Raw genomic sequence first — 115,343 nt, 5'->3', positions numbered from 1 at the left:
CGCATCGGTGAAGGCGGAGCTGTACGGCTCGCTCGGCGCGACCGGCAAGGGCCACGGCACCGATCGCGGCGTCATGCTGGGCCTGATGGGCGACGCGCCCGACACCGTCGATCCCGAGACGATCGCGCAACGGCTCGAAGCAGTGCGCACGTCGCGCCAACTCGCGCTGCTCGGCACGCACGAGGTGCCCTTCGTGCAGAAAGAGCACATCGCGTTTTATCGTCAGGCGCTGCCCGAGCATCCGAACGGCCTGAAGCTGTTCGCCTTCGATGCGCAAGGGGCAACGCTGCGCGAGTCGACCTATCTGTCGGTCGGCGGCGGCTTCGTCGTGACGGCCGGCGCGCCGAACACGAAGGTGTTGAGCGCCGTCGATCAGCTTCCGCATTCGTTCCGTACCGGCAACGAATTGCTCGCGCTGTGTGCGGCGAGCGGCAAGAGCATCGCGCAGCTGATGTGGGAAAACGAGCGCGTCTGGCACAGCGAGGAAGAAACGCGCGCGGGTCTGCTGAAGATCTGGGACGTGATGCAATCATGCGTCGCGCGCGGATGCGGCATCAACAATCCCGATGCCGATGGTCACTTGCCCGGACCTTTCCAGGTGAAGCGGCGCGCGCCGCAGCTGTATCGCGCGTTGACGGGCAACCCTGAGCGCGCGTTGCAGGATCCGCTGTCCATGGTCGACTGGATCAACCTGTACGCAATCGCCGTCAACGAAGAGAACGCGGCGGGCGGGCGCGTCGTCACCGCGCCGACCAATGGCGCGGCCGGCATCATTCCGGCGGTGCTGCATTACTACACGCGCTTCATGCCGGGCGCGAACGAGCAGGGCGTGATCGACTTCCTGATGACGGCCGCCGCGATCGGCATCCTGTACAAGCTGAATGCGTCGATCTCCGGTGCGGAGGTGGGCTGTCAGGGTGAAGTCGGCGTCGCATGCTCGATGGCCGCGGGCGCGCTGGCCGCCGTGATGGGCGGCACGCCGAAGCAGGTCGAGAACGCCGCGGAAATCGGCATGGAGCACAACCTCGGGCTCACCTGCGATCCGGTCGGCGGCATGGTGCAGATTCCGTGCATCGAGCGCAATGCGATGGCATCGGTGAAGGCGGTCAATGCCGCACGCATGGCGTTGCGCGGTGACGGCAGCCACTACGTGTCGCTCGATTCGGTGATCAAGACGATGCGCGAAACCGGCGCGGACATGAAGACCAAGTACAAGGAAACGTCGCGCGGCGGCCTCGCGGTAAATATCGTCGAGTGTTGAGTCGCTGAGCGCGGCATTCAATTGCGTGCGATCGCATCGGAAAAGCGCGGGCCCTGCGGCTCGCGTTTTCATTTGCGCGATCGTGTTGCACGCACGCCGATCGAACAGTTGCGCTGCGCCATGACAGCGCCCACATCCTCGGCGTAAGCTGTCGAAGCGCCCATCGGCCGCTGTTGCACGTTCCGCCGATGCGGCTCCATCCCAACGCACCCACGCACTGCCAGGAGGCTTCTTCGCAATGTCGCTGCCGAATGCTCCCGCTTCCAATTCCGTTATCGCTTCCCATACCGCACGCACGACCGGCGCGCGCCTCGTCGTCGAGGCATTGCTCACACACGGCGTCGAGCGCGTGTTCTGCGTCCCCGGCGAAAGCTTTCTCGCCGTGCTCGATTCGCTGCACGACGAAACCGGGCGCATCCAGACGATCGTCTGCCGTCACGAAGCCGCGGCCGCGAACATGGCCGAAGCGCTCGGCAAGCTGACCGGCCGCCCGGGTGTCGCACTCGTCACGCGCGGGCCGGGCGCGACGCATGCGTCGATCGGCGTTCATACTGCGTTTCAGGACTCCACGCCGATGATTCTGCTGATCGGTCAGTGCGCGCGCGAACATCTCGATCGCGAGGCCTTTCAGGAGATCGACTACCGGCGCATGTTCGGTCAGATGGCGAAGTGGGTCGCGCAGATCGACGACCCGAAGCGCATCCCCGAATATCTGAGCCATGCGTTTCATACGGCCACCTCGGGGAGGCCCGGGCCGGTCGTGCTGGCGCTGCCCGAAGACGTGCTGAGCAACGCCTGCGACGCGGTACCTGGCGCACCCGCTTATCACCGCGTGGCGGCGTCGCCATCGGCCGCGCAGATCGCGAAGCTGCGCGAGTTGCTCGAAGGCGCGCAACGGCCGATGGTGATCGCCGGCGGCAGCGGCTGGACAGCGGCCGCATGCGCGGACCTGCGGCGTTTCATCGAAAACTGGCAGTTGCCGATTGGCCTCGCGTTCCGCTTCCAGGACACCTTCGACAACGAGCATCCGAACTACGCGGGCGACGTCGGTCTCGGCATCAATCCGGCGCTCGCTCAGCGCATTCGCGACGCGGACTTGCTGCTCGCGCTCGGTCCGCGCCTCGGCGAAGCGACGACCAACGGCTACACACTGCTCGACATCCCGAAGACGAAGCAGACGCTCGTGCACGTGCATCAGGGCGCGGAAGAACTGGGCCGCGTATATGCGGCCGATCTGCCGATCGTCTCGGGCATGCCTGAGCTTGCGGCGATGCTTGCGGAACTGCAACCGTCGTCGTCCGGCAGGCTCGCCTGGGCGGGTGCCGCTGAGGAAGCGCATCGCGCGTATCTGGATTGGCGCAAGCCGCGCCCAATTCCCGGCGATGTGCAGATGGGCGAAGTGATCCAGCAGTTACGCGCCCACTTGCCCGACGACGCGATCCTCACGAACGGCGCGGGCAATTACGCGACGTGGCTGCATCGGCATTTCTCGTATCGGCACTTCCGTTCTCAGCTCGCGCCGACGAGCGGCGCGATGGGCTACGGCGTGCCGGCGGCGCTCGCGGCAAAGTCGCTGTATCCACAGCGCGCGGTGGTCGCGCTCGCCGGCGACGGCTGCTTCATGATGGCCGCGCAGGAGCTCGCGACAGCGATGCAGTACGACCTGCGCGTACTGTTCATCGTCGTCAACAACAGCCAATTCGGGACGATCCGCATGCATCAGGAGCGACACTATCCGCATCGCGTGCATGGCACCGGCCTCACGAATCCGGACTTCGCGGCATTCGCGCGATCGTTCGGCGCGCATGGCGAAACCGTTGAACGTACCGGGGATTTTCTGCCGGCGTTGCAACGCGCGATCGAATCGCAGCTGCCGGCCGTGATCGAAATTCGCATGCCGCAGGAAGCGAGCACGCCCGCGGCGACGCTCGAGATGATTCGTGAGCAGGGGAGGAAGATGCGCGGGCAGTGAAAATCGCCGCGTGGCCTGACAGCGTGTCGAATGCGCCGCCCATAAAAAACCCCGCCAGAGCGGGGTTTTCTATCAACCGTAGTCAGCAAAAAACTTACTTGCCGCCCACGCTTTGCAGCGTCGTCCACTTGCCATCGACGACCTTGTACAGCGTGATACCACCGTTCTTCAGATCGCCGCGCGCGTCGTACGCGAGGTTGGCCGACGTCACGGCCGGCTTCGACGTCTTGGCGAGCACCGGCAGGTACCTGGCAGGATCGGTCGAGTTCGCGTTCTTCATCGCGGTGAACATCGCCATCGCGCCATCGAACGCGTACGGCGAGTACGTTTGCACGTCTTCGTTGAAGCGCGCCTTGTACTTCTCGACGTATGCCTTGCCGCCCGGCATTTCTTCGAGCGGCAGACCGGCGAGCGAAGCCACCGTGCCGTTCGCCGCATCGCCGGCGAGCTTGATGAAGGTCGGCGTGTGGACCATTTCGCCGCCCATCAGCGGCGCCTTCACGCCGAGCTGCTTCATCTGCTTGACCATCGGTGCTGCTTGCGAATCCGCGCCGCCGTAATAGATCAGATCCGGGTTCGACGACTTCAGCTTGGTCAGGATCGACTTGAAGTCGACGGCCTTGTCGTTCGTGTATTCGCGATCGACGATCGTCGCGCCTGCCGCCTTCGCAGCCTTCTCGAACTGATCCGCAAGACCCTGGCCGTAAGCGGTGCGATCGTCGACGATCGCGATCTTCTTCATGCCGAGGTTCTTCACCGCGAACGTGCCAGCGACCGAGCCTTGCTGCGTGTCGGACGTCATCATGCGGAAGGTGGTCTTGAAGCCCTGCTGCGTGTATTCCGGCGCCGTCGCCATCGCGATCTGCGGAATGCCCGCGTTCGCGTAGATGCGCGAGGCCGGAATCGTCGTGCCCGAGTTGAAGTGGCCCAGCATGCCCTTGATGCCGTCATCCACGAGCTTTTGCGCGACCGTCGTGCCGGTGCGCGGGTCGGCCTGGTCGTCGGCCGAGTCGAGCACGATGCGAACCTGCTTGCCGCCGATCACCGGCTTCGTCGCGTTGAACTCTTCGACCGCGAGCGTGATGCCGTTCTGGAAGTCCTTGCCATAGTGCGCCTGTGCGCCCGTCATCGGACCGGCGAAACCGATCTTCACGTCTTCCGTCGATTGAGCGTTGGCCGTCCCCGCCAGCGACATGGCGGCAACCAGAGCTGCGCCTGCCAGCTGTTTCATTTTGTGTTGCATAGCTTCTCCTTGGTACCAGGTGTGGATGAAGCGGTGTCGGGGTCGCCGTCCCGCTTCCTTTCTATCGAATAAATCGCCGAGGTTCGCTCAACCGATCGTCATCAAATTCGCATTGCCGCCTGCCGCCGCGGTATTCACGCTGACCGAGCGCTCGGTGAGCAGACGCTCGAGCGCATAGTCCTCGTCGCCGCTCGCGAGCGCACGGGCCGCGACGCCCTGCACCGACACGATCGGCCCCGCGCGCTTCGCGACCTCCTTCACGAGCGCGAGCAGCTCATCGCTGTCGCCTTCGAACAGCACGGCGTCGAACGGCGCGTCGGCGCTCTTCTTCACGCTCGCGTGGGCCTTCAGCGACGCCGGCAATTGCGAAACCAATTGTTCACCGGCCGCGCCCTCGAACAACGCACGATTTCCCGTAGCCAGCGCCGCCGCGAACTGCACGCGCGCGCCGCTCGCCGTCGACGCGATACACAGCACCGTGCCGCGCGGGCCCAGCGTGTACGTATTGCGCTCGCCGGTCGGCCCCGACAGTACCGCGGTCGCGCCCGCCGGCACATGCGACAGATAGCCGTCGCAACGCGCGGCAAGCTGCGGCTCGCGCTCGGCGATCAGCCAGTCGCGCAACGCGCTCAGCGCGGCCGCCGGATTGTCGCCCTGTTCTGCCGCCTGCGCCGCCTGCGGTACTTCGACCACCAGCGCCTGCGCGAGCGACTTCGGCAAACCAGCCGGACGCGTTGCGAGCAGACGCTGCAGATATAACGCACCGCCGGCCTTCGGCCCCGTACCCGACAGTCCTTCGCCACCGAACGGTTGCACGCCGACCACCGCGCCGATCACGTTGCGGTTCACGTAGATGTTGCCTACGTGTGCGCGGCTGATCACGTGCGCGATCGTTTCGTCGATGCGCGTGTGGATGCCGAGCGTCAAACCGTAACCCGTCGCGCGAATCTGTTCGAGCAGCTTGTCGAGCTGGCTGCGGCGATAGCGCACCACGTGCAGCACCGGACCGAACACTTCGCGCTTCAGCTCGTCGATGCTGTCGAGCTCGATCAGCGTCGGCGGCACGAAAGTACCCTGCGTCGCGCCCTCCGGCAGCGGCAGTTGCTCGACCTTGCGGCCCTTGTCGCGCATCGCCGCGATGTGGGCGTCGATGCCGCGCTTCGCGTCCAGGTCGATCACCGGGCCGACGTCGGTCGACAGCCGATCCGGGTTGCCGAGCGCGAGCTCGCGCATCGCGCCCGTCAGCATTTCGAGCGTGCGGTCCGCGACATCGTCCTGCAGACAAAGAACGCGCAACGCCGAACACCGTTGACCGGCGGAGTCGAAAGACGACTGCAGCACGTCGGCGACGACCTGCTCGGCGAGCGCCGACGAGTCGACGATCATCGCGTTCTGGCCGCCGGTTTCGGCGATCAGCGGAATCGGCTTGCCATCCGGATCGAGTCGGCCGGACAGCGTCTTGTTGATCAGACGCGCGACTTCGGTCGAGCCGGTAAACATCACCGCACGCGTGCGCGGATCGGCGACCAGCGCGGCTCCGACCGTCTCGCCATTGCCCGGCAGCAGTTGCACCGCGCCCGCCGGCACGCCCGCTTCGCGCAGAATTCGCACCGCCTGAGCTGCGATCAGCGGCGTCTGCTCGGCCGGTTTCGCGAGCACCGTGTTGCCGGCCGCGAGCGCGGCGGCCACCTGGCCCATGAAAATCGCCAGCGGGAAATTCCACGGGCTGATACAGACCACCGGACCGAGCGGCCGATGCGTGTCGTTCGAAAACTCGTCGCGGATCTGCGTCGAGTAGTAGCGCAGGAAGTCGATCGCTTCGCGGATTTCCGCGACCGCGTTGGCGAGCGATTTGCCCGCTTCGCGCACCACGAGGCCCATCAGCGTATGCATCTGCGCTTCGAGCAGATCCGCGGCACGCGCGAGGCAATCCGCGCGCGCCTCGACCGGCGTCGCCTGCCAGATCGGCGCGGCGGCCACCGCATGGCCGAGCGCGGCGCTCACGTGCTCCGCCGTCGCTTCGACGACCGTGCCGACGAGATCACGATGGTCGGCCGGGTTGCGCACGTCGTGCCCGGCGCCGACGGCAATCTGGTTGTCTTCGAGCATCGGCGCGGCGCGCCACGGATGATGCGCGCTCGCGAGCAGCGCCGACGACAGCGACGCGAGCCGATGCTCGTTCGACAGATCGAAGCCCATCGAATTGAGCCGCTCCGCGCCATACAGATTGCGCGGCAGCGGAATGCGCGCGTGCGGCGCGCCGAGCGGCACGATTCTCGACGCTTCCTCGACCGGATCGGCGACCAGCTCCTTGATCGCGACGGATTCGTCGGCGATGCGGTTCACGAACGACGTGTTCGCACCGTTCTCGAGCAGCCGGCGCACGAGGTACGCGAGCAGCGTCTCATGCGTACCGACCGGTGCGTACACGCGGCACGGGCGGTTCAGCTTGTCGCGGCCGGTGACTTCTTCGTAGAGCTGCTCGCCCATGCCGTGCAGGCACTGGAACTCGTACTGGCCGGGGTAGTAGTTGTTGCCTGCGAGCTGATAGATCACCGACAGCGTGTGCGCGTTGTGCGTCGCGAACTGCGGATAGACGGCATCGGGCGCGCCGAGCAGTTTCTTCGCGCAGGCGAGGTACGACACGTCGGTGTAGACCTTGCGCGTGTAGACCGGATAGCCTTCGAGGCCGTCGACCTGCGCGCGCTTGATTTCCGTATCCCAGTACGCGCCCTTCACGAGCCGCACCATGACACGGTGACGGCTGCGGCGCGCCAGATCGATCAGGTAGTCGATCACGAACGGGCAGCGCTTCTGATACGCCTGCACGACGAAGCCGATGCCGTTCCAGCCTTGCAGCTCAGGATCGAAGCACAGCGCTTCGAGCAGGTCGAGCGAGAGTTCGAGGCGGTCGGCTTCTTCGGCGTCGATATTGAGGCCGATGTCGTAGCGGCGCGCGAGGATCGCGAGCGAACGCACGCGCGGCAGCAGCTCGCTCATCGTGCGTTCCTGCTGCGCGCGCGAGTAGCGCGGATGCAGCGCCGACAGCTTGATGGAGATGCCGGGGCCCTCGTAGATGCCGCGGCCGCCCGCGGCCTTGCCGATCGCGTGGATCGCCTGCTCGTACGACGCGTAGTAGCGCTGCGCGTCGGCCTCGGTGGTGGCCGCTTCGCCGAGCATGTCGTATGAATAGCGGAAACCGCGCGCCTCGTACTTGCGGCTGTTCGCGAGCGCTTCGGAAATGTTCTCGCCCGTCACGAACTGCTCGCCCATCAGGCGCATCGCCATGTCGACGCCCTTGCGGATCAGCGGCTCGCCGCCCTTGCCGATCAGGCGCGTGAGCGCCGACGACAGGCTCGTCTCGCTATTGGTCGTCACCAGCTTGCCGGTGATCATCAGGCCCCAGGTCGCCGCGTTGACGAACAGCGACGGCGCCTGGCCGACGTGCGATTTCCAGTCGCCCTTGCTGATCTTGTCGCGGATCAGCGCGTCGCGGGTCGCGCGGTCGGGGATGCGCAGCAGCGCCTCGGCGAGGCACATCAGTGCGACGCCTTCCTGGCTCGACAGCGAAAATTCGTGGATCAGCCCTTCCACGCCGCCGCCCTTGCTCTTCGAGCGCAGCGTTTCGACGAGCTTGCCGGCCATCGCCTGCACGTCGCCGGCGAGGTTGGCCGGCAGACGCGCCTGGCCGAGCAGGAACGGCACGCACTCGGGTTCAGGGCGGCGATACGCGGCGGTGATCGCCGCGCGCAGCACCGACTGCGGTTGCACGTTCTGCGCAAAATCGAGAAACGGATGGGATGCGCCGTCTTCCTCGTTCTCGACCGCCGCGCCGTCGGCGAGATCGGCCGTGCCGGTCGCGCCTGACAGTTCGGGCGGCAACTGGCCGTGCTCGATCTTTTCGAGGTAGGCGAAAATCGCCTGCTTGATCAACCAGTGCGGGGTGCGCTCGAGGCGGGTGGCGGCATCTTTGAGCCGGGAACGCAGGAGGTCGTCGACCTTGACGCCAAGGGTGGTGCTAGCCATGTTTCCTTCTCTGATATCGGGCGCGAGCCTGGCGAAAGACTAAAAGTTGGGCGAATCGTACGCCTCCAAATAAAAAGGTGCAACCAAATCGGCAGGTTGGTTGCACCCCGTCGGAAGCCTTATGGAACATGGGTTTCCGGACGGTGACCGACAGTCGAACCGGGGTGTTTTCGATCGGTACTTTCCCTGGCGTGATTCTTTTTGAAATAAGCCTTATCAAACGACTTCGCGCGCCGATATACAGAAGCACGAAGACGGACGGCCCGAAACGTTGGTTTCAGGGCACGCAGAAAAGATAAACGGGGTTCTCGAGGGTTGGTGTAATGGAAAAGTGGCTGGTAATACTGGGCATCTGGGCGCTGTGCGCGGCCTGTGCGGTGTTTTTCATTCGAGGCGCGACACGGGGCTCGAATCGGCGCGAAGAGGAGCGCAAGCGTGCGAGCGCGGCCTCGCGTGGATCGGCGGGCGATACGCGAAACGCGCTGAACGACTGAGATCAGGAGAGAGCGCGCAACGGCTCATGAAGCCGGATGCGCGCGAATGTGGGGATTCGCGACTGGATTGACGCGGGGATTTGCGCCTGAAGATCGCTGTTGGATCAGCGCGGCCGGAGCGACGGCGCAACCGGCTCGAACCGCGCACAGACATCGCCGGGCGATACCAACTGGTCATGCAGACCACACAGCCGGCTATCGGCGACGCTCGCGCCGAACCCTGAACTGAACACGGCCAGCCCTGGGATACGCTGCTCGAGCGCATCCCGTTCGCTCACGCGATGCCGGCATGCGGCGCAGCAGGGCGCGTCCGCCGCGCAGCTGCGCTCTACGGCGCCTACGTATGGCGCAGCGCCGGCGCCACGATCCATCGGAATCTTCACGGCGTTATCCGAGGCTGTTCCAGTACGACGCGAACACGTGTGCGGACAGCGCGTAACCGATCGCGATATTGACCACCACGCCCGCCGTGAACGCGAGGAACGGCTTCAGACCGGTCGCGGCAAGCGAGCGCAAGCGCGTCGTCAGACCGATGCTCAGGAAGCAGAAGGTGAACGCCCACGTGCGCAGCACCGTGATCGGCGCGACGAACTCCGGCGTGACGACCTTACGGTAATCGGCGAGTGAATAATGGCTCGCGATCCACGTGACCAACGCCGACGCGATCACGAAGCCGATCACGAACTTGGGGAAACGCGCCCAGATCTCACCGGCATTCGCGCGCGCGGCGACGCCGCTGTCCTGCGCTTCCCAGCGCGTCGTCGCGACGATTGCGAGCACGAACGCCCAGATGCCGATCCAGATGTCGCGGCCGACCACCTTCATCAGCGTGAAGGCCTGCAACGACGCTTCCGGCGCGCCGGCGATCGCGCCGCCTGCGTGGCGCGCGAAATCGCCGTAGGCCTGGGCGGCGGCGATGCCCGCGGCGTCGGCGAATTCGGAGGTGCCGATCCAGGCGCCGGCGACGGCCGTCGGCAGTCCGAGCGAGCGCGCCGCGAACGGCAGCACGAAGATCATCACGATCGCCCACAGCACGACCAGCGTGATCGCGACCGACGCCTGCTCGCGTTTCGCCCGTACCGCGCCGGCAATCGCGATCGCCGCCGACACGCCGCACACCGCGCCGCCGACACCGAGCACGGCGGCAAAGCGTCGATCGAGTCCGAATGCTCGCGCAACGAGAAAGATCACGAAGAACGTCATCAATGACACGATGCTCGCCTGGACGACCGCGACCGGACCGGCCCACACGAGCAGCGTGAACGGCAGCGTCGCGCCGAGCAGCACGATACCGACCTTGATGTAAAACTCGACGCGCAGCCCGGCCGCGAGCCACTCCGGCAGCGTGAACAGGTTCGACACGAGCAGCCCGAGCGCGAGCGCGACGAGCGGCGGCTCGAGGTTGTACCTAGACGCGTCGACCCATGCGCCGAGCGTCAGAATCAGCGCGGAAGCGACGAACACCACGACGAACGCGGCGAGAAACGCGCCGACGCGCTGCCGGAGCAGGGCGACGCTCGCGCCGAACAGCACCGCGAATGTCGCGAATAGCGCGAAGTAGTTGGGTAGATGCTTGCCGATGTCCTGCGCGGCCTGCGCGACGCTCGACCATTTGGCCGGCGCGACCGCGAGCCACTTGATGCTGCTGCCCGACGCGAACAGCGCCCACGCGATCACGATCACGAGCAGGCCGACACCCGCGGCGAGCCAGTCTTCGGTCAGCGAAAAGCCGCTGCCTCGTGCGGTTTGCGCGTCTTGTGTACCTTGCCGCTGCCCCGGCGAGGCGCCCTCCGGCACGGTGTGATGGGTGTCGCTCATTGCAGATGCCCCGCGAAAGTTGACTGGCATCGGCGCGAAGTTATTGTCGTTTAGCCCCAAAATGCGCCGATTTGGCGACTATAGGCGAGCGGGATCGCAAAGCGAAACGATCATTCGCTCTATGGATATGACTCAAAGAAGTATGGCGGGCGTCATCTGGCCCGTGGCGTCAGATGTCGAGCGGATCGACTTCGAGGTTCCAGCGCAGCACGCCCTTGAGCGCGCGCAACATTGGCTGCCACGCGCGCAGCGTAGCCTGCAGCGCCGCGCGCGATGCGCTTTCGATCAGCAGTTGCGCGCGATGCACGTGCATCACCTTGACGATCGTGAGCGGCACTGCGTCGTAGACGGTGACGCGCCCGGCGGCAGGAATCCGCGCAAGTTCGGCGGCGGCCTGCTGCAGAAACGCGAGCGCCGCTTCGAGCGTGCGGCCTTCGGCGCGCAACAGCGCCTGGTAGACGAACGGCGGCAGGTGCGCGTCGCGTCGCTCGGCGAGCGTCGCATTGGCGAAGCCGACGTAGTCATGACGGCACAGCGCGTGATACAGCGCGTGACGCGGATAGCGCGTCTGCACCAGCACTTCGCCCGGCAGACCGGCGCGGCCCGCGCGGCCGCTCACCTGCATCAGCTGCGCGAACAGGCGCTCGCTCGCGCGGAAATCATGCGAAAACAGCGCGGTATCGGCGTTCAGCACGCCAACCAGTGACACGCGCTGGAAATCGTGTCCCTTCGCGATCATCTGCGTGCCGACCAGAATATCGACCTCACCCGCGTGCACGTCCGAGAACAACGCCTGCGCGCTGCCCTTGCGGCGCGTGCTGTCGGCGTCGATACGCAGCACACGGGCGCCCGGCACCGCGCTCGCAAGCGTTTCCTCGACGCGCTGCGTGCCGCGCCCGAGCGGTGCGATATCGACGTTGCCGCACTCCGGGCACGAACGCGGGATACGAGACTCCCAGCCGCAGTGATGGCAGCGCAGCGCGCGCTCGGGCTTGTGCAGCACGACGTAGGCGCTGCAGCGCGGACAACCGGCCACCCAGCCGCACGCGTCGCAGGCGAGTTGCGGCGCGTAGCCACGGCGGTTGAGGAACACGAGGCTCTGCTCGCCGCGTTCGAGCCGCGCCTTTATCGCGGCGATCAACGGGCCCGACAAACCTTCGATCGATGCCCGCCCGCGCCGGCGCTCGTCTTCGAGATCGATGAGACGCACGCTCGGCAGTGCGGCCTCGGCGACGGCGCGGCGCGACAGCGTGAGCCGCTCGTAGCGGCCCTGATCTGCCTGCCACCAGCTCTCGAGCGACGGCGTCGCCGAGCCAAGCACGACCGGCACGCCGAGTTGCTTCGCCCGATAGATCGCGAGATCGCGCGCCGAATAGCGCAAGCCTTCCTGCTGCTTGTAGGCCGGATCGTGCTCCTCGTCGACGACGATGATCGCCAGCCGCGGCAGCGACGCGAGCACCGCGAGCCGCGTGCCGAGCACGATGCGCGCGCGGCCGGTGTGCGCGGCGAACCAGTTGCGGGCGCGCTCGCCTTCGGCGAGGCCGCTATGCAGCGTGACGATCGCGCTGGCGTCGAGCGCGGCGAAGCGGGCGCGGAACGCCGCCTCGAACTGCGGCGTCAGGTTGATTTCCGGTACCAGCACGAGCGCTTGCGCATCGGGCTTGCCGGCCAGAATCGCGGCGAGCGCGCGCAGATACACCTCGGTCTTGCCGCTGCCCGTCACCCCGTGCAGCAGGAACGGCGCGAAGCCGTGGGCGTCGCGGATCGCTTCGACGGCACTCGCCTGTTCGTCGGTGAGGGTTGGCAGGGCAGGCGCGGGCATGTTCGGCAGCGACGCGGCGGCGGGCACCGTGGCGGCGTCGATCACATCGAGCGTGACCCAGCCTGCCGTCTGCCATGTGTCGAGTGTCGCCAGCGCCTTCGGATGCAGCGCGCGGGCGTGGGCAGCGAGGAGGAAGTCGGCTCGAGCGAGCGCTTGCGCGAGCGCTCGGAGCGCGGTCGCGCGGGCCGGCAAGGCGTCAGGCAATACCGTGCGGCCCTCGGCCGTCAACCGATAGCGCTCTTCCGGCGCGAACAGCCGCGACCAGCGCGACGCGTCGCGCAGCGCCTGCGGCAGCCCCGGCAGCGCCACTTCGCCGAGACCGCGCTGATAGTAGTCCGCGGCGAATGCGGCGAGCGCGAGCCAATGTGTCGACACCGGCGGACACGCCGTGCAGACCTGATCCACATCACGCAGGCGCTCGGCCGGCACGTCGCTGTGAGCGGTCACTTCGCAAACGAGCCCCACCACGTGCCGCTTGCCAAACGGAACGTTGACGAGCGTGCCTACGACAGCCGCCCCGGAGATGTCGCAGCGGTAGTCGAACAGGGTCGGCAGCGGATGGTCGAGCGCGACGCGGACGAACATTTCGTTCACTCGGCGTGGCGCTGAGGATGAGCCGGCAAGAGGCCAACTCGCGGCGCGGGGTGGGTCGCACGGAACGCGAAGCCGTAGAAGTTAAAGTAAAACCTTAATTTCACCGCTAAGTTTTGGATTCGACTGAACAATTGCGCTCGGCTCGCGGCCCTGTGGATAACTTTGTTGAGAACTTCGCTTCGACGGGCCGCAAACGGCGCCGCGACGGCCTTGTGTGGGATTCCGCACATTTCATCACGCGCCCCGCAAACCCTTGCCCGGCAAGGCTCAGATCAAATGCGCCGAGTATGTGCAAGGGTCGGGGCACGATTAAAGTCTCTACCGCGCCGCAGCGTGCGAAGTGTGCATAAGTCAGCTCTTGACTTTCGTAAGACCACCATCTGGCGGCGTATTCGCGGAGCTGCGGTCCTTAGGGCGAGAGCCCAATTCGCTGCGGTGCAACAAGAAACGGTAATGATTACACACTCACGCGGGCGTATGTGCGCCACTACGAATAGCGCGACTGTGACGATGCACTTCGTCGACCAGTTCAGCAACATGCTCTGGCGGCGTGAACTGTGAAATGCCGTGACCCAGATTGAAAACGTGGCCGGGATGGTTACCGAAACTGTCGAGCACCGCGCGCGCTTCCATGCGGATCGCGGCAGGCGGCGCAAACAACACCGACGGATCGATGTTGCCCTGAAGCGCCACCTTGCCACCGACACGTTCGCGCGCCTTGCCGAGGTTCACGGTCCAGTCGAGGCCCACCGCGTCGACGCCGCTCGCGGCGATGTCGTCGAGCCACAAGCCGCCCCCCTTCGTGAACGCGATTACGGGCACTTTTTCGCCGTCGTGTTCGCGCTTCAGCTGGCTGACCACCTGCTCGATGTAGCGCAGCGAAAAGCGCTGATAGATGCCATCGGCGAGCGCTCCGCCCCATGTGTCGAAAATCATCACCGCTTGCGCGCCGGCTTCGATCTGCGCGTTCAGATATGCCGCGACCGAGCGCGCGTTGACCTCGAGAATCCGCTGCAGCAGATCGGGACGCGCGTACAGCATCGATTTGACGGTGCGAAAGTCCGCCGAGCCGCTGCCTTCCACCATGTAGCACGCGAGCGTCCACGGGCTGCCTGAGAAGCCGATCAGAGGCACGCGCTGGCGGCCTTGCGCGTCCTTCAGCGCCGAGCGGATTTCACGCACGGCGTCGGTCACGTAGCGCAGTGTCGCGTCGATGTCGGGCACCGCCAGGCGCGCGACGTCGTCTTCGGTGCGCACCGGACGGGCAAATCTCGGCCCTTCGCCGTTGACGAACTCGAGACCGAGGCCCATCGCGTCGGGCACGGTCAGGATGTCGGAGAACAGGATCGCGGCGTCGAGCGGATAGCGATCGAGGGGCTGCAAGGTGACTTCCGTCGCGAAAGCCGGGTTCTTCGCGAGACCGAGGAAACTGCCCGCGCGGCCGCGCGTGGCGTTGTATTCCGGCAGATAGCGGCCTGCCTGCCGCATCAGCCAGATCGGCGTGTAGTCGGTGGGCTGGCGCAGCAGCGCGCGCAGAAAAGTGTCGTTCAGGAGTTGATGGGCCACGTTGCGTGCGACTGAAGAGCTGAGGGCAAAGGAGCATTTTACCGGAGGCGGCTCCGGACATCGTGCGTCGCGGGGTAATGAATGTGGCGACGGCGCGTCGTGGGAAGCGGGCGGGAAGCAGCTCGGACGCACCTCGATCAGCTACCGCCCGCCACTGCCCGCACGGGTCAGGGTCGATGTCCTTCGCTGCCCGGGTCGCCCTGGCTGAACGGCCGATGTTCAAGCCCGCGCTGCCAAGCTACTATCCAACAGCTTTACCGATGAACTGCACACTACACACCGCCAGGAGACTCGATGAAGAAGGCAGCACTCGCAATGCTCGGCGCGCTCGCCGGCGTCCTGATGCACGTCGGCGTAGCCAGCGCGCAAAACGCCGCGCCCGCGCCGTCCAGGCTCGACGACATCATCAGCCGCGGCACGCTGCGCGCTTGCACGACCGGCGACTACAAGCCGTATTCGTTCTACAGGGGCGATGGCCAGTTCGAGGGCATCGATATCGACATGGCTGAATCGCTCGCGAAGTCGCTCGGCGTGAAGGTCGAGTTCGTCAAGACGTCGTGGTCGAACCTGATGAACGACTTCGTCGCAAAGTGCGACATCGGCATTGGCGGTGTGTCGCCGACGCTCGAGCGCCAGAAGCATGCGTTCTTCACTCAGGCTTACATGATCGACGGCAAAACGCCGATCGTCCGTTGCGACGACGTCAACAAATATCAGACGGTCGCGCAGATCGATCAACCGTCCACACGAGTGATCGTCAATCCGGGGGGCACCAACGAGAAGTTCGCGAAGCAATACTTCACGCACGCAAACGTGACCGTTTATCCGGACAACGTGACGATCTTCAACCAGATCCTCGCGGGCAAGGCGGACGTGATGGTGACGGATGCGTCGGAAACGCTGCTGCAGCAGAAACTCAATCCCGGCCTCTGCTCGGTGCATCCGGACAAGCCGTTCCAGTACGGCGAGAAGGCATGGTTGCTACCGCGCGGGGATGTCGCGTTCCAGCAATACGTCGATCAGTGGCTGCATCTCGCTCGAGCGACCGGCGAGTATCAGGCTATCTCGGACAAGTGGTTGAAGTAAGCCGACCGTGTCCGTTGGAGGCCGTCAGTTGCTGACTGATTGCGAGGGCGGCCTGCGCAGGCCTGGAAATTTGGTGCCGGCGATGATGTAACGAAGGGCGACGTCGTCGGGTCGTATAACTGTCCGGGTCAGGTCCAAGGTGCAGCGATGCGCCCCTTTCCAATACGCTGCACAAGCGGATTTGCTTTGCTGCATTGCATCACAGGTTTTTCATCGAATTGCGATGTATTTCGGGGCAGGGTACCAGCGCTGGTACCGCAGGAAATTCGTCGCTCGAACGCTGCAGACGCAACCATTTCACGCTGATTAGTGACCCAATTTCTGCTGCACCAGGCGTCATGAATGGCATCAATCATGCGTATCAAATTGCGGCGTAGTCATCGGTAATAACTACGTTTTAAAGGTTTCATTTTGGCAATAAATCCCGCAGCGCCTTATCTGGCGGGCGTTACAACCTGAAACACTTTGTTACCGCGTTCATAGGGTAATTCGCCCACAATGCCCTCAACGGTTTCAACACGGATGTGGCTGTGTGCGTGGTGTGAGCGGATACGATGCACTTGCCGGTCGGCGCTTGCCGAAGCCCTGTAAAGGGGCATCCCTGCTGGGGCCGTCATCGACGCAGGGGCGTCGTGATAACCGTCCCATCTTTGGTCTCCTCGCGCTAACCCCGTAGCGTGTGGTTTTTAGCGGGCTCCAGGCCCGCTTTTTTTTCGCCTGCTCAAACGTTTGCGCGCGACGAATCCTCGCCGCGCAACTCCTGTTCTACCGTACCTATTTGGCATATTTGGCTGCGCAGCGTGCTGCGGCGGCGTCATGCCGTCTTATCCTCTCTGAGTTTCAACTCGCCGATCATCCGTTCGCGCATCACGAATTTTTGCACCTTGCCGGTCACGGTCATCGGCAGTTCATCGACGAAGCGGATATATCGCGGCACCTTGTAGTGCGCAATCTGTCCCTGGCAGAACTGCTGGATTTCTTCTGCCGTCGCCTGTTCGCCGGTCCGCAGCACGATCCACGCGCATACTTCTTCGCCATACCTGGTATCGGGCACGCCGAACACCTGCACGCTCTGGATCTTCGGGTGACGGAACAGAAACTCCTCGATCTCGCGCGGATAGATGTTTTCGCCGCCGCGAATCAGCATGTCCTTCAGCCGGCCAACGATGTTGCAATAGCCTTCGGCGTCGAGCGTCGCGAGGTCGCCCGTGTGCATCCAGCCGTCGACGATACTCTCGTGCGTCTTCGCGTCGTCCCCCCAGTAACCGAGCATCACCGAGTAGCCGCGCGTGCATAGCTCGCCCGTTTCGCCGACCGGCACGATATTGCCGAGCGGATCAACGATTTTCACTTCGAGATGCGGCTGGATGCGACCGACTGTCGTCGTACGCTTGTCGAGCGGATCGGTCGTCGAGCTCTGGAACGAGACTGGGCTGGTTTCCGTCATGCCGTAGGCGATCGTGATCTCGCTCAGGTGCATCTTCGAGACGACCTTCTTCATCGTCTCGATCGGGCACGGCGAGCCCGCCATGATGCCGGTGCGCAGCCGCGAGAAGTCGTACGAGGCGAAGCTCGGATGGTCGAGTTCTGCGATGAACATCGTCGGGACGCCGTGCAGCGCGGTGCATTTTTCCTCCGCCGTCGCGGTGAGTGTCGCGGCCGGATCGAAGCCCTCGCCCGGAAACACCATGTTCGCCCCGACCGACACGCACGCGAGCACCGCCAGCACCATCCCGAAGCAGTGGTACAGCGGCACTGGAATGCACAGGCCGTCCTGCTCGCTGAGCCGCATCGCCATCGCGATATAGCGCGCGTTGTTCACGACGTTGCGATGCGTCAGCGTCGCGCCCTTCGGATTGCCCGTCGTGCCGCTCGTGAACTGGATGTTGATCGGCTCCCGGCACGACAGCGTCGCGCCGATCGCATCGAGCCGAGTGGCGTCGAACGACGCACGGCCACGCTCGATCGCGTCGGAAAAGCTCAGCATGCCTGGGGTCTCCGTGTCGCACATGCGGATCACGTAGCGCAGTTCCGGCAGCCGCGCGGCATGCAGTTCGCCCGGCGGCTGCGTCGCCAATTCGGGCGCGAGTTCCTGCAGCATCTCGAGGTACATCGACGTCTTGAAGCGCTCGGCGGTGACGATCGCCTTGCAACCGGCCTTGTTCAGCGCGTATTCGAGCTCCGCGAGCCGGTAGGCAGGATTGATGTTGACGAGGATCGCGCCGATACGCGCGGTCGCGAACTGCGTCAGCAGCCACTCGACGCGGTTCGGCGACCAGATGCCGACGCGATCGCCCTTCGCGATGCCGAGTGCAAGCAGCCCGGACGCAAGCACATCCACTTCCTGCGCGAATTCGCTCCACGTCCAGCGGATGCGCTGCTCCCGAAACACCACGGCCGGCCGGTCGGGAAAGCGCGCCGCGGTGTCGCGCAGAAGCTCGCCGACGGTCGCTTCGCTCAACGGATTTTCGGTCGACCCGCGCACATACGACAGTCCATCCGCAGGTTCGATGAGCGCACCTTCTCCCGAGCTATGCGTTGCCATGGTGTTGTCTCCGTGAGCGCAAGCGCGCTCGATTGAAATGAATTTGAAATCGATTGTGCACCGGCGCGTATCCGGCCGGCATCAAGTCTTACCCGCACCGCGTCGCATCGACCGCGGCGAGCGGCGACCGTCCGTTTCTCCAACCTCGTGGATTTTGCCGACCTTTACGTAAACGTCAACTAGCTATCAAAAAAAAGCAGCCGCGCAGGCTGCTTTCTTCCACTACGTGCTGCTTTAGTGCTGGCCGCGCAGCTTGCGCAGACGCTGGATTGCCGCGAGCTGCGCCGTCGCGTACGCGAGTTCCGCCTGTGCGGTCGCGTACTCGAGGTTCGAGCCCGTGTTCTGCAGCGCCTCTTCCGCACGCTTGCGTGCGTCTTCGGCCTTGGCTTCGTCGAGATCCTTGCCGCGGATCGCGGTGTCGGCGAGAACCGTCACTGCACCCGGTTGGACCTCGAGGATGCCGCCGGCGACGAACACAAACTCTTCTTCGCCGTTTTCAACTTCGATGCGCACCGCACCCGGACGGATCCGCGTGATGAGCGGCGTGTGGCCCGGCAGAATGCCGAGTTCACCCGCTTCGCCTGGCAGCGCGACGAACTTCGCCTGGCCCGAAAAGATTTGCTCTTCCGCGCTGACGACGTCTACTTTAATGGTTGCCATATGTGTCGACTCCTGTCGACGAGAGTTAGCGCTTGAGTGCTGACTCCCGTCCCATGCAAGGCGGGTTGAGCGTAATCAGAGACGCTGGCTTTGCGCAACACTACCGTTTTGGCAGCCGTGATGCGCGAGGTCGGCGCCCGCTTCGTTACACCCGACCTTTACTGGATCTTCTTGGCTTTTTCGAAGGCTTCGTCGATCGTGCCGACCATGTAGAACGCTTGCTCCGGCAGGTGGTCGCACTCGCCTTCGACGATCATCTTGAAGCCACGGATCGTTTCCTTCAGCGGCACGTACTTGCCCGGCGAACCCGTGAACACTTCAGCGACGTGGAACGGCTGCGACAGGAAACGCTGAATCTTACGAGCGCGCGCGACGGCGAGCTTGTCTTCCGGCGCGAGTTCGTCCATGCCCAGAATCGCGATAATGTCGCGCAGCTCCTTATAGCGCTGCAGCGTTTGCTGCACGCCGCGCGTGATCGAATAGTGCTCTTCGCCGATCACGTGCGGGTCGATCTGACGCGAGGTCGAATCGAGCGGGTCCACCGCGGGGTAGATACCGAGCGAAGCGATGTCACGCGACAGCACGACGGTTGCGTCGAGGTGGCCGAAGGTCGTAGCCGGCGACGGGTCGGTCAAGTCGTCTGCAGGGACGTACACGGCCTGCACCGACGTGATCGAGCCAGTCTTGGTCGACGTAATACGCTCTTGCAACTTACCCATTTCTTCAGCCAGCGTCGGCTGATAGCCCACTGCCGACGGCATACGGCCGAGCAGTGCCGACACTTCGGTACCGGCCAGCGTGAAACGGTAGATGTTGTCGACGAAGAACAGCACGTCGAGGCCTTCGTCACGGAAGTGCTCGGCCATCGTCAGGCCGGTCAGCGCGACGCGCAGACGGTTGCCCGGCGGCTCGTTCATCTGGCCGTACACCAGCGCGACCTTGTCGAGAACGTTCGAGTCCTTCATTTCATGATAGAAGTCGTTCCCTTCGCGGGTACGCTCGCCCACACCGGCGAACACGGAGTAACCACCGTGTTCCTTCGCGATGTTGTTGATCAGTTCCATCATGTTCACGGTCTTGCCCACGCCGGCGCCACCGAACAGACCCACCTTACCGCCCTTCGCGAACGGGCAGATCAGGTCGATAACCTTGATGCCGGTTTCGAGCAGCTCGGTCGACGGCGACAGTTGGTCGAACGCCGGAGCCTTCTGGTGGATCGCACGCGTGGTTTCGCTCGAGATCGGGCCGGCTTCGTCGATCGGACGGCCAAGCACGTCCATGATACGGCCGAGGGTCGGCTTGCCGACCGGCACGCTGATCGGGTTGCCCGTGTTCTTCACGATCGTGCCGCGGCGCAGACCATCCGAAGCACCCAGACAGATGGTACGGACCACGCCGTCGCCCAGCTGCTGCTGGACTTCGAGCGTCAGTTCCGAACCTTCCAGAATGAGCGCGTCGTAGATCTTCGGCATGGTTTCACGCGGAAATTCCACGTCGATCACCGCGCCGATGCACTGTACGATCTTGCCTTCTACCAAAGCAGTAGTACTCATCGCTTTTCCTTTAGATACTCAATTCTTCACTCGCGCAAAGGCGCAGTTTCTCCGATGGGCGCGCCGCTCGGGCGCACACGCAACGACCTGCCTGACCGGGGTCAGACGGCCGCCGCTCCACCGACGATTTCCGACAGTTCTTTCGTGATCGCGGCCTGACGGCTCTTGTTGTAGACGAGCTGCAGATCGTTGATGACCGTCTTCGCGTTGTCCGAAGCGGCTTTCATCGCGACCATGCGGGCCGACTGCTCCGATGCCATGTTTTCCGCGACGGCCTGATAGACCAGCGCTTCGACATAACGCACCAGCAGTTCGTCCACCACTGCCTGCGCATCCGGCTCGTAGATGTAGTCCCACTGCGTGCTCGGCGTCGTACCGTCTTCTTCCGTGCGCTCGAACTGGTCCGCCGACAATGGCAGCAGTTGCTCGATCACCGGCTCCTGCTTCATCGTGTTGACGAAGCGTGTGTACGCGAGGTACACCGCCGAAATCTTCCCTTCCGAGTACAGGTCGAGCTGCACCTTCACAGCGCCGATCAGTTTTTCCAGATGCGGCGTATCGCCCAGTTGCACGACGTTCGACACGACTTTCGCCTGCAGTCGGTTCAGGAAGCCCAGACCCCTGCTGCCGATCGCGGTTGCCTCGAACGTCTTGCCCTGGCTTTCCAGTTCCTTGAACTTCTGCAGCGACGCACGCAGCACGTTGGTGTTCATCCCGCCGCACAGACCTTTATCAGTCGTGACGAGGATGATGCCGGCCGCCTTCGCGCCTTCGTTCGACACCATGAACGGGTGACGATACTCCGGGTTCGCACGGCTCATGTGCGCGGCGATATCGCGGACCTTGTCGGCATACGGGCGAGCAGCGCGCATGCGCTCCTGAGCGCGGCGCATCTTCGATGCGGCCACCATCTCCATCGCTTTCGTGATCTTGCGCGTGTTTTGCACGCTCTTGATCTTGCCGCGAATTTCCTTCATTCCAGCCATTGCTTGCTCCTTTGTCGGCCCGAGTTAGCGCTTTAGCGCTTACTCGGGTCCCATGCAATGCGGCCGAAGTAGCGCGGGAGCATTCGCATGCGGCCCGCGCCGCTTCAAGGTCCGTTTATGCCTTGCGGATCACTCGCGGATCAATAAGCGCCGGACTTCTTGAAGTCTTTGACGGCCGTGTGCAGCAGGCCTTCGTCGTCCTTCGAGAGTTCCTTGGTGTCTTCGATACGCTTGACCAGGTCAGCATGGCTCGACTTCAGGTGGTCGCGCAAGCCCTTTTCGAACGGCAGGACTTGAGCAACTTCGAGGTCGTCGAGATAGCCGTTGTTCGCCGCGAACAGCGACACAGCCAGTTCCCACACCTGCAGCGGCTGATACTGCGGCTGCTTCAGCAGTTCCGTCACGCGGCGGCCGCGCTCGAGCTGCTTGCGGGTCGCTTCGTCGAGGTCCGATGCGAACTGCGCGAACGCGGCGAGTTCGCGGTACTGCGCGAGGTCGGTACGGATACCGCCCGACAGCTTCTTCACGACCTTCGTCTGAGCCGCGCCACCCACACGCGACACCGACACGCCAGCGTTAATCGCCGGGCGGATACCTGCGTTGAAAAGGTCGGTTTCAAGAAAGATCTGGCCGTCGGTAATCGAGATCACGTTCGTCGGAACGAATGCGGTCACGTCGCCTGCCTGCGTTTCGATGACCGGCAGTGCCGTCAGCGAACCGCTCTTGCCCTTCACTTCGCCGTTGGTGAACTTCTCGACGTACTCTTCCGACACGCGAGCAGCACGCTCAAGCAGACGCGAGTGCAGATAGAACACGTCACCCGGATAAGCTTCACGGCCCGGCGGGCGGCGCAGCAGCAGCGAGATCTGACGGTATGCCCAAGCCTGCTTGGTCAAGTCGTCATAAACGATCAGCGCGTCCTGGCCGCGATCGCGGAAGTATTCGCCCATCGTGCAGCCGGCGTACGGTGCGAGGTACTGCATCGCAGCCGATTCCGAAGCCGAAGCGGACACGACGATCGTGTATTCCAGCGCGCCGGTTTCTTCCAGCTTGCGCACCACGTTCATGATCGACGAAGCCTTCTGGCCGATCGCGACGTAGATACAGAAGAGGTTCTTGCCCTTCTGGTTGATGATCGCGTCGACTGCGACTGCGGTCTTGCCGCACTGGCGGTCGCCGATGATCAGCTCACGCTGGCCACGGCCGATCGGCACCATCGCGTCGATCGACTTCAGACCGGTCTGGACCGGTTCCGAAACCGACTTACGCCAGATCACGCCCGGAGCAATCTTTTCGATTGCATCGGTCTTCTTCGCGTTGATCGGGCCTTTGCCGTCGATCGGGTTGCCGAGTGTGTCGACCACGCGGCCGAGCAGTTCCGGACCCACCGGCACTTCCAGAATGCGGCCCGTCGTCTTGACGATGTCGCCTTCCGAAATGTGTTCGTATTCACCCAGAATCACGGCGCCGACCGAGTCGCGCTCGAGGTTCAGCGCGAGACCGAAGGTGTTGCCCGGAAATTCGAGCATTTCGCCCTGCATCACTTCCGACAGGCCGTGGATACGCACGATACCGTCGGTCACGGAGATCACGGTGCCCTGGTTGCGAACGTCTGCGCTCGCGTCAAGGCCCTGGATCCGGCTCTTGATCAGCTCGCTGATCTCAGAGGGATTGAGTTGCATTATTCGCTCCTGATAGTCAATTCTGTTGCGTGCCAGCCGCTAAAACGCGAAGCGCTTCAGGCCGTCAGGGCCGTTTGCATGCTGGCGAGCCGCGCGCGGACCGAGGTATCGAGCACTTCGTCGCCGACCGTCACGCGTACGCCGCCGATCAGCGAGTGATCGACTTCGACTGTCGGCTTCAGCTTGCGCTTGAACTTGCGTTCGAGGCTTGCGACGAGTTCGTTCAACTGCGCACCTTCGAGCGGGAATGCGCTGACGATCAGCACATCTGCTGCCCCTTCGCGGGCGTTCTTCAACTCTTCGAACTGCGAGGCGATTTCCGGCAGCAGCTGCAGGCGATGGTTGTCCACCAGCATCTGCACCAGATTCTTCGCTTGCGCGTCGTCCTTGAGCGGCGACTTGACCGCGGCCAGCAGGAGATCGCTTACCTGGGCACGGCTCACTTTCGGGCTCGAGGCGATCGACAGCACTTCGGGCAGACGCGCAACCTGTGCCAGCTCCTGCACGAGCGTGGACCAGGCGGCGATGTCACCAGCTTCGGCCACGCCAAACAGCGCTTCCGCGTACGGACGGGCGATGGTTGCAAGTTCGGCCATGATCAGAGCTCGGCTTTCAGTTGATTCAGCAGGTCAGCATGAGCCGCCTGGTCGACTTCGCGCTGCAGGATCTGTTCAGCGCCCTTCACAGCGAGTGCAGCAACTTCGCCACGCAGCGCTTCGCGCGCCTTCACGACTTGCTGATCCGCGTCGGCCTTCGCCTGCGCGATGATGCGGGCGGCTTCCGCCTGCGCCTGAGCCTTGATTTCGTCGGCGACTGCGACAGCGCGCTTTTCAGCGTCGGCAATGCGTTGCTGGCCGTCGTTGCGAGCCTGAGCCAGTTCCTGGTCGACGCGCTTGTGAGCGGCTTCGAGTTCCTGCTTGCCCTTTTCCGCGGCGGACAGACCGTCGGCGATCTTCCTCGCGCGCTCGTCGATGGCGTTGATCAGCGGCGGCCACACGAATTTCATCGTGAACCACGCGAGGATCAGGAACACGACCATTTGCGCAAACAGGGTTGCGTTGAGATTCACGGTGTTTCCTTAAACGTTGCTAGTTCGGAAAGTGAAACGGCAAGGCGCTCATCGATTCTGCTCGATCAGCGCCCCAGTACCCGTTCCGCCCTGCGCCTTTACCTGTTATAGCTCAGGCGCAAACCTCCGAGGAACCTCAGCCTGCCAGCTTCGAGAGCAGCGGGTTCGCGAACGCAAACAGCATTGCCACACCAACGCCAATCAGGAACGCCGCATCGATCAGACCAGCCAGCAGGAACATCTTGGTTTGCAGCGGGTTCATCAGTTCCGGTTGACGGGCGCATGCTTCGATGTACTTGCCGCCCATCAGACCGATACCGATACAGGCGCCGATAGCACCCAGGCCGATGATGATGCCGATACCGATGGCGGTCAGACCCTGGATGTTGGCGATGAAAGCTTGCATGATCACTCCTTTGTGAAAAGTCTTTTAGAACTGGTTGGAACTGGGATTTAAAAAACTACGATTCTTTTACCGACGGCGCAGGTTAGTGCGTGTCGTGTGCCTGGCCGATGTACACCAGCGTCAGCATCATGAAAATGAACGCCTGCAGCAGAACGATCAGGATGTGGAAGATTGACCACACTGTGCCGGCGACCACGTGGCCGATGAAGCCAAGCACCGTCGTGTCCGCGCCGAAGCTCCAGAGGCTGCCGAGCAGGGCAATCAGCAGGAACAACAGTTCGCCCGCGTACATGTTGCCGAACAACCGCATGCCGAGCGAGACCGTCTTCGCGACGAACTCGATGATGTTCAGTGCGAGGTTCGGGATCCACAGCAGCGGATGCGCGCCGAACGGAGCGGACAGCAGTTCATGCACGAAGCCGCCAGCGCCCTTGATCTTGAAGTTGTAGTAAATCATCAGCACGAACACGCCGAGCGCGATACCGATCGTGCCGTTCAGGTCGGCGGTCGGCACGATGCGGTGGTGCGGGATGGCTTCGGACAGACCCAGCCAGCCGATCACACGGCCCGGCAGGTCGACGGGTATGAAGTCGAGTGAGTTCATTAGCGCGACCCAGACGAACACGGTCAGCGCGAGCGGCGCGATGAAGGTGCGCGAGCCGTGGATCATGGCCTTCGATTGATCCTCGACCATTTCGACAAGCATTTCGATCGCGCATTGGAAGCGACCCGGCACGCCGGCCGTTGCCTTGCGGGCTGCCAGATGCAGCACGAAGATCGTGACGAGGCCGCACACGATCGACCAGAAAAGGGTGTCGAGATTCCACACATGGATGTCGAAAATCGACGTCTGGTGTGCGGTGGAAAAGTTCTGCAAGTGGTGCGCGATGTACTCGGACGGATCCATTGCGCGCGTGCCTTCGCTAGCTGCCATATCGTTAAAGCCACCCAAATTGTCGAAAATCGTTCGAGGCCGCTCCCGCCGGAACACTGTGTTGCGGGAACGCGCCGGGTGCGGGCCCTGTCTCACCCGCACACCCGTGCCGGCGCTGCGCGCCGGCCTTAAATTCTTTTTGCTGCTGTTTTTTGTGCTGCTACCTTAGCGCCACGCCAAGGCGATCCAGTAAGTCTTCAGCGCGATGAGGTAGGTCACGAGCAGCGGAATCCAGCGTACGTCGTGATACCAGAAGGCGATTGCGACAAACATCGCAATCGTTGTCCCCATCTTGAGTGCTTCGCCGATCATCCAGCTCATCACGGTCTCGGCGCCGCCCTGCTTTTTCAGTCGTGCCGCGAACAACGCGCCCGGCACCCAGCAGATCGCCCCCCCGAGGAACGCGGACAGCGCAGCAGCGCCCGGCGGCTTGTAGAACAGCCACCACAACAGCGTTGCGACCAGGGACAAAACCATTTGCGCTGCGACGACCCTGAACGGCGTTACGCGCGATGGACGACCCACGCCGGGACCAAACAGCTTTTCCGCCTCGGCCCGCGTGAGCGGAACGATATTGTTATCTTCCTGCGCGTCATCCCACGCTTCGACCGGATCGAACTGCCGACTGGAGGACATCTCGGGTGCGGAGCGTTCAGCGCGGTGTCTGTCGTCACCATTCTCCGGCGACAGATTCGACGTTTTGACCGCCATCGCAATGTTCCGAAAGTCTCGTTCAGCCCGCGAGTTTACGCAGCGCTTACGGGGTTGCCGTGCAATTAAATCCGGGCGATTGTAAGCGATAGTTGCAGGCAATTCAAGACTTTAGGCCAGCCTATAACCGCGTGAAACTTCCCTTCACGATGCGGTAAAACGTACGCTAACGACGCGAAACACGTCAAATGTAAGGCGGGCGGGGGCGGCAAAACCCGTGCGGGTGGTCGCGTGGATCGAAGCTCGTTGGCAGTGCGTTCCGACGCAGCGGCAGACGTCTCGAAAATGCAACAAATGCGTCTTTTTTAAGGGCTGAACGGGATAGCTCTTCTAATGAGCTGAATCAGCCTCACCGCAAATTTCGATGATGATCGGGTCGCTTTTGATAGCGGCTCGTCAGGATGATTATCGCGTGAATGTGGAGCGTCTGAAGCTAGGATTCCTGATTATTCGTGCATCGGTTGTTTTGGAATCCGCATAGTCGCTCGCACCGAGGTAGACCAACTCGCGGCAGTGCTCATGCACAGGCCGCCAGCCGTTCACCACTCTTGCCTGCTGAGCGCCAATCTGTGCTCAGACGTTCGCGTTCCCTCGCAAACGAACCAGAATGCCTTCCAGCGCGTCGAGATCGCCGAAGTCCACCAGCACCTGGCCGCGACCGCGTCGGCCGAGCTTGATTTTCACCGTAGCGGACAGCAGGTCCGACAGTTCCTCTTCCAGGCGTCGCGTGTCACGGCCGCCGTCCGGATTCGCGCGGGCCTTGGCCGCCGGCGTCACCTTCGTGGTCATCGCAACCAGCTTTTCCGTCTCGCGCACAGACAGGCGCTTGTTGACGACCTGGTTGGCCAGCGTGATCTGCGTCGCGGCATCGACGGCGAGCAGCGCGCGAGCGTGGCCCATGTCGAGATCGCCGGCGAGCAACATCGTCTGTACCGGTGTCGCAAGGTTCAGCAGACGCAGCAGGTTCGACACCGCGCTGCGCGAGCGGCCCACCGACTCTGCCGCCTGCTCATGTGTGAAATTGAATTCGTCGAGCAGGCGCTGGATACCCTGGGCCTCTTCGAGGGGATTCAGATCCTCGCGCTGGATGTTTTCGATCAGCGCCATCGCCGCGGCGGCCTGGTCGGGCACGTCCTTCACAAGCACCGGCACCTCGTCGAGGCCCGCAAGCCGCGCCGCGCGAAAACGCCGCTCCCCCGCGATGATCTCATAGCGGTCCGCCGCGATCGGACGCACGAGAATCGGCTGCATCAGCCCTTGCGCGCGGATGCTCGCCGCAAGCTCCTGCAGCGCGCCTTCGTCCATGCGCGTGCGCGGCTGGTATTTGCCCGCCTGCATCTTGCCGAGCGGCAATACGTTCGGCGCGCCGTCGATCACCGCTGCCTCGGTGATATCGGCGGTGCCGCCGAGCAATGCCTCCAGACCGCGGCCCAGTCCTTTCTTTCTTGCTACTGCGTTCATCGTGCTTCCTCGATCCGCTTAGGATGCCTGGGGCGCGTCATTCAGCGCGCGCACCCGCTCAATCATTTCGACGCCGAACTGCACGTACGCCTGCGCGCCTCGCGACGCCCTGTCGAACACCACACCGGGCAGCCCATAGCTGGGCGCCTCGGCCAATCGCACGTTGCGTGGAATCACCGCGTCGAAGACCTTGTCGCCGAAGTGCTCTTTCAATTGATCCGAGACTTGCTGTTGCAACGTAATGCGCGGATCGAACATGACGCGCAGCAGACCGATCACCTTGAGGTCGCGATTCAGATTCGCATGGACCTGCTTGATCGTGTTGACGAGGTCGGACAGCCCTTCGAGCGCGAAGTATTCGCACTGCATCGGAATGACGACGCCGTGCGCGGCGCATAGTCCGTTGAGCGTCAGCAGTGACAGAGCCGGCGGGCAATCGATCAGCACGAAATCGTACTCGCCCTCGACCCCGGCGAGCGCCGCCTTCAGTTGACGCTCGCGATTCTGCATGCTGACGAGTTCGACCTCGGCGCCCGCGAGCTCACGGTTCGCGGGAAGCACGTCGTATCCGACCGCCTCGGGCCGTACGCGCGCATCGGCCACCGACACGTTGTCCACGAGCACCTCGTAGACCGTGTTCGTACATTCGGCCTTGTCGATACCGCTGCCCATCGTGGCGTTGCCTTGCGGGTCCAGATCGATGAGAAGGACTCGCTGTCCCTGCGCTGCCAGGCTCGCGGCCAGATTGACTGTGGTGGTCGTCTTGCCGACGCCGCCCTTCTGGTTCGCAACGCAGAAGATTTTTGCCATCGTTGGTGTGTCCCTTTTGCTGCTTGGATGAAGTGAAAATCGTTGAGGGTGTTGCCAGGCCGAGGCGGCCGTCAGCTTTCGGGGTCCACTCGCACCTCGATCAGATGCCGCTCGGCGTCGAGCGACGGCACGTTCAGCCGGATGATCTGTTCCACGTGAGCGCCCGCCGGCAGACGCGCGATTTCGGCATCCGGCCGCATACCCTTCATCGCCCAAATTGCGCCCTGCTCCGCAACCAGATGACGGGCCAGTGTAACGAAATCCGAGAGTTCTGCGAACGCGCGCGAGACAATTACGTCGAACTTTGCCGGTACTTCGGCGCCAGGCCGCAGCGTCTCCACCCGACCGGTCACAACCGACAGGTTCGCGAGGCCCAGTTCCGCCTTCGCCTGCGACTGAAAGGCAGTCTTCTTATGGACGATGTCGTTTGTCGTGATGGTCCAATCGGGCAGCACGATCGCGAGCACGATGCCCGGCAGCCCCCCGCCCGAACCGACGTCGAGCACCGACGACGGCCCGCGCGGCGCCAGGTGCGGCACGATCGATAGCGAATCGAGAATGTGCTGGATTAGCATCTGCCTCGGATCGCGGATCGCTGTCAGGTTGTAGATGTTGTTCCACTTCGCGAGCAACGCGACGTAATCGAGCAGCTTGCGCTGCTGCGCGTCGCTGAGTTCGAGACCAAGTTCACGGACACCGTCCGCCAGCAATGACGCCAAGGCCTGCTGGTCGATTCCCCTCTGCGCTGCCGTCATTGAACCACCGGCGTGCTGTCGGCGCCGGGCTCGGCGGACTTCGACGGACGACGCCCGAGGCCACGCTTCAGATGGACCATCAGCAGCGAGATGGCGGCAGGCGTGATACCGGAAATACGCGACGCCTGTCCGATCGTTTCCGGCCGGAACTGCATCAACTTCTGGCGAGCTTCGAACGACAGCCCACGGACCTCGGTGTAGTCCAGCCCTTCAGGCAGACGCGTGTTCTCTTGCGCCTCGTTGCGTTCGATCTCACCGGCCTGTCGGTCGATGTAGCCCTGATATTTGACGCCAATTTCGATCTGTTCCTTGATTTGCGCGAGCAGCACGGGGTCTTCCGCAAGTGCTTCGGGCGCGCCACAAGTGCCGTCACGCAGCCCACAGACGCCGTCGTAGCTGACGCCCGGACGACGCAGCAGGTCCGCGAGACTGTATTCGTGGTCGATTGGCTTGCCAAGCAAGGCGGTCGCCTCTTCTGCCGATAAGGTCTTAGGATTGACCCAGGTTGAACGCAAGCGCTGTGTTTCACGTGAAACAGCGTCACGCTTGCGACTGAAGGCGTCCCAGCGAGCGTCATCGACCACGCCGAGTTCGCGCCCGATCTCCGTCAGCCGCGTATCGGCGTTGTCTTCGCGCAAGCTCAGACGGTACTCCGCGCGGCTCGTGAACATCCGGTACGGCTCAGACACCCCGCGCGTGACTAGATCGTCCACGAGCACGCCGAGATAAGCCTGGTCGCGACGCGGACACCATGCTTCCTTGCCTTGCACGAACAGACCGGCGTTGATGCCGGCCAGAGTGCCCTGTGCAGCTGCCTCTTCGTAGCCGGTCGTACCGTTGATCTGTCCGGCGAAGAACAGGCCACTGATCACCTTCGTTTCTAGCGATGCCTTCAGGCCACGCGGATCGAAATAGTCGTACTCGATCGCGTAGCCCGGGCGCAGGATATGCGCATGCTCGAGCCCGCGCATGGAACGCACCAGCTCGAGCTGCACGTCGAAGGGCAGGCTCGTCGAGATCCCGTTCGGATAGAACTCGTTGGTCGTCAGACCTTCCGGCTCGAGGTAGATCTGATGCGATTCCTTCGACGCAAACCGGTGAATCTTGTCCTCGATCGACGGGCAATAGCGTGGCCCCACCCCCTCGATCACGCCCGTGTACATTGGCGAACGATCGAGACCGCCGCGAATGATGTCGTGTGTCCGTTGATTCGTATGCGTGACCCAGCACGGCACCTGTCGCGGGTGCTGCTCGACACGCCCGAGGAACGAGAACACCGGCACCGGGTCCAGATCCCCGGGCTGCTCTTCGAGCTGCGAATAGTCGATCGTGCGACCGTCGATTCGCGGTGGCGTACCGGTTTTAAGCCGGCCCTGCGGTAGCTTCAGCTCTTTCAACCGCGCCGACAGCGAAACCGCAGCCGGGTCGCCCGCGCGTCCGCCGGTGTAGTTGTTCAACCCCACGTGAATCTTGCCGTCGAGGAACGTGCCCGCGGTTAGCACCACCGCGCGCGACCGGAAACGAATACCCACTTGCGTGATGGCGCCGACCACGCGGTCGCCCTCGACCATCAGATCGTCGACGGCCTGCTGAAATAGCCAGAGGTTCGGCTGATTCTCTAGACGATGGCGGATCGCCGCTTTGTACAGCACGCGGTCAGCCTGAGCGCGCGTCGCGCGGACCGCCGGTCCTTTCGACGAATTCAGGATCCGAAACTGGATGCCGCTTTCGTCGGTAGCGGCCGCCATGGCGCCACCCAGCGCGTCGACCTCCTTGACCAGATGGCCTTTGCCTATGCCGCCAATCGACGGATTGCAGCTCATCTGACCAAGGGTTTCGATGTTATGGGTCAAAAGCAGCGTTTTGTTGCCCATGCGCGCCGACGCCAAAGCAGCTTCGGTGCCGGCATGACCGCCACCGACGACGATTACGTCAAATTCTGAGGGAAAAAGCATCGCGGGATCTCACGCCAGATCGTCGCGTGAGCCTTCAAAAGAAATGTATGGGCGAATTATAACGGGTTCGGTTTCGGCCCGAATTTCGTCCGAATGGTGAAGCAATAAAAAAGCGGTGTGTTTCACGTGAAACACACCGCTTCCAGAGACAGCGATCAGCGAAAAAGTGCGGGCTTATGCGACCTTTTTGGCAAGACCGAGATAGGTTTCGATCACCCGGGGATTTTGCGCGAGGTCGGTTGCCGGTCCTTCCAGTGCCAACTCGCCGGTTTCCAGCACGTAACCGTAGTCCGAGATCTGCAATGCAGCGCGCGCGTTCTGCTCGATCAGCAGCGTCGCGACGCCCGTCTGCCGCAAGGCGCTGATGATGTGAAAGATTTCCTTCACGATCAGCGGCGCGAGACCGAGGCTCGGCTCGTCCAGCATCAGCAGATCGGGCTTGCCCATCAGGGCGCGGCCGACCGCGAGCATCTGCCGCTCGCCGCCGGAAAGCGTGCCGGCCGCCTGCTTGCGCCGCTCCTTCAGCCGCGGAAACAGTTCGAACACCGGTTCCAGCTGATCGAGAAAGTTGCGCTCCCCTGCTCGCTTGCGCCGGTAGGCGCCAAGCAGCAGATTGTCCTCGACGGTCATCGAAGCGAAAAGCTCACGCTTTTCCGGCACCAGGCACATTCCAAGCGCAACGCGTTTTTCGACCGGCATCGCGCTGACGTCGTCGCCCTGATAGGAAATCGCGCCTTTCGCATGACCGGACGTCGGCAACGCGCCCATGATCGCATTCAGCAGCGTCGACTTTCCCGCGCCGTTCGGGCCGATTACGGAGACGATCTGCCCCGCCCGCACCTTGATCGCCGCATTGTGCAGCGCTTCAACCTTGCCGTAGCGGACGGACAATTGGCTCACTTCGAGAATCGGTCCCGCCGCCGCCACGCCGGTCGTTGTCATGTCGTCCATCATTCCACCCCACCCAGATACGCTTCGAGCACCGCCGGATCCTGCTGGACTTCCTGCGGCAGGCCCTCAGCGATCCGCGTGCCGAACTCCATCACCACGAGCCGGTCCGTCAAATTCATCACGAAATCCATGTCGTGCTCGACGAGCAGCACGCTCATCCCTTCTGTCTTCAGTCTGCGCAGCAGTTCGGCGAGCTGAAGCTTTTCCTGATACCGGAGACCAGCGGCCGGTTCATCGAGCAATAGCAGAGTCGGGTCGCAGCACAGGGCGCGCGCAATTTCGAGAATCCGCTGTTGACCAAGCGCCAGGCTGCCCGCTTCGTCATACATGTGCTGTTCGAGGCCGACGCGGCGAATCTGTCGAGCGGCTTCGGCCATCAACCGCTGCTCTTCGGAGCTGTTCAGCCGCACGACACTGCGCCACACGCCCGCATGGCCACGTAGATGCGCACCGATCGCGACGTTCTCGAGCACGGTCATACCCGGCAGCAGCTTCACGTGCTGGAACGTCCGGCCGATGCCCCGCTTGACGATTTCACGCGAACTCAGCGCATCGATGCGCTCGCCGCGGAACGTGATCTCGCCGCTTGTCGCCTGCAGCACACCGGTCACGAGATTGAAGGTCGTCGACTTGCCTGCGCCGTTCGGTCCGATCAGCCCGATGATCTGCCCTGCTTTGACCTCGAAGCTGACGTCGTTCACCGCGACGAGACCGCCGAACTGCTTGCGCGCCTTGTTCACCGTCAGCAGGTCTTCGCCGGTCTGTGGCTTGTTGCGCTGCGGCAGAGGATCCGCGTGATCGGCGAGATGCGCCCGCGGGCCACGCGGGAAAAAGCGCGCGACGAACGGCCAGACGCCCTGCCGCGCGTACTGCAGAAGCAGCACCATGATGATGCCGAACACGATCACTTCGAAGTTGCCGTTCTCGCCGAGCAGTTTTGGCAGCAGCGTCTGCAAATAATCCTGCAGCACGGTCAGGATCGCCGCGCCGAGCACCGCGCCCCAGACGTGCGAGACGCCGCCCACCACCGCCATGAACAGGAACTCGATGCCGTGATTCAGTCCAAACGGCGTCGGATTCACGGCGCGCTGCAAGTGCGCGTACAGAAAACCCGAGACCGACGCAAGCACCGCCGCATAGACGAAAATCACGACGCGCATCCAGCCGGTGTTGACGCCCATTGCCTCGGCCATCAGACCACCGCCGCGCAACGCGCGGATTGCGCGACCCGGCCGGCTATTAAGCAGATTCTGAACAGAGACGACCGCACCGAGCACGACCACCCAGATCAGGTAATAGATATGGCGGCCGGACTCAAGATTGATCCCGAAAACATTCAACACCGGGATGCCGTTGATGCCGTCGTACTTGCCGAGCACGTCGAGATTGCCGAACAGGTAGAACAGCGCGAGCCCCCACGCAATCGTGCCGAGCGGCAGAAAGTGGCCGGATAGGCGCATCGTCACGAGACCGAGCATCAGCGCAACCAGGGCAGTGACGATCACGCCCGCGATCAGTGCGAGCCACGGCGACACGCCGAAGTTCGTCGTCAGATACGCGGTTGCATACGCGCCGATGCCAACGAACGCGGCCTGCCCGAAGCTCGTCATCCCGCCGATGCCGGTCAACAGCACGAGGCCGATCGCGACGATCGAATAGAGACCGATGTAGTTCAGCAGCGTGACCCAGTACTCGGGTACATGGATCGGATGCGGCAGAACCGGCAAAGCGAACAGCACCACGAGGAACAACCAGAAGAACTTCTTTTGCATGATTCGTTTCATCGTGTCACTCCGCTTCCTCTTCGGCGTGCGGGCTCGCAAGACTGCGCCACAGCAGCACCGGGATGATTAACGTGAACACGATCACTTCCTTATAAGCACTAGCCCAGAACGACGAATACGACTCCAGCAGACCAACGAGAATCGAGCCGGCCGCCGCCAGCGGATAGCTGACCAGACCGCCGATGATCGCGCCCACGAAGCCCTTCAAACCGATCAGGAAGCCCGAGTCGTAGTAGATCGTCGTGAGCGGCGCGACGAGGATGCCGCACAGTGCGCCGAGCCCCGCCGCAAGCGTGAATGCGAGGCGTCCCGCCTGCGTGGTGCCGATGCCGACGAGCCGCGCGCCGAGCCGGTTCACCGACGTCGCGCGCAACGCCTTGCCCGAAATCGAGCGATCGAAGTACAAATACAGCGCGCCGATCAGCACGGCCGCGGTGCCGATCACCCACAGGCTCTGGCCGGAGATCGACAACGTGCCGATGTTGAACGTCGCATCGGAAAACGCGTTGGTGCGCGAGCCTTCGGCGCCGAACATCACGAGGCCGAGACCGACCATCACGAAATGCACGGCCACCGCGACGATCAACAGCAGCAGCGTGGTCGCCTCCGCGATCGGCTCGTAGGCAAGGCGATACACGAACGGACCCATCGGAATCACGATCAGCAGCGTCAGCGCGATCTGCACGATCATCGGCAGCGGCTGCAGGAAGATGCCGCGCGTGAGCGCGTAGACCGCGATCGGAAACAGCAGGTACTTCCCCGCCAGCACGGGCAGCGTGCGCGCCGCATGACGACGCCGCTCAGCATGCCGCAACACGGCCGCCGTCTCGACGACGAAGCATGCCGCGCCCATCGCCATCAACAGCCAGCAGGTGGCCGGAAACTTCTGCGTTTGCAGTGCGGCGAGCGTCAACGCACCGTACGAAACGAACTCCCCTTGCGGGATGAAGATCACCCGCGTGACGGAGAACACCAGCACCAGCGCAAGCGCGAGCAGCGCGTAGATCGCGCCGGTCGTGATGCCGTCCTGCGCGAGGATCGCCGCAATTGATAGATCCATACTTCCTCGTCCTGAAGCGTCGAAATCGAAAAACCGCGAAACAGTCGCGACGGCGCGGTGCGAAGCCGGCCATCGATCTGCATGTCAGAAAAGACAACCGCCGCGCCGGGACGCGGCGCGGCGGTCGATGCCATTGTCGTCGAACACAATGGCAATGCGGCGTCATGCACCGCATGATTGCGCGAGAGGCGCGTACCGCTACTGGTTTTTGTAAATAGTCTTAGTTGTTCTGCAACTTCCACTTGCCGTCGACGATCTGCACGATCACGCGTGCGCGCTGGTCGAGGCCGTTGTGGTCGTTCGCGGTGGTGTTCATGATGCCGTGCGACACTGGCAGCTCCTTGATGTTTTCGAGCGCGTTGCGCAGCGCCATGCGGAACTCCGGCGTGCCCGGCTGGGCGGTCTTCAGCGCGACCGGAATCGCAGCCTGCAACATCTGGCCGGCATCCCATGCGTGGCCGCCGAAGGTCGCGACCGAACCCGCGCCATAAGCCTTCTCATAGGCGTTCTTATAGGCTTCCGCCGACTTCTTCACCGGGTTCGAATCCGGCAATTGATCGACGACAAGAATCGGACCGGCCGGCAGCAGTTCGCCTTCGCAATCCTTGCCGCACACACGCAGGAAGTCGTTGTTCGCGACCCCGTGAGTCTGATAGATCTTGCCCTTGTAGCCACGCTCCTTCAGCGTCCTGGCCGGCAGCGCCGACGGCGTGCCCGAGCCCGCGATCAGCACCGCGTCGGGATTCGCGCCCATCGTCTTCAGCACTTGGCCCGTCACCGATGCATCGGTGCGGTTGAAGCGCTCGTTCGACACGATCTTCAGGTTGTGCGCTTTGGCGGCGGCGTCGAACGTCGTGTTCCAGCTGTCGCCGTATGCGTCCGAGAATCCGATGAAGCCGACCGTCTTCACGCCGTGATGCTGCATGTAATCGGCGATCGCTTCGGCCATCAGGCTGTCGTTCTGAGGCGGTTTGAATGCCCATGCGCGCTTCGCATCCATCGGCTGAATGATCGCGGCCGATGCCGCGAGCGAGATCACCGGCGTCTTGCCCTCAGCGGCCGGATCGAGCATCGCGAGCGAATTCGGCGTGACGGTCGAGCCGATGATCGCGTCGACGTGGTCTTCGTCGATCAGCTTGCGCGTGTTCTGCACGGCCTTGCTGGTGTCCGACCCGTCGTCGAGGATGATGTACTGCACGCTCTTGCCGCCGATCTCCTTCGGCAGCAACGCGATCGTGTTCTTTTCAGGAATCCCGAGCGACGCGGCCGGCCCCGTCGTCGACAACGTGACGCCGATCTTCACCTGCGCGAATGCAGCCCCCGCGCCGCACATCAGCGCCATCGCGATGCCGGTGCGTACCCAATGCCTTGTCTTTTTCATTGCGAGTCTCCAAACGCTTTGAAAAGCGCCTATCTGTAAGCCGGCTTGCTGGGCCGGGTGTTTGAATCTAGTGAGCGGGTTCAGGTGTGCCAAGCATGGTTTTCCCTGCTCGGCGCGCATACCTTCCCCAGCTGCGTTGGGTACCGCTCCTCTCGCGTCGCGCGAGTGCGCATTCGCGTCATACGCCGCGTTTCTGTGCCGCGGCTTTATTCCAACCAGGCATCTCATAAACCACTAATATGTTAGTAGTTTGCGTTCTGCATTATCGACGGTCAAGAGAGCGTGCGCCAAATGCGGGTTTGTCCTGAAGCAGTGAAACCACACTTTTGCGCGATGCGGACACCTGGCCCGGGTAATAAAAAAGACGCGTCAACTGCACGCGTCTTTTTCGATGAGGTCCCGTGGCGCAGAGCCTTCGCTCAGTCGCCGGCGAGCTTCCACTTGCCGTCGACGATCTGCACCATCACGCGCGCCCGCTGATCGAGGCCGGCATGGTCGTTCCTGCTCATGTTGAAGATGCCGTGCGACGCGGGCAGATCTTTCGTGCCTTCGAGCGCGGCACTCAGCGCCTCGCGGAATGCCGGCGTGCCTGGCTGCCCCTTCTTCAACGCGAGCGGAATCGCATGCTGCAGCAGCAGACCCGCGTCCCATGCGTGACCGCCGAACGTCGACACCGACCCCGCGCCATATGCCGTTTCATACGCATGCTTGTACGCAAGTGCGCTCTTCTTCACCGGATTCGCCTCGGGCAGTTGCTCGGCGACCAGCAGTGGGCCAGCGGGCAGCCACGTGCCTTCGCAATCCTTGCCGCACACGCGCAGGAAGTCGTTGTTCGCGACGCCGTGCGTCTGATAGTACTTGCCCTTGTAGCCGCGCTCCTTCAGCGTTTTCTGCGGCAGCGCGGCCGGCGTGCCCGCACCGGCGATCAGCACCGCGTCCGGGTTCTGCGACATCATCTTCAGCACCTGGCCCGTGACCGATGCATCGTTGCGCGCGAAGCGCTCGTTCGCGACGATCTTGATCTTCGCGAGGTCAGCGGCTTTGCTGAATTCCTTGAACCAGCTCTCGCCGTACGCGTCGGAAAAGCCGATGAACGCGACCGTCTTCACACCGTGATTGGCCATGTGCTGCGCAATCGCCGTGGCCATCAGAATGTCGTTTTGCGGCGTTTTGAAGACCCATCCACGCTTCGCGTCCATCGGCTCGACGATGCCCGCGGCCGCGGCCAGAGAGATCATCGGCGTCGAGGTTTCGGCAGCGACGTCGATCATGGCGAGCGAGTTCGGCACGACGGTCGAGCCGATCAGTGCATCGACGTGGTCTTCGCTAGTGAGCTTGCGGGCGTTCTTGACCGCCTGGGTGGAATCGGTTGCGTCGTCGAGGACGATGTAGTCGATCTTCTGGCCCGCCACTTCTTTCGGCAGTAGCGCGATCGTGTTCTTTTCCGGAATGCCGAGCGATGCGGCCGGTCCTGTTGCCGACACGGTGACGCCGATTTTCACGTCCGCGAATGCATGGCCGCTCCAGGCAGCCGAGACCCCTGTGGCGACCAATGCCGCGCTGATCCAACGCAATGCCGACTTCATCCTGCTCCTCTATTAACCCCGTTATTCAATTGCAATTAAATCCGCGGATTTAATTGCCAACCCAGTGGTCGGTGAATAAGCGAGTGTAGCGGACGCAAGCGCCGTGCTGCAAGCGTTTCGCAGGCTTGTGATGTTTACCTGCAGCGGTTGGCGGAGAGTAAAAAATGGCGCGTGAAATAGCCGGGCGATCGCGTCAAAGATTCGATAAACACAAATAAAAAAGCGCTGTTGGATATCAATCCAACAGCGCTTTCTTCTGGGCACTGAGTGCCTCACTTGTCTCCTCGTTCTCCACCTGCAAATTCGTGGTGCATCAGAACTGCATGAAGATTAAACGACCACCCCAACAGTCACAACTAGCAATTACCCTAGTGGTGCACTGCGGCACCGGATTGGGGCGCGTAGGGCGCTTTTCGTCGCACGGTTTGCCACAGGTTCGCCCGAGTCCCTGATCCAGCGGACCTTCAGCACGAGCCGCAATTAGATCGGACGTCGAAGCAATTTCGTACCGCACTGCATCAAGCGAGCGACCACGCGGGCGGGATCAACCAGCCAATCTCAAGCCCGCAACGGTCGCACTCGCGCGACGATCTCACCGACGATGCCGCGCCGGAACGCCAGCACACACGCGATGAAAATCAGCCCGGTGACGATCGTCACCGATTCGCCGAGCGAGCGGAACCAGTCGATGCCGGTCATCGACGCGAGTGCCGAGCCGATATCGCCGACGCCTGTCTTCGAGCGACACGATCAACGCGGCGCCGAGCAACGGCCCGAACAGCGTGCCCATGCCGCCCACCAGCGTCATCAGGATCACGAGGCCGGACATCGTCCAATAGGCATCGCTCAGCGTTTCGAAGCCTTGCACCAGCACCTTCAGCGAACCCGCGAGACCCGCAATGCCAGCCGACAGGATGAATGCGAGCAGCTTGAAACGGTCGGTGTCGTAGCCGAGCGACACCGCGCGCGGCTCGTTTTCCTTGATCGCGACGAGCACCTGCCCGAACGGCGAATGCACGATCCGCACGATCAGCAGGAAAGCCGCGACGATCACCGCGAGCACGACGAAATATAGCGCGAGGTCCGAAGAGAGATCGAGCACGCCGAACAGCTTGCCGCGCGGCACGCCTTGCAGACCGTCTTCCCCGTGCGTGAACGGCGCCTGCAGGAACACGAAGTAGACCATCTGCGCGAGCGCGAGCGTCACCATCGCGAAGTAGATACCCTGACGGCGAATCGCGAAGAAGCCGACGACGAGCCCAAGCAGCGTCGCCGCCGCGGTGCCGCTCAGCACGCCGAGCTCCGGCGAAAAGCCGAGCGTCTGCATCGCATAGCCGGTGACGTAACCGGCCGACGCGAGAAACATCGCATGACCAAAGGACAGCAAGCCCGTATAGCCGATCAGCAGATTGAAGGCGGCCGCGAACAGCGCGAAGCACAGCACCTTCATCACGAAGAGCGGATAGATGCCGAGCACCGGCACCGCGAGCAGCACGATCAGCAGCAGACCGTAGAGCACCTTTCTCTGCATCATTTTTCCCTGCCGAAAAGACCCGCCGGACGCACGAGCAACACGAGCGCCATGATCACGAAGACGACGGTCGCCGACGCCTCGGGGTAGAACACACGCGTGAGTCCTTCGACTACGCCGAGCATCAGGCCGGTCAGGATCGAGCCCATGATCGAGCCCATGCCGCCGATCACGACCACCGCGAACACGGTGATGATCATCGACTGGCCCATCAGGGGCGAGACCTGAATCACCGGCGCGGCGAGCACGCCGGCAAACGCCGCGAGCGCGACGCCGAAGCCGTAGGTCAGCGTGATCATCAGCGGCACGTTGACGCCGAACGCCTCGACGAGCTTCGGGTTTTCGGTGCCCGCGCGCAGATACGCGCCAAGCCGCGTCTTCTCGATCACGAACCATGTCGCAAAGCACACGACCAGCGACGCGACCACCACCCATGCGCGATAGTTCGGCAGATACATGAAGCCGAGATTGGTCGCGCCCGACAGCGCCGACGGCACATCGTACGGCTGGCCCGACGAGCCGTAGATCGAATGGAATACGCCCTCGATCACGAGTGTGAGGCCAAACGTCAGCAACAGGCCATACAGATGATCGAGCTTGTAAAGCCAGCGCAGCATCGAGCGCTCGATCGCGATGCCGACCAGTCCGACGATCAGCGGCGCGAGCACGAGCATCACCCAGTACGGCAGATTGAAATACGACAGCCCCATCCACGCGAGCATCGCCCCGAGCATGAACAGCGCGCCATGCGCGAAGTTGATCACGTTGAGCAGGCCGAAAATAATCGCCAGCCCGAGGCTCAGAATCGCGTAGAACGAGCCGTTCACGAGCCCGAGCAGAAGCTGGCTCAGCATCGCCGGTAGCGGAACGCCAAAGATGTCCATTGAAGCCCTTAGCCCTTCAAGCCATCGTCAAGGTGAGATCGGTGACGCACGATCCGGCCGGCACGCGACGAGCGGCGACGCCGCCCATCGGCGTACGGCATCTGAAACGGTCATCCGCCAGCGCGTGCCCCTGCAGCGCCGGCGGTTCTCTCAGGTCTGCGCGGTCCTCGACCGCTTACTGCGCCCGCGCTTACTTCCACAGCGCGCAGCGGGTCTGCGCCTTGGTCGTGAAGACCTGATCGCCCGGAATCGTCGCAGTGATCTTGTAGTAATCCCACGGCTCCTTCGATTCGGCCGGCGTCTTCACCTGCATCAGGTACATGTCGTGGATCATGCTGCCGTCCTGACGGATGTAGCCCTTCGCGTAGAAGTCGTCGATCTTCGTCTTGTGCAACTGCGCCATCACCTTGTCCGGATCGGTCGAGCCCACCGCCTGCACCGCCTTCAGATAGTTCATCGCCGCCGAGTAGTCGGCAGCCTGCAGGCTCGACGGCATCTTCTTCATCTTGTCGAAGTACCGCTGCGACCACTTGCGCGTGTCGGCGTCCTTGTTCCAGTACCAGCTGTCGGTCAGCACCAGACCTTGCGTCGTTTCGAGACCGAGGCTGTGCACGTCGTTGATGAACATCAGCAGCGCGGCGAGCTTCATCGTCTTGGTGATGCCGAATTCCTTCGCGGCCTTGATCGCGTTGATCGTGTCGCCGCCCGCGTTCGCGAGGCCGAGGACCTGTGCCTTCGACGCCTGCGCCTGCAACAGGAACGATGAGAAGTCCGACGCCGACAGCGGATGACGCACCTCGCCGAGCACCTGGCCGCCGTTCGCCTTCACGACCTCCGCGGTCGCTTTTTCGAGCGCCTTGCCGAATGCGTAGTCTGCCGTCAGGAAGTACCAGGTCTTGCCGCCCTGCTTCGTCACGGCCGAGCCCGTGCCGTTCGCGAGCGCGGTCGTGTCGTATGCGTAGTGGATCGTGTACGGCGTGCATTGCTCGTTGGTCAACGTATCGGCGCCGGCGCCGACGCTGATATAGACCTTGTGCTTCTCGCCCGCGACGGTGTTAGTCGACAGCGCGGTCGCCGAGTTCGTGCCGCCGATCACCATGTCCACGCCGTCGCGGTCGAACCACTCACGAGCGCGGGATGCCGCGATGTCCGCCTTGTTCTGGTGATCCGCGTACAGCACCGTGATCGGCTTGCCGTTGACCTTGCCGCCGAAGTCGGCGACCGCCATCCGGATCGCTTCAAGACCGCCCTGCCCGTCGATATCCGCGTACAGCCCCGACATGTCCGTGATGAAGCCGATCTTTACAGCATCGTCGGCCGCTTGCGCGCTGCCCAGCGTCAGTGCGGTGCCGGCGGCGACTGCGAAACAGAGTGAGGCAATTCGCGCGAGTGGGTTCCTTTTCATGCATGTCTCCTGGTTCTTCGCTTGTGGTTATCAGAGGCAGTCGGGCGCGCGTGTGTCCGTGTCTATACGCCCAGTAAATCGTGCAGCACCGGCATCTTGCCTTCGAGCTCGCTAGCCCCGAAATGCTCGACGATCATGCCGTGCTCCATCACATAGAAACGATCCGCGAGCGGCGCGGCGAAGCGGAAGTTCTGCTCGACCATCACGATCGTGTAGCCGCGCGCCTTCAGCGTAACGATCATGCGCGCGAGCGCCTGCACGATCACGGGGGCGAGCCCTTCCGAGATTTCGTCGAGCAGCAGCAGATTCGCGCCAGTGCGCAGAATCCGCGCGACCGCGAGCATCTGTTGTTCGCCGCCCGAGAGCCGCGTGCCCTGACTCATGCGCCGCTCGTGCAGATTCGGGAACATCGCGTAGATTTCCTCGAGCGACATCATGCGCGCCTTGTCGCCGACGGGCGGCGGCAGCAGCAGATTTTCCTCGCACGACAGGCTCGAAAAAATGCCGCGCTCTTCCGGGCAATAGCCGATGCCGCAATGCGCGATGCGATGCGTGGGCAAGCCGACCGTTTCGCGTCCGTCGATACGGATCGAGCCGGTACGGCGACCCGTGAGGCCCATGATCGCGCGTAGCGTCGTGGTGCGGCCCGCGCCATTGCGCCCGAGCAGCGTCACGACCTCGCCGCGGCCGACCGACAGATCGACGCCGTGCAGAATGTGGGATTCCCCGTACCAGGCTTGCAGTCCCGCGATTTCCAGCGCGGGTGCGCCGCTTTTCGTTTCGTTCGCTTCGAGGCCTTCGCGCTCGACCGTCGTATTCATGCGTGGGCTCCGGCGAGCGCCGCGTCGGCGCTGCCCATGTAGGCTTGCATCACGAGCGGATTCTTCGACACTTCCGCGTAGCTGCCCTCGGCGAGCACTTCACCCCGTTGCAGCACGGTGATCGTGTCGGAGATACCGGCGATCACATTCATATTGTGTTCGACCATCAGGATCGTGCGTCCGGCCGACACTTTCTTGATCAGCGCGGTCACGCGATCGACGTCCTCATGACCCATGCCTTGCGTGGGCTCGTCGAGAAGCATCAGTTCCGGCTCCATCGCGAGCGTGGTCGCGATTTCGAGCGCGCGCTTGCGGCCGTAGGCGAGCTCGACCGTCAACACATCGGCGAAATCGGTCAGGCCGACCTGGGTCAGCAGATCCATCGCGCGATCGTTCAGACGGCGCAACGTGCGCTCGCTCTTCCAGAAGTGAAACGCGGTGCCGAGCGAGCGCTGCAACCCGATGCGCACGTTCTGCAATGCCGTCAGATGCGGAAATACCGCGGAAATCTGGAACGAACGGATGATGCCGCGCCGCGCGATCTGAGCTGGCCGTTCGCCGGTGATATCGACACCGTTGAAAACGATCTGGCCCGCGGTGGGTTCGAGAAATTTGGTGAGCAGATTGAAGCAGGTGGTCTTGCCCGCTCCATTGGGGCCGATCAGCGCATGGATCGAGCCGCGGCGCACGCGCAGGTTCACGCCGTTCACGGCGACAAAGCCTTTGAACTCGCGGGTGAGACCGCGCGTTTCGAGAATCGTATCGCCGAGAATCATGTTCCCTTCCATACGGAGTAAGGCGAAGCACTACGATCTTTCCGCGCGAAGCTCCGCGCGACTTGTTATTTTTGCGGCACCCCTTGCCGCTCGTTGGCGTGCTGCACCAATCCGGACGGTGAGCCATGGCGCGGCACGCAGCATGGCTGCCATTGTCGCGCCAATGATGCAGCGCAATCATTGGGATTTGCACTTAGGGAACGAGGCCCGCGCCGTGCGTATGTGACGCGCGGTTCACACGCTTCACGTACGCGGCGGAAAACCTGACTGGTGCGCTCACCGAGTCATGTCACACAGCTGACATCGACGCGGCAACACCGGTATGCGCGGCCATGCTGCCGCTCACGCGCGCGCGACGATCCTCGCGGATCATGTCGCTGGCGCGCTCGGCGATCATCAGCGTCGGCGAATTGGTGTTACCTGACGTGATGTTGGGCATCACCGACGCATCGACGACACGCAAGCCCTCGACTCCGATAACTCGTAGCCGGTTGTCGACGACCGCGGCGGGATCGTCGGTCGTGCCCATGCGGCAGGTGCCGACCGGATGGAAGATCGTCGTGCCGACCGCGGCAGCGGCCTGCTGCAATTCTTCTTCACTTTGATACTGGAGGCCCGGCAGGATCTCCCGCGGCTGATAGCGCGCGAGCGCGGGCGCCGCGACGATGCGACGCGTCAGACGTAGCGCGTTCGCGGCGACGTGGCGGTCGTAGTCGGTCGACAGATAGTTCGGCGCGATCAACGGTGGCGCGCAAGCATCGGCCGACGCAATATGAATGCTGCCGCGCGACGTGGGGCGCAGCTGACACACCGAAGCCGTGAATGCATTGAAGCGATGCAGCGGTTCCCCGAAGCGATCAAGCGACAAAGGCTGCACGTGATACTCGAGATCGGGTCGCGACAGCGAGCGATCGTCGGCGTCGGACTTCGCGAACGCGCCGAGTTGCGACGGCGACATCGACATCGGTCCACTCTGAAACAACGCGTACTGCATGCCGATCATCAGCTTGCCCCACCAGTGCGCGGACATCGTATTCAGCGTGCGCACGCCCTGCACCTGATACGCCATGCGCAGTTGCAGATGGTCCTGCAGATTTTCACCGACACCGCGTAGATCCTGAACGACCTCGATGCCGAGATTCTGCAGACGCGCGCCATTGCCGACACCGGACAATTCGAGCAGTTGCGGCGAGTTGACCGCGCCGGCGGAAAGGATCACTTCGCAACGCGCTTTGGCGAGATAGTCGACCTCGCCGCCACGATATTCGACTCCGGTGCAGCGGCGGCCATCGAACACGACACGCTGCGTGTGGGCGCCGGTGATGACAGTGAGGTTCTCCCGCTTCAACGCGGGCCGCAAAAATGCCTTCGACGCATTCCACCGAATGCCACGCTTCTGGTTGACGTCGAAGTAGCCGACACCGGTGTTATCGCCGCGATTGAAATCGTCGGTGGCGGGGATGCCGGTTTGCTGCGCGGCTTGCGCGAACTCTTCGAGAATCTTCCATTTGAGGCGCTGCTTCTCGACGCGCCACGGTCCGCCCGCGCCGTGCGCTTCGTTGGCGCCGCCGTGGTGATCCTCGCTGCGCCTGAAGACCGGCAGCACCGCGTTCCAGGACCACGTCCTGTCGTTCGTCACACGCGCCCACTCGTCGTAGTCTTCCCGCTGACCGCGCATGTAGATCATGCCGTTGATCGACGAACTGCCGCCGAGCACACGCCCGCGCGGATACGACAGCGTGCGGCCGTTCAGACCCGGCTCGGCCTGGGTCTTGTACAGCCAGTCCGTGCGCGGATTGCCGATGCAATACAGGTAGCCGACCGGCACGTGAATCCAGTGATAGTCGTCCTTCCCCCCGGCTTCGAGCAGCAGCACGTGGATGTCGGGATCTTCGGTGAGCCGGTTCGCCAGCACGCAGCCGGCGGTACCCGCGCCGACGATGACGTAGTCGAACTCGCCTTCGAGTCGCCGCGCGGCGCGAGGCGTACTGTCGCTATGACTCATCGTTCAGCCTCCTAAGCATTTTTGCGGCGCACGCGTGGCTGCTCGATCGCTTCCACGCGTGCGCCGCGAAGCGCTTTTATTGCGCTTTTATTGCTCATTTATTGTTTTCCTGGCGCGCTTGCCGACTTGATGTCGCGCAAAGCCGCCAGCTTATTTGGCGACCGGCATCGTGAATTCGGCGCCCTTCGCGATGCTGTCAGGCCAGCGCTGCATGATGCTCTTGTAGCGCGTGTAAAACCGCACGCCTTCCTCGCCGTACGCATGATGATCGCCGAACAGCGACTTCTTCCAGCCGCCGAACGAATGCCAGGCCATCGGCACCGGAATCGGCACGTTGATGCCGACCATGCCGATCTCGATCTGTCGGGAAAACGCGCGTGCAATGCCGCCGTCGGACGTGAACAGCGACACGCCGTTCGCAAACTGATTCGCGTTGATCAGTTCGACTGCGGAGGCGAAGTCGGGCACGCGCACGACGCATAGCACCGGTCCGAAAATCTCCTCGCGGTAGATCTTCATGTCGGGTAACACGTCGTCGAACAGCGTGCCGCCGAGGAAGAAACCCTTCTCGTGCCCCGCGACCTGATGAGCGCGCCCATCGACGACGAGCTTCGCGCCCGCGGCGACGCCAGCGTCGATATAGCCGAGCACCTTGTCGCGATGCGCGCCGGTGACGAGCGGCCCCATCTCGGCCGCCGCTTCCATGCCGTTGAGGATCTTCAGGCTATTCACGCGCGGCGTCAGACGCTCGATCAGCTCATCGGCGATATGCCCCACCGCGACCGCCACCGAAATCGCCATGCAGCGCTCGCCGGCCGAGCCGTAGGCGGCGCCGATCAGGGCGTCGACGGCCTGGTCGAGATCGGCGTCGGGCATTACGACGAGGTGATTCTTGGCACCGCCCAACGCCTGCACGCGCTTGCCGCGCTTCGTGCCTTCGGTGTAGATGTATTCGGCGATCGGCGTGGAGCCGACGAACGACAGCGCGCTGACTTCCGGATGCACGAGCAGCGCGTCGACCGCGACCTTGTCGCCGTGCACGACGTTGAACACGCCGTCCGGCAGGCCCGCTTCCTTCAGCAGTTCGGCGAGCCGGTTCGACGCGGACGGATCGCGTTCGGACGGTTTCAGCACGAAAGTGTTGCCGCACGCGAGCGCGACGGGGAACATCCAGCACGGCACCATCATCGGGAAATTGAAGGGCGTGATGCCCGCGACCACGCCGAGCGGCTGCCGCAGATTCCAGTTGTCGATGCCGCCGCCAATCTGATCGGTGAAATCGGTCTTCAGCAGATTCGGGATGCCGCACGCGAATTCGACGATCTCGATGCCGCGCATCACCTCGCCCCTGGCGTCGGAAAACACCTTGCCGTGCTCGCGCGTGATCAGCTCCGCGAGCTCATCGTGATGACGGTCGAGCAGTTCCTTGAACTTGAACAGCACCCGCGCGCGTTTGATCGGCGCGGTTTCGCTCCAGGCGGGAAACGCGGCTTTGGCGGCAGCGACCGCGGCGTCCACCTCGGCGACGCTCGCGAGCGGCACGCGCGCGCTGACGCTGCCGAGGGCCGGATTGAAGACGTCGCCGAAGCGCCCGCTCGTGCCTTCGACCGTCTTGCCGTTGATGAAATGGCTCAGCGCGCGTGCACTCGCCGCGCTGCGTGTGGCTTCGTCCTGCGCGGTTGCGTCGGAATATGTCTCGCTCATCTCGTTCCTCTTTCCTGTGAAATCTTCCGCTTCGCGCTCGATGCCGCGCGCACAAGCGTGCTGAACACCAAGCGTACGGCCCCTACGAGCGACAAATCCAATAAGTAATGCTCAACTGCGCTATAAGCCGCGCTAATATCAGCATATGGATCTGACTCTCCTTAGGGCCTTCGTCACCGTCGCACGCGAGGGCAACCTTACGCGTGCCGCGGTGCAACTGCATCTGACCCAACCTGCCGTCAGCCTGCAAATCAAGCACTTGCAGGAGACGCTCGGCGTGACGCTGTTCACGCGGACTTCGCACGGGCTCGCGCTGACCCGCGACGGCCAGGCGCTGCTGCCGCATGCCGAACGCGCGCTCGGCGCGGCAGCCGACGTGCAGCGGGCGGCGCAGACGCTGCGCCAGGAAGTACGCGGGCGCCTGCGCATCGGCACCATTCTCGACCCGGAGTTTTTGCGCCTCGGCGGTTTCCTGAAGCAGCTCGTCGAGACCTGGCCGCAGATCGAAACCGCGCTGCGCCACGGCATGTCGGGCTGGGTGCGCGAACAGATTCGCGCGGGCGAGCTCGACGTCGGCTATTACATTGGCCTGCCCGCCGACGACGAGACGCACGACGGCGCCACGTTTCACGCGGTCACGCTCACGCATTTCCAGTATCGCGTGCTCGCGCCGGCGGGCTGGAAAGATCGCGTGAAGGGTGCGCGAGACTGGCGCTCGCTCGCGGCGCTGCCGTGGATCTGGACGCCGCCGGCGTCCGCGCACAACCGGCTGCTGTCGCGCTGTTTCGGCGAAGCCGGTGTGAAGCCGGTCAAGGTGGCCGAGGTGGACCAGGAGCCGTCGATGCTCGATCTGGTCAAATCGGGCGTCGGTCTCACGCTTGCGCGCGATGCAACCGCGATCGCGGAGGCGCATGCGCACGCGCTGACGATCGTCGATGGCATAACGGTGCCGACGCAGCTGAGCTTCATCACGCTCGACGAGCGCAAGGACGAGCCAGCGATCGCGGCGGCGTTGAAGCTGATCGAACAGCAGTGGGCGATTTGAGCGGGGACGGTCTGACGCGTTGCGATATGAGTCTCGCTAATGCCCGCCCTCTCCCACTTGTCCGCCGAGCTGAAACCGCTCCGTCACGAAGTTTTTGCTAGATTAGCGGTTTGCGCTCGCGCAGCGCCCTCGCAGCTTTCCGTTCCGCCTGGCTTCGTCCTTCCCGGCGGCCTCCGCCCGGCAACACCAGCAACTCCGGCGCCGCCGGTCACTTCCCCCATCCACAGGAGCCTGACATGGCACGCAACATCGAAATCAAAGCCCGCGGCCAGCATTTCGACCAACTGCGCGAGCGCGCTGCACAGCTCGCGACGGACGCGCCGCTGATCTTCCGCCAGCAGGACTTTTTCTACGACGTGCCGCGCGGCCGCCTGAAGCTGCGCCAGTTCGACGACGGCACGCCGGCCGAGCTGATCTTCTATCAGCGCGACGACCGCGACGGCCCGAAGGCGTCGTACTACACGCGCAGTCCGGTGACGAATCCCGAAGCGATGCATGCGCTGCTCGCGACCGCGCTGACCACGCGCGGCATCGTCTCGAAAGAGCGGCACGTATATCTGAGCGGGCGCACGCGGATTCATCTGGATCGCGTCGACGGTCTCGGCGATTTCGTCGAACTCGAAGTGGTGCTCGCGCAGGACGACGACGAAGAAGGCGGCCACGCGGAAGCACAAGCGATGTTCAAGAGCCTTGGCGTATCGGAAGCGGATCTGGTGCCGGTCGCGTATGTCGATCTGCTGAATGCCGACGACGAGCCAAAGCGGGCGGCATAGAGATCCCGTCACCGCAGGGGCCGCGGCAACGCATGCGCGGCTCCCTCTTCCTGTCAGTCGGCACTGCCGGCAACGGCTTCGAACGCTCAAACCGCCGCCGCCCCCGGCGCCAGATGCCCGAGCGGCAACGGCCCATTGCGCTTGAACGTGGTCAGCACGATATTCGAGCGCACGCTATCGACACCCGGCACGCGCATCAGCTTCTTCATCACGAAGGTCGACAGGTAATTCAGATCCGGCGCGACGATGCGCAGCAGATAGTCGGCATCGCCGACGACCGCGTGACATTCGAGCACTTCGGGCAGCAAGTCGATCTGCTGCTGAAACTGCTCGATGATCGAATCGCCGTGATGCTTCAGCTTCAGGCTCGTGAAAGCGGTGACGCCAAGCCCAAGCTTTTCGGGCCGCAGCACGACGCGATAGCCATCCACCACGCCGACCTGTTCCAGCCGTTGCAGGCGTCGCCCGATCTGCGACGGCGACAGCGGCACCTGCTCCGCCAACTGCTGATGCGTGGCGCGGCCGAAGCGCTGCAGCACGTCGAGCAGCGCGAGATCGAAGTGGTCGAGTTCAAGCATGGTGATATCCCGCATTAATCTGCCATTTAACACGCGATTATCGCATAACTATCCGCTTATACGCGAAACCTGCGCCCTTTCCGCACGTGCTCCGCTCTACACTCGCATACACCGATCTCATGCAATCCGTCTTGTTACGGCAGCCTCGCCATGTCCACCGCCAGCACCGCCAAACTCAAGGAACAGTTCGACGCCGGTCTCGAGACCCGCGCCGACTTCACGATCGATCAGCCGCTTGAGTGCTACGGCACGGTTGACCATGCGGGCTGGCGACAACTGTACGCGCGCCAAACAGCCTTGCTCGAAGGCCGTGTCTGCGATGAATTCTTCGCGGGCGTCGAGCGCATCGGCCTGCCGTCGGAGCGCGTGCCGTCCTTCGAAGACGTCAACGCGCCTGCCTACGCGGCGGGCGACCTGTTCGACGGCGACTGCGTGATTACGCGTGGCACCCGCGAGGGTTGGAACACCGGCGGCGACGTTTGAACGAAAAGCCATCGCAAACCGATCCGGCCCAGCGTGCGGCGAGCGTTGCGCAACCATGAAAAAATGACGGATTCGTCCGCCTGCCGGCGAGCGAGTTCGACGAGCGAGGTAACACCATGATTCAGAAACTGACTTCCGACGAGCGAACCCAGCAACTGGCGAAACTGAATGGCTGGCAAAGCGTGGCTGAGCGCGATGCGATTCGCCGCGCGTTCGAGTTCGCCGACTTCAACGAGGCCTTCGGCTTCATGACGCGCGTCGCGATCAAGGCGCAGGAGATGGACCACCATCCCGAGTGGTTCAACGTGTACAACAAGGTCGACATCACGCTGTCCACCCATGAAGCGAACGGCGTGACCGAACGCGACATCGCGCTTGCCGCATTCATCGACGGGATTACTATGTAATACCAATAATTACGGGCCTTTATGCGTGTTTATGCATAACTCGCCGCCTAATCAGGTGACCATGAAAGGACAATGCAGGCAATTCCTTAGGTAAACCTTCAGTTCTACAGGCTATTCTTAAGTTGAACGTAAGCTTCCCAGGCCTGCCTTGCAATCGGGTCGAAACGATCGAGTGATAGCGACTGCTGACGCTGTACAATCAGCAGCGCATACGGCTTGGAGAGCGCGCTTGCCTCCTTGCACAGAACGTGTTCGTCGCCGCTTGAAGGTGAGCGGGTGCGCCAGAAGTTGATCGCGGCTTCCAGTTCGTGAATGCTGATCTCGGACATGACTTCGTGATGGCTGGCACGGTGCTTCGATTCGGCTCGACAGCTGCTTCGTGGCGCGTCTGCCGCCGCTTCGCACGCTGGCTGTGTAGCAGGCGCCCCGGCGAACCGCTTGCCCAAACGCCTAAACCCATTGTACTTGAGCGAAATCCATGCGACTCCTTCTGATCGAAGATGACCGCCCCATCGCACGCGGCATCCAAAGCAGTCTCGAACAAGCCGGCTTCACCGTCGACATGGTCCATGACGGCATCTTTGCCGAGCAGGCCCTCACGCAAAATCGCCACGAACTCGTGATCCTCGATCTGGGTCTGCCGGGCATCGACGGCATGACGCTGCTGTCGCGTTTCCGCCAGAGCAACCGTCACACGCCGGTGATCATCCTGACCGCGCGCGACGAACTGAACGACCGCGTGCAAGGCCTGAACTCGGGCGCGGACGACTACATGCTGAAGCCGTTCGAGCCGGCCGAGCTCGAAGCGCGTATTCGCGCGGTGATGCGCCGCAGCGGTCCGCACGGTGACATGCCGCGTCCGGAAGTGTCGCTGGGCGGCGTGCGGCTGTCGGGCGTCGACCGCCGCATCTTCAACGACGACAAACCGCTCGAACTGTCGCCGCGCGAATTCGCGGTGCTCGAAATGCTGCTGCTGCGTCACGGCCGCGTCGTCAGCAAGGCGCAACTACAGGATCATCTGACGCACTTCGGCGGCGACCTCGGCGATACCGCGATCGAAGTCTACGTGCACCGCGTGCGCAAGAAGCTCGAGAACTGCCGTGTCGAAATCGTCACCGTGCGTGGCTTTGGCTACCTGTTGCAGGAAATTCGCCAGGCCGCATAATCGTCGTGAAGGCCGCGCATTGCGTCGCGGCCTGACGGCGCCGGAGCGGCGCCGCGCATCGGCTGTGCCCGCGGCGCCTTGTGCCGGGCCCCCGGCCGTCTCAAGGCGCCTCGCGCCATTACTACCGCAGTTGCCACCGCAGTCACAACTTTCCCGCGCGTTCGATCATGCACCAGCCGGCCGCCAATAGTCTGCGCCGCACGCTGCTGCGGCGCCTCGCTGCTCCCCTGTCGCTGCTCGCGCTGATGAGCGGCCTGATCGCTTACTGGCTCGCATGGCAGTACACGCAGCACGTGGTCGACCGTTCGCTCGCGGACCTCGCGACCGCGATCTCCAAACAGATCCAGATTGCCGGACCGGAAGCGCCGATCACGGTGCCACCGCTCGCGCAGGCGATGTTCTCCGACCCGGTCGAGCATCTGGTCTACCGGATCAGCACCGGCGACACCGAAATCGCCGGCGATCACAATCTGCCGCTGCAAGGCACCAACGTGCGCCGCATGCATTACGCGTACGTGTTCGAGACGCAGCACGAAGGCGTGACCGTGCGGGTCGCTCAGGTGCGCGTCGATCAGCCGAGCGGTAATCCGATCGTCGTCGAAGTCGGCCAGCCCGTGCATCACCGCTTCCGCATCGCCGCCGAGTTCCTCGTCGCGATCATGATGCCGTTATTGCTGCTGCTGCTAGCCGGCTGGGTGATCGTGTGGCGCGTCGTCAATCAGCAGCTCAATCCGCTGACGGCGCTCGCCGATTCGCTGAACCGGCAAACGCACACGTCGCTCGAGCCGGTCGACGAAACCTATGTGCCGGTCGAGATCCGTCCGCTGACGGGCGCGCTGAACGCGTTGCTCGATCGTCTGAAAGCCGCCCTCGATGCGCAACGTAAATTCATCGCCGATGCCGCGCATCAGCTGCGCACGCCGCTCACCGCCGTGAAGCTGCATGCGGAGCAGGCGGTCGTCGCACGCGATCCACAGCAGACGCTCGCTGCCGTGCGCGAACTGCGCGCCGCGGCCGATCGCGCCGTGCGGCTGTCGAATCAATTGCTGTCGCTCGCGCGCGCCGAGCCGGGCGAACAGGCGGCCCGCTTCGTCAATGTCGACATGGCCGCGCTCGCGTTCGACACCGGCGCCGAATGGGTGCCGCGCGCGCTACCGGTACACGTGGACCTCGGCTTCCAGCGCCTCGACGATCCGTCCAACGATGACCCGCTGATGGCGCGCGGCAACCCTGTGCTGCTCCATGAAGTGATCGCGAATCTGCTCGATAACGCGCTGAAGTATGTGCCGCCTTCGCGGGTCGACGGCGGGCGTATCACGGTCACAGTTTCGCAGACGCTGATCGACGATCTGCGCATGGCCGAGATCGTCGTCGAAGACAACGGGCCGGGCGTGCCGCGTTCGCAGCAGTCGGATCTGTTCAAGCGATTCTTCCGCGGCGACGGGCAGACCGAGGCGGGCGTCGACAGCGGCGCGGGTCTGGGCCTCGCGATCGTCCACGACATCATGGTGCTGCATCATGGCAGCGTGCATTACGAGGACGCACCGGAGGGCGGCGCACGCTTTATCGTGAGGATTCCGTTGCTGCCGCCCGGTGCGTCCGCAGGCGCTGCCACCGCCAACGATGCCAACGCACGGCGCGCCACGAAAAAACCGGCGCACTCGGCGCCGGTCGATTTGTAGAAGGTTTGCCCGGCTGCCGCGGCGGCGTTCGCCTCAGCGCTTCGATCAGCGCAGACAGCTACCGCCGCGCACCGACCCGCGGCTCATTTCTTCTTCGATTTCTTCGCCGATTTGCTCGACTTTTCCCCCTTGTCGGCGCCTTTACCCGACTTGCCGCCGCCCTTGCCCTTCTGCGGCGGCGCCAGCATCGTGCCGCGGCACTTACGCGCGCCGCAACGGCATTCGTATTCCTTTTTCAGCTTTTTCGTCTGACGCGCGTCGATCACGAGGCCGTAGTCGTAAAAGACTTCCTCGCCCTCCGCGATATCGCGCAGCGCATGCACGTACACGTGTCCGTCGATTTCCTCGGCTTCGCAGTTCGGCGCGCATGAATGATTGATCCAGCGCGCGCTATTGCCGTTCACCTTGCCGTCGATGACCTTGCCGTTATCCAGCGCGAAATAAAACGTGTGATTCGGTTCAGCCGGATTATGCGGATGGCGGCGCAACGCTTCTTTCCAGGTAATCCGCTCGCCCTTGTATTCGATCAGTCGCTCGCCGGCCGCGATCGGTTCGAGAGCAAACACGCCTTTGCCGTGCACACCCGAACGGCGCACGGCGATCCTGCGTGAATTCATTGAATGAATCCTTGTGAAGAACTGGGGAATCAAATCTGGCAATCGTCAGGCACGTCGTGCGCGCGGCTTTTTTCTGACGCGAATAGCAAACGCGGCGCCCTGAAAGCGCCGCGTCGACTTGCGACGCGCACCGCGCCACAACCGGCATCCTACACGTTGTCCACGGCTTCCTTCAACCGTCAGCCGATGCGTTTGTTCAACGTGCGACGGGCGTCACCGTTGACCAAACGAAATGTCGCCGAACAGCGCTTTCTGCTCACGCGGTTGTGAACGCCAGTACTGCGGCGGCGCTTCGACGGTCGCACCGAGGTTAGCGGCGGCGTGCCACGGCCAGCGCGGGTTATAGAGCAGCGCGCGAGCCAGCGCGATCAGATCGGCATCGCCCGTTTCGATCAGCTGCTCGGCGTGCAGCGGATCAGTGATGAGTCCGACGCCGATCGTCGTCAGACCGGTTGCGTGCTTGACCGCCTTCGCGAACGGAATCTGATAGCCTGGCTCGAGCGGAATTTGCTGCAGCGGCGAGACACCGCCCGACGACACGTCGATCCAGTCGCAGCCGCGCTTTTCCAGCTCGTGTGCAAACGCGATCGTGTCTTCGAGCGTCGAGCCACCTTCGACCCAGTCCGTCGCCGACACGCGCACGCCGACCGGTTTGTCGGCAGGAAATGCGGCACGCACGATGTCGAAGATTTCGAGCGGAAAACGCATGCGGTTTTCGACCGAGCCGCCGTAGTCGTCGGTGCGCTGATTGGCGATCGGCGACAGGAACTGATGCAGCAGATAGCCATGGGCGGCATGCACTTCGAGCGCATCGATGCCAAGACGCGCGGCACGCCGCGCGGACGCGGCGAACGCCTCGCGAATCCGGTTCAGGCCGACGACATCGAGCGCGAGCGGCGGCTCCTCGCCCGGCTTGTGCGGCAGCGCCGATGGCGCATGCGGCAGCCACCCGCCTTGCGACACCGCAATCAGCTGGCCGCCTTCCCACGGCACGTGGCTCGATGCCTTGCGGCCCGCGTGCGCCAGTTGCATCGTCACGTTGACGTGCGAATGCTTGCGGATCGCGGCCAGCACCGGCACGAGCGCCTCTTCGGTCGCGTCGTCCCACAAGCCGAGATCGCCGGGGGTGATGCGCCCGTCCGGCTCGACGGCGGTTGCTTCGATGCACAGCATGCCCGCGCCGGACAGCGCGAGACCGCCGAGGTGAATCATGTGCCAGGCGGTCGCTTCGCCGCGTTCGGCGGAGTACTGGCACATTGGGGAGACGACGATCCGATTGGGAAGCGTCACGCTACGCAGCGTGAGCGGAGAGAAAAGCGCGCTCATGGATTACGCCCAGTGAAAGCCCGAGAGCGATCGAGGATAGCACCGCACGCGGTTTACTGCATGAACGTGGCACCTGGCTGGACGCTTACGTCGCTATTCGGCTGGCCATTCAGGCTTGCGTCTCGACGTGATCGAGCCATTCGCCGAACATGCGGCACGCGGCGGCTTCGAGCACGGGACCGTATCGGCCGGTGTCGGCGCGCAACTGACGCGCGTCGATGCCGTGGCCCGAGAGTTCGTTCGCATTCCCTATCAGCCAAGGTTCGAACCGATCGGTGCGGATCTCGGGATGACACTGTAAGCCCAGTACGTGATCGCCCCATGCGAAGGCCTGATTCTCGCAAGCCGGAGTCGATGCCAGACGGGTCGCGTTGGCTGGCAGATCGAAGGTGTCGCCGTGCCAATGCAGCATCGAGGTATGAGCGCCATCGAGATGACGCAGCGGCGAGGCGCGGCCGGCATCGGTCAGCGTGAGCGGCGTCCAGCCGAGTTCGGCCTGAGCCGCGGGGTAGACGCGCGCACCGAGCGCCCGCGCGAGCAGTTGTGCGCCAAGGCAGATACCGAGTGTCGGCAGACCGGCCGCGATGCGTTTTTCGATCAACGACAGCAGCGGCGCGAGCGTGGGGTACAGCGCGTCGTCGGTAGCGCTGATGGGGCCGCCCAGCACGACCATCAGCGATGCGGCAACCGGATTGGGCGCCTCGATACGGGCAACGCCCACATCGAGATAACGGACCGGACGCCCGCGCTCGCCGAGCACGAGCTCGAGACTGCCCAGATCCTCGAAGTGCACATGGCGGATGGCGAGTACTTCCCGATTCATCGGCCTGCCCTATCTTCAGGTTGACTAACGACCTGCCGCCAACGACTTTATCCTTGCACGGCACCAGCCGGCAAGCAGGCGGCGCATACCGCCCGCCGTCGCCGGCCAGGCCATGTTAGCGGATTGCCCAGGAAGACGCCGGTTATTGGGCGAAGATCTTCCAGGTCTTCTTCTGGGTGGCGACGTCCGCCGTTTCATGCACGGAGCAGTCGAGACGCACATCGGTGTCCAACATGTTCAGGTCGAGCAGCGCGCAGTAATGCGGCGTCTTCTTCGGATTCTTGCTCGGCTGGAAATGCGTGCAGCTCAGGCACATACGATGCGGCGGAATCGTGTTTTGCGCTTCGAGCTGATAGATGGTCTTGAGCAGCGTGCGATAGAACACGGACTGCTCGTCGTCGCGCAGCATACCGACCGCCTTCGAGAGGAAGTCCGGCCATTGCGCGGCGCGTTTGGCAGCGGTGCGGCCACGCGAGGTCAGACGTACCGCGAGCGCGCGACCGTCGTCGAGTGCGCGACGCTTTTCGACGAGGCCCTTGGTCTCGAGCGTGCTGACCGCATCGCTGGTGGTCGCGGCAGTCAGCGCCGTTTCACGCGCGATTTCGCCGAGACGCATCGGCCCCTTACGTTGCATCAACAGCACGAGGATCTCGCCCTGGGTCGGCGTAAGGCCCGCGCCTTCCGCCCATTCCCAAGCCTGGCTTCGCATCGCCGTGCTCAATCGCAAGAGGCTGTGGGTCACTCGCCCGGCTGCCTGTTCTCCGTATACGCCTTCGCTCATAATCTTCGATTCGTTTATTTACCGCTTTGGTGCAATGCCGGCGGCTGCCTGCCGGAGTACACCCGTTGCGTGTGTGGGGTAGCTTCGTCCAACCGCGGATGAAACCGTTTGTACTATCTCAAAAATACACCGTCCTGGAAGCCGAAGGCGGCGAAAAACGACATTCTATGCGACAGCGGCTAATCGTACAGCTAACTTATCCAACGCGAGCTGTGGATAAGCAGGGGAAAACGCTTGGACAGCCTGTGTACCGTTTTGCAACAAGCACTTGCAGCGTGTTGAACGTTTCCTCGGTTGCGCTTGCCACGCGTGGCCGGAGCCCGTTTTACGAGCCCAGTTATCATTTCCCCAGCGCATTGACTTTGCAGGAAATTATTCAGTTGTCCACAGCCTTTGGCAATGCCTGCTTACGACTACTACGCTGGTATACGTAAACTTTCGAAAAACCTGAAGGGTTGCGCGCGCGAAAAACCATAAAAATTTTCTTACGAAAAAAAACCCGCACGCGGCGGGTTTCGTCGGAACGTCGCGTAGCTGGCGCACGCAAACGGTTTCATGAAGTCTTCGCGACTAGGCGCGCCATTGCAGACACTGCTGGCGTACCGCCTCGTGCAAGGACTTTTCCTGCGCAAACACACTGCGCAGCCACGTCGCGTCGTTGACCTGACCGCGCGCGATCGCGCCGACTTCGGCCAGCGCATTCACCGAGCCGAGCGCTTCCGCATGCGGTCCGATCTGTTCGAGCGTTTCCAGAATATCTTCGGAAATCGTCTTGCGTTCACCGGTTTGCGGATTGATGCAGGTGCCACCGAGTCCGAAGCGGCAGGCTTCGAAACGGTTGAACGTGTAGACCAGATAGTCATCTTCCTGCGGCAGGATCGGCTTATCGAGCAACAAATGACGCGCGAGCGTCTGGATGTAGCAGGCGATCGCCGCGGCGCGATCCACCGAAAACGGTGTATCCATCACGCGGACCTCAATCGTGCCGAAGCCCGGCTTCGGACGGATATCCCAGTAGAAATCCTTCATGCTGTTGACCACGCCCGTGTGGACCATCTTCGAGAAATACTCCTCGAAGCTGTCCCACGTCAGCACGAACGGCGCGCGGCCCGACAGCGGAAACGCGAACACGGAATTCAGACGTGCCGAATGAAATCCGGTATCGACGCCCTGTACGAAAGGCGACGACGCGGACAACGCAATGAAATGCGGGATGAAGCGCGACATCGAATGCAGCAGATACAGCGCGCTGTTCGGATTCGGGCAACCGATGTGCACGTGCTGGCCGAACACGGTGAACTGCTTCGCGAGATAGCCGTATAGCTCGGAAATATACTGAAAGCGCGGCGTATCGACGATCTGCCGCTCGCTCCATTGCTGGAAAGCATGGGTGCCGCCACCGCACAGACCGACGTTCAGATGATCGGCCGCGGACACCAGCGTGTCGCGAATCTTGCGCAGATCGGTGACCGCCTGTTCGTGCGACGTGCAGATGCCGGTCGACAGCTCGATCATGCTTTCGGTGATTTCCGGCGTGATATTGCCGGGGATTTTTTCGTCCTTGATGAGGCGCAGCAGATCCGTGCCGGCTTTGGTCAGATCATAGTCGTGCGTATTGACGATCTGCATTTCGAGCTCGATACCGAATGTGAACGGTTTCGAGTCGATGAAGGGTTCGAGTGACATGGCGTCCCCTGAGTCAGGTCGTTTGAGGCGAAGGAATTGAAAGACGGGTTCGTGAAACGCGCATGGCAGCCCATGCGTGTTTCACGCTTACCCCTCGCGCCGCTCGGCGACGAGCGCGAGGCTGCGATAGACGAGCCACGGCCCGAGAATCTGCAGCACGAAAATCGAACACATAGCGATTGCGCGCAGCTGCGGATCGAAGTTCGGATACAGGTTGTACGTATCGTCGACGAGCAGATACGCGAGCGCTGACATCGGTGACAAGGACAGGCCGAGCGCGATGCCCTGCTTCAAGTTCAGGCCGCTCGGCTTCGCGAACGCCAGCACGCCGACCAGCTTCGCGACGAGGCGAGCAACGATCAGACCCAGCGCGGCGACTCCGCCCAACGCGATGTGCTTCCATTCGAACGACGTCAGCGTCAGCACGAACAGGATCACCGTCAGCAGCCAGCCCGCGGTGCCGAAATGCTCTGGCCACAACTGCGGACGCACTTCGTGATTCTTCACGATGATGCCCGCGGCGAGCAGCGCGAGAATCGTCGACAGCTTGAACAGATGCGCGATCGCGATCGCGAGCAGCACGAGACCGAACAGCGCCACGAACGAATGCTCGTCCTGCATGTTCAGGCGCCGATAGAAGAACGTGCAGGTGCGCGCGAGCAGATACGCGAGCACGAGCGAGCCGACCAGCAGGTACAACGGCTGCAGGATGGTCGCGAACACGTTGCCGTAAACCTCCTGATGCAGCCAGCTCGACACGAGCTTTTCGATCACGACCGCGTACATGCTGTTCAGCGCGGTCAAGGTCAGAAGACGCTGCGTGACCTGGCCTTCCGCGCGTAGTTCGGTTTTGAGCTGGATCACCATCGCGGGCGATGTCGCCATCGCGATCGCGGCGAGTACGGTCGCGACCATCAGCGGCACGTGCAGAAACAGCAACACGGGCAGCACCAGCACGAAAGTCAGCGTGGCTTCGGCGACGCTCGACAGAATCAGCCACGGATTACGGCGGATCCAGCGCAGATCGAGCCGGCTGCCGAGTTCGAACAGCAACAGGCCGAGCGCGACGTCGAGCAGCGGCCGCGCGGCGCTCGCGGAATCCGCATCGATCACGCCAAAGCCTGCCGCGCCGGCCACGAGTCCGATCACCGCATAGCCGGAAATGCGCGGTAAACGCCACGCGCGATAGCAAAGCTCGCCGCACAGACCGGCGGCAAGCAATGCAAGACCCGCCCAGAAAATGGCGTCGGGCGAAAGCGGCCACGCTGGCAAAAACGAAAACGCCGAATTCATCGTAATGGGTTCTCCTTGGCAGCAACGGCAGACGACACGAACCGGCGCACACGCACGCCGTCACGAGCGCACGGGGAGCGCACGTTGTCGCAAGCGCTTCGCGAAATCAGCGTTGCGAGGTTTCAATGATCGGATGATCCGAATGCGCCACGGCCGCGAAGAACCGCACGGAGTCGGGCACATACACGGGATGCGGCAGTAGCAACAGGGATGCTGAAGGAACGCCGTCGACCTTGAATCAGATTCTGTTTGACCGGCACCGTTCCATTGCTGCGCGTGCCGTCAGTTGCTGTGGCACGACGCGGAAAAACGGGGATTGTGCCATAGCTTTTTCCGGGTTAACCGAAAAGACGTTAACTCGCAGGCAAAACGGTAAAAAAGAACGTTATTTTCCCAGTGAACGGAAAAAGCGACCTTTTTTCGAGGTATCGCATCAGTTTCGACCACGTCGCAAACGGCGAATCCGCTCCGGGGCGTTGCCGCTGCTTCGGTGATTTCGATGCGCGGTTTTGTCGTTAACGCAGCGCGTCGAGCGATCCGTTTTACGCGAACTCGAACGAAATTCAGCTAGCCCGATCGGCGGGGCGTTAGCCCCCGTCTTTGCTGTTTACTGGTTTACCGTATGTATACGTAGTAACAGTTAACAAGCTGCCTCGGTTTCTGTGGATAACCTATGTTTACCGAAACAAATCATCGAGTTCCCGGCCGCATAACCGGATGCACAGCATGTGCGGCGGCTGCCGGTATACGCGAGCAACTTTTCGCACTTTTTCGCGATATCCCAGTTACCCCGTTTACGTCCACAACGGTTCCACACGACTTGCGCCGGTTAACCGCGCGGTTATCCACAGGTGGCAGTGGATAAGCCGGAACCTGGTTTACAGGGCGGGCGGAGTTAACGTGCCGGGCGCAGAGATAACTTCGCAATGGTCGAAGCCGGTTAACCGATCGTTCCCTGTCGCAAGGACCGCAGCAGAAAACGCCCAGGGTCGATGTCTTCCGCGAGACCGCGTTCGAGCGGCCACGGCTCGCCTTCGATCTGCGAGGCGATCAGTTCAGCGCCGAGCGCGGCCCACACCAGCCCGCGAGAACCATAAGCGAATGCGCCGTACAGACCGTCGAGGCGCGGCAGATCGAGCGGCCATGCGCCGCGCAGGCGGGCAGCATCGCGGGCGGCAGCGGCTTCGTCGGCGAACTGGCCGATCATCGGCATGCGATCCGAGCTCACGCAGCGAAACGCAACGCGTCCGGCGAGCGAGGTCAGCGGCGCGGCATCGAGTGCGCTTGCGAACGACGGCAACATCTGAGCGACGCGCTCGATATTCTCGCGATGACCGTCCGCGCGCAGCGACGTGTCGGGGTCGTCGAGTTCATAGGTCGCGCCTGTCAGCGTGACATCGTTCGCGAGCGGCACGGCGTAGCCCTCGCCGATCACCGGCAGCGCAAGCGGCGCGACGGTACCCGCCGGCAGCAAGCTCAACTGACCACGAATGCTGCGGGTCGGCGCATGACGCAAGCCAGCGATGCGCGCAGCTTCATGCGCACCAGCGACGATCACGACCGGCGCTCGCGCGACTACCTTTCCCGCGATATCGAAGACGGTCCACTGATCGCCGGCACGTTCGAGCCGCGCGACGTCGACACCGAAGCGTCGTTCGAGCAAGCCGCCTGCCGATGCGAATTGCGCCGTGCACAGCGAAGCCGGATCGATCCAGCCGCCGCGCGGAAAGAACCAGCCGCCACGCGCGAGCGGCACGCCGGCGAGTTGCTCGGCATCGGACGCGCACACCGGCGTCACGTAGTCGGACGGATAGCGGAACGCGCCGATGGCCTCGCCGATTGCGCGCGCCTCGTCGTCGTCCGCGGCGATCTGCAGCAGACCGCGATCGCCGCGCGCGAGCCGATGTCCTGCACTTTCGAGCGCGGCCCAACGATTGAGCGCGTACAGAAAGCCCGCCCGCGTGACGCGCGACGCGACGCTGTCGTCGCGCGAAATCATTGGGTGGAATACGCCGGCTGGATTGCCAGACGCATCTTGTGCAACCGACGCATGCCGCTCGAGCGAAGTCACGCGCCAGCCGCGCGCCGCAAGCCGCTCGATCACCGCGCAGCCGGCCAGTCCCGCACCGATCACGACCGCGTGTCGTTCGTCGTGCCAGAACGGCGCGGGCGGCTCATAACGGCGCACACGCCAGCGCGGCGCGAAGCGACCGACCAGCATCGCGCGTTTCCAGCCGAAGCCGTCGACCTTGCGATACTCGAAGCCGCATTGCGTCAATGCGCGTTTGACGTCGCCCGCGCTGCTATAGGTGGAGAAGGTCGCGTCATCGCCCGCGGCGCGCGCGAGCGCCTTGAAGATCGCCGGGCTCCACAGCTCTGGATTTTTCGCGGGCGCAAAGCCATCCAGATAGAACGCATCGGCACGCAGCCGCAATGTGGGCAGGCTGTCGAGCGCATCGGCGAAGATCAACGTCAGCACGACGCGGCCGCCTTCGAATTCGACCCGGTGCGTGCCGGGCACGAGCATCGGCCAAGCGTTCGCGAGCGTGTCCGCGAGCCCGGCGATCAGCGGATCGGAGATCGTCGTTGCGTGAACGCGGCGCAGATCGGCGGCGCTAAACGGATGCTTTTCGGTCGACACGAAATGCAGCCGCTCGCAGCGAGCCGGATCGGCGCGCCATGCGGCCCACGTGACGAGAAAGTTGATGCCGATGCCGAAGCCGGTTTCGAGCACGGTGAACGTACGGCGGCTCTGCCATCTTTCGGGCAATTCGTTGCCGCGCAGAAAGACGTAGTGAGCCTGCTCGAGCGCGCCGACGGCGCTGTGATAGATGTCGTCGTAGCGTGGTGAAAAGGGGCTGCCGTTGTCGCGGAAAGCGAGGACGGCGGGGATCAGCGGATCGGTCATGCGCGACGGGAAAACACGCTCAAAAGGTCGCTCGAAAGAGCGGGTTCGATGGTTCGAGCCGGCGCGCGCTGCGCGCGAGTCGCCGTAAAAGACCCATCAGGACGCATTTAGACGCTTTGCTGCGTTGGCAAAAACCAACGCTAACCCCCGCCAGGACTGGGTTTCAGCCCTCGTTTAGGGGGTGCTGAGGGGCAAAATTTCGATTTCCTTGCAAGAACGGCCCGAAAACCGTGCAATTCCTCGAAACCCTTATCCTGATTGGGTTTGCGCTGCGCTATCATAGCAAGCGCCGCGAAGGGAGCGGCAGCACGGCCGCCGAACAGGGTTTTGTCCGGCGCGGGAGATCGTCAGGATCAGGGCCGCAGCTGCTCGACGGCGCGGTGCGCGCACGTATAATCGGCGCGGTCGCGCTGTTCGTATCAACCTAACTCAGAAAGGAACCTTAATGAACAAACAGGAACTGATCGACGCTGTCGCAGGACAGACGGGCGCCAGCAAGGCTCAAACCGGTGAAACGCTGGACACGTTGCTTGAAGTGATCAAGAAGTCTGTGTCGAAGGGTGAGGCGGTCCAGTTGATTGGCTTCGGTAGCTTTGGTTCGGGCAAGCGCGCAGCGCGTACGGGTCGTAATCCGAAGACCGGCGAAACTATCAAGATCCCGGCTGCCAAGACCGTCAAATTCACGGCAGGCAAGGCGTTCAAGGACTCGGTCAACAAGCGCTAGGCAGATTCCTGCCGGGCAGTTGACACCCGCGAGAAAAACCCGCCAGTGGCGGGTTTTTTTTCGTCCATGCATATGGTTCAAGCGCGGGACGTGCTTCGTTCAGTCATGACGATGCGCGTTCGCGCCGTGGTCATGTCCGCCATGTTCTCAGTCGTCGCCGTGCCCGTGATGATGACGGCCGCGATCATCATCATGATCGTGGTCGTCGAACTCCCACGCCGGGAACGGATCAGGGAACTGCTGCCAGGCTTGCGGCCCGAGCGCGTATTCGTCGTCGGTGAGCAGACAGGCGTCGAACTTCGCGCGCCAGATGGCAGGGTCGATATCCACGCCGATCAGCACGAACTCCTGACGACGATCGCCGATGCTGGTATCGTCCGGCGCGCCGTACCAGTCTGCGGCGATTTCGGCGGCCAGCTCGTCGTCGCCTGCCGGCCATTCGCTGCGATCCTGCGCGGCCCACCACATGCCCGCCGGACCGTGCCGGCAAGCGCCACCGGCCTGCGATAGCGAACCGCCGATATCGTTGCGCGTCGCGAGCCAGAAGAATCCCTTGCTACGCAGTACGCCCTTCCACTCCCGATGCAGCAGCTCCCACAGCCGCTGCGGATGAAACGGCCGGCGTGCGCGATAGACGAAATGGCCGACGCCGTATTCGTCGGCTTCGCTGCGATGCATGTGGCCGTGTTGACCGCCGTGCTCGTGCTCGAGTGCCGCGAGCCAGCCCGGCGCATTAGACGCTTCGTCGAAATCGAAGCGTCCGGTGTTCACGATCTGGTCGAGCGGCACGTCGGCGAAGCGGCTCACGAGCTGCACCGCGCGCGGGTTCAGGCGTGCGAGGATGCGCTGCAAACGCGCGAGCTCGTCGGCGTTGACGAGATCGATCTTGTTCACGACGAGCACGTCACAAAACTCGATCTGCTCGATCAGCAATTCGACGATCGTACGGTCGTCGTCTTCGTCGACCGTAATGCCGCGTTCGGCGAGCGCATCGGCCGACGCGTAATCGCGCAGGAAGTTGAACGCATCGACGATCGTGACCATCGTATCGAGCCGCGCGACGTCGCCGAGCGACGCGCCTTCGTGGCCCTCGAATGTAATGGTTTCGGCACTCGACATTGGCTCGGCGATGCCGCTCGATTCGATCACGAGCGCGTCGAAGCGATTTTCGCCGGCGAGGCGACGGATTTCGTTTTGCAGCTCGTCGCGCAGCGTGCAGCAGATACAGCCGTTCTTGAGTTCAACGACCTGCTCGTCGACGCTCGACAGGTCGGCCGCCTGGCGCACGAGCGTCGGGTCGATATCGACCGCGGCGAGATCGTCGACGATCGCGGCGACGCGCAAACCGGCGCGATTCGCGAGGATGTGATTCAGGAGCGTGGTCTTGCCGGCGCCCAGAAAACCGGAGAGCACGGTGATGGGCAATAGCGGCTGGTTCATCGCGGTACGGAATACGGGAGGATTGAAAGGCGTGCCGGGGGCGGGGCCAAATGGTCGGCGTCGCTGCGACGGCGCGACAGCAGCATGAAGCCGCATTGTGCATTAAAACGGGCGTGGCCTGCGCGAGCGACAGCGCTGGAGAAGCCTACCGCGCGGGCATCAACTTCCAGCTGCGCAGAATCGCGGCGATCTGTTGCGCGTATTTGTCCCGCAACGTCGGCGTCTCAGAGTGGTATGCTCCGACCGCCTGCCAGGTATTGCCGTACTTGTTCATCTGGCGGCGCAGATGCCACGCCGCGATATAAACGTTCTTGCACGGCTCCATCAGCGTGCCCTGCGAGATCCCGTACTGGGCGAGCACCGGCAGATGCACCGAATTGATCTGCATCACACCGTAGTCGGTCGAGCCGTTCGCGTTCTTGTGCTGCGCATCCGGCCGGTTGTGCGACTCCTGCCACGCGATAGCCCGTAAAATCAATGGGTTGACCTTCTGATACTTCGCCGCTTCGTCGAAGCAGTCGGCGCGCGCGGAGCCGGCTGCGACGAGCAGCGCGAGCGTGGCGGCGACGGTGACGAGCGGACTTTTCATCGGTCAACAGGACTGGATAAACCCGAGGTAAGAATCGGTAAGGCAGTTTGCCGGCTGCATTTCGGCCGCAACGGCAAGCTGGCCGGGCATTTGTCGAGCATCGGGGAAAACCCGCGTCGGCAAACACATAGCAGTGAGTCGAACGGCTCGTATCATACCGGCAGTCCGACCTTCGTCAAGTTGGCTAACCGACATAAGACCGTACAAAGCCGGGTAATGGCGTCTGTGTACGGTGCCGGTCAGCTTTCAATTTAATAACAACCCTGCGATCCCTAAGGATTCGCATGAGGCCCCTTGTTTTGTTTCAAATCCGACATGAAAAGCTGTTACTGTTCGTTTTTTTCGGACGTCGGGACGCTGGAGCTCGAAGCGAAACTCGCTTTTGGGGCCGGCTCACAGACCGACCGGGCGGTAGCTTGCTGCCAGGTCCGCATCGCATGACCGCCGGTGGCAGAGGCTGCCGGCATCGATATCACATTCCATGAGAAGAAATTGTATGGCTTTGCGTCGCGTGGCAACGGCGCTGCTGGTGGCTGGACTGATCACCGCGCAGACAGCACAGGCAGAGGTGACACTCAACTTCGTCAACGCCGACATCGACCAGGTCGCCAAGGCGATCGGCGCGGCGACCGGCAAGACGATCATCGTCGATCCGCGGGTGAAGGGGCAACTGAACCTCGTGTCCGAAAACGCGGTACCCGAGGATCAGGCGCTCAAAACCCTGCAGTCCGCGCTGCGCATGCAGGGCTTCGCGCTCGTGCAGGATCACGGCGTGCTGAAAGTGGTGCCCGAGGCCGACGCCAAGCTGCAAGGCGTGCCGACCTACGTCGGCAACGCGCCGACGGCGCGCGGCGACCAGGTCGTCACGCAGGTCTTCACGCTGAGGAACGAATCGGCCAACAACCTGCTGCCGGTACTGCGTCCGCTGATTTCGCCGAACAACACCGTCGCGGCCTACCCCGCCAACAATACGATCGTCGTCACCGACTACGCCGACAACGTGCGGCGCATCGCGCAGATCATCGCGGGCATCGATAACGCGGCAGGCCAGTCGGTGGCGGTCGTGCCGCTGAAGAATGCGAATGCGATCGACATCGCGCAGCAGATGAACAAGATGCTCGATCCGGGCGCGATAGGCAGTACGGACGCGACGCTGAAGGTGTCGATCGCGTCGGATCCGCGCACCAACTCGCTACTGATGCGCGCGTCGAACACCGCACGTCTCGCGGCGGCAAAGGAGCTCGCGAAACAGCTCGACGTGCCGACCACGATGCCGGGCAACATTCACGTCGTGCCGCTGCGCAACGCGGATGCGACGAAGCTCGCGCGCACGCTGCGCAGCATGCTCGGCAAGGGCGGCGGCGAAGGCTCGTCGGGCGGCTCGAACGAGGCGAACTCGTTCAACCAGAACAGCAGTGGTGGTGGCGGCGGCGGTCTGTCGAACGCCAGCAATTCGACGGGCACGTCGGGCACGCCACCGTTGCCGTCAGGCGGACTCGGCGGCAGCTCGATGAACTCGCCGATGGGCGGCGGTGCCTCGGGCTCGAATAGTAATAGTGGCGGCTTTCTCGGCGGAGAAAAGGAGAAGAGCGAAGACCAGGGCGGCGGCATGATCACGGCCGATCCCGCAACCAACTCGCTGATCATCACGGCGCCCGAAGCGACGTACCGCAACTTGCGCGCGGTGATCGACCAGCTCGATGCACGTCGCGCGCAGGTGTATATCGAGGCGCTGATCGTCGAGCTGAACTCGAATACGAGCGGCAACCTCGGGATTCAGTGGCAGGTCGCGAACGGTAACCTGTTTGCCGGTACCAACCTGTCGACTGGCTCGGGCAACAGCATCATCAACCTGACGGCAGCCGCGGCCGCTGCCGGCTCGACCGGCGGTCTCGCTACGGCGCTGGGCGCCCAGAACTTGCAACAGGGCCTGAACGTCGGCTGGATCCACAACATTTTCGGCGTGCAGGGTCTCGGCGCGCTGCTGCAGGCGCTGTCGCAGACTGCCGACGCGAACGTGCTGTCCACGCCGAACCTGATCACGCTCGATAACGAAGAAGCGAAGATTATCGTCGGTACCAACGTGCCGATCCAGACCGGTTCGTACTCGAACCTGACGAGCGGCACGACGAGCGCGGCGTTCAACACGTTCGACCGTGTCGACGTCGGTCTGACGCTGCACGTGAAGCCGCAGATTACCGACGGCGGCATCCTGAAGCTGCAGCTCTACACGGAAGATTCGGCGATCGTGAACGGTACGAACAACGCGGCGACGAACCCGGCGGGCCCGGAATTCACGAAGCGTTCGATCCAGTCGACCGTGCTGTGCGATAACGGCGAGATCATCGTGCTCGGCGGCCTGATGCAGGACAACTACCAGGTCAGCAACAGCAAGGTGCCGCTGCTCGGCGACATTCCGTGGCTGGGCCAGCTGTTCCGCTCCGAGCAAAAGACGCGCGACAAGACTAACCTGATGGTATTCCTGCGCCCGGTCATTCTCGCCGATCGCGACACCACCCAGGCCGTCACGGCGAACCGCTACGACTACATCCAGGGCGTGCAGGGTGCGTACCGTTCGGACAACAACATCATGAGGGATCGCGACGATCCGATCGTGCCGCCGATGCCGCTCGGCCCGAGCCAGGGCGGTGTGCCGGCGCTGAACCTGTTCGATCTGAACCAGATGCGCCGCCAGCAGATGATGCCGCAGCAGGCACCGCAACAGGTGCCTCAACAGGTACCGCCGCAGGCTGTGCCGCAAGCCAACGCGCAGCCCACCACGCAACCCGTGCCGCAAACGATGCCGCAACCCGTGCCGCAACCGGCGGTCGTCGATCCGGCCAGCGGCGTGGTACCGAGCACGGTATCGCCGGGAGCGCGTCCGTGACGCAGACGCCCGCGCAAACCGCGCCATCGCAAGGTCTGTTGAACGGCGCCGCCGCCGGCGAGCGCGCGGCGCCCTCGCCGCTCGCCGCCCGGCTCGTGCCGTACGGTTTCGCGCGCAGCGGCCAGATCCTGGTCGCGCATCAGTATGCCGATAGCCTCGAAGTCTGGATCAGCGAGCGCACGAGCGAAGCCGCGCTTGCCGAAATCGCGCGCAACTACGGCACGGTATCGGTGGTGCGCGTGCCCGCCGACGATCTCGCGCAGGCGATCAACCAGGCCTATGCGCGCCAGGACGGCAGCGCCGCGCAGGTGGTCGGTGAAGTGGAAGGCGAAGTCGATCTGTCGCGTCTGATGCAGGACATTCCCGAGGTCGAGGATCTGCTCGAATCGGAAGACGACGCGCCGATCATCCGCATGATCAACGCGCTGCTCACGCAAGCGGCGCGCGAACAGGCATCGGATATTCATATCGAGCCGTTCGAGAATGCGTCCGTGGTGCGCTTTCGTGTCGACGGCACGCTGCGCGACGTGGTGCGGCCGAAAAAAGCGCTGCACGGCGCGCTGATCTCGCGGATCAAGATCATGGCGCAGCTCGACATCGCGGAGAAACGTCTGCCGCAGGACGGCCGCATTACGCTGCGCGTCGGCGGTCGTCCGGTCGACGTGCGCGTATCGACGCTGCCCACCGGCCACGGCGAGCGCGCGGTGCTGCGGCTGCTCGAAAAAGACGCGGCGCGACTGAATCTCGAAGCGCTGGGCATGGCATCCGACACGCTCGGCAAGTTCGACAAGCTGATCGGCAAGCCGCACGGCATCGTGCTCGTGACGGGCCCGACCGGCTCCGGCAAGACCACGACGCTGTATGCGTCGATGTCGCGACTGGAGACGGCGACCACCAACATCATGACGGTGGAAGACCCGATCGAATACGACCTGTCCGGCATCGGCCAGACCCAGGTCAACGAGCGGATCGGCATGAGCTTCGCGCGCGCGTTGCGCTCGATTCTGCGTCAGGATCCGGACATCATCATGATCGGTGAAATCCGCGACCTCGAAACCGCGCAGATCGCGGTGCAGGCGTCGCTGACCGGCCACCTGGTGCTCGCGACGCTGCACACGAACGACGCGGCATCCGCGGTCACGCGTCTGACCGACATGGGCGTCGAGCCGTATCTGCTCGCTTCGTCGCTGCTCGGCGTGCTCGCGCAGCGGCTCGTACGGCGGCTGTGCCCGGTGTGCCGCGAAGAGCGCACCGAAGAGGACGGCAGCAAGCGCTGGCATCCGGTCGGCTGCGACCGTTGTGGCCAATCCGGTTACGCGGGACGGCGCGGCGTCTACGAGCTGCTGCTGATCGATGAGACGATCCGTGCGCTGATCCACCGCAACGCGGCGGACGCCGAAATTCTCGAAGCGGGCCGCGCGCACGGCATGCGCACGCTGCGCGAGGATTCGGAGCGCTGGCTCGCATCGGGACTGACGTCGCTCGAAGAAGTGATTCGCGTGACGGGCGGAGCATAAGCGCATGCCGGCATTCCGTTTCGAAGCTATCGACGCGGCGGGCAAGGCACAAAAAGGCGTGCTCGACGCCGACAGTGCACGCGGCGCGCGCACCAACCTGCGCTCGCAGGGACTCACTCCGCTCGTCGTCGAACCGGCGGCGTCGCGCACCCGCGGCGAGCGCAATCAGCGGCTCGCGCTCGGGCGTCGTCTGTCGCAGCGCGAGCAGGCCATTCTGACGCGGCAGCTCGCGAGTCTGCTGATCGCGGGTCTGCCGCTCGACGAAGCGCTCGCGGTGCTCACCGAGCAGTCGGAGCGCGACTACATCCGCGAGCTGATGGCGGCGATTCGCGCCGAAGTGCTCGGCGGTCATTCGCTCGCGAATGCGCTGCAGCAGCATCCGAAGGACTTCCCCGAGATCTACCGGGCGCTCGTCGCGGCCGGCGAACACACAGGCAAGCTCGGCCTGGTGCTGTCGCGGCTCGCCGACTACATCGAGCAGCGCAATGCACTGAAGCAGAAGATCGTGCTGGCGTTCACGTATCCGACGATCGTCACGATCATCGCGTTCGGCATCGTCACGTTCCTGCTCAGCTATGTGGTGCCGCAGGTCGTCAACGTGTTCGCGAGCACCAAGCAGCAACTGCCGTTTCTGACGATCGTGATGATGGCGCTGTCCGGCTTCGTGCGGCACTGGTGGTGGGCGATGCTGATCGGCGCGATCGTGGTCGTCTATCTGGTGCGCGCGACCCTCAGGCAACCGGGCCCACGGCTCGCCTTCGACCGCTGGCTGCTGACCGCGCCGCTGATCGGCAAGCTCGTGCGCGGCTATAACACGGTCCGCTTCGCCAGCACGCTCGGCATTCTGACCGCGGCGGGCGTGCCGATTCTGCGCGCGCTGCAAGCCGCGGCCGAAACGCTCAGCAACAATGCGATGCGCGAGAACATCGACGACGCGATCGTGCGAGTGCGCGAAGGTACGTCGCTGTCGCGCGCGCTCGGCAACACGAAGACGTTTCCGCCGGTGCTCGTGCACCTGATCCGCTCGGGCGAAGCGACCGGCGACGTGACGACGATGCTCGATCGCGCGGCCGATGGCGAAGCGGGCGAGCTGGAGCGTCGCACGATGTTCCTGACGAGCCTGCTGGAGCCGCTGCTGATCCTGGCGATGGGGGGCGTGGTGCTGGTGATCGTGCTCGCGGTGATGCTGCCGATCATCGAACTGAACAACCTCGTGCAGTAGTAGTCGTCGTAGCGCGAGGAAGGAAGAGAAAGGATTGGCGCGGCATGCGGTATCAGCCGCGCAACCGCTTCGGGTTTCAGCGCACGTAAATGGTGGGACCGCTGGAGTAGGCGGGGAGGAAGATTTCCGAGTGGGCGCCATTGCGGTCGATGATGATCGAGCGGGCGCGGACTTCGGAGAGCCTGGTGCCTTGCATCAGCGTGCTGCCGAGCGACACCGCGCGCGGCGGCTCGCCACCGACGCTGACGATCGCCGCGGCGCCTTTGCTCAACGCGAGGATGCCGAAGAGATGGATGTCCTGATTGACGTTGCGCGTGAGCTGTCCGCCGAACAGCGTCGCGGCCTGATCGGTCGAGACCTGCGCATGCGCCGCCGCAGCCGGCAACGGCGCGCCGGACAACGTGATGAGCGTGATGACCCAGTAGGTCAGCGTCGCGCAGAAAGCGGCGAACAGCGCGAGCGACAGGAGGCGAATTTGGATGGCGTTCATGCGCACATTGTACGGACTATTGTGAAAATTGCGGTGGGTTGAAGCCCTTCAACTGCATGACATTAAAATGACGGCCCGGCGTGTTCAATCTGATAGGCCGGGCCGAAAATTTCACCTGAAAAGAGGTAGCAACGTATGCAACTGTCGACCATTCGCCGCGCTGACAACGCGGGTTCGCGCGGCCGTCGTCAACGCGGTTTCACGCTGATCGAAATCATGGTCGTGATCGCCATTCTCGGCATTCTCGCCGCGCTGATCGTGCCGAAGATCATGAGCCGTCCGGACGAAGCGCGGCGCGTTGCCGCGAAGCAGGACATCGGCACCGTGATGCAGGCGTTGAAGCTCTATCGCCTCGACAACGGCCGCTATCCGACCCAGGAGCAAGGCCTGCACGCACTGATCGAAAAGCCGTCCACCGACCCGGTGCCGAACAACTGGAAGGAAGGCGGCTATCTCGAGCGTCTGCCGAACGATCCGTGGGGCAATGCGTACCAGTACCTGAATCCCGGCGTGCACGGCGAGGTCGATGTGTTCAGCTACGGCGCCGATGGCAAGCCGGGCGGCGAGGGCAACGACTCCGACGTCGGGTCCTGGCAATGAACAGGCTGAACCTGGCATCCCGGCAGACTCGATGATGTTCATGCACGCGCCCTCCTTGCCACCGGTTCGGCCGCTTGTTTCGCGAGGCGCCCTGCCCGCCACGCCGTTATGTTCGCGGCGCGTGCAAGCGTGCGTGCTTCACCGATGCATTGCTGTATGAATTTCCGTTGATCGTCGATGCCCGGCACTATGCGCACGTCCGCTTGCAAGTCCCGTGTGGACACTCCGTGTACGGCTTCGCGGCCGCGCTCCCGCCTGCGCCGCCGCCGCGCGGCAGGCTTCACGCTGCTCGAAATGATGGTCGTGCTCGTGATCGCGGGCCTGCTCGTGTCGCTGACCGCGGTCACGATGACCCGCAATCCGCGCACCGATCTGAACGAGGAAGCGCAGCGTCTCGCGCTGCTGTTCGAATCGGCTGGCGATGAAGCGCAGGTGCGCGCGCGGCCGATCGCGTGGCAGCCGTTCGAGGGCGGCTTCCGTTTCGATCAGCGCACCCAGGACGGCTGGCGTCCGCTGCGCGACGATCTGCTCGGACCGCGTCAGTGGGAAGGCGGCGTGACCGGTGTCGCGATCAGTTACCCGGGCTCGGATTCGCACGCCGATCGCATCGTGTTCGGTACCGAGGCGATCGACGTGCCGGTGCAGGTCACGCTGTTTTCGGCGGCCGGCCAGGCGACGATCGTCGGTACCGGCAATGGCCGCTACGAGGTGCGCTGAGATGCGGATGCTTCGCTATGGCAGGTCGGTCCGTGCCCCTTCCCTCTTCATGATGCGCGATGTCGGGTGCCGCGAGGAGCGTGGCTTCACGATGATCGAGGTGCTGGTCGCGCTCGCCATCATCGCGGTCGCGCTTGCCGCGTCGCTGCGCGCGGTCGGCAGTCTCGCGAGCGGCGAAGCCGATCTGCACCGGCGTCTGCTCGCCGGCTGGAGCGCGGACAACGCGCTCGCGGACCTTCATCTGAAGCATGCATGGCCCAACATCGGCTCAACGAGCTTCGATTGCTCGCAAGGCAATCTGCAACTGCGCTGTACCGAGCATGTGACGGCGACGCCGAATCCGGTGTTTCGCCGTGTCGAAGTGATGGTGACGATGCCTGGGCAGTCCGGCAATCTCGCGCAGATGGTCACGGTGGTCGCGAATGAAAACAACCGCTCGCTGTGAGCGCCGCCGCCGTTATGGCGCGCGCGGCTTCACGCTGATCGAACTGCTGGTCGCGATCGCGATCCTCGCGGTGATCGCCGTGCTGTCATGGCGCGGGCTCGATCAGATCATCCGCGGCCGCACGACGATCACGAACGCGATGGAAGACGAACGGGTGTTCGCGCAGCTGTTCGACCAGATGCGCATCGACGCACGCCAGGCCGCCAGCGACGACGAATCCGGCCAGGCCGCGGTCTCGGTGTCCGGCAACGCGCTGCAGATCGTGCGGCACATGGTGCTGCCGGCCACCGCGCCGCGTCTGCAGGTGGTGCGCTATCAGATCTCGAACGGCCGCGTGGTGCGCTACGCGTCGCCGCCGCTCGGCAACGTCGGCGAATTGCGGCGCGCGTTGCACGGCAGCGACGAAGGCTGGAGCGCGGTGCCGCTGATGGGTGGCGTCGGCTCGATCTCGGCGCGCATGTACGTGCCGAAGCTCGGCTGGACCATACGGATGAACGACGTACAGACCGCGATGACCGAGGCCGTCAACAACCTGAAGGTGCCGCAGCTCGGCAACGCGCCGATGCCGCGCTCGGTGACGGGGCTCGAGGTCAGCATCGGCGCAACATCGCTCGCGCGGCCGGTCACGCGCGTTTTTCTGGTCGGAGAATGACATGACGTTCTCCTCGTCGTCGTCGAAAAAGTCGGCATCCGGTTCGCGCGTGGCCGGCGCGCGCGAGCGCGGTGTGGCCATCATCAGCGCGCTGCTCGTCGTCGCCCTGTCGGCGATCCTCGTGTCCGGCATGTTGTGGCGCCAGCAGGTGCAAATCCGGCGCATCGAGAATCAGCGGCTGTTGTCGCAGGCGCAATGGGTCGCGCGCGGCGCGCTCGACTGGACCCGGCTGATTCTGCGCTCCGAAGGCGATACGTCGGCTGGCATCACGTATCTGGGCGGCTTGTGGGGCGTGCCGATCGCGAAAACCCGGCTGTCGGATTTTCTCGGCCAGATTGGCGAGGTACGCGCTGAGCAAGGCGCGGCCACCTACCTGTCGGGCTCGATCGAGGACGCGCAGTCCCGATTCAATCTGCGCAATCTGGTCGCAAGTCCGGCGCCCGGCGTGACGCAAATCAGCGCCGAGCAGATGGCCGCGTATCAGCGCCTGCTGGTGTCGCTCGGCCTGAGCGGGCAGCTCGCCAAAGTGACCGCGCTGCACGTGCGCGCGGGGCTGTCGCAGTCGGCGACGCGCTTTCAGACCGGCACGTCCATCAGCAGCACGCCGCAGGTGGGCGGCGGCGGCGGTATGACGGGCGGCAACTTCACGAACCAGCCCGGCATCGAGGACGGCGACGACAACGTGGCGGTCGCGCCGCTGCTGATGACGGGCGTCGATTCGCTGCTCGACATTCCGGGCTACACGCCGGAGATCGTCGCGAAGCTGCGGCCGTTCGTCACCGTGCTGCCTACGACCACCGCGATCAACATGAACACCGCGTCGGCCGAAGTGATCGCGGCGGAGGTGCCGGGCATGACCGTGTCGCAGGCGCAAGCACTCGTCGCGCGGCGCCAGACCGTGTTTTTCCGCAACGTCGGCGACGTGCAGCTCGCGCTGACAGCCGCCGGTGTGCAATCGGTGTCGATCGATCCGAATCAGTTCGACGTCAATTCGAGCTACTTTTTAGTCCACGGCAGTGTGCAGCACGAGCGCGCCGAAGTGGATCGCACGACGCTCGTCTATCGCGATCCACTGACTCACACCACGCGTATCGTGCGGGTACAAGACCAACTGTGAACAACGCAATCCATAGAGAGAGTGGCCTTTGAGCACGCTGATCGTCCTATTGCCACCGCGTGATCCGGCGGTGCCCTCGCAGGAATGGCAACTGCCCGAGCTGCCGTTCGTGCTGCTCGACAAGACGGGGCGCACGCAGCGCGCCGGCCGCTCGGCGCTCGCGCTGCTGCCGCGCGCCGGCACGACGGTGCTGATGCTCGCCGCGCGCGACCTGCTGCTGATGCCCGCGACGCTGCCGCCGCTGCGTGGCCCGAAGCTGCGCCAGGCGCTGCCCAATATCGTCGAGGATCAACTGATCCAGGACCCGCAGACCTGCCATATCGCGGTCGATCCGCAGGGGCTTGGTGAAGGTCGGCACCTGCTCGCGATCATTGATCGCGGCTGGTTCCGTTTCATCTGTGAGGCGTTCACGACGGCCGGTCATCGCAGTCTGCGCGCGGTGCCGGTCACGCGTTGCCTGCCGCTGGCGCCGGTGACCGAAGTTGCCGCGAACGACGATGAAACAGCCGAAGTGCGCGAGCCGGCGATGGCTGGCGCGGCGAGCGTCGCGACGTCGCTACCGGGCATCGCGCCGGTGGTCGCGCCTGAAGCGCCGTCCATCGTGCCGATGGTGGCCGCGGTGCTCGGTGCGGTCGTGCAGACCGCACCCGCGCTGCTCGTCGAGGGCGCGCTCGACAGCGGCGTGCCGCGCGTCGAACTGGCGATTGCACGCGGTGTCCAAGGCGAGGGTTTCGCGGCGCCGGCCGATGCGGTGAACGCGACGCTGTCCGCGCTAGCGGGTGCGGCGCCGGTGTCGCTGTACATGCTGACCGAGGTGCCCGGCAACGAGCCGAACCAATCCACGACGAGTCCCGCGCGGCTCGCCTCGCATATTCACGGCGCGAGTCCGCTGCCGTTCGAGCAGCTCGCGCGACGCGCGCTCGAATGCCGCTTCGACCTGTGCCAGTTCGAATTCGCGTCGCAGCCGTGGCGCCTCGATCGCGCGACGCTGCGGCGTCTGCGTCTGCCGATCGTGCTCGCGCTCGCCGCGCTCGTCGTCGCGATCATCGGCGCGAACGTGCAGTGGCTGATGCTTGCGCGTCAGCGTGACGCGATCAACACGCAGATGACGGAGCTGCTGCTCAATACGTTCCCGAAGACGACTGTCGTACTCGACGCGCCCGATCAGATGGCGCGTCAGGTGCAACAGCTGCGCGTGGCGGCGGGCGAGCTGTCGCCGGAGGATTTCCTGTCGCTCGCCGACGGCCTCGCGCGCTCGCTGTCGCCGCTGCCGGTCAACGGCATTGCCGCGCTCGACTATCACGAGCACCGCCTCGACGTGACCTTCAAACCCGCGATCAAGGTCGACCCCGACTTCGCCAAGCGCCTCGCGCGCAACGGCCTTACCGGCGCGATCGACAGCAGTACCGGCAAGTGGACCATCAGGAACGGACAATGAAAGCTGAACTCGCTCAAACATGGGCTGGCTTCTGGGACCAGCGCACCGATCGCGAAAAGGCGCTGCTGACGTGGGGCGGCGCCGCGCTCGCCGTGGCGATTGCGTGGTCGGTGCTGTGGGCGCCCGCGCAGGAAGGCCGCGCGCACCTGCGTGAATCGCTGCCCAGCCTGCAGCGGCAGCTTGCGCAGATGACCGCGCAGTCGAACGAGGCGCGCTCGCTGTCGGCGGCCGCGCAAGGTGTCGCGCCGACCGGCGCGGCGCTGAAGGACGCGCTTTCCGCATCGCTCGGCGAACATGGCCTTGCCGCGACGCAGGTGCAGTTCGTCGGCAACGCGGTGCAGGTGCAAATGAAAAACGTGGCGTTTCCGGCCTGGACCGCGTGGGTCGATGACGTGCGCAAGCAGTTCAAGGTGCAGGTCTCCGAGGCGCACATCACCGCGTTGAAAGACGACGGCCAGGTCGATCTGACGGTCGCGCTGCAACCGTCGACCGCGAAATAACAACGCGCCGCTCGCTACAGGATCTCGCATGAATTACTGGATGTGGCGCCTGCGTGCGGCGCTGCCGTGGCTGGTGGTCGCCGTTTTGTCGGTGGCGGCGGTGACGCTCGCGTTACTGCCGGCCGCCTGGATTACGCCGCAGTTCGCGCGGCAAACGCACGGGCACGTCAATCTCGTCGACGCCGAGGGCTCGCTGTGGCACGGCTCGGCGACCCTGATGCTGGCCGCCGGCGCCGATATGAGCGCGGCGACGCTGCTGCCTGGTCGGATCGAATGGCGCACGTCGTTCTGGCCGCTTTTCACCGGACGCGTGCGCATGGTCATGCGCCATAGCGAGGCGATGCCCGATCCGGTCACGGTCGAAGCGACGCCGCGCGGCGCAACCGTCACGCCGGGCGTGCTCGCGGTGCCGGCGTCGCTGCTCGCGGGGCTTGGCGCGCCATTCAACACGCTCGATCTGCAGGGCAACGTGCAGTTGTCGTGGTCCGAGTGGCGCAGTTTCAACGGCGAAGCGTTCGGCCAGCTGACGATGATGCTCGACGACGTCAGCTCCCGGGTGTCGCTCGTGAAGCCGCTCGGGTCGTACCGGGTCAGGTTTCAGGCGCAGGGCACGTCGTCGGCGCTCGATCTGAGCACGATCAAGGGTCCGTTGACGCTGACCGGCAGCGGCACGGTGTCGGCCGCATCGACGTCGTTTCATGGCACGGCGAGCGCCGCGCCGGAACAGCACGATAACCTCGCCGGCCTGCTGAATCTGCTTGGCCGGCCTAGCGGGCCGGATACGGTGGCGCTGACGTTCGTGCACTGAGTTGGGGCTGACGTGCGCTGATGTGTGCCGAGGCGCGTGTTTCGCGCGCGTGGCGCGATGAAAAAAGAGGCATGGCCGCGAGTTGCGACCATGCCTCTTCTGTTTCGTGGCGTTGCTGCGCGGCGAGCACAGCGGACATTATTTGCTCTGCACCCGCGCTTGCAGCGCGTCTGTGCCCGACGCGGTGCTCTGTGCGATGGACGGCGCGCCGACTGACGTGGCCGCAGCCCTCGGCGCCGATGCCGGCAGCGGCGCGGGCGCCGCGACATCGCCGGTCTCGCGATTCATCTGCGACGCGTCCCAGCCGCCGCCGAGCGCCTTCACGAGCCCCACCGACGACACCATCCGCTGCCCGGCGATATTCTCGAGTTTCTGTTCGGCCGTGAAAGCCGTGGTCTGCGCGGTCAGCACATTGACGAAGCCGACCGTACCCGCCTTGTACTCGTTCGTCACGATGGCGAGCGCCTGGCGCGCCGAGTCGACCGCCTGCCGCTGCACGACGATTTCCTGTTCGAGGATGCGCAGCGACGCGAGGTTGTCCTCGACGTCCTGGAACGCGGCGAGCACCGTCTGCCGATAGGTCGCGACATCCGCGTCATAGGTGGCACGCGCGGCCTCGGTTTGCGCTTTGCGCAGGCCAGCGTCGAAGATCGTCCCGGCCAGTTGCGGGCCGAGCGTCCAGAAGCGCGACGGCAACGTCAACAATTGCGAGAACACCGAGTTCTCGAAGCCGCCGGTCGCCGACAGCGTCAGCGACGGGAAGAAGGCGGCGATCGCCACGCCGATCTGCTCGTTCGCCGCCGCGGCCTTGCGTTCCGCCGATGCGATATCCGGCCTGCGTTCGAGCAGCGCGGAGGGCATCTGCGCAGGGACGGCGGGCGGCGTCGCGGTGAGCGGCATCGGCGGCAGGGAGAACATCGACGCGGGCACGCCGACCAGCACCGCGATCGCGTGCTCGTCCTGCGCGCGCTGGATGCCGTTGTCGATCGCGGCGGCCTGCGCCGATTGCAGCTGCGTTTGCGCCTGGATCACGTCCGAGCGCGCGGCGACGCCGGCCGCGTACTGATTCTGCGTGAGTTGCAGCGAGCGCTGATAGGCGATCACGGTGTCGTCGAGCAGCTTCTGCGTGGAGTCGAGCGCGCGCAGCAGGAAGTAGGTCTGCGCGAGCGTGGCCTGGGCGGACAGGCGCGCGTTCGCGAGGTCGGCGGCCGCGCCCTGCTGGCCGGCTTTCTGCTCGTTGACCGAGCGCGTGACCGAGCCCCACAGGTCGGGCTCCCAGCTCGCCGTCATCTGCACGTTGAAGCTGTTGGTGATGCCCTCGCGACTGGTCGCCGTAGTCGCATTGCCACTGGTTTGCGTGCCGTTGCCCGAGCGCGTCGCGCCCGCCGACGCACCGATCGTCGGGAAGTACGCTGCCCGCGCTTCGCCGACGAGCGCGCGCGCCTGCCGGTAGCTCGCGGCGAATTGCGCGATGGTCTGGTTCGCGGTGTTGAGCTTGGCTTCGAGTTCGTTGAGCTTCGGGTCTTCGTAGATCGCCCACCAGTCGCCGCGGTCGTGTTGTTCGGCGGGTTCGGCGACTTTCCAGCCGGGCGCGGCTTCCTTGAACGACGCGGGGATCTCGGTGGCCGGCCGCTGATAGTTCGGACCGACCGCGCAGGCGGCCAGGAGCGTCGCGCAGGCCGCGCTCACGGCAAGGGACAGGACGCGCGGCGCAAGCGCCCGCGACATTCGATCAGACTGCATGCAATGAATTCCTTCTGGACGCCGCAATGCGGCCGGGAATGGCGCCACCGGCCGGGCGAGATCGTGGTCTGCCGGAATGTTAGCGTATGAGCCCGCGCGAGCGCGGGAAACTGAAAGCCGAAAGGTTAATGCGAGGCGGTGCGCAGGTGTGTTACTTGCGGTGACGCGCTGGTTACGCGTTGTTACCGGCGGCGCGTGGGGCTGCGGGTTCGCGGTGGTTCAGATGGCGAGACGAAGCGAAACTGTGTGCCGAAAAGCGCGCTGCGAATCGGTGCAGCTTCAGAGCCGCGATTCCGTGGATTGGGTCTGCTGGCGTTGACGCTGACACGCGAGCTTGCCAGCGGAGGCCCGGCACGACGCACCGCCAGGCGCGAGGCAAGCGTTACCGCTGTTGGCCGTCGCGGGGACGACGTTCCCCGCCTTTATCACGAAGCTTTCCTTCGGCAGCACGATCTCGCTGGATTCCGCGCCCACAACGCTGCCTTTGCTCGCCCGCTTCGTCCCCCTTCGATGCTCGGCCCACGCGAGCAACGCGACACCCACCGACCCACCCGGCAGCACGAACAGTCCCGCAAACAGCGCGAGCTTCCACCAGCGGTGTCGGCCCTGGAAGGTATGGAGTGCGGAATCGGTCAGTGAGCGGCTGAGGCTGCCAAGCGTGTTTTTGAGGTACAGCATCGGGGAAATCCTTTGGCGCGCGTCGCGAGGCGGGCGGCGTGCGGTCGATCGGTCAGAACATGGTCTCGAATGGCGCAGGACGCGCGAAACTCATTGCTTGTCATAATATTGACTATGCAATCAAATTTCAAGATACTGTGCGGCGCAATTGATTCGACTGTTGTATTTCGGTTGGCCTCGTTGCGCACCGCAAAATGCGATTTGACTTGTCTGCTTAGGCAGCTAAACTTCGTCTTGCCTGGATGTTGCGGATACCCCATGACTGATGGCCCCTACAAAGCGGACGAGGTCGAGCTCACGAGCAGTCTCGGCTACTACCTGACGAAAGCGCGCAACGTGCTGGTCGAGCGCACGGACCGTGCGGTCAAGCCGCTCGGGCTCACCGCGCAGCAGATCGGCGTGATTCTGATGCTGTCGTCGCGGCGCGCGAGCACGCCATTCGAGCTGTCGCGCGCGATGTCGTACGACAGCGGCTCGATGACGCGTCTGCTCGACCGGCTGGAAAAGAAGGGCTTCGTCGTGCGCACCCGCAGCAGCGACGACCGACGCATGGTGAAACTCGAGCTGACGCAGCAGGGCCACGAGGCCGCGCGCCAGTTGCCGAACCTCGGCGCAACTGTGCTGAACGACCAGTTGCGCGGCTTTACCGCCGAGGAGCACGCGACGCTGATTCACCTGCTCGCCCGTTTCATCGCAAACGGTCCCGAGGCAGACGCCGACGTGGGTTGCGGACCGGCGCCACCGCCGGGCGAGCCGCCGGGATGAGCCGAAGCAGGTGCCAAACAACGGTCGTCGTCGGATGGCGGCGGCGCGTCATCACGAAGTACTAGCAGGACAATCACGAGGCGCTTTTCCAAGGCGTCATTGTCATCAGATATCTGTCTGGGCAGAGGGTGATGCGGCATGCAAGCATCGTATCTGAAACACCCGATAAGGCTGCCGCGACAAGCTTTCGCCGCCTGAGGAGAACAAACCTATGGATGCCACGGCTTCCAACGCCACGCTGCCCGCAGCAGAACTCGCCCCGCTCCAGGGCGGCACGCTCGCGCTGCTGACCGTCGGCCTTGCGCTCGGCACCTTCATGGAGGTGCTCGACACCTCGATCGCGAACGTCGCGGTGCCGACCATTTCCGGCAGCCTCGGCGTCGCCGCAAGCCAGGGCACCTGGGTGATCTCGTCGTACTCGGTCGCCTCGGCGATCGCTGTGCCGCTGACCGGCTGGCTCGCGCGACGCGTCGGCGAGGTACGACTCTTCACGCTGTCCGTGCTGCTGTTCACGATCGCGTCGGCGGCCTGCGGTTTCGCGCACAACTTCGAATCGCTGATCGCATTCCGGCTCGTGCAAGGGCTCGTGTCCGGGCCGATGGTGCCGCTGTCGCAGACGATCCTGATGCGCTCCTACCCGCCCGCCAAACGTGGACTCGCGCTCGGCTTATGGGCGATGACCGTGATCTGCGCGCCGATCTTCGGCCCGGTGATGGGCGGCTACATCACCGATAACTTCACGTGGCCGTGGATCTTCTACATCAACGTGCCGATCGGCCTGTTCTCGGCGTTCTGCGCGTATCTGCTGCTGCGTGGCCGCGAGACGCAGACGACGCGCCAGCGCATCGACGCGGTGGGCCTCGTGCTGCTCGTGACCGGCGTGTCGTGTCTGCAGATGATGCTCGACCTCGGCAAGGACCGCGACTGGTTCAACTCGACGTTCATCGTGGCGCTCGCCGTGATCGCGCTCGTGTCGATCGCGTTCCTGCTCGTGTGGGAGTTGACCGAGAAGGAGCCGATCGTCGACCTGTCGCTGTTCAAGGATCGCAACTTCGCGCTCGGCGTCGTGATCGTCTCGTTCGGCTTCATGGCGTTCTTCGGCTCGGTGGTGATCTTCCCGCTATGGCTGCAAACGGTGATGGGCTATACGGCCGGCCTCGCGGGTCTCGCCACGGCACCGGTCGGATTGCTCGCGCTGTTTCTGTCGCCGATGATCGGCAAGAACATGCATCGGCTGAATCTGCGCATGGTCGCGAGCTTCGCGTTCATCGTGTTCGCGATCGTATCGATCTGGAACTCGACGTTCACGCTCGACGTACCGTTCGGCCACGTGATCCTGCCGCGGCTCGTGCAGGGGATCGGCGTCGCCTGCTTCTTCGTGCCGATGACGACGATCACGCTGTCGAGCGTGTCCGACGAGCGTCTTGCAAGCGCGTCGGGTTTGTCGAACTTTTTCCGCACGTTGTCGGGCGCGATCGGCACCGCGATCAGCACGACGTTCTGGGAAAACGACACGATCTATCACCACGCGATGCTTGCAGATACGGTCAGCACGTATTCGGCGAACACCAACGCCTATACGAATGCGCTGGCGGGCGTCGGGCTCTCCGGCGACAGCCTGACCGCGCAGCTGAACCAGGTGGTGACGAGTCAGGCGTACATGATGGCCACCAACGACTTCTTCCGCATCTCGGGCGCGGCGTTTATCGTGCTGGCGGTGCTCGTGTGGATCACGAAGCCGCGCAAAGGCGCCGGGCCTTCATTAGGACACTGAAGCAAACGCGCGGCAGCGGCGAACGCATCGCCGCTGCGGCCACCGCTCGATCTATTGCGACATCGCCTCGCCATTCGGCAGCCTGGTCGTGTTACGGGGCGTCGTCTCCGGATGCGTCGCATCGGGCGCGTTCTGCGATGGCGTCGCGCTGCCTTGCGGCGCGCTGGCGGCTGTGCCCGTGGTGCCTCTCACATACTGCTTGAAATCCGCACCGGCTTCCCACGGATTCGGCTTGCAGCCGAGCGAGCTGTCGCAATGCGCCGAAAAGCCGATCGTGGTAGTGCCATCGGGACCTGCGGCGCGCGTGATCTCAAACGCGAGCGCGCGCTTGCCGCCGTCCGGGCCGGCGGTCTGGATCAGCGAGTCGTTAGCGGTCTCGATCTTGTACTTCGAATGACTCGCGACCCACGTTTGCGCCCGTTGCCACCAGAGGTCGCATTCGGCCTTGTTCGAACACGTCAACGGCCTGGTCGCGATCTGCATGACATCGGGATCGACCTGACCCTGGGTCGAGCATGCCGTCGTCGCCAAGAGACACAGCGCGGCCAACAGAGCTTTGTTCTTCACGTCGATACCTCCCCTGTGGAGCATGTCATAAGATTTTGGACTACCCCATCGAAGCGGTGTTTCACCCAGATCAGAGAATCGCGACGTCGCGCGGAGTATTTGCCGATTCCGCGGACGCCTGAAGAGCGCAATCCGTAGAGGTTACCTGCGCGTTACTCGGGGCAAAGAAAAAGCGGCCACGTGGGCCGCTTGAAGCACTTCCGGGATGCTGTGGTCCGAACGCTCAGACGCTGAAGCGATTGAGCGTATAGGCCCGATACGCAGCGACGAACGCATCGAACGAACCAACCTCGTCGCGTTCGAGCTTCGCCTGTTCGTCGAGCGATCGCACCGCGAGGTCGGCAAACGCCTTGGACTGCGCGGCATCGAGCGGACGCGCACGGAAGTACGCGGCGTGCGCTTCGCTTTGCGCGAGGCCGAACGCGAGGAAGCTTTGCTGCTGGTCGCGCATCGTTTGCAGCACGCGCGCCGATGGCGTCAGCGACACGTCCGCGAGCTTCGCGCGTTGCGCGGCGACCGCGCGCGCGTGTTCGTCGCCGCCCTTCAGGCTGTCGAGCACGGCCGCCGCGGCGTCGATTTTCACGAGCAGTTCGTCGGCCCAGTCGATCATCGCGACCGGCTTGCCGTCGCGAACCAGTTCGAGGCCTGGCTTGCGGCCTTCCATCGTCACGCGGCCGAAGTTCTGGTTCGCTTCGGTGTACGCGGGCGGAGGCAGGGGCGCGCTGTCGTCGAGCGCGCACACGAGCAGGTACGCGTCGAGAAAGCGCGACGTTTCGAGCGAAATGCCGGCCGGCTCGAACGGATCGATGTCCATGCAACGCACTTCGACGTATTGCACGCCGCGCGCGGCGAGCGCATGCAACGGCCGCTCACCCGGATACGTGACGCGCTTCGGACGGATCGTCGAATAGAACTCGTTTTCGATCTGCAGCACGTTGGTGTTGATCTGCACCCACTCGCCGTCGCGTTGCGTGCCGATCTGCTCGTAGGCGGGATACGGGCGGCTCACGGCTTTCGCGAGCGCGTCGAGATAGCCGGGCAGCGTGTCGTAGTCGGCGTGCAGCGCGGCTTGCGCGGCCGTGTTCGAATAGCCGAGATCGCTCATGCGCAGGCTGGTCGCGTACGGGCGGTACAGCGTGTCGGCGTCGAACGTCTCGAGCGTGTGTTTGCGATCGCGGAGAAAGCGCCGATCGAGCGCCGGCGACGCGCCGAACAGATACATCAGCAGCCAGTTCGTGCGGCGGAAATTGCGGATCAGCGCGAGGTAGCGGTCGGACTGGAAGTCGACGGCGTTCGCGGTGGATTGCTGATCGGCGTGCAGCAGGCGCCACACGTCTTCGCTCAGCGAATAGTTGTAGTGGATGCCCGCGATGCACTGCATCGTGCGGCCATAGCGCAGCGCGAGGCCGACGCGGTACACGTACTTCAGCTTGCCGATGTTCGAGGTGCCGTAGTGCGCGATCGGAATGCCATCGTCGGTGGCGGGCAACAGTCCCGGCATCGAGTTGTTCCACAGGATCTCGTCGCCGAGCTCCGCGTAGACGAAGCGATGCAGCACGTCGAGTTGCGCGAGGGTTTCGGCGGCGTCCTGCTCAGCCGGCGTGATCAGCTCGAGCAGCGCCTCGGAGTAGTCGGTCGTCAGCGACGGGTGCGTGAGCGCCGAGCCGAGCCCGCGCGGATGCGGCGTCATCGCGAGCTGGCCGTTGCGCGTCACGCGCAGGCTTTCCCTTTCGATGCCGCGCAGGCCGCGTATCAGCACATCGCGCTGCGGGCTCGAGTCGAGCACGGACAGGCGGTGCGAAAGCGCGTCGGTCGTGCAGGAAGGTGTGGTGTTTGGCATTGATGCAAGTTGGGCGTTGCCGGTCGCCGTGTATCGCCAGACGATTCACAGACGGTATAGCGGCTGACAACGTTCGGCGGAATTTTCAGTAGCGGGCACTTTAACATCTCGCCAGAACCGCTGCTTGCGGCCACTTCGGCGGAGTTTCAGCGAGCACGTCGAGGTCGCGCTGAACTACGCCATCGGCATCGGCACGTTGCGACGACGCTCAGCTCATCCCCCGCGCGCAGCGCCCGCCCGATCCGCCACCTCGTTCCACAGATGCATCGCGGCATACGCGCGATACGGCCGCCACGCGTCGGTGCGGCCGCGCTGCTGCGCGGGCCGTACGAGCGAAGGATCGCGCGCGCAGATCGATTGCATCAGCACGAGATCCGCCTCGGGCCATGCATCGGGATCGCGCCATGCACGCATCGCGACGTATTCGACGGTCCATGGGCCGATGCCCGCGAGCGCGAGCAATGCGGCACGCAGGCTCGCGGCGTCGACGGTGTCGCTGCTGTCGAGCGGCACGTCGCCGCTCGCGACCGCACGCGCGAAGCCCTGCAACGCGGCGACGCGTTTGCCCGGCATGCCGATCTGCGCGAGATCGACTTCGGCGAGCGCGGCCGGCGTCGGAAAACGCCACGCGGTGTTTTCGTGCGGATGCCCGTCGATGCGTTCGCCCGCTCGCTGCACGAGCCGTCCGATGATGGTCGTCGCGGCCTTCACGCTGACCTGCTGACCGACGATCGCGCGCACCACCAGTTCGAAGCCGGACCACGCGCCCGGCACGCGCAGGCCGGGCACCGCGGCGACGAGCGGCGCGAGCCACGGGTCCGCCGCGAGTCCGGCGGCGATCTTCTTTGGATCGGCGCGCAGGTCGAACATTCTTGCGATTGGCGCGGCGAGTACATCGGCGTGGCGGCTCGCCGGCCCTTCGATGCTCGCGACGATGCAGCGCTTGCGCGGATGCAGCCGCACGCTGAGTGTGCCGCTGTCGCCGTTCCAGTCGATCGCGCGACGATACGCGCCGTCCTCGACGGCTTCGACGCCAGGCGTCGCGCGGCCGCTGAAAAAGCGCAGCAGCCGCGGCCAGTCGAACGGTGCCTTGAACGGCAATTCGAGAGTTGCAACCTCGTTAAGCGTGCTCAAGCGGCGTGATCCAGTTGGGAGTTGTGGGAGTCGGCATCCGTGCGGCTTGCGTCGCGGCGGGGCGCATCGCTGGCTGAAACGCCGCCTGTGTGCTGCGCCTCATTGTCGAGCAACGCGGCCTTGCGCGGCAGCCCCCAGCGATAGCCGGCGAGCGCCCCGCCCTTCTGCACGACGCGATGGCAAGGAATCGCGAGCGCGACCGGGTTGGTCGCGCATGCGCTCGCGACGGCGCGCACCGCCCGCGGCGAGCCGACCGCCTCGGCGATCTGCGAATAGCTGCGTGTCTCGCCGTACGGGATTCGCCGCAGCGCATCCCACACGCGCTGCTTGAATGCGGTCGACGCGATATCGAGCGGCAGCTCGAAGGCCTGGCGCGTGCCGCGCAGATACGCGTCGATCTGCGCGATGAACGGAGCGAGCCGGCCGGCGTCTTCGCGCAGCTCGGCATTCGCGAACTCGCCGCGCAATTCGTCGATCAGCAGCGCGGTGTCGTCGCCGAAACCGATCTTGCAGATGCCCTTGTCAGTCGCGGCGACCAGCACGAAGCCGAGCGAGGTCGGCGCGCTCGCATAGCGCACCGTCAGGCCCGCGCCCTTGCGGCGATACGCGGACGGCGCCATGCCGAGCTCGGCCGGCGCGCTGTCGTACATTCGCGACGGCGAGCCGAAACCGGCGTCGAGCGTCGCGCGCGTGACGTCGGCGCCGCCCTGCAGCGCATCGCGCAACGCGGCGCCGCGTTGCGCGGCCTGGTATTGACGCGGCGAGACGCCGACCACGCGCTTGAACAGGCGCTGCAAATGGAACGGGCTCACGTGCACGGCATCGCTCAGTTGCGCGAGCGTGAGGCGCTGCTGCGGATCGGCGTCGAGCGCTGCGCACGCCCTGGCGACGATGTCGAGCTCGCGCGGCAGACCACCGGGCTGGCAGCGCTTGCAATCGCGAAAGCCCGCGGCGCGCGCGGCGGCGGCATCGGTGAAGAAGGCGACGTTTTCGCGGCGCGGCTGGCGCGACGCGCACGACGGCCGGCAGAACACGCCGGTCGTCCTGACCGCGTAGAAGAATGCGCCGTCGGCATCGCGGTCGCGGTGGGTGACGGCGTCCCAGCGTTCGTCGTCGGTGCGCCACTGGGCGGTGTCGACGTCGGCGGCGGCGCGCATGGGGACGGAATGGCGAGTGGTGGCGTTCATGATGTCCTGGGGCCCGGATGGGCAGGCAGTGTCGATGCTCATCAATCTAGGCCCGAACGCTACACAGTACGCGCCGGATCTTGCTCTGTCATTCGGACGCGCTTGTCCGTACCCGTAGTGGGGTCAAACCCGGCAAATCGCAATCCGAAGCGCCTTGGAATGCCCTGCGGCCGGATGTTTTGCCTCAAACTGCGGCAATTTCGCACGATATCGGGTTTTCCCTTAAAAAGTTATTGCGTCGCACCAAGCCGATGTGTATATTAGTGCTTGTCTCCTCCATGTCTCCTCCTGATATGGATTCAGCCCGCTCCACTTGAGCGGGCTTTTTTTTGCCTGCGTTTTCTGTCCGCGCCTGGTCCGCATTTGGTCCGGTTCGCCCACGACTTCCCGCCGATCCACTCCGCCCTTTCCTTTCTCCTACACTTCCTAATCGGTTCTCCGAACTAGCGAAAGGGCGTTCGAAATGAAAATCCACATTCGCGAGATCGACCACGTCGTGATCCGGGCGACGCACGTCGAAACCCTCGCGCGCTTTTACTGCGACGTACTCGGTTGCAGTGTTGAAAAGGAGCAGCGCGAACTCGGCCTCACGCAACTGCGCGCGGGCCGATCGCTGATCGATCTGCTGCAGGTCGGCGCGAAGCTCGATCGCGCGGAAAACGGCGCGGCGGGCACGGGGCGCAACATGGACCACCTGTGTCTGCGCGTCGAGTCGTTCGACGCCGACGCGTTGAAGGCGCATTTGAGCGCGCATGGCGCGCGGCTCGGCGAACAGGGAGTGCGTTATGGCGCGGACGGCTTCGGGCCGTCGCTGTATCTGTTCGACCCGGAGGGCAATATGGTCGAGCTGAAGGGGCCGCCGGAAGCGGCGCGGGTCACGTCGCTCTGAATGCGAGAACGAAGCGGCGCAAAAACTGGTTCAGACCTGAGCCGTCACGCATCGGCGGGCGCCTTGAGTACGGTCCAGTCGATCTTCACCGCATCGGCTTCGGCGCTGCCGAGCCATGCTTCGCCGTCCTGCACCGTGCATTGCAGCCGCATCGTGCGTTCGGCAAGCGAGCCGAGCGATGCCGCGACGTCTTCGCCGAGCGTCCAGACCGTCACGTTGCGCAGGCGCTCGACCTTGTTGCGCACGCCCTGCCACCAGATTTCCGAAGTACGCCCGCCATACGCGATCACGACCACGTGATTCGCCCGCCCGCCTCGCCTTGGCGATGCGGCGCTCATCGGGCTGGCCGACCTCGATCCACGTGTCGATCGCGCCGGTCAGATCCTTCGCCCACAGATCCGGTTCGTCGACATCCGACAAACCTTTGCAGAACTCCAGCCGTTCCTGCGCGAACAGCGCGAACGCGGCGACGCGGACCATCATCCGTTCGTCGGTTTCGGAGGGGTGACGGGCGATCGTCAGCGAATGGTCGGCGTAATAGTGCCGGTCCATGTCAGCGATCTGCAGTTCCGCCTTGTATATCGTCGATTTGAGAGCCATGCCGTTGCTAAACCAGGCGCTCGCTCCACCGGAGCGCAGCGAAAATGAATCGTCGACGGCGCGTTGCCGTTTCTTGTGTTTGCTGTACATCGTATGTTCCTCCCGCGCCGTCAGCCGGTGCCTATGACACAGAAGGAAGCATTTACCGGGCCACCGCGGGTTCCGTGGCCGTGCCGTACACGTCGCGAGCCGCATCTCGCAGCGCGTCGAGCACGACGGCGGCCGCCGGCGACAACAGATGCGACTGGCGCGTGATGATACCGAATGTATCCATCCTGCAAGGCAAATCGATCGGTACGCGCTTCAATACCCCGTACTGTTGGTACTGGCGCGCCACTTCATCGGGCAAAACCGCCAACATGTCGCTTTGCAGCAGCAGGCTCGAAATCGCGAGGAAGTTGTTCGTATTGACGACGTTCTGCGGCGGATTCAGGCCGATCTGCGAAAACATCAGGTCGAAGCGATGGCGCAGCACGCTGCCCGGCGGATGCAGCACCCAGCTCGCGTTGACGATGCCGCGCAGCGTCAATCCCGTTTCATTTTCGAGCGGATGGCCGGGACGCGCGACCACGCACAGCGGTTCGTCGGCGAGCGGTTCGTAGCGCACGTCGGTCTTGAACTGGTTCTGCCTTTCGAGCACGCGGCCGATCATGATGTCGAGATCGCCTTCGGCGAGCCGCGGCAGCATCACGTCGGAGGTCTCGACCTCGGTCCAGATCTGCAACTGCGGATAACGCGCCTTCACGCTCGCGATCGCGCGCGGCACCATCGTCGCGGCCGCCGCGGCGATCACGCCGATACGCACCTGACCCGCGAGCCCCGCGCGCAGCGCCGAGATTTCGTCGTGCGCCTGGCTCAGGTTCGACAGCACCATGCGCGCGTGGCGGATCATCACCTCGCCGTACAGCGTCGCGTGCATACCGTGCGGCGTGCGGTCGAACAGGCTCACGCCGAGCATGTCCTCGAGCTCTTTCAACAGGCGCGACGCGGCCGGCTGCGTCATGCCGAGCACGTCGGCCGCGCGGCGCACGTTGCCCTCCTCCTCCATCGCGGCAAGCAGCAGCAACTGGCGCGTCTTCAGCCGAGCGCGCACGAACCAGTTCGAATAGCTACGCGTCATCGCAGGGTCTCCTGGGTCTTTACGAGCGATTTTTGTACGTTCTTCCTCTGAAGCTCCATGATGCCATACCGAAACTGATATCGGAGAAGCCTAAAAAGGGATTGGAAAGTTATTGGGCCGGCTCATACCATTCGTGGACTTTTGTGAACTTACGGTGCGCCTTTTTTCGCCGATGAACCGCGATCCGCTCGTCCCCCTCGTTGCCAGCCCGTTTCGCCATTACATCAATGGCGGATGGGAGACTGGCGCGACCACGGGCGTGTCGCTCAATCCGTCGGATCTCGACGAGCCGGTCGGCGAATACGTGCGCGCGGACGTGCGGCAGACCGACAGCGCGATCGAGGCTGCGCACGCGGCGTTTCGCGACTGGTCGCTCGCCTCCGCACAGCGCCGCGCCGACGCGCTCGACGCGATCGGCAGCGAAATGCTCGCGCGCCGCGAGGAACTGGCCCGGCTGCTCGCGCGTGAAGTCGGCAAGGTGCTGCCCGAGGCGCTCGCCGAAGCGACGCGCGCAGGGCAACTGTTCAAGCTATTCGCGGCCGAGGCGCTGCGCGCGTTCGTCGAGCCGCACGCGTCGGCGCGTGCCGGCGTCGAAATCGACGTGACGCGCGAGCCGGTCGGGGTGGTCGGCATCATCGCGCCTTGGAGCGCGCCGCTCGCGATCGCCGCGGCGAAGATCGGCGCCGCGCTCGCGCACGGCAACTGCGTCGTCTACAAGCCGGCCGAATCGGCGCCGGCCTGCGCGGCGGCGCTCGCGTCGATCGTCAGTCGCGCGGGCTTGCCGGCCGGCGTGTTCAACCTCGTGATGGGCAGCGGGCGCAAGGTCGGCGCGCGCATCGTCGCGCATCCGCTCGTCGCGGCGATCAGCTTCACCGGTTCGTCCGACACCGGCACGCGCGTGCTGCAGGCCGCCGCGACGCGCCAGGCGCGCGTGCAGCTCGAGATGGGTGGCAAGAATCCGTTCGTCGTGCTGGCCGACGCCGATCTCGACGGCGCGGTCGACGCGGCGCTCAGCGGTGCCTTCAGCGCGACCGGCCAGCGCAGCACGGCTGCCGCGCGGCTAATCGTCGAACGCGCGGTGTTCGCGCCGTTCGTCGACGCGTTGCAGGCAAAGCTCGCGAAACTCACCGTCGATCACGCGTTGAAGCACGGCACCGATATCGGCCCGGTGGCGAACGCCGCGCAGCTCGAACGCAATCTCGACTACGTGCGCGTCGGCGAGCAGGAAGGCGCGCAGTTGCTGCGCGGCGGGCGGCGACTGGAGCGCGCGACGCGCGGCTATTTTTTCGAGCCGGCGCTGTTTATCGGCGAATCGGAGCATCGCATCGCGCGTGAAGAGATTTTCGGGCCGCTCGCGGTCGTGCTGCGCGCGGACGATTACGAACACGCGCTACATCTCGCGAACGACACCGCCTACGGACTGTGCGCCGGCATCTGCACGCGCTCGCTCGAACGCGCGCGGCATTTTCGCCGCCACGTGCAGAGCGGTCTCGTCACGATCAATCTGCCGACCACGACCGTCGAGCATCATGGACCCGGCGGCGGGCGCAAGGCGTCGGCCTATGGCGCGAGCGATGCCGCGTTCTGGACCGCCGTGAAAACGGCGTACCTGGCGAGCTAGAAGCAATGAGCCACGCCACCGTTTTCACCGCGACTCGCGCGAACCGCCCGGCGTGCCGCGCGCAGATCCGACCCGATTCGCGCGACGGCTGACGCCGCCCGCGTTACCCCGCTGCAACTACACGACATCAATGCAGCTTTTCACCCTCAGGAGACAGTAGATGACCAGCAAGCTTCGCCGTTTGACCCTGACCGCGATGGCCGCCGCCGCCCTCGCCGCCCCGTTCGCCGCACAACTGTCCGCCCAAGCGGATGAGCCGCTCAAAGTCGGCTTCCTCGTGAAGATGCCCGAACAGGCGTGGTTCATCAACGAACAGAAAGCCGCGAGCGCGCTCGGCAAGAAGGACGGCTTCTCGGTCGTCAACATCGGCACGCCCGATGGCGAAAAAGTGCTGGCCGCGATCGACAACCTCGGCGCGCAAGGCGCGAAGGGCTTCGTGATCTGCGCGCCCGACGTGCGCCTCGGACCGGCGATTCAGGCGCGCGCGAAGCGCTACAACATGAAGTTCGTGACCGTCGACGACCAACTGGTCGATTCGACCGGCAAGCCGCTGGCGAACGTGCCGCACCTCGGCATGTCGGCCTTCAAGATCGGCAACCAGGTGGGCCAGGCGATCACCGACGAAATGAAGCGCCGCGGCTGGAAGCCTGAGGAAGTCGGCGCGCTGCGTATCACGGACTATGAGCTGCCGACCGCGAAGCTGCGCACCGACGGCGCGACGCAGTCGCTGCTCGCCGGCGGCTTCAAGAAGGAAAACGTCTTCGACGCGCCGCAGAAAACCACCGACGACGAAGGCGGCTTCAACGCGGTGTCGCCGGTGCTCGCGCAGCATCCGAACATCAAGAAGTGGGTGATCTTCGCGCTCAACGAGGAAAGCGTGCTTGGCGGCGTGCGCGCGACCGAACAACTGCATATTCCGGCCGCGGACGTGATCGGCGTCGGCATCAACGGCGCGGGCGAGGCGTTCGCCGAGTTCCAGAAGAAGGAACCGACGGGCTTCTACGGCACGATCGCGGTCAGCTCGACGAACCACGGCAAGGAAAGCACCGAGAACCTTATCGAGTGGATCAAGGACGGCAAGCAGCCGCCCGCCGACACGCAGACCACCGGCAAGCTGATGGTGCGCGGCAACTGGCTGGACGTGCGCAAGGAACTGGGTATTTAAGCGAGGTTCTCGCAGCAGACGGCGGGCCGCCTCGTGCCTCGCGTTTAGCGCGAGCGCGGCCCGCTCAGCTTTCATCCGTTCGAGGTTTTTCGATGACGTCCTTATTCACCGGGTCTCATGCCAGCGAGGCGGTGCGCACGCCCTCGCCTGCATCGACGCCCGCATCCGACGCCCCCTATCTCCGGCTCGACGGCATCACCGTGCGCTTTCCGGGCGTGCTCGCGCTCGACCAGGTCTCGCTGGAAGTGCGCCGCGGCGAGGTGCACGGCCTGATGGGCGAAAACGGCGCCGGCAAATCGACGCTGCTGAAGGTGCTGTCCGGCGTCAATCATCCTGTCTCGGGCACGTTGTCGCTCGACGGCGTCGAGCAGCAGTTCGCGACGACCAAGGCGGCGATCGCCGCGGGCATCGCGATCATCTATCAGGAACTGCATCTGGTGCCGGAGCTGACGGTCGCCGAGAATCTGATGCTCGGCGCCCTGCCGAATCGCTTCGGCGTACTGGACGAAAAGGCTTTGGTCGCGCGTGCGATGCGCGAGCTCGAACGGCTCGGCGAAAAGCTCGATCCGTCGCAGCAGGTCAAGCATCTGTCGATCGGTCAGCGGCAGATGATCGAAATCGGCAAGGCGCTGATGCGCGACGCGCGCGTGATCGCGTTCGACGAACCGACCAGCTCGCTGTCGTCGCGCGAAACCACGCAACTGTTCCGCATCATCCGCGCGCTGAAGGCCGAAGGCCGCGCGATCATCTACGTCACGCACCGGATGGATGAAGTCTACGAACTGTGCGATCGCGTCACGGTGTTTCGCGACGGCCGCCGCATCGACACCTTCGAGGCCGGCGCGGGACTCGATCGCGATCGGCTGATCAGCTGCATGGTGGGGCGCTCGATCACCGATGTGTACGGCTATCGCGCGCGCGAGCACGGCGACGTGCAGCTTCAGGTCGACGGCCTGATGGGACCGGGCCTGCGCGAACCGGCATCGTTTTCGGCGCGCAAGGGCGAGATCGTCGGCTTCTTCGGGCTCGTCGGCGCGGGCCGCTCCGAGCTGATGAAGCTGATCTACGGCGCGGTCAAGCCGAGCGCCGGCGAGGTCGCGCTGAAGGGCAAGCGCGTGCAGTTCGCCACGCCGCGCGACGCGGTGCGCGCCGGTGTCGCGCTGTGTCCCGAGGATCGCAAGCAGGAAGGCATCGTGTCGATCGCGTCGGTGTCGGACAACCTGAACATCAGCTGCCGCCGCCACTTCAGCCGCTTCAGCGTGCTCAACGGCCGCAAGGAAGCGCAGACCACGCGTGAGTTCATCGGCAAGCTCGCGATCAAGACGCGCAACGGCGACACGCCGATCGGCACGCTGTCCGGCGGCAATCAGCAGAAGGTGATCCTGTCGCGCTGGCTCGCCGAAGAGATCGACGTGTTCCTGATGGACGAGCCGACGCGCGGCATCGACGTCGGGGCGCGCAGCGAGATCTATGGGCTGCTGTATGGGCTCGCCGAGGCGGGCCGCACGGTCATCGTCGTGTCGAGCGATCTCGCCGAGGTGATCGGCGTGACCGATCGCGTGATCGTGATGAAGGAAGGCCGCATCGTCGGCGATCTGCCGAAGGCGCAGGCCACGCCGGATGCGCTGATCAAGCTGGCATTGCCGCGCTGATCGCCCAACGGATCGCGCCACCAGACCTCTTACCGAATATCGCAACGAAAACGGCATTGAATGGAACAGACATCATGAATACACCTTCCACCGATTCCTCGACCCCCGCCGTCGCCTCCGTGGGCTTGGCCGCGCGCGCCGCGCGCACCTGGGACCTGATCAACAAATCCGGCATCGTGATGGTGTTCGTCATCCTGTTCGCGGTGCTGTCGTTCACGGTCCCAGACTTTCTGAGCACGCGCAATATCCAGGGCCTGCTGCTGTCGGTCACGCTGATCGGCTCGATCTCCGTCACGATGATGTTCGTGCTCGCGCTCGGCGAGGTGGACCTGTCGGTGGCGTCGATCGTCGCGTTTTCGGGCGTGGTGGCTTCCGTGCTGATCACCGCGACGCACAGCGTGTTAGTCGGCATCACGGCCGGCGTGCTCGCGGGCGGCGCGGTCGGGCTCGTCAACGGCACGCTGGTCGCGCGCTACAAGATCAACTCGCTGATCGTCACGCTCGCGATGATGGAGGTCGTGCGCGGCCTCGCGTACATCACCTCGAACGGCGACGCGGTGATGATCTCCGAGGAGCGCTTCTTCGACCTCGGCGGCGGCTCGTTCCTCGGCATTTCTTATCCGATCTGGAGCAACATCGTCGGCTTCGTTCTGTTCGGCTTCCTGCTGAAAAAGACCGTGTTCGGCAAGAACGTGCTGGCCGTCGGCGGCAATAGCGAAGCGGCTGTGCTCGCGGGGCTGCCCGTCACGCGGATCAAGATCACCGTGTTCGTGCTGCAAGGCCTCGTGACCGGCTTCGCGGGCGTGATGCTCGCGTCGCGCATGAGCCTCGGCGATCCGAAGACGTCGGTCGGGCTCGAGCTCGGCGTGATTTCCGCGTGCGTGCTCGGAGGTGTGTCGCTGACGGGCGGTGTCGCGACGATCTCCGGCGTGCTGGTCGGCGTGCTGATCATGGGCTCGGTACAGGACGCCATGAGCCTGCTGAACGTACCGACGTTCTACCAGTACCTGATTCGCGGCGGCATCCTGCTGCTCGCGGTTCTGTTCGACCAGTTCCGCCGCAGCAAGCGCGTGCACTGACGCGCCGTTGCTTGTGGCCGGTTTCCTGCGCTTTGCGAGAAGGCGTACTGCCGATGCGGGTCGATAAAACCCGCATCGGCTTTTTTATTGCAGGTGAAGCCTGGCAAGTATCAAAAGCAATAAAAAAAACGGCTTGGCATCGGAATGCCCAAGCCGTCTCTTTTAGCTCACGCGTTCACGCCTGCGACTTTTAAAGCCGCAGCGGATACGCATGCGACGGTATTCCGGCTTTTGCCGGAATACCGGTGTTGTACTTATTGCTTGATGAATCGGTCGTTCGCCCAGAGCCCCTCGGTATCGCTATTGGCTGAATTCACGAACTCGACGTCGTGGCCGACCACGCGCACCACGCGGAAACTCGAGTCGGTCGGAGTCGACACGCATTGATATCCGGAGAAGAATTCCTGCATCTGCTGCTGTTCACCGGCTTGCGCGTGGTGATCGGCGGCATCGAGCTTGTCCTTCGATACGCAGCCATAGGCATTGGCCTTGAACTGGATCGTTTGCTGCGGCTTGATCACGACGTCTTGCGCCTGAACGCTAGCGGCAGCCAAACCCGCGATGGCGAAAACAACGGCAATTCGAGTTTTCATTCGTTCCTCCGGGGCGGGCCGATCTCGGTTAGCTATGTATTTAACTTTAACGGTGGACCCGCATCTCGTACTCTAGGAGAACCGATGAGAACGACAAGCACATCTTGTGTGCGATCGCAACAGTGGCGAATTGTCGCACCTGCTGTCGAAGCTGATTAAAGCTTGAGCACACGCCTGACCGAATGGCAATGAAATGAATAACTAAAAATTCACACTCGCATATGCCTTAGCTGGTAAAGCTTTGCGCGCGCATTCACGTAAACGTGTAGCGTCAATTAAGCGATTTAATACAATTTAATCAACGGGTTTGTGCATCGCACACAAAGTCATTCCACAGGCAAAAGCTGCGATGCGCAATAACGAGGCAAGTGCAGAAAATAAACAGTGCCAGCCGTATCTCACGGGCCCTGGTGAAACGCTTGCAACGCGCCATTGCCGAAAACGCATGAAAAAAGCCGCGCGGCGCAAAACCGCGTGGACAGGCGAGGGGGGCGCGATCGCAGTGCGATGTACCCTTCGCGTGCGGCCTGAATCCAGGTGGATCTTCGTCGAGCCGGTATGCGGGTACAGGCGGTGCTCTACAATGAAAATGAATCTCCTGCACCCGGAGGCTATCGTGAACGAGCACGTCATACTCGGGATTTTTCTGGTCGTTCCGCTGCTGATCGTCATGTTTCTTTTTTCCGACGAACTGTGGCAGGAGCATCGAGACCTGCACGACGGACGGCCGTTGCGAGCGCGTCGCCGACGCATCGACTGGCGACATCCGCTACGCCGTTCGCGCGAGCGGCTCTGAGATTGCGAAGCGGGTCCCAAAGAAAAAAAGCCTGCCACAGGGGCAGGCTGAAAAAAAGAGATCCACACTCAATGCCTTGAACACAAGGCAATAGCAGTCTAGTCGCGACACGCTAATCGGTGGTTTCAACGGCTTTTACAGTTGTTACCGGGCGTGACCGTAATGCGGGGCGCGACGTTGCGTCGGCAGGCCTCGCGTCGCGCTTCAGTGGGCGCGCCAGTGCGCGCGAATCCGTTTGGCGAGCGCTTCGAGCGTGTCCGGATCGGCGACCTCGCGCGCATGCAGCTTCAGCGGTTGGCCTTCCCAGCGCGGAATCACGTGGAAATGGACGTGCGGCACTGTCTGTCCCGCCGCCGCGCCGTTGAACTGGCCGATGAACACGCCGTCAGGACGCAGTGCCGCGCGCACCGCGATCGCGAGCTTTTGCGCCATGCGCGTCGACGCGACGAGCGCCGCATCCGACAGATCGAAAATTTCCGCGACCGCTTCCTTCGGCACGACGAGCAGATGGCCGTCGGCCTGCGGCATCAAGTCCATGAAAGCCAGCGCCTGGTCGTTTTCGGCCACCTTGATGCACGGTAGTTCGCCGCGCAAGATTTTGGCGAACGGGTTGCTGTCGTTGTAGCTCATCGCGTTTCCTTTCATTTGGGCTGGGTTCGATTCACGGGTCGAGCGGGATACTTTTTTTTGCGTAGCTTCGCACCGCGGGTTTCCTATTCTCTACCCGAACGCTTACGCCACGCGTGCGGCACGCCTGATCGCTTGAGGTGGCTGGCCGAACGCGCGCAAAAACGCGCGCCGCATCCGCTCGGGGTCGATGAAGCCAGTGTCGGCTGCGACGGTTTCGATCGAATGACGGCCGGTTTCGAGCATCGTGCGAGCCGCTTCGACACGCAGCGCCTCGATCGCGCGGGCCGGCGACTGGCGCGTCTCGTCGCGAAACGCGCGGCTGAACTGGCGCGGGCTCAGATGCGCGACGTCGGCGAGCTGCTCGACGGTCAGCGGCTCGCGCAGATGACTCTTCGCATACGACAGCGCGTTCTGGATCCGATCGGATTTCGGTTCGAGATCGAGCATCGCGGAGTACTGCGATTGCCCGCCGGTGCGCCGGTGATAGACCACGAGCTTCTTCGCGATCGCGCGCGAAACCGCGACGCCGAGGTCGTTCTCGACGAGCGCGAGGCACAGATCGATACACGCGGTCATGCCGGCCGACGTCCACACCGAGCCGTCGACAATGAAGATGCGGTCCTCGTCGACCCGCGCGCGCGGAAAGCGCCGTTGCAAATCGCGCGCATGCGCCCAGTGCGTAGTCGCGTGGCGGCCGTCGAGGATGCCCGCTTCGGCGAGCACGAACGCGCCGGTGCAGATGCTCGCGGTGCGGCGCGAGGCGGCGAGGGCGTCGTTCAGAAACGCGAGCAGCCCCGGCGACGACGGCGCGATCTCCATCGCGCCGGTGACGATCACCGTGTCGTAGGCGGGATCGTCGAACGGGCGCGTCGCGACCTCGACGCCCGCCGAGCTGCGCACCATGCCGCCGTGCTCGGAGATCACCGCGACGTCGTACGCGGGCTCGCCGGTGTCCTGATTGGCGAGTTCGAAAATCGATACCGCGACCATGTCGAGGATCTGAAAGCCCGGAAAGACCACCACGCCGATGCGTTTCATTTGCGATGTCCGGAAACGAGGGAAATACGACATTTGAGACAAAACAGTACGCGCCTAAACTCAGCTCGTCAACCCCGTCGTATCAGCGCAAAAGCCGCCAGGCGGCGAGTTCACGGATGTTCCCATTCACCGGACAGGGCGGCCGCATCATGCGCAGCCCGCAAGGAGAGCTTCAATGGCAACGCAGGCAGACAAGGGCGTACAAGGCAATTCGAACGAAGGCAAGGGTACGGCGGTGGTCACGGGCGCATCGTCGGGTATCGGCGCGGTCTACGCGGACCGGCTCGCGCGACGCGGCTACGACCTGCTGCTGATCGCGCGCGACGGCGCACGCCTCAGCAGCCTCGCCGACCGGCTGACGAAGGAAACCGGCCGCCGCGTGAGCACCGTCAGCGCCGATCTGACCAACAAGGCCGACGTGCGCCGCACCGAGAACCAGTTGCGCGCCGAGCCAGGCATCACGATGCTGATCAACAACGCGGGCGTCGGCGCGACCGCGACGCTGCTCGACTCCGACATCGATGAACTCGAGCAGATGATCGAGCTGAACGTGACCTCGCTCACGCGCCTGACGGCGGCGGTGTTGCCGGGCTTCATCGCGCGCGGCGCCGGTACGGTGATCAATATCTCGTCGATCGTCGCGCTGGCGCCGGAATTGTTGAACGGCACCTATAGCGGCACCAAGGCCTACGTGTTGAACCTCACGCAGTCGCTGCATCACGAGGTGGGCGGCAAGGGCGTGCGGCTGCAAGCGGTGCTGCCGGGCGCGACGAGCACCGCGTTCTGGGATCGCGCGGGTCTCGCGGTCGAGAACGTGCCTTCGCAGATCGTGATGAGCGCCGAGGACATGGTCGACGCGGCGCTTGCCGGTCTCGATCAGGGCGAACTGGTGACGATCCCGTCGTTGCCCGATGCCGCCGACTGGGAGCGTTTGAACAGCGCGCGTTTGCATCTGCAGCCGAATCTGTCGCGCAGCGCGCCGGCCGAGCGCTATACGCGCGCCGTGGCCGCGTAAGCCGAAGGTTGAGGAGGGCGGCGCCAGACTCAGCCGCTCACGGCCACCTGATTCTTGCCGTCGTGTTTCGCGCGATACAGGCCGACGCCGGCGGCCTCGATCAGCGTCGTGACCGGTTCGGCGGCCGACGGCACCACCATCGCCGCGCCGATGCTGATCGTGACGACGCCCTCTGCCGAGCCCGCATGGGTGATCGCGCGGTCTTCGACCGCGATGCGGATTTTCTCCGCGAGCAGGCGCAAGCCGCCCGCCGACGTGTCCGGCACGACCACCGCGAACTCCTCGCCGCCGAAGCGCGCGGCGAGATCCAGTGAATGGCCGAGGCACGCTTCGATCGTATGCGCGACGCTCTTCAGCACTTCGTCGCCGGCGACGTGCCCATAGGTGTCGTTGTAGGCCTTGAAGTGATCGACGTCGATCATCAGGAGGCCGAGGCCGGTCTTGTCGCGGGTGCCACGGTGCCATTCGGCCGCCAGATACTGGTCGAGGTAGCGGCGGTTCGACAGGCCGGTCAGACCGTCCGAATGCGTGAGCCGCTGCAACTCCAGATTCGTCGCCAGCAGTTGCCGCTGAGATTGCCGCAGCGCGCGGTACGCCTCGTCGCGTTGCAGCAGGTGTAGATACGAGCACGAGTGATAGCGGATGCGCGCTATCAGCTCGATGCGGTCGGGCAGCTTCACGAGGTAGTCGCTCGAACCGGCCGCGAACGCCGCGCTTTTGACGAGCGGCTCTTCGTTGGTCGACAGCACGACGATCGGGATGTCGCGAGTGGCGGCATTCAGCCGGTATTGCCGCACCAGCGTCAGACCGTCGGTGCCCGGCATCACGAGATCTTGCAGGATCACCGTCGCGCGCGTTTCCTCGGCGCAGCGCACCGCGTCTTCCCATGACGCGCAGTAGCGAAAGTCGATGCCCGGCTCGTCGGCGAGCGCCTCGCGCACCCCCTCGGCGATGACCGCCTGGTCGCCGACCAGCAGCACCATGATCGGGCACTCGGCCGCCGGCGGGTCGGCGAGGATGCGCGCGAGCGCGTCGTCGCTGGCGAGACTGGGCGCATCCTCCGCGACGAGCGCGTGCGCCTGCGCCTGCGCGTTCGCGTTCGCGTCGTCTGCGGGCTGCAGCGTTGCGGCGTTCTGGGGCGGTTTAGAGGTGTCCATGTGGCTCGGCCAGGATGAAGTTCAGGGAGGGCACGTCAGCTTGCGGGGAGGCGAGGCGCTCGTTGACCACTGCCCTTGGTCAGATAATAGTCGGCGCCCGCATCAAGGCCAGCGCGGCGATCTTCCCCGCGATGCCTGGATGAAAAGCAGCGCAATGCCTCGCGTGCGTTAACGCGTCCAACGTTATGCACCTGTTACAGAGTTAATCTCCGGTTACCAACTGCAGCATCTATTTCCGCGCGCGCCGGCGACAATTCGTCCATGCCTGAACGGCGGGAGCTCAATATGAAAAAGATCGCAGTGGCGTTGGTAATGGCGGGTAGTTTGACGGTGGCGGGCCAGGCGTCCGCGCACGGACACGGCGGTGATGTGGTGGGTGCGCTGATTGGCGGCGCGGTGCTGGGCGCGGTGGTCACCTCGGCGTTGACGCCGGCGCCGGTGGTCGCGTATCCGCAGCCGGTCTATGCCGAACCCGCGTACCAGCCCGCGCCGGCTTACGTGGCACCGCCGCCCGGATATTGCTACGACCAGTATCAGCGCGCCTATGTCGCGTGCGGCGCACCGCCGCCCGGACAGTACGGCTATGCGCAACCGCAACCCGAGCCGCAGTGGTGAGCGCGGCCAGGCTCTGATGCGCGGATGATTCAGCCGAACAACGCGCAGACAAAAAGGCCGTCGCCCAATGCGACGGCCTTTTTCCATTTGAGGCACGGCTTAATGCTTGTGATGCAGCCACTCCGCGTAATGCGTGTCGAGCCAGCGCTCGAGCCTGGGCGGCCTGGACGGGTCGCGGTGACGCGACATCATCCAGATGGCAAGGCCGACCACCAGCATGACGGCGGGCCCCATCAGATAAGCGAGCATTGATTCAGGCATCGGAACCTCCGTATCGGCTTGCATCCATCTCTCAGTGTAGGCGAAGGAAGCGGGGAAAGAACGACGATGTCAAACGGTCCAGAGAAGCGAAAAAAGGTGCATTTGCGCCCGGTTTGGAAACCTGTTTTTTTGATGATTTTTCCTTTATTTGCCTAGCGTCTGGGCGAGGTCGCATTAGCTTGTGTACCATCCTGTTGCCGGCCTGACGGCAAGCGTCACATGGCGCCAAAACCCATGACAATGCCGTCAAGCCGTCCCGTTTGCCGTCTACCGCGCGACTTCCATCTGGCTATCGACAAAGTCCGCCCAACTCTGAAGCATGCGACCCTGCCACGCCGCTTCGTCGGTTGCTTCACGCTTCGCGATGTCGCCCCCCGCAGCTGTTTGCTGTTCCATGTCGCGCAGATGCGACGACGCGGTGCGACGAAAGTCATGCAGCACGAAATGCTCCACGTGGAGCCCCAATGCCTTGACTGCCTGGTTCAGCGTGCTTTTCGCGATCGGCCGATCGTCGCCCCTGACGCTCGGGAACACGAACGTCTCGCTGGTGCGCCCGCGCTGCAGCTCGCGCAGCAGCGCAACCGCCTGACGCGGCAGACGGACGACGCGGTCCTCGCGCGCGTTCAGGCGCGCGGCGGGGATCGTCCACAGCGCGTCGTCGAGATCGAACTCGGCCCATGTCGATTCGACGAGGTCCGCTTTGCGTGCCATCGTCAGCACCAGCAGATGCAGCGCGAGCTTCAGCGGACGGCGGATATTGGATGTGTCGATCGTGCGCAGCATGACACCGATCTCGGCGCCGGACAGCACGCGGGTGCGGCTGTCGAAGGTCGCGATCGAGCGCGCCGGTACGACTTCCGCGGGATTGCTGGTCGCGAGCTGGCGCGCGATCAGATACGCGTACAGGCGCTTCACGACGTTGCGCGTGTGCAGCGCCATTTTCGGCGAGCCGCGGCTTTTGATGCGCTCGCAGATCGCGACGACGTCGTCAGCGGTGACCGCGCCGATCGGCTTGTTGCCGATCGCGGGCAGCACGTCCTTGTCGAGCGCGCGCCGCGTGGTGCGGCGATATTCATCCGACTTGCCGGCCAGCGCCGTCGCGAGATAAAGCTCGGCCGCTTCGCGCAGCACGTCGGCCTTGCTCTCGGCACCGCGATCGCGCCGCGCGGTGGCGACCGGCGAGATGCCCTGCGCGACGAGCGCCGCGTACTTCTGCGCCTTCGCGCGCGCGACGCGCAGCGAAATCATCCGGTAATCGCCGATGGTCGCGAGCGGCTGACGCTTGCCGTTCAACGTATAGCGGAAGCGCCAGACCTTGGTGCCGGTCGTCATGACCTCGATCACGAGGCCGTTGCCGTCGGCGACGCAGTAGCGGGTCGCGCGCGGTTCGAGCGCGCGGATCTCGGATTCGGTGAGCGGGGTGGCGAGGCGGGGCATGCTTTGGGGACGCTGTACGTTTAGGCTCGGACAGCTGGATTCTAAACCTTTGCCCGGTTGTGTACCAAAAATCCGGTGGGTTTTTGGTCGACGGAGTGCGATTTTCGCGTGTGCGGCAGCGGCACCGATTCGGCCGCGAGAGCCTATATGACGGCCGTATTGCGGCGACGCACAAGTTCGGCGTTACTTGCCGATACAGAATCGGCTGAAAATCACGCCGAGCAGATCGTCCGAACTGAACTCACCGGTGATCGAGTTCAGTTGATCCTGCGCGAGCCGCAATTCCTCGGCGAACAGATCGAGCGCCTGCGCGTTCTGCTCCGCATGCACGGCGGCGGTCGCCAGATGCTCGTCGGCCGCGCGCAACGCGATCAGGTGCCGCTCGCGCGCGAGATAGACGCTCTCCGCGCCCGCCTGCCAGCCGGCAATCCGCAGCAGTTCGTCGCGTAGCAGCGCGACGCCGTCACCCTTCTTCGCCGACAGCCGCACCTCGCTAAGTTCGAGGTCGGCGTCGAGCGCCTGCGTCGCGGGCGCGAGCCCTGTCAGGTCGGTCTTGTTCAGCACGCGGACGACGGGCACGCCGCGCGGAAAGCGTCCGGCGATCGTTTCGTCGCCGGCCGTCATTCCGGCGCGCGCGTCGAGCAGATGCAGCACCACGTCCGCGCGCTCGATCTCGCCCCATGTGCGCTCGATGCCGATCTTCTCGACCTCGTCCTCGGTCTCGCGCAGGCCGGCCGTGTCGATCACGTGCAGCGGGATGCCTTCGATCTGGATCGTCTGCGCGACCTTGTCGCGCGTCGTGCCGGCGATCGGCGTGACGATCGCGAGTTCGGCGCCGGCGAGCGCATTCAGCAGCGACGACTTGCCGACGTTCGGTTGCCCCGCCAGCACGACCGACAAACCTTCGCGCAGCAACGCGCCCTGGCGCGCCTCGCTCAGCACGTGCGCGAGACGCTCGCGTATGCGCACGAGCTTGCCGCGCGCGTCGGCGGCTTCGAGGAAGTCGATCTCCTCTTCCGGGAAGTCGAGCGTCGCCTCGACCAGCATCCGCAGCGTGATCACCTCTTCGACCAGCGCGTGGATGTCGCGCGAGAACGCGCCGTCGAGCGAGCGGCCGGCCGAACGCGCGGCGGCCTCGGTGCTTGCCTCGATCAGATCGGCGACGGCCTCGGCCTGCGCGAGGTCGAGCTTGTCGTTCAGAAACGCGCGACGCGTGAATTCGCCGGGCTCGGCGAGCCGTAGACCGAACGCGCGGCCGGCGTCGATGCAGCGCTGCAGGACCAATTGCAGCACGACCGGGCCGCCATGGCCTTGCAGTTCAAGCACGTGCTCGCCGGTGTACGAGTGCGGCGCCGGAAAGTACAGCGCGATGCCGCGATCGAGCGGATTGCCGCTCGCGTCGAGAAACGGCACGTAGCTCGCGTGACGCGCCGCGAGCGTCTGGCCGGTGAGGGCCTGCATCAACGGCTGGGCCGCCGCCGCGCCAGCGCGGCCGAACGAAATCCGCACGACGCCGATGCCTCCCCGGCCGGGCGCGGTAGCAATGGCAACGATGGGATCGGAGTCGGTCGTGAGCATGTGAAGTCGGGTGAAACGGGAGGGGAGGAGCAGGGCCGCGTCGGTCGAGCCGGCGCGAGGCATTGTAACGCGCGCGCTTCGCACGGAAGCGCTGGCGACAAGGACGCGAAGCGGATGACGTGCCCGTTCGCCTCTATTGTTTGAACAACTCAGATTTATCTCAATTAAGCTAGGATTGTTACCGCGCTACTTAGGAATTGTTGAGACTCGGCAGGAACTGCGGTTCAGGCAAAGCCAAGCCTGGCAATCGAGAGATGAAAAAAATCAAATTCGCGCAACGCGTTACGGGGCGCGCGCTACAAGCTAAAACTATCTCAAATAAGAGAAAACAAAGCTTGATCGGTTGTCAACTGGCTGAACTCCGAATTGCACAATCTGGCCCATGCCGACCGACAAAGAAAAAGCCGCCTTCGCCAAGAGGCTGAAGGATCTGCTCGAGCCGCTGAAAATCCGCGGCGGGACCAAACTCGCCGAGCAATTCAATCTTCGCTATTACGGCGAGCGGCCCGTGACGCCCCAGACCGCACACAAATGGCTGACGGGCACGACGATCCCGAAGCCGGACAAGTTGCGCACGCTCGCCGAATGGTTGAACGTCAAGGAGCACTGGCTCCATTACGGACCACCGCCCGGAGCCAGCGCACGACCGATGGCACGTGGCGAAAAATATCCGCCGACACCCGAAACGATCGAACTCGCTTCGAAGATCGCATCGTTGACCCCGAAGGACCGGAATCTGGTCGAGGAAATGATCGTGCGTTTTTACGGCGAAGATTCCGACGAAGAGTGAACGACGAAACTCAAGCGCAGCCGCCCGCCGCATTTCCTTCAGCCGCACCATAAAAAAAGCCGCCCGGTTCGCACCGGGCGGCTTTTCGTTTTGAGCTTGCGTCACGGCGGCCCTGCGGGCCGCCACCGGACGGAACATCAGGCCGGCTTCACCTTCGAGCTGCCCATCATCCGCGTGATGTAGTACTGCTGCGCGATCGACAGCACGTTGTTCACGACGTAGTACAACACGAGACCTGCGGGGAAGAAGAAGAACATCACCGAGAACGCGATCGGCATGAACATCATCATCTTCGCCTGGACTGGGTCCGGCGGCGTCGGGTTCAAGCGGGTCTGCAGGAACATCGACACGGCCATCAGGATCGGCAGGATGAAGTACGGGTCCTGCTGTGACAGATCATGGATCCATAGAATCCACGGCGCGCCGCGCATTTCCACCGACGACAGCAACACCCAGTACAACGAGATGAACACCGGGATCTGGATCACGACCGGCAGACAGCCGCCGAACGGATTGACCTTCTCGGTCTTGTACAGCTCCATCAGCGCCGCGTTCATCTTCTGCGGATCGCCCTTGAAACGCTCGCGCAGCGCCTGCATGCGCGGCGTGATCGCCTTCATGCGCGCCATTGACTTGTAGCTCGCGGCCGACAGCGGGAAGAACACCGCCTTGATCAGCACCGTGAGCAGCACGATCGACCAGCCCCAGTTGCCGACATAGCCGTGGATCTTCGATAGCAGCCAGAACAGCGGCTTCGCGATGATCGTGACCCAGCCGTAGTCCTTCACCAGATCGAGACCCGGCGCGATACCTGCGAGCATCTTTTCTTCTTCCGGACCGGCGAACAGACGCGCGGACACGCTGACGGTCTGGCCCGGCTGGATGGTCGGCATCGCCTCCTTCATGCCGACGCGATACAGCGACGGATCGATCTTCTCGGCGTAGAACTCGCGCTTCACGCCTTCCTGCGGAATCCAGGCCGACGCGAAGTAGTGCTGGACCATCGCGACCCAGCCGTCGTTGGCCGACGTCGCGAAGTTCTGCTTGTTCTTGTCGAGATCGCTGAACGTCATCTTCTGGAAGTGATGCTCGTTCGTGTAGACAGCCGGTCCGATGAACGTGTGCGAGAAGCGCGGAGTTTCGACCGGCTGGTCGTCGCGCACGAGTTCCATATAGAGTTGCGGCGTCACCGGTGTGGTGCCGACGTTCTGGACCTTCGTCTCGACGCCGATCACGTAGCTGCCGCGCGTGAACGTATACGTCTTGATGACCCGGAGGCCGCCCTTTTCCGGCGACTCAAAGCTCATCTGGAACGAGTTCTGGCCGTCGGCCAGATGGGTCGGCTGATTCGGCATCAGCGTAAAGATGTCGTTGTGATTCGGGAAGTCACCGCCGAGCAGGCCAGTGCGCGCCAGATACGTGTGATTGTTCGTTTTGTCGAACAGCGTGATCACGAGATCCGGCTGCTTGCCGTCGCCCTGCTTGACGAGCGACAGGCGCGACAATGTGCCACCGCGGGTGTCGATTTCGCCGCTATAGACGTCGGTGCCGAACTTCACGAGCTGCGATTGCTCGGCCGCTGGCGCGTTGCCCGGCGCGGCCGCGTTGGTTGTCGGCAGATCGGCCGGCTGGGTGCCCGGTGTCGTGGTGCCCGGCGTGGCGCTGCCGGCGGTCTGGGTCGGCGTCGTGCTCGGGAAGAACATCGACGGGCGTCCGTGGTCGCGTTGCCAGTTGTCGAACAGCATGACAGCTGACATGAAAAAGATGACCCATAGGACGGTGCGTTTGATATCCATGCGTTGTCTCAGTGTCGATGGAACGGCGCGTCAGCGCTTTTCAGAAGTGGGTGGCGGGACGAGATCGATGCCGCCCGCGGAAAACGGGTGGCAGCGGCAAACACGCCTCACGGCGAGATAAGTCCCGCGCGCGGCGCCATGATACTGGATTGCCTCGCGCGCGTAATCAGAGCAGGAAGGGTAAAAACGGCACCGGTTGCCGAGCATGGGGCTCACGGCAAGCTTGTAAAAGCGCAATAAAGCGAAGAGTACCGTTTGCATGGCAGGTGCGGCCGTACGGCGCCGCGCAACGTGAAGTACAGGACGACGCCCGCGCTCTGAAGCTGCCGGCGCAACGCCCATTGCGGCGACCGTGGTGCGGGCGGTCACTGCGTCATTCCGTCTTGGGCGCCTCCGCGGGCGGCGCCTGACGACGGGTAATTTCGCGCGCTGCCTTGTCGAGCAGCGCCTCGATTTCGCTGCGGCACAGCGCCTTCAACGGCGGCGATGACGCGCTCGGCAAAGCTTTTTTGTCGAAACGCGTGTGTAGACGCAGCAGCACATCCCAACCGCCGAATTCCGCGCGACGCAGCCGGAAGGCTTCGCGCGCGATCCGGCGCACCAGATTCCGCGTGGCCGCGCGCGGCGCATACTTCTTACCGATCACGAGGCCAAGACGCGCCTCGTTGCCGGTGGGCCGGCCGTACACGACGAAGTGTGCGGTACGGCGCCACGGCCGCAAACGAAAAACGGATGAAAATTCATCCGTTTTTAGCAGCCTTGCGGCTTTGGGGAAGGCGGCTTGCGCTCGCAACGGAACCGAGCCCGGTTGCTGCGCCCCGGCCGCTCCCGCTTCGCCGCGGGTTTCGGTCACAGCGCGCAATCCGCTTGCCTTAGATCGCGAGGCGCTTGCGGCCCTTCGCGCGACGTGCGTTGATGACCTTGCGGCCGCCAGCGGTCTTCATGCGAACGCGGAAGCCATGGGTGCGCTTGCGACGGGTAACGGAAGGTTGGTAAGTACGTTTCATGTTGCTCTCACTTGATCGAAAAAAACCGCGCGATCATCGCTGAAAGCGCAATGGCCGGTGGTTTACTGAAATTGGTTTTCGCGGAACCCGCTATTTAAACTGGTTTTCCGTTGGCCGTCAATAGTTTAGCCGTCGTCTGGCGCAGCCGGGGGTTGCCGGACCAAGCGATCGGTCCCTGTGGATAACTCACTTTCGGGTTCGTTTTGGCGTTAGAATCTCGCCTTACTTCCCAAAAATGTTGCACGCCGCTCCGGCACGCTTGTCCCGCAGACCCTTGTGGCACAGGCGCCTGGGGCTGTTACGCCTGGCTGCTCAGGGCCTTGTTGCGCGTGCGCGACAGGGGCAGCGGCGACCGCCGTGCACACCATAACGATAGCAACTTGATGAACGAATTCTGGCAACACTGTTCCGCATTGCTGGAGCGTGAGCTTACGCCCCAGCAGTACGTGACGTGGATCAAACCCTTGGCCCCGGTCGCCTTCGACGCCGATGCGAACACGTTGAGCATTGCCGCGCCGAACCGCTTCAAGCTCGACTGGGTCAAGAGCCAGTTCTCCGGCCGCATCGCGGATATGGCCCGCGATTTCTGGCATGCGCCGGTGGACGTGCAATTCGTATTGGATCCGAAGGCCGGTATGCGTAGCCCAACGGCCGCGGCGCCGGCTCCGTCGTCGGCACGCCCGGCTTCGGCCGCGCCGCAGGGCGGTAATGCCGGCGGCGTCGCAGCCGTCGATGCGGCTGTCGGCGCCGTGCATGCCGCGCATGCCGCGCGCGCGAATCCCGCAGCCGCGGCTGCGGCGCTCGCAGCGCAAAACGCGAATTCGCGCAGCGCCGCCGAAGACGTCGCAGATCTCGATCTGCCGAGCCTGGACGCGAACGAAGCCGCCGCCGGACGTCGCACGTGGCGCCCAGGCCAAGGCGTGGGCGCGACGGCATCCAGCGAGAGCGACTCGATGTACGAGCGCTCGAAGCTGAACCCCGTGCTGACCTTCGACAACTTCGTGACCGGTAAGGCGAATCAGCTCGCGCGCGCCGCGGCGATCCAGGTCGCCGACAACCCCGGCATTTCGTATAACCCGCTGTTCCTGTACGGTGGCGTGGGCCTCGGCAAGACACACCTGATCCATGCTATCGGAAATCAGTTGCTGATGGACAAACCCGGCGCGCGGATTCGCTACATCCACGCGGAACAGTACGTCTCCGATGTCGTGAAGGCGTACCAGCGCAAGGCGTTCGACGACTTCAAGCGCTACTACCACTCGCTCGACCTGCTGCTGATCGACGATATTCAGTTCTTTTCGGGCAAGTCGCGCACGCAGGAGGAATTCTTCTACGCTTTTGAGGCGCTGGTCGCCAACAAGGCGCAAGTGATCATCACGAGCGATACGTATCCGAAGGAAATCTCGGGTATCGACGATCGCCTGATCTCGCGCTTCGACTCCGGCCTGACGGTGGCGATCGAGCCGCCCGAACTCGAAATGCGCGTCGCGATTCTGATGCGCAAGGCGCAATCGGAGTTCGTGAGCCTCAATGAGGACGTCGCGTTCTTCGTCGCGAAGCATCTCCGCTCGAACGTGCGCGAGCTTGAGGGCGCGCTGCGCAAGATCCTCGCGTATTCGAAGTTCCACGGCCGCGAAATCACGATCGAACTGACCAAGGAAGCGCTGAAAGACCTGCTGACGGTGCAGAACCGGCAGATTTCGGTGGAAAACATCCAGAAAACGGTCGCCGACTTCTACAGCATCAAGGTCGCGGACATGTATTCGAAGAAGCGTCCGGCGAACATCGCGCGGCCGCGGCAGATCGCGATGTACCTGGCGAAGGAATTGACGCAGAAGAGTCTGCCGGAAATCGGTGAGCTTTTCGGCGGGCGCGACCACACGACGGTGCTGCACGCGGTGCGCAAGATCGCCGACGAGCGCAGCAAGGACGCGCAGCTGAATCACGAACTGCACGTGCTGGAGCAGACGCTGAAGGGCTAAACGGGCTGGCCGCACGCGACCGTGAAACGGACGTCGGCGGCAGGAAACGCTGGAAGCGGCTACGCAGTGGTTTGAATGAGGCCGCGAAAACGCTGTAAATCGAGAAACGGGCAGGGGACCCACAACCCCGCGGCGCTGTCGGGTCCGAACGGGAAATGACAAGGAACGCGACGGTAAGCGGGCAGAAGCGACGTAAAAAGCGCGGCAAACCCGTGACGAATTTGCGGCGCAACCGGCCAGAAGTGGCGGAACAACGAGCCTGCGAACCGGTAGCGCCGCGCAGCGGCGCGACAAGTCGGCGGCAGCCCGGACCACGCCCTACAAAATCGACCTGTTTATTCCCGAACTCGCCCCCATTTTAGTGAGGCGGTCCCGTTTTCAGGCACAATACAGGTTTAACCGCCCGGCGGCGACGGGCGGATTTCACGCCGTGTCGGGCGCTTTTCAGGGCGCCGGCGGGGAGCCGTGGCTGCGCGCTGAAAAGCTTGTCCCGTAAGGCGTGCAGGCCGTTATATCAACGAAGGAACCCTATGCAACTGGTCAAGACCGAACGCGACAACCTCCTCAGGCCGCTGCAAACCGTGAGCGGCATCGTCGAACGCCGCCATACGTTGCCGATCCTCGCCAATTTGCTGATCACCAAGAACGGTCCTGACGTATCGTTCCTGTCGACCGACCTGGAGTTGCAGATCACCACGCGCGCCGATTTCGGCGTGGGCGGCGATTCGGTCGCGACCACGGTGGCGGCGCGCAAGCTCCTCGACATTCTGCGCGCGATGCCTGACGGCCAGGTCACGCTGACGCTGAACGACAAGCGTCTGACCGTGCAATCCGGCAAGAGCCGCTTTGCGCTGCAGACGCTCGCCGCGGACGAATTCCCGACCGTCGCTCAGGCCAAAGACTACGGCGCGAGCCTGGTGGTTCCTCAAAAGACGTTCCGCCAGCTGCTCGGCATGGTCCATTTCTCGATGGCCCAGCAGGACATCCGCTACTACCTGAACGGCATGCTGCTGGTGGTGGACGGCGATCAGCTGATGGCGGTCGCGACCGACGGTCACCGTCTCGCGTTCTCGTCGATGAAGATCGAGGGCTCCTTCGCGCGCCACGAAGTGATCATTCCGCGCAAGACGATTCTCGAACTGCAGCGCCTGCTCGAAGACATCGACGACACGCTGAAGATTGACATCGCGCAGACGCAGGTCAAGTTCACGTTCGGTCAGGTTGAACTCGTGTCGAAGCTCGTGGAAGGCAAGTTCCCCGACTTCCAGCGCGTGATTCCGAAGTCGCACAAGAATAAATTCCAGATTGGCCGCGAAGAACTGCAGCGTTCGCTGCAACGCGCGGCGATTCTGACGTCGGATAAGTTCAAGGGCGTGCGCTGCATCGTCGAGCCGGGCCAGTTGAAGATCATGTCGACCAACGCCGATCAGGAAGAGGCGCAGGAAGAACTGGAAATCGCATACGACGGCGACAGCGTCGATATCGGGTTCAACGTCACGTATCTGCTCGACGTGCTCGCGAATTTGAAGGTCGACATGCTGCAGGTGAGCCTGGGTGATGCCAGCTCCAGCGCGTTGATCACGATTCCCGAGAACGACGAATTCAAGTACGTGGTGATGCCGATGCGCATCTGACGCGTCCAACATCAAGAAGAACACCAAGGGGCGCAGCGCCCCTTTGGCGTTTTTATGGCGTTTTGAAAAGTCCAGAGCAGCAACCTTGCAGTAACGCAGAACCGGAAAAAATCCATGACTGAAACGAACAATACGCAGCCCGATAACAGCTACGGCGCCTCGTCCATCCAGATCCTCGAAGGTCTGGAAGCCGTGCGCAAGCGGCCTGGGATGTACATCGGGGATACATCGGATGGCACCGGTTTGCACCACCTCGTGTTCGAAGTGCTCGACAACTCCATCGACGAAGCGCTCGCCGGCCATTGCAACGACATCCAGGTGATCATCCACGCGGACAACTCCGTGTCGATCACCGACAACGGCCGCGGCGTGCCGACCGGCCTCAAGATGGACGACAAGCACGATCCGAAGCGCAGCGCCGCCGAAATCGTGATGACCGAGCTGCACGCCGGCGGCAAGTTCGACCAGAACAGCTACAAGGTGTCGGGCGGCCTGCACGGCGTGGGCGTGTCGTGCGTGAACGCGCTGTCGGCGTGGTTGCGCCTCACCGTGCGCCGCGACGGCAAGAAGCACTTCATGGAATTCCACCGTGGTGTGCCGCAGAACCGCGTGCTCGAAGAGATCGACGGCGTGACCACGTCGCCGATACAGGTGATCGGCGACACCGAAAACCGCGGCACCGAAGTGCATTTCATGGCCGATGAAAAGATTTTCGGCAATGTTGAATACCACTACGACATTCTCGCGAAGCGGATTCGTGAGCTTTCGTTCCTCAATAACGGCGTGCGGATTCGATTGGTGGATCAGCGCTCGGGTAAGGAAGAGGATTTCGCGTTCGTCGGCGGCGTGAAGGGTTTTGTCGAGTACATCAACAAGAACAAGTCCGTGCTGCACCCGAACATCTTCCACATCATCGGCGAGAAGGATGGTGTGGGCGTCGAAGTGGCGATGCAGTGGAACGACAGCTACAACGAAAACGTGCTGTGCTTCACGAACAACATTCCGCAGCGCGATGGCGGCACGCACCTTACCGGTCTGCGTGCGGCGATGACGCGCGTGCTGAACAAGTACATCGCCGATCACGAAGTCGCGAAGAAGGCGAAGGTCGAAACGTCGGGCGATGACATGCGTGAAGGGCTGTCGTGCGTGCTGTCGGTGAAGGTGCCTGAGCCGAAGTTCAGCTCGCAGACGAAGGACAAGCTCGTGTCGTCGGAAGTGCGCGCGCAGGTGGAAGAAGTGGTCGCAAAGGCGCTCGAGGAATTCCTGCTCGAGACGCCGGGCGACGCGAAGATCATCTGCGGCAAGATCGTCGATGCGGCGCGTGCCCGCGATGCGGCGCGCAAGGCGCGTGAGATGACGCGCCGTAAGGGCGTGCTCGATGGCGTCGGTTTGCCCGGCAAGCTCGCCGATTGCCAGGAGAAGGATCCGGCGAAGTCGGAGATTTATATCGTCGAGGGTGACTCGGCGGGAGGGTCGGCGAAGCAGGGGCGTGATCGGAAGTTTCAGGCTATCTTGCCGCTGCGCGGCAAGGTGCTGAACGTCGAGAAGGCGCGCTACGACAAGCTGCTTTCTTCCGAGCAGATCGTTACGCTGATTACCGCGCTTGGCTGCGGGATCGGCAAGGAAGATTACAACCTCGACAAGCTGCGCTATCACCGCATCATCATCATGACCGATGCTGACGTCGACGGCGCGCACATCCGGACGCTGTTGTTGACGTTCTTCTATCGGCAGATGCCGGAGATGATCGAGCGCGGGTATATCTATATCGCGCAGCCGCCGCTTTACAAGATCAAGGCGGGGAAGGATGAGCGGTATCTGAAGGATGAGTCGGAAGTCAACGCTCATATTCTTCGGCTCGCGTTGCAGGGGTCGGAGTTGGTGGCTTCTGAAGGTGCGACTCCGATTACCGGGGATGCGTTGGGTGAGTTGGCTCGGGCTTATCTGTTGGCGCAGGCAGTGGTTGATCGGTTGAGCCGGCTGTATGACGCGGGTGCGCTCGAGGCCGTGATGGATGGCGTCGTTATCGACCTCTCCAGCGAGCAGGCGGCCGAAGCTTCGGCTCGCGCGCTTGAGGCGAAGCTGCGGGATGATGCGCTGAAGCCGGAAGTGCGCGTTACGACGATGTATGACCCGGTGCGGGAGCTGCGCTCGCTGCGCGTCGCGCGGACGCATCATGGGAATCAGAAGATTTCTGTGATCGATGAAGAGTTTCAGTTGACTGCGGATTATCAGCAGCTTGTGACCACCGCTAATACGTTCAAGGGGTTGATCGGCTCTGGCGCTGTGATCAAGCGTGGGGAGCGGAGTATGGCTGTCACCGACTTTAAGAGTGCGATGAAGTGGCTGCTGGCTGATGCTGAGAGGAATATGTCCAAGCAGCGCTATAAAGGCCTCGGGGAGATGAATCCGGAGCAGCTTTGGGAGACGACTATGGATCCTGCGGTGCGGCGTCTTCTTCGGGTGCAGATTGAGGATGCTATTGCTGCTGATGGCATCTTTACTACGCTCATGGGGGATGATGTGGAGCCGCGCAGGGCTTTTATTGAGTCGAATGCGTTGAGGGCGGGGAATATCGACGTTTGAGGGTGTTGTAGCAGGAGTCATAACCTGAGATTTTGGGAAGCATCCATTGAGACATTTATCGATAGACGCGCTCCGATAGCTCACATGACGGCACCTTACTAACGTCACAGCCGCACGAATGACGGCCACAGTGTTGAGGTGGCCGTAGTTTTTTCGGTCTCGGCAACAATCAGGGGGGCTTTTCAGCCGGACTTCTGCTGCGTCCGCTGGTCCGCGGTTTTTGTCTGTGCTCCCGCCCAATGTACTGAAAACGATTTCGCCTGCGACAGCATCGCCCAGCTCACGCACAGCGGCTTCGTTGGTCGCGCCAGAGCATCGTAGTTGGGGTGACCCGGTTTGCTTCTCTAGCGAATGCGCCTCTTTTAGATAGACGCACTGCGCTGACCGCCTCAGAACGACTCCTAGCGGCGATGGCCGTTGATGCGCTCCTATCTGACGCCGGCAAAAACCTGGAATCTGGCGAAGTCGGTGACGGTGGAGTGCGTGGGCGCTGGCCGGCATCCCGTGTGCCCGGCAAAAAAGAAAGTGTCCCTCGACCTCGTCATGGAAGCCTCCCTGACGGAGAGTGCCGAAACGGTCAAAGCCTTGTCAGCTATGGCTAGGG

Annotated in this window: 97 protein-coding genes and 3 pseudogenes (1 of these 100 running past the window's edge); 37 read left to right on the top strand and 63 right to left on the bottom strand. The window is 63.6% G+C overall.

All coding sequences use genetic code 11. From position 1 onward, the window contains the following. Both OKW35_RS09555 and OKW35_RS09550 read left to right on the top strand, forming a co-directional pair. A protein-coding gene (locus OKW35_RS09555; RefSeq protein ID WP_090802417.1) for an L-serine ammonia-lyase crosses the window boundary here: on the top strand, positions 1-1,261 show its 3' portion. 128 nt of this gene lie to the left of the window's left edge; 1,261 of the gene's 1,389 nt are visible here — the last part of the coding sequence; its start codon lies off the left edge, out of view; the stop codon is at positions 1,259-1,261. Positions 1,262-1,499: 238 nt separating this feature from the next. After that, a complete protein-coding gene (locus OKW35_RS09550) occupies positions 1,500-3,233 on the top strand; it encodes a thiamine pyrophosphate-binding protein (RefSeq protein WP_429551762.1) in 1,734 nt (577 codons plus the stop codon). 94 nt (positions 3,234-3,327) lie between these two features. On the opposite strand, the gene OKW35_RS09545 is transcribed toward OKW35_RS09550, so the two are convergent. Together OKW35_RS09545 and putA are read right to left on the bottom strand one after the other, a co-directional pair. Beyond that, entirely contained in the window at positions 3,328-4,476 is a 1,149-nt protein-coding gene (locus OKW35_RS09545) for a branched-chain amino acid ABC transporter substrate-binding protein (protein ID WP_429551761.1), read from the bottom strand. Positions 4,477-4,563: 87 nt separating this feature from the next. Next, positions 4,564-8,502 (bottom strand): trifunctional transcriptional regulator/proline dehydrogenase/L-glutamate gamma-semialdehyde dehydrogenase, encoded by a 3,939-nt coding sequence (gene putA, locus OKW35_RS09540; RefSeq protein ID WP_429551760.1) that lies wholly within the window; start codon positions 8,500-8,502, stop codon positions 4,564-4,566. Positions 8,503-8,825: 323 nt separating this feature from the next. Between putA and OKW35_RS09535 the strand changes: the two genes are divergently transcribed. Then, a complete protein-coding gene (locus OKW35_RS09535) occupies positions 8,826-8,996 on the top strand; it encodes a hypothetical protein (protein ID WP_429335503.1) in 171 nt (56 codons plus the stop codon). 104 nt (positions 8,997-9,100) lie between these two features. Here the strand turns inward: OKW35_RS09535 and OKW35_RS09530 are convergent, their stop codons facing one another. From OKW35_RS09530 to hemE, 4 genes are all read right to left on the bottom strand, one after another. Then, positions 9,101-9,274 (bottom strand): hypothetical protein, encoded by a 174-nt coding sequence (locus OKW35_RS09530; protein WP_429551759.1) that lies wholly within the window; start codon positions 9,272-9,274, stop codon positions 9,101-9,103. Positions 9,275-9,383: 109 nt separating this feature from the next. Next, positions 9,384-10,814, bottom strand: a complete 1,431-nt coding sequence (locus OKW35_RS09525) for a YeiH family protein (RefSeq protein ID WP_429551758.1) — start codon at positions 10,812-10,814, stop codon at positions 9,384-9,386. 169 nt (positions 10,815-10,983) lie between these two features. After that, positions 10,984-13,221: a primosomal protein N' gene (locus OKW35_RS09520; RefSeq protein ID WP_429551757.1), complete on the bottom strand. Its 2,238-nt coding sequence runs from the start codon at positions 13,219-13,221 to the stop codon at positions 10,984-10,986. 474 nt (positions 13,222-13,695) lie between these two features. Further along, the gene (gene hemE / locus OKW35_RS09515; RefSeq protein ID WP_184061008.1) at positions 13,696-14,796 is read right to left on the bottom strand and encodes a uroporphyrinogen decarboxylase; all 1,101 of its coding nucleotides are present in this window, start codon (positions 14,794-14,796) and stop codon (positions 13,696-13,698) included. Between the two features lie 294 nt (positions 14,797-15,090). Between hemE and OKW35_RS09510 the strand changes: the two genes are divergently transcribed. Continuing rightward, complete coding sequence (locus OKW35_RS09510) at positions 15,091-15,882, top strand: transporter substrate-binding domain-containing protein (protein ID WP_429551756.1); 792 nt, start codon at positions 15,091-15,093, stop codon at positions 15,880-15,882. A gap of 814 nt (positions 15,883-16,696) precedes the next feature. On the opposite strand, the gene OKW35_RS09505 is transcribed toward OKW35_RS09510, so the two are convergent. The 26 genes and pseudogenes from OKW35_RS09505 to OKW35_RS09380 form a co-directional block, all read right to left on the bottom strand. Then, a complete protein-coding gene (locus tag OKW35_RS09505; protein ID WP_429551755.1) occupies positions 16,697-18,427 on the bottom strand; it encodes an AMP-binding protein in 1,731 nt (576 codons plus the stop codon). 234 nt (positions 18,428-18,661) lie between these two features. Further along, positions 18,662-19,087, bottom strand: a complete 426-nt coding sequence (locus tag OKW35_RS09500) for a F0F1 ATP synthase subunit epsilon (protein ID WP_090802403.1) — start codon at positions 19,085-19,087, stop codon at positions 18,662-18,664. A 158-nt stretch (positions 19,088-19,245) separates the two neighbouring features. Next, positions 19,246-20,640: a F0F1 ATP synthase subunit beta gene (gene atpD / locus OKW35_RS09495; RefSeq protein WP_090802401.1), complete on the bottom strand. Its 1,395-nt coding sequence runs from the start codon at positions 20,638-20,640 to the stop codon at positions 19,246-19,248. 101 nt (positions 20,641-20,741) lie between these two features. Further along, a complete protein-coding gene (gene atpG, locus OKW35_RS09490; RefSeq protein WP_429551754.1) occupies positions 20,742-21,626 on the bottom strand; it encodes a F0F1 ATP synthase subunit gamma in 885 nt (294 codons plus the stop codon). A 140-nt stretch (positions 21,627-21,766) separates the two neighbouring features. Next, positions 21,767-23,308, bottom strand: a complete 1,542-nt coding sequence (gene atpA / locus OKW35_RS09485; protein WP_090802398.1) for a F0F1 ATP synthase subunit alpha — start codon at positions 23,306-23,308, stop codon at positions 21,767-21,769. 56 nt (positions 23,309-23,364) lie between these two features. Further along, entirely contained in the window at positions 23,365-23,904 is a 540-nt protein-coding gene (locus OKW35_RS09480; RefSeq protein WP_184051706.1) for a F0F1 ATP synthase subunit delta, read from the bottom strand. Positions 23,905-23,906: 2 nt separating this feature from the next. Next, on the bottom strand, positions 23,907-24,377 hold the full coding sequence (locus OKW35_RS09475) for a F0F1 ATP synthase subunit B (RefSeq protein ID WP_090802394.1): 471 nt from the start codon (positions 24,375-24,377) through the stop codon (positions 23,907-23,909). 136 nt (positions 24,378-24,513) lie between these two features. Then, positions 24,514-24,783: a F0F1 ATP synthase subunit C gene (gene atpE, locus OKW35_RS09470; protein ID WP_007180033.1), complete on the bottom strand. Its 270-nt coding sequence runs from the start codon at positions 24,781-24,783 to the stop codon at positions 24,514-24,516. An 82-nt stretch (positions 24,784-24,865) separates the two neighbouring features. Then, a complete protein-coding gene (gene atpB / locus OKW35_RS09465; RefSeq protein ID WP_026225522.1) occupies positions 24,866-25,717 on the bottom strand; it encodes a F0F1 ATP synthase subunit A in 852 nt (283 codons plus the stop codon). Between the two features lie 165 nt (positions 25,718-25,882). Beyond that, complete coding sequence (locus OKW35_RS09460) at positions 25,883-26,428, bottom strand: ATP synthase subunit I (protein ID WP_429407955.1); 546 nt, start codon at positions 26,426-26,428, stop codon at positions 25,883-25,885. A 573-nt stretch (positions 26,429-27,001) separates the two neighbouring features. Further along, positions 27,002-27,889 (bottom strand): ParB/RepB/Spo0J family partition protein, encoded by an 888-nt coding sequence (locus OKW35_RS09455; RefSeq protein ID WP_090802389.1) that lies wholly within the window; start codon positions 27,887-27,889, stop codon positions 27,002-27,004. 18 nt (positions 27,890-27,907) lie between these two features. Further along, a complete protein-coding gene (locus tag OKW35_RS09450) occupies positions 27,908-28,699 on the bottom strand; it encodes a ParA family protein (protein WP_090802387.1) in 792 nt (263 codons plus the stop codon). A 71-nt stretch (positions 28,700-28,770) separates the two neighbouring features. Then, on the bottom strand, positions 28,771-29,454 hold the full coding sequence (rsmG, locus tag OKW35_RS09445) for a 16S rRNA (guanine(527)-N(7))-methyltransferase RsmG (RefSeq protein ID WP_429407953.1): 684 nt from the start codon (positions 29,452-29,454) through the stop codon (positions 28,771-28,773). After that, the gene (gene mnmG / locus OKW35_RS09440) at positions 29,451-31,409 is read right to left on the bottom strand and encodes a tRNA uridine-5-carboxymethylaminomethyl(34) synthesis enzyme MnmG (protein WP_429551753.1); all 1,959 of its coding nucleotides are present in this window, start codon (positions 31,407-31,409) and stop codon (positions 29,451-29,453) included. Before mnmG ends, rsmG begins: the two co-directional genes overlap by 4 nt. Positions 31,410-31,583: 174 nt before the next feature. Next, entirely contained in the window at positions 31,584-32,360 is a 777-nt protein-coding gene (locus tag OKW35_RS09435; RefSeq protein WP_429490503.1) for an ABC transporter ATP-binding protein, read from the bottom strand. After that, a complete protein-coding gene (locus OKW35_RS09430) occupies positions 32,360-34,144 on the bottom strand; it encodes an ATP-binding cassette domain-containing protein (RefSeq protein ID WP_429551752.1) in 1,785 nt (594 codons plus the stop codon). The genes OKW35_RS09435 and OKW35_RS09430 overlap by 1 nt, the downstream gene beginning before the upstream one ends. A gap of 4 nt (positions 34,145-34,148) precedes the next feature. Beyond that, entirely contained in the window at positions 34,149-35,204 is a 1,056-nt protein-coding gene (locus OKW35_RS09425; protein ID WP_187612230.1) for a branched-chain amino acid ABC transporter permease, read from the bottom strand. 220 nt (positions 35,205-35,424) lie between these two features. Continuing rightward, positions 35,425-36,585 (bottom strand): ABC transporter substrate-binding protein, encoded by a 1,161-nt coding sequence (locus tag OKW35_RS09420; RefSeq protein ID WP_184060999.1) that lies wholly within the window; start codon positions 36,583-36,585, stop codon positions 35,425-35,427. 419 nt (positions 36,586-37,004) lie between these two features. After that, positions 37,005-38,171 carry an ABC transporter substrate-binding protein gene (locus OKW35_RS09415; RefSeq protein WP_184060998.1) on the bottom strand — a complete coding sequence of 389 codons (1,167 nt, stop codon included), beginning with the start codon at positions 38,169-38,171 and terminating at the stop codon, positions 37,005-37,007. Between the two features lie 558 nt (positions 38,172-38,729). Next, positions 38,730-39,702, bottom strand: a pseudogene (locus OKW35_RS09410) (branched-chain amino acid ABC transporter permease). Continuing rightward, positions 39,702-40,586, bottom strand: a complete 885-nt coding sequence (locus OKW35_RS09405) for a branched-chain amino acid ABC transporter permease (RefSeq protein ID WP_090802370.1) — start codon at positions 40,584-40,586, stop codon at positions 39,702-39,704. Before OKW35_RS09405 ends, OKW35_RS09410 begins: the two are co-directional and overlap by 1 nt. A 190-nt stretch (positions 40,587-40,776) precedes the next feature. Next, a complete protein-coding gene (locus tag OKW35_RS09400) occupies positions 40,777-41,991 on the bottom strand; it encodes an ABC transporter substrate-binding protein (RefSeq protein ID WP_429407942.1) in 1,215 nt (404 codons plus the stop codon). Between the two features lie 62 nt (positions 41,992-42,053). Next, positions 42,054-42,812 carry an ABC transporter ATP-binding protein gene (locus OKW35_RS09395; RefSeq protein WP_184036876.1) on the bottom strand — a complete coding sequence of 253 codons (759 nt, stop codon included), beginning with the start codon at positions 42,810-42,812 and terminating at the stop codon, positions 42,054-42,056. After that, positions 42,809-43,588 (bottom strand): ABC transporter ATP-binding protein, encoded by a 780-nt coding sequence (locus OKW35_RS09390; RefSeq protein ID WP_018418872.1) that lies wholly within the window; start codon positions 43,586-43,588, stop codon positions 42,809-42,811. The genes OKW35_RS09395 and OKW35_RS09390 overlap by 4 nt, the downstream gene beginning before the upstream one ends. Positions 43,589-43,877: 289 nt before the next feature. Next, positions 43,878-45,593, bottom strand: coding sequence for a GMC family oxidoreductase (locus OKW35_RS09385; RefSeq protein WP_429551751.1), 1,716 nt, complete (start codon positions 45,591-45,593; stop codon positions 43,878-43,880). A gap of 150 nt (positions 45,594-45,743) precedes the next feature. Then, positions 45,744-47,297: a CoA-acylating methylmalonate-semialdehyde dehydrogenase gene (locus tag OKW35_RS09380; RefSeq protein ID WP_429551750.1), complete on the bottom strand. Its 1,554-nt coding sequence runs from the start codon at positions 47,295-47,297 to the stop codon at positions 45,744-45,746. A 145-nt stretch (positions 47,298-47,442) separates the two neighbouring features. Between OKW35_RS09380 and OKW35_RS09375 the strand changes: the two genes are divergently transcribed. After that, on the top strand, positions 47,443-48,342 hold the full coding sequence (locus tag OKW35_RS09375) for a LysR family transcriptional regulator (protein ID WP_184051684.1): 900 nt from the start codon (positions 47,443-47,445) through the stop codon (positions 48,340-48,342). Between the two features lie 236 nt (positions 48,343-48,578). Beyond that, positions 48,579-49,115, top strand: coding sequence for a class IV adenylate cyclase (locus tag OKW35_RS09370; RefSeq protein WP_429551749.1), 537 nt, complete (start codon positions 48,579-48,581; stop codon positions 49,113-49,115). 86 nt (positions 49,116-49,201) lie between these two features. On the opposite strand, the gene OKW35_RS09365 is transcribed toward OKW35_RS09370, so the two are convergent. Further along, complete coding sequence (locus tag OKW35_RS09365) at positions 49,202-49,693, bottom strand: Lrp/AsnC family transcriptional regulator (protein WP_090805519.1); 492 nt, start codon at positions 49,691-49,693, stop codon at positions 49,202-49,204. A 150-nt stretch (positions 49,694-49,843) separates the two neighbouring features. Between OKW35_RS09365 and OKW35_RS09360 the strand changes: the two are divergent. Both OKW35_RS09360 and OKW35_RS09355 read left to right on the top strand, forming a co-directional pair. Continuing rightward, positions 49,844-50,083, top strand: a pseudogene (locus tag OKW35_RS09360) (phenylalanine 4-monooxygenase); the annotation flags it as partial. 209 nt (positions 50,084-50,292) lie between these two features. Then, positions 50,293-50,583, top strand: a complete 291-nt coding sequence (locus tag OKW35_RS09355) for a 4a-hydroxytetrahydrobiopterin dehydratase (RefSeq protein WP_187612237.1) — start codon at positions 50,293-50,295, stop codon at positions 50,581-50,583. Between the two features lie 104 nt (positions 50,584-50,687). Here OKW35_RS09355 and OKW35_RS09350 read toward each other — a convergent pair whose 3' ends face one another. Beyond that, on the bottom strand, positions 50,688-50,912 hold the full coding sequence (locus OKW35_RS09350; protein ID WP_090802357.1) for a DUF3717 domain-containing protein: 225 nt from the start codon (positions 50,910-50,912) through the stop codon (positions 50,688-50,690). 149 nt (positions 50,913-51,061) lie between these two features. Here OKW35_RS09350 and OKW35_RS09345 point away from each other — a divergent pair, with 149 nt between their 5' ends. Both OKW35_RS09345 and OKW35_RS09340 read left to right on the top strand, forming a co-directional pair. Beyond that, positions 51,062-51,748 (top strand): response regulator, encoded by a 687-nt coding sequence (locus tag OKW35_RS09345; protein WP_013090980.1) that lies wholly within the window; start codon positions 51,062-51,064, stop codon positions 51,746-51,748. A gap of 167 nt (positions 51,749-51,915) precedes the next feature. Continuing rightward, positions 51,916-53,430, top strand: a complete 1,515-nt coding sequence (locus OKW35_RS09340; protein WP_429551748.1) for a sensor histidine kinase — start codon at positions 51,916-51,918, stop codon at positions 53,428-53,430. A gap of 83 nt (positions 53,431-53,513) precedes the next feature. Here the strand turns inward: OKW35_RS09340 and OKW35_RS09335 are convergent, their stop codons facing one another. The 7 genes from OKW35_RS09335 to mnmC all read right to left on the bottom strand — a co-directional run bounded on the left by OKW35_RS09335 (position 53,514) and on the right by mnmC (position 62,864). After that, positions 53,514-54,047: an SET domain-containing protein gene (locus OKW35_RS09335; RefSeq protein WP_018418882.1), complete on the bottom strand. Its 534-nt coding sequence runs from the start codon at positions 54,045-54,047 to the stop codon at positions 53,514-53,516. 213 nt (positions 54,048-54,260) lie between these two features. Further along, a complete protein-coding gene (locus tag OKW35_RS09330; RefSeq protein WP_429551747.1) occupies positions 54,261-55,373 on the bottom strand; it encodes an NADH:flavin oxidoreductase/NADH oxidase in 1,113 nt (370 codons plus the stop codon). A gap of 109 nt (positions 55,374-55,482) precedes the next feature. Further along, positions 55,483-56,196 (bottom strand): glutamine amidotransferase, encoded by a 714-nt coding sequence (locus OKW35_RS09325; protein WP_429551746.1) that lies wholly within the window; start codon positions 56,194-56,196, stop codon positions 55,483-55,485. A 142-nt stretch (positions 56,197-56,338) separates the two neighbouring features. Beyond that, entirely contained in the window at positions 56,339-56,977 is a 639-nt protein-coding gene (locus OKW35_RS09320; protein WP_429551745.1) for a MarR family winged helix-turn-helix transcriptional regulator, read from the bottom strand. A 570-nt stretch (positions 56,978-57,547) separates the two neighbouring features. Beyond that, positions 57,548-58,663, bottom strand: coding sequence for a YbdK family carboxylate-amine ligase (locus OKW35_RS09315; RefSeq protein WP_429490514.1), 1,116 nt, complete (start codon positions 58,661-58,663; stop codon positions 57,548-57,550). An 87-nt stretch (positions 58,664-58,750) separates the two neighbouring features. Then, positions 58,751-59,956 (bottom strand): cation:proton antiporter, encoded by a 1,206-nt coding sequence (locus tag OKW35_RS09310; protein WP_090802344.1) that lies wholly within the window; start codon positions 59,954-59,956, stop codon positions 58,751-58,753. 940 nt (positions 59,957-60,896) lie between these two features. Beyond that, the gene (gene mnmC / locus OKW35_RS09305) at positions 60,897-62,864 is read right to left on the bottom strand and encodes a bifunctional tRNA (5-methylaminomethyl-2-thiouridine)(34)-methyltransferase MnmD/FAD-dependent 5-carboxymethylaminomethyl-2-thiouridine(34) oxidoreductase MnmC (RefSeq protein WP_429551744.1); all 1,968 of its coding nucleotides are present in this window, start codon (positions 62,862-62,864) and stop codon (positions 60,897-60,899) included. Between the two features lie 230 nt (positions 62,865-63,094). On the opposite strand from mnmC, the gene OKW35_RS09300 reads away from it, so the two are divergent. Further along, the gene (locus tag OKW35_RS09300) at positions 63,095-63,292 is read left to right on the top strand and encodes a hypothetical protein (RefSeq protein ID WP_090802341.1); all 198 of its coding nucleotides are present in this window, start codon (positions 63,095-63,097) and stop codon (positions 63,290-63,292) included. Positions 63,293-63,309: 17 nt separating this feature from the next. Then, positions 63,310-63,588, top strand: a complete 279-nt coding sequence (locus OKW35_RS09295; protein ID WP_018418891.1) for an HU family DNA-binding protein — start codon at positions 63,310-63,312, stop codon at positions 63,586-63,588. 147 nt (positions 63,589-63,735) lie between these two features. On the opposite strand, the gene OKW35_RS09290 is transcribed toward OKW35_RS09295, so the two are convergent. Both OKW35_RS09290 and OKW35_RS09285 read right to left on the bottom strand, forming a co-directional pair. After that, on the bottom strand, positions 63,736-65,028 hold the full coding sequence (locus OKW35_RS09290; protein WP_429551743.1) for a GTP-binding protein: 1,293 nt from the start codon (positions 65,026-65,028) through the stop codon (positions 63,736-63,738). A 145-nt stretch (positions 65,029-65,173) separates the two neighbouring features. After that, positions 65,174-65,617, bottom strand: a complete 444-nt coding sequence (locus OKW35_RS09285) for a lytic transglycosylase domain-containing protein (RefSeq protein WP_184060985.1) — start codon at positions 65,615-65,617, stop codon at positions 65,174-65,176. Between the two features lie 496 nt (positions 65,618-66,113). On the opposite strand from OKW35_RS09285, the gene gspD reads away from it, so the two are divergent. The 3 genes from gspD to gspF are packed head-to-tail and all read left to right on the top strand — an operon-like array spanning position 66,114 to position 71,243. Next, complete coding sequence (gspD, locus tag OKW35_RS09280) at positions 66,114-68,504, top strand: type II secretion system secretin GspD (RefSeq protein WP_429551742.1); 2,391 nt, start codon at positions 66,114-66,116, stop codon at positions 68,502-68,504. Next, positions 68,501-70,021 carry a type II secretion system ATPase GspE gene (gspE, locus tag OKW35_RS09275; protein WP_409259361.1) on the top strand — a complete coding sequence of 507 codons (1,521 nt, stop codon included), beginning with the start codon at positions 68,501-68,503 and terminating at the stop codon, positions 70,019-70,021. The genes gspD and gspE overlap by 4 nt, the downstream gene beginning before the upstream one ends. 4 nt (positions 70,022-70,025) lie before the next feature. Beyond that, a complete protein-coding gene (gspF, locus tag OKW35_RS09270) occupies positions 70,026-71,243 on the top strand; it encodes a type II secretion system inner membrane protein GspF (RefSeq protein ID WP_090802334.1) in 1,218 nt (405 codons plus the stop codon). A gap of 76 nt (positions 71,244-71,319) precedes the next feature. On the opposite strand, the gene OKW35_RS09265 is transcribed toward gspF, so the two are convergent. Further along, on the bottom strand, positions 71,320-71,733 hold the full coding sequence (locus OKW35_RS09265; RefSeq protein ID WP_184060983.1) for a type II secretion system protein N: 414 nt from the start codon (positions 71,731-71,733) through the stop codon (positions 71,320-71,322). A 135-nt stretch (positions 71,734-71,868) separates the two neighbouring features. On the opposite strand from OKW35_RS09265, the gene gspG reads away from it, so the two are divergent. The 8 genes from gspG to OKW35_RS09225 all read left to right on the top strand — a co-directional run bounded on the left by gspG (position 71,869) and on the right by OKW35_RS09225 (position 78,010). Next, positions 71,869-72,333: a type II secretion system major pseudopilin GspG gene (gene gspG / locus OKW35_RS09260; protein ID WP_184060982.1), complete on the top strand. Its 465-nt coding sequence runs from the start codon at positions 71,869-71,871 to the stop codon at positions 72,331-72,333. A 189-nt stretch (positions 72,334-72,522) separates the two neighbouring features. Next, positions 72,523-73,050, top strand: coding sequence for a GspH/FimT family pseudopilin (locus tag OKW35_RS09255; protein ID WP_429491985.1), 528 nt, complete (start codon positions 72,523-72,525; stop codon positions 73,048-73,050). 52 nt (positions 73,051-73,102) lie between these two features. Beyond that, the gene (gene gspI, locus OKW35_RS09250) at positions 73,103-73,495 is read left to right on the top strand and encodes a type II secretion system minor pseudopilin GspI (protein WP_429357151.1); all 393 of its coding nucleotides are present in this window, start codon (positions 73,103-73,105) and stop codon (positions 73,493-73,495) included. Further along, positions 73,473-74,147, top strand: a complete 675-nt coding sequence (locus OKW35_RS09245; RefSeq protein ID WP_090802328.1) for a PulJ/GspJ family protein — start codon at positions 73,473-73,475, stop codon at positions 74,145-74,147. The genes gspI and OKW35_RS09245 overlap by 23 nt, the downstream gene beginning before the upstream one ends. Before the next feature lies 1 nt (position 74,148). Continuing rightward, the gene (gspK, locus tag OKW35_RS09240) at positions 74,149-75,264 is read left to right on the top strand and encodes a type II secretion system minor pseudopilin GspK (RefSeq protein WP_429407918.1); all 1,116 of its coding nucleotides are present in this window, start codon (positions 74,149-74,151) and stop codon (positions 75,262-75,264) included. A 28-nt stretch (positions 75,265-75,292) separates the two neighbouring features. Further along, on the top strand, positions 75,293-76,702 hold the full coding sequence (gene gspL, locus OKW35_RS09235; protein WP_429551741.1) for a type II secretion system protein GspL: 1,410 nt from the start codon (positions 75,293-75,295) through the stop codon (positions 76,700-76,702). Next, entirely contained in the window at positions 76,699-77,202 is a 504-nt protein-coding gene (locus tag OKW35_RS09230) for a type II secretion system protein M (RefSeq protein WP_090802323.1), read from the top strand. Before gspL ends, OKW35_RS09230 begins: the two co-directional genes overlap by 4 nt. A 28-nt stretch (positions 77,203-77,230) precedes the next feature. Further along, on the top strand, positions 77,231-78,010 hold the full coding sequence (locus OKW35_RS09225) for a type II secretion system protein N (RefSeq protein ID WP_429551740.1): 780 nt from the start codon (positions 77,231-77,233) through the stop codon (positions 78,008-78,010). 138 nt (positions 78,011-78,148) lie between these two features. Here the strand turns inward: OKW35_RS09225 and OKW35_RS09220 are convergent, their stop codons facing one another. Continuing rightward, positions 78,149-79,753 carry an efflux transporter outer membrane subunit gene (locus tag OKW35_RS09220; protein ID WP_429551739.1) on the bottom strand — a complete coding sequence of 535 codons (1,605 nt, stop codon included), beginning with the start codon at positions 79,751-79,753 and terminating at the stop codon, positions 78,149-78,151. 279 nt (positions 79,754-80,032) lie between these two features. Next, positions 80,033-80,431 carry a hypothetical protein gene (locus OKW35_RS09215; RefSeq protein ID WP_187612255.1) on the bottom strand — a complete coding sequence of 133 codons (399 nt, stop codon included), beginning with the start codon at positions 80,429-80,431 and terminating at the stop codon, positions 80,033-80,035. Between the two features lie 258 nt (positions 80,432-80,689). Between OKW35_RS09215 and OKW35_RS09210 the strand changes: the two genes are divergently transcribed. Together OKW35_RS09210 and OKW35_RS09205 are read left to right on the top strand one after the other, a co-directional pair. Continuing rightward, a complete protein-coding gene (locus tag OKW35_RS09210) occupies positions 80,690-81,196 on the top strand; it encodes a MarR family winged helix-turn-helix transcriptional regulator (protein WP_429407910.1) in 507 nt (168 codons plus the stop codon). 211 nt (positions 81,197-81,407) lie between these two features. Further along, positions 81,408-82,970, top strand: coding sequence for a DHA2 family efflux MFS transporter permease subunit (locus tag OKW35_RS09205; protein ID WP_184060974.1), 1,563 nt, complete (start codon positions 81,408-81,410; stop codon positions 82,968-82,970). Positions 82,971-83,021: 51 nt separating this feature from the next. On the opposite strand, the gene OKW35_RS09200 is transcribed toward OKW35_RS09205, so the two are convergent. From OKW35_RS09200 to ada, 4 genes are all read right to left on the bottom strand, one after another. Beyond that, entirely contained in the window at positions 83,022-83,537 is a 516-nt protein-coding gene (locus tag OKW35_RS09200; protein WP_184060973.1) for a hypothetical protein, read from the bottom strand. A 223-nt stretch (positions 83,538-83,760) separates the two neighbouring features. Continuing rightward, complete coding sequence (gene gshA / locus OKW35_RS09195; RefSeq protein ID WP_184060972.1) at positions 83,761-85,377, bottom strand: glutamate--cysteine ligase; 1,617 nt, start codon at positions 85,375-85,377, stop codon at positions 83,761-83,763. A gap of 213 nt (positions 85,378-85,590) precedes the next feature. Then, on the bottom strand, positions 85,591-86,511 hold the full coding sequence (locus OKW35_RS09190; protein WP_429551738.1) for a DNA-3-methyladenine glycosylase family protein: 921 nt from the start codon (positions 86,509-86,511) through the stop codon (positions 85,591-85,593). Continuing rightward, the gene (ada, locus tag OKW35_RS09185; protein ID WP_429551737.1) at positions 86,508-87,698 is read right to left on the bottom strand and encodes a bifunctional DNA-binding transcriptional regulator/O6-methylguanine-DNA methyltransferase Ada; all 1,191 of its coding nucleotides are present in this window, start codon (positions 87,696-87,698) and stop codon (positions 86,508-86,510) included. Before ada ends, OKW35_RS09190 begins: the two co-directional genes overlap by 4 nt. Positions 87,699-88,161: 463 nt before the next feature. Here ada and OKW35_RS09180 point away from each other — a divergent pair, with 463 nt between their 5' ends. Beyond that, entirely contained in the window at positions 88,162-88,587 is a 426-nt protein-coding gene (locus OKW35_RS09180; protein ID WP_090802309.1) for a VOC family protein, read from the top strand. Positions 88,588-88,631: 44 nt separating this feature from the next. Here OKW35_RS09180 and OKW35_RS09175 read toward each other — a convergent pair. Then, a pseudogene (locus OKW35_RS09175) lies at positions 88,632-89,187 on the bottom strand (YaeQ family protein). Positions 89,188-89,329: 142 nt separating this feature from the next. Further along, complete coding sequence (locus OKW35_RS09170; protein WP_429356371.1) at positions 89,330-90,307, bottom strand: LysR family transcriptional regulator; 978 nt, start codon at positions 90,305-90,307, stop codon at positions 89,330-89,332. Positions 90,308-90,479: 172 nt separating this feature from the next. Between OKW35_RS09170 and OKW35_RS09165 the strand changes: the two genes are divergently transcribed. The 4 genes from OKW35_RS09165 to araH all read left to right on the top strand — a co-directional run bounded on the left by OKW35_RS09165 (position 90,480) and on the right by araH (position 95,824). Beyond that, positions 90,480-91,928, top strand: a complete 1,449-nt coding sequence (locus tag OKW35_RS09165) for an aldehyde dehydrogenase family protein (protein ID WP_429551842.1) — start codon at positions 90,480-90,482, stop codon at positions 91,926-91,928. Positions 91,929-92,088: 160 nt separating this feature from the next. Continuing rightward, positions 92,089-93,093 carry an arabinose ABC transporter substrate-binding protein gene (locus tag OKW35_RS09160; protein WP_429356373.1) on the top strand — a complete coding sequence of 335 codons (1,005 nt, stop codon included), beginning with the start codon at positions 92,089-92,091 and terminating at the stop codon, positions 93,091-93,093. Positions 93,094-93,185: 92 nt separating this feature from the next. Then, a complete protein-coding gene (gene araG, locus OKW35_RS09155) occupies positions 93,186-94,745 on the top strand; it encodes an L-arabinose ABC transporter ATP-binding protein AraG (RefSeq protein ID WP_184060967.1) in 1,560 nt (519 codons plus the stop codon). A gap of 74 nt (positions 94,746-94,819) precedes the next feature. Further along, positions 94,820-95,824, top strand: a complete 1,005-nt coding sequence (gene araH, locus OKW35_RS09150) for an L-arabinose ABC transporter permease AraH (protein WP_184060966.1) — start codon at positions 94,820-94,822, stop codon at positions 95,822-95,824. Between the two features lie 254 nt (positions 95,825-96,078). Here the strand turns inward: araH and sap1 are convergent, their stop codons facing one another. Beyond that, positions 96,079-96,417: a surface attachment protein Sap1 gene (sap1, locus tag OKW35_RS09145; RefSeq protein WP_018418921.1), complete on the bottom strand. Its 339-nt coding sequence runs from the start codon at positions 96,415-96,417 to the stop codon at positions 96,079-96,081. A 616-nt stretch (positions 96,418-97,033) separates the two neighbouring features. On the opposite strand from sap1, the gene OKW35_RS09140 reads away from it, so the two are divergent. Beyond that, on the top strand, positions 97,034-97,213 hold the full coding sequence (locus OKW35_RS09140) for a hypothetical protein (protein WP_090805511.1): 180 nt from the start codon (positions 97,034-97,036) through the stop codon (positions 97,211-97,213). Between the two features lie 204 nt (positions 97,214-97,417). Here OKW35_RS09140 and OKW35_RS09135 read toward each other — a convergent pair whose 3' ends face one another. After that, positions 97,418-97,843 (bottom strand): HIT family protein, encoded by a 426-nt coding sequence (locus OKW35_RS09135; RefSeq protein WP_090805510.1) that lies wholly within the window; start codon positions 97,841-97,843, stop codon positions 97,418-97,420. Between the two features lie 102 nt (positions 97,844-97,945). Continuing rightward, complete coding sequence (locus tag OKW35_RS09130) at positions 97,946-98,881, bottom strand: GlxA family transcriptional regulator (protein WP_429551736.1); 936 nt, start codon at positions 98,879-98,881, stop codon at positions 97,946-97,948. Positions 98,882-99,056: 175 nt separating this feature from the next. Here OKW35_RS09130 and OKW35_RS09125 point away from each other — a divergent pair, with 175 nt between their 5' ends. Then, the gene (locus OKW35_RS09125) at positions 99,057-99,896 is read left to right on the top strand and encodes an SDR family NAD(P)-dependent oxidoreductase (protein WP_429551735.1); all 840 of its coding nucleotides are present in this window, start codon (positions 99,057-99,059) and stop codon (positions 99,894-99,896) included. Positions 99,897-99,925: 29 nt separating this feature from the next. On the opposite strand, the gene OKW35_RS09120 is transcribed toward OKW35_RS09125, so the two are convergent. Further along, the gene (locus OKW35_RS09120; protein WP_429551734.1) at positions 99,926-101,053 is read right to left on the bottom strand and encodes a diguanylate cyclase; all 1,128 of its coding nucleotides are present in this window, start codon (positions 101,051-101,053) and stop codon (positions 99,926-99,928) included. A 285-nt stretch (positions 101,054-101,338) separates the two neighbouring features. Here OKW35_RS09120 and OKW35_RS09115 point away from each other — a divergent pair, with 285 nt between their 5' ends. Further along, a complete protein-coding gene (locus OKW35_RS09115) occupies positions 101,339-101,668 on the top strand; it encodes an ecotin precursor (protein ID WP_090802296.1) in 330 nt (109 codons plus the stop codon). 99 nt (positions 101,669-101,767) lie between these two features. Here the strand turns inward: OKW35_RS09115 and OKW35_RS09110 are convergent, their stop codons facing one another. The 3 genes from OKW35_RS09110 to mnmE form a co-directional block, all read right to left on the bottom strand. Next, positions 101,768-101,929, bottom strand: a complete 162-nt coding sequence (locus OKW35_RS09110) for a hypothetical protein (protein ID WP_184036753.1) — start codon at positions 101,927-101,929, stop codon at positions 101,768-101,770. A gap of 267 nt (positions 101,930-102,196) precedes the next feature. Then, positions 102,197-103,366 (bottom strand): tyrosine-type recombinase/integrase, encoded by a 1,170-nt coding sequence (locus OKW35_RS09105; RefSeq protein ID WP_429551733.1) that lies wholly within the window; start codon positions 103,364-103,366, stop codon positions 102,197-102,199. 183 nt (positions 103,367-103,549) lie between these two features. Next, positions 103,550-104,944, bottom strand: a complete 1,395-nt coding sequence (gene mnmE / locus OKW35_RS09100; RefSeq protein WP_090802291.1) for a tRNA uridine-5-carboxymethylaminomethyl(34) synthesis GTPase MnmE — start codon at positions 104,942-104,944, stop codon at positions 103,550-103,552. Positions 104,945-105,326: 382 nt separating this feature from the next. On the opposite strand from mnmE, the gene OKW35_RS09095 reads away from it, so the two are divergent. After that, positions 105,327-105,734, top strand: a complete 408-nt coding sequence (locus tag OKW35_RS09095) for a helix-turn-helix domain-containing protein (RefSeq protein WP_018418931.1) — start codon at positions 105,327-105,329, stop codon at positions 105,732-105,734. Positions 105,735-105,871: 137 nt separating this feature from the next. Here OKW35_RS09095 and yidC read toward each other — a convergent pair whose 3' ends face one another. From yidC to rpmH, 4 genes are all read right to left on the bottom strand, one after another. Next, positions 105,872-107,530, bottom strand: coding sequence for a membrane protein insertase YidC (yidC, locus tag OKW35_RS09090; RefSeq protein WP_184060959.1), 1,659 nt, complete (start codon positions 107,528-107,530; stop codon positions 105,872-105,874). A gap of 30 nt (positions 107,531-107,560) precedes the next feature. Beyond that, positions 107,561-107,791: a membrane protein insertion efficiency factor YidD gene (gene yidD / locus OKW35_RS09085; RefSeq protein WP_167050029.1), complete on the bottom strand. Its 231-nt coding sequence runs from the start codon at positions 107,789-107,791 to the stop codon at positions 107,561-107,563. Positions 107,792-107,903: 112 nt separating this feature from the next. Next, the gene (locus OKW35_RS09080) at positions 107,904-108,383 is read right to left on the bottom strand and encodes a ribonuclease P protein component (RefSeq protein WP_429407888.1); all 480 of its coding nucleotides are present in this window, start codon (positions 108,381-108,383) and stop codon (positions 107,904-107,906) included. A gap of 19 nt (positions 108,384-108,402) precedes the next feature. Further along, positions 108,403-108,537 carry a 50S ribosomal protein L34 gene (gene rpmH, locus OKW35_RS09075; protein ID WP_004198824.1) on the bottom strand — a complete coding sequence of 45 codons (135 nt, stop codon included), beginning with the start codon at positions 108,535-108,537 and terminating at the stop codon, positions 108,403-108,405. Positions 108,538-108,920: 383 nt separating this feature from the next. Between rpmH and dnaA the strand changes: the two genes are divergently transcribed. From dnaA to gyrB, 3 genes are all read left to right on the top strand, one after another. Beyond that, positions 108,921-110,519 (top strand): chromosomal replication initiator protein DnaA, encoded by a 1,599-nt coding sequence (dnaA, locus tag OKW35_RS09070; RefSeq protein WP_221309137.1) that lies wholly within the window; start codon positions 108,921-108,923, stop codon positions 110,517-110,519. Between the two features lie 530 nt (positions 110,520-111,049). Beyond that, positions 111,050-112,153 carry a DNA polymerase III subunit beta gene (gene dnaN, locus OKW35_RS09065; protein ID WP_090802283.1) on the top strand — a complete coding sequence of 368 codons (1,104 nt, stop codon included), beginning with the start codon at positions 111,050-111,052 and terminating at the stop codon, positions 112,151-112,153. 114 nt (positions 112,154-112,267) lie between these two features. Then, the gene (gene gyrB / locus OKW35_RS09060; protein WP_429407884.1) at positions 112,268-114,739 is read left to right on the top strand and encodes a DNA topoisomerase (ATP-hydrolyzing) subunit B; all 2,472 of its coding nucleotides are present in this window, start codon (positions 112,268-112,270) and stop codon (positions 114,737-114,739) included. Positions 114,740-115,343: the final 604 nt, after the last annotated feature.

It is taken from the genome of Paraburkholderia sp. MM5477-R1, from assembly GCF_050436385.1.
GTDB classification, from domain to species: domain Bacteria; phylum Pseudomonadota; class Gammaproteobacteria; order Burkholderiales; family Burkholderiaceae; genus Paraburkholderia; species Paraburkholderia tuberum.
The sequence above is the reverse complement of the archived record's forward strand: the minus strand, read 5'-3'. Positions and strand labels throughout refer to the sequence as shown.

Bases quoted from the DNA above. Each gene is read 5' to 3' on its own strand.
- mnmC (WP_429551744.1), bottom strand. From the start codon at position 62,864: ATGACCGATCCGCTGATCCCCGCCGTCCTCGCTTTCCGCGACAACGGC.
- OKW35_RS09265 (WP_184060983.1), bottom strand. From the start codon at position 71,733: ATGAACGCCATCCAAATTCGCCTCCTGTCGCTCGCGCTGTTCGCCGCT.
- OKW35_RS09225 (WP_429551740.1), top strand. From the start codon at position 77,231: ATGAATTACTGGATGTGGCGCCTGCGTGCGGCGCTGCCGTGGCTGGTG.
- OKW35_RS09255 (WP_429491985.1), top strand. From the start codon at position 72,523: ATGCGCACGTCCGCTTGCAAGTCCCGTGTGGACACTCCGTGTACGGCT.
- OKW35_RS09105 (WP_429551733.1), bottom strand. From the start codon at position 103,366: ATGCCCCGCCTCGCCACCCCGCTCACCGAATCCGAGATCCGCGCGCTC.
- OKW35_RS09435 (WP_429490503.1), bottom strand. From the start codon at position 32,360: ATGGACGACATGACAACGACCGGCGTGGCGGCGGCGGGACCGATTCTC.
- mnmG (WP_429551753.1), bottom strand. From the start codon at position 31,409: ATGCTTTTTCCCTCAGAATTTGACGTAATCGTCGTCGGTGGCGGTCAT.
- araH (WP_184060966.1), top strand. From the start codon at position 94,820: ATGAATACACCTTCCACCGATTCCTCGACCCCCGCCGTCGCCTCCGTG.
- OKW35_RS09345 (WP_013090980.1), top strand. From the start codon at position 51,062: ATGCGACTCCTTCTGATCGAAGATGACCGCCCCATCGCACGCGGCATC.
- OKW35_RS09230 (WP_090802323.1), top strand. From the start codon at position 76,699: ATGAAAGCTGAACTCGCTCAAACATGGGCTGGCTTCTGGGACCAGCGC.
- atpA (WP_090802398.1), bottom strand. From the start codon at position 23,308: ATGCAACTCAATCCCTCTGAGATCAGCGAGCTGATCAAGAGCCGGATC.
- putA (WP_429551760.1), bottom strand. From the start codon at position 8,502: ATGGCTAGCACCACCCTTGGCGTCAAGGTCGACGACCTCCTGCGTTCC.
- OKW35_RS09385 (WP_429551751.1), bottom strand. From the start codon at position 45,593: ATGAGTCATAGCGACAGTACGCCTCGCGCCGCGCGGCGACTCGAAGGC.
- araG (WP_184060967.1), top strand. From the start codon at position 93,186: ATGACGTCCTTATTCACCGGGTCTCATGCCAGCGAGGCGGTGCGCACG.
- OKW35_RS09370 (WP_429551749.1), top strand. From the start codon at position 48,579: ATGGCACGCAACATCGAAATCAAAGCCCGCGGCCAGCATTTCGACCAA.
- OKW35_RS09365 (WP_090805519.1), bottom strand. From the start codon at position 49,693: ATGCTTGAACTCGACCACTTCGATCTCGCGCTGCTCGACGTGCTGCAG.
- atpB (WP_026225522.1), bottom strand. From the start codon at position 25,717: ATGGCAGCTAGCGAAGGCACGCGCGCAATGGATCCGTCCGAGTACATC.
- dnaN (WP_090802283.1), top strand. From the start codon at position 111,050: ATGCAACTGGTCAAGACCGAACGCGACAACCTCCTCAGGCCGCTGCAA.
- OKW35_RS09395 (WP_184036876.1), bottom strand. From the start codon at position 42,812: ATGAATACGACGGTCGAGCGCGAAGGCCTCGAAGCGAACGAAACGAAA.
- OKW35_RS09130 (WP_429551736.1), bottom strand. From the start codon at position 98,881: ATGAAACGCATCGGCGTGGTGGTCTTTCCGGGCTTTCAGATCCTCGAC.
- OKW35_RS09320 (WP_429551745.1), bottom strand. From the start codon at position 56,977: ATGAGCGAAGGCGTATACGGAGAACAGGCAGCCGGGCGAGTGACCCAC.
- gspF (WP_090802334.1), top strand. From the start codon at position 70,026: ATGCCGGCATTCCGTTTCGAAGCTATCGACGCGGCGGGCAAGGCACAA.
- rsmG (WP_429407953.1), bottom strand. From the start codon at position 29,454: ATGACGGCAGCGCAGAGGGGAATCGACCAGCAGGCCTTGGCGTCATTG.
- OKW35_RS09355 (WP_187612237.1), top strand. From the start codon at position 50,293: ATGATTCAGAAACTGACTTCCGACGAGCGAACCCAGCAACTGGCGAAA.
- OKW35_RS09375 (WP_184051684.1), top strand. From the start codon at position 47,443: ATGGATCTGACTCTCCTTAGGGCCTTCGTCACCGTCGCACGCGAGGGC.
- OKW35_RS09325 (WP_429551746.1), bottom strand. From the start codon at position 56,196: ATGAATCGGGAAGTACTCGCCATCCGCCATGTGCACTTCGAGGATCTG.
- gspD (WP_429551742.1), top strand. From the start codon at position 66,114: ATGGCTTTGCGTCGCGTGGCAACGGCGCTGCTGGTGGCTGGACTGATC.
- OKW35_RS09340 (WP_429551748.1), top strand. From the start codon at position 51,916: ATGCACCAGCCGGCCGCCAATAGTCTGCGCCGCACGCTGCTGCGGCGC.
- OKW35_RS09285 (WP_184060985.1), bottom strand. From the start codon at position 65,617: ATGAAAAGTCCGCTCGTCACCGTCGCCGCCACGCTCGCGCTGCTCGTC.
- OKW35_RS09215 (WP_187612255.1), bottom strand. From the start codon at position 80,431: ATGCTGTACCTCAAAAACACGCTTGGCAGCCTCAGCCGCTCACTGACC.
- OKW35_RS09380 (WP_429551750.1), bottom strand. From the start codon at position 47,297: ATGAGCGAGACATATTCCGACGCAACCGCGCAGGACGAAGCCACACGC.
- OKW35_RS09525 (WP_429551758.1), bottom strand. From the start codon at position 10,814: ATGAGCGACACCCATCACACCGTGCCGGAGGGCGCCTCGCCGGGGCAG.
- OKW35_RS09160 (WP_429356373.1), top strand. From the start codon at position 92,089: ATGACCAGCAAGCTTCGCCGTTTGACCCTGACCGCGATGGCCGCCGCC.
- OKW35_RS09180 (WP_090802309.1), top strand. From the start codon at position 88,162: ATGAAAATCCACATTCGCGAGATCGACCACGTCGTGATCCGGGCGACG.
- OKW35_RS09210 (WP_429407910.1), top strand. From the start codon at position 80,690: ATGACTGATGGCCCCTACAAAGCGGACGAGGTCGAGCTCACGAGCAGT.
- OKW35_RS09450 (WP_090802387.1), bottom strand. From the start codon at position 28,699: ATGGCAAAAATCTTCTGCGTTGCGAACCAGAAGGGCGGCGTCGGCAAG.
- OKW35_RS09500 (WP_090802403.1), bottom strand. From the start codon at position 19,087: ATGGCAACCATTAAAGTAGACGTCGTCAGCGCGGAAGAGCAAATCTTT.
- ada (WP_429551737.1), bottom strand. From the start codon at position 87,698: ATGAACGCCACCACTCGCCATTCCGTCCCCATGCGCGCCGCCGCCGAC.
- sap1 (WP_018418921.1), bottom strand. From the start codon at position 96,417: ATGAAAACTCGAATTGCCGTTGTTTTCGCCATCGCGGGTTTGGCTGCC.
- OKW35_RS09170 (WP_429356371.1), bottom strand. From the start codon at position 90,307: ATGACGCGTAGCTATTCGAACTGGTTCGTGCGCGCTCGGCTGAAGACG.
- mnmE (WP_090802291.1), bottom strand. From the start codon at position 104,944: ATGCTCACGACCGACTCCGATCCCATCGTTGCCATTGCTACCGCGCCC.
- OKW35_RS09110 (WP_184036753.1), bottom strand. From the start codon at position 101,929: ATGCCTGAATCAATGCTCGCTTATCTGATGGGGCCCGCCGTCATGCTG.
- OKW35_RS09415 (WP_184060998.1), bottom strand. From the start codon at position 38,171: ATGAAGTCGGCATTGCGTTGGATCAGCGCGGCATTGGTCGCCACAGGG.
- gspK (WP_429407918.1), top strand. From the start codon at position 74,149: ATGACGTTCTCCTCGTCGTCGTCGAAAAAGTCGGCATCCGGTTCGCGC.
- dnaA (WP_221309137.1), top strand. From the start codon at position 108,921: ATGAACGAATTCTGGCAACACTGTTCCGCATTGCTGGAGCGTGAGCTT.
- OKW35_RS09335 (WP_018418882.1), bottom strand. From the start codon at position 54,047: ATGAATTCACGCAGGATCGCCGTGCGCCGTTCGGGTGTGCACGGCAAA.
- OKW35_RS09350 (WP_090802357.1), bottom strand. From the start codon at position 50,912: ATGTCCGAGATCAGCATTCACGAACTGGAAGCCGCGATCAACTTCTGG.
- OKW35_RS09220 (WP_429551739.1), bottom strand. From the start codon at position 79,753: ATGCAGTCTGATCGAATGTCGCGGGCGCTTGCGCCGCGCGTCCTGTCC.
- OKW35_RS09510 (WP_429551756.1), top strand. From the start codon at position 15,091: ATGAAGAAGGCAGCACTCGCAATGCTCGGCGCGCTCGCCGGCGTCCTG.
- OKW35_RS09545 (WP_429551761.1), bottom strand. From the start codon at position 4,476: ATGCAACACAAAATGAAACAGCTGGCAGGCGCAGCTCTGGTTGCCGCC.
- OKW35_RS09095 (WP_018418931.1), top strand. From the start codon at position 105,327: ATGCCGACCGACAAAGAAAAAGCCGCCTTCGCCAAGAGGCTGAAGGAT.
- yidD (WP_167050029.1), bottom strand. From the start codon at position 107,791: ATGCAAACGGTACTCTTCGCTTTATTGCGCTTTTACAAGCTTGCCGTG.
- OKW35_RS09535 (WP_429335503.1), top strand. From the start codon at position 8,826: ATGGAAAAGTGGCTGGTAATACTGGGCATCTGGGCGCTGTGCGCGGCC.
- OKW35_RS09480 (WP_184051706.1), bottom strand. From the start codon at position 23,904: ATGGCCGAACTTGCAACCATCGCCCGTCCGTACGCGGAAGCGCTGTTT.
- OKW35_RS09290 (WP_429551743.1), bottom strand. From the start codon at position 65,028: ATGAACCAGCCGCTATTGCCCATCACCGTGCTCTCCGGTTTTCTGGGC.
- OKW35_RS09295 (WP_018418891.1), top strand. From the start codon at position 63,310: ATGAACAAACAGGAACTGATCGACGCTGTCGCAGGACAGACGGGCGCC.
- gspG (WP_184060982.1), top strand. From the start codon at position 71,869: ATGCAACTGTCGACCATTCGCCGCGCTGACAACGCGGGTTCGCGCGGC.
- OKW35_RS09455 (WP_090802389.1), bottom strand. From the start codon at position 27,889: ATGAACGCAGTAGCAAGAAAGAAAGGACTGGGCCGCGGTCTGGAGGCA.
- OKW35_RS09205 (WP_184060974.1), top strand. From the start codon at position 81,408: ATGGATGCCACGGCTTCCAACGCCACGCTGCCCGCAGCAGAACTCGCC.
- OKW35_RS09245 (WP_090802328.1), top strand. From the start codon at position 73,473: ATGAAAACAACCGCTCGCTGTGAGCGCCGCCGCCGTTATGGCGCGCGC.
- OKW35_RS09310 (WP_090802344.1), bottom strand. From the start codon at position 59,956: ATGAATTCGGCGTTTTCGTTTTTGCCAGCGTGGCCGCTTTCGCCCGAC.
- OKW35_RS09520 (WP_429551757.1), bottom strand. From the start codon at position 13,221: ATGTTCGTCCGCGTCGCGCTCGACCATCCGCTGCCGACCCTGTTCGAC.
- gspI (WP_429357151.1), top strand. From the start codon at position 73,103: ATGCGCGATGTCGGGTGCCGCGAGGAGCGTGGCTTCACGATGATCGAG.
- gshA (WP_184060972.1), bottom strand. From the start codon at position 85,377: ATGCCAAACACCACACCTTCCTGCACGACCGACGCGCTTTCGCACCGC.
- OKW35_RS09390 (WP_018418872.1), bottom strand. From the start codon at position 43,588: ATGATTCTCGGCGATACGATTCTCGAAACGCGCGGTCTCACCCGCGAG.
- OKW35_RS09165 (WP_429551842.1), top strand. From the start codon at position 90,480: ATGAACCGCGATCCGCTCGTCCCCCTCGTTGCCAGCCCGTTTCGCCAT.
- atpE (WP_007180033.1), bottom strand. From the start codon at position 24,783: ATGCAAGCTTTCATCGCCAACATCCAGGGTCTGACCGCCATCGGTATC.
- OKW35_RS09120 (WP_429551734.1), bottom strand. From the start codon at position 101,053: ATGGACACCTCTAAACCGCCCCAGAACGCCGCAACGCTGCAGCCCGCA.
- yidC (WP_184060959.1), bottom strand. From the start codon at position 107,530: ATGGATATCAAACGCACCGTCCTATGGGTCATCTTTTTCATGTCAGCT.
- OKW35_RS09425 (WP_187612230.1), bottom strand. From the start codon at position 35,204: ATGGATCTATCAATTGCGGCGATCCTCGCGCAGGACGGCATCACGACC.
- OKW35_RS09430 (WP_429551752.1), bottom strand. From the start codon at position 34,144: ATGAAACGAATCATGCAAAAGAAGTTCTTCTGGTTGTTCCTCGTGGTG.
- OKW35_RS09405 (WP_090802370.1), bottom strand. From the start codon at position 40,586: ATGGACATCTTTGGCGTTCCGCTACCGGCGATGCTGAGCCAGCTTCTG.
- OKW35_RS09135 (WP_090805510.1), bottom strand. From the start codon at position 97,843: ATGAGCTACAACGACAGCAACCCGTTCGCCAAAATCTTGCGCGGCGAA.
- OKW35_RS09315 (WP_429490514.1), bottom strand. From the start codon at position 58,663: ATGTCACTCGAACCCTTCATCGACTCGAAACCGTTCACATTCGGTATC.
- atpG (WP_429551754.1), bottom strand. From the start codon at position 21,626: ATGGCTGGAATGAAGGAAATTCGCGGCAAGATCAAGAGCGTGCAAAAC.
- OKW35_RS09400 (WP_429407942.1), bottom strand. From the start codon at position 41,991: ATGAAAAGGAACCCACTCGCGCGAATTGCCTCACTCTGTTTCGCAGTC.
- OKW35_RS09550 (WP_429551762.1), top strand. From the start codon at position 1,500: ATGTCGCTGCCGAATGCTCCCGCTTCCAATTCCGTTATCGCTTCCCAT.
- OKW35_RS09420 (WP_184060999.1), bottom strand. From the start codon at position 36,585: ATGAAAAAGACAAGGCATTGGGTACGCACCGGCATCGCGATGGCGCTG.
- OKW35_RS09460 (WP_429407955.1), bottom strand. From the start codon at position 26,428: ATGGCGGTCAAAACGTCGAATCTGTCGCCGGAGAATGGTGACGACAGA.
- rpmH (WP_004198824.1), bottom strand. From the start codon at position 108,537: ATGAAACGTACTTACCAACCTTCCGTTACCCGTCGCAAGCGCACCCAT.
- atpD (WP_090802401.1), bottom strand. From the start codon at position 20,640: ATGAGTACTACTGCTTTGGTAGAAGGCAAGATCGTACAGTGCATCGGC.
- OKW35_RS09330 (WP_429551747.1), bottom strand. From the start codon at position 55,373: ATGAGCGCGCTTTTCTCTCCGCTCACGCTGCGTAGCGTGACGCTTCCC.
- gyrB (WP_429407884.1), top strand. From the start codon at position 112,268: ATGACTGAAACGAACAATACGCAGCCCGATAACAGCTACGGCGCCTCG.
- OKW35_RS09505 (WP_429551755.1), bottom strand. From the start codon at position 18,427: ATGGCAACGCATAGCTCGGGAGAAGGTGCGCTCATCGAACCTGCGGAT.
- OKW35_RS09125 (WP_429551735.1), top strand. From the start codon at position 99,057: ATGGCAACGCAGGCAGACAAGGGCGTACAAGGCAATTCGAACGAAGGC.
- OKW35_RS09115 (WP_090802296.1), top strand. From the start codon at position 101,339: ATGAAAAAGATCGCAGTGGCGTTGGTAATGGCGGGTAGTTTGACGGTG.